Genomic DNA, 110,206 nt, shown 5'->3' on the forward strand with positions numbered 1-110,206 from the left:
CTTGTGTCACAACTCGACATGATCGCGGCGGCTCTTCGCGTCACGCCACACGACCAGCGGCAACACCGTGAAGATCACGATCTACGGCTGCCGTATCAGAGAGTCATGGATACGGCGTAACCACGGCTGCCGGAGGGGCCCCATTCGCTGCAACGCGCCGAGGAAGACTCTCCCGTCGGGAAGGAAGAGAGTACGTGGCAGCAGCGGGGGAGGATCGTCATGGCGGACGGCAACACGCCGGTCGTGGAAGGCCAGGTACGTCCACACGTTCGCGGCCAGCGGTACCACCGCTTCAGCATCGCAGGGCCAGATCTCGCCGGTCTGCGGGTGCCGTGGTATCAGGGCGATGTCCGTGGCCGTGACAGGCAGGCCGGGCCCGGTCAGGGTGAGGTGGCGTTCAGATGGCCCGGGAGGGAGCAGGCCGTCGATCGTACGGCGGAAGACCTCCGAGACCAGCCCCTCGGGGACGGACACCCGTTTGCCGCCCGAGACCGCCAGCAGGTGGGTCAGGGCGACCGCGGCGGCGGCCTCCCATTCAGGGCGCCATTCACCGCACGGATCGACGGGCGGTGTGGTCGGCAGTTCCGTCCAGTCGATGACTTGCTGCGCGGGGCCGGCGACGGCGACGGGATGCACGGCTTCCGGGGTCAGCCACACCACCTGCCAGAAGCCGCAGTCGTCGACGCGGGTCGCCACCGGGGAGCCGCATCCGGCGCACGCCAGGTTGGGGCCGTACTGGCCGTCCCAGCCGCAGCAGCAGCCGCCTAATCGGTCCGGGATGAAGACGGTTCCGCGGAGGTCGCCCGGCGCGATCCCGATCCGGTTCGGCGGCCCGGTGATGTGGTACGTCTGCAAGCGGACGCCGTGGGGTTCCGGTTCGGGCTGCCAAGGGTGGCCGTCTCCGGGGTCCACGACGTACGTGCCCGGCTCCAGGAGGGCGGGGAGCAGGTCGTGGCTGTACTTCTGGCCCGCGTGGTCGGGGAGCGCGACGCGCGACACTCTCGAGGTCAGTACGGTGTCGCACTGCGAGCAGGCGTAGACCACCACGGTGCCTACCTCGCTTGGGTGAGGTCGCCCGAGGTGAGGGCCTGTTGCAGGACGGCGCGGAGGTAGTGCGGGTCGGCGGGGCCGTTGTCGAGCAGGATGGCGGTGCACAGGCCGTCGGAGGCGGCGACGAGGGCGGCGACGGCGGTGGGGTCGTCGGTGAGGGTGGCGGCGAGTTCGGCGATGTTCTCGCGCCAGCGGCGGGCGACGGGGCGCAGGGCGGGTCTGCGGGCGGCGAGGGTGGCGAGTTCGCGTTCGGCGAGGGCGCGGTCGCGGCCGGGGCCGGCGGTTTCGGCGATGAGTTCGGCCAACTCGGTCAGCTTGTCGCCGTCGCCGTCGATGATCTGGCGGATGCGGGTGGTGTAGGTGTCGGCGACGCTGGTCAGGGCGGCGACGAGGAGGTCGTCGAGGGTGGCGAAGTAGTACGTGCTCAGGGACGTGGTGATGCCGGCCTGTTTGGCGACGGTGCGGTGGGTGACGCCGGCGGCGCCGTCGCGGGTGACCACGGCCAGGGTGGCGTCGATGATCTCGGCTCGGCGTCGGGCGCCGCGGGCGAGCCGCCCGTCAACACGATCGGTCACGTCACCCTCCTCGGTCGCCAGGATAGTGGGGGTCTGGTGCCCGAGGCGGGGGACGTGGCGCAGCGCGCGGAAGCAGAGCACGGCGGCCGCGGCGATCGCGATCCCGGCGACCGCGGAGGCGAGGTTCATGCCGGTGGTGAAGGCCAGGCGCGCCTCGGTCGGCTGGGCCCGGTAGACCGCGGTGGTGAGACTGCCCAGGAGGGCCACGCCGATGGCGATGCCGAGTTCCTGGACGGTCTCCGACAGGGAGGCGGCCGAGCCGGACTTCGACGCCGGGGCCGCGCCGACCACGATGTCGGTGCCCAGGGCGGCGATCGCGCCCAGGCCGAGGTAGACGAAGGCGAACCCGGCGGCGACCGGCAGTTCGTCGTCCAGGCCCGCGGTGGCCAGCAGGGCGTAGCCGATCAGGGAGACGCCCAGGGTGGCGCCCATGACGTGGCCGGGCCGCACGCGCCGGGCCAGGAGCGGCGCGCCGATGCCGGCGGCGAACATCGCCAGCGCCGGAGGCCCCATCCACAGGCCCGCCGCGAACGGGCTCAGCCCTTCCACCACTTGGAGGTACTGGGTGACCAGGTACATGGTGCCGCCCACGCCGACGAGCCCGATGAGCAGCACGGTCAGCGCCATGCCGAAGGCCCGGTTCGTGAACAGGGCGACGTCGAGCAGCGGGTCGTCCAGGCGGCGCTGCCTGCGCCAGAACAGGACTCCGGCGATCACTCCGACCGGCACCGCGACGGCGGCTCCGGCGTCGAGGCCGTCGGAGGCGAGGTGCTTGACGGCGTAGACGACGGGCAGGATCGCCGCCAGCGACAGCCCCACGCTGGTCAGGTCGAGCCGCCCCGCCCGCGGGTCGGTGTACTCGGGCAGCAGCACCCGGCCCAGCGCCAGCACGGCGACGGCGATCGGCACCGCCACCAGGAACGCCGCACCCCACCAGAAGGCGTCCACCAGCACTCCGCCCACGATCGGCCCGGCCGCCATCCCGAGGGCGAACATGGTGGCCCACACCCCGATCGCCACGGCCCGCCGCCGCGGGTCGGGGAACATGTTCGAGATCAGGGAGAGCGTCGAGGGCATCAGCGTCGCCCCGGCGACCCCCAGCAGCGCCCGGGCCGCGATCAGCAACTCGGCGCTCGGGGCGAAAGCGGCGGCCACCGACACCGCCGCGAACGCGGTGATCCCGATCATCAGCAGCCGGCGCCGCCCCACCCGGTCGCCCAGGGTGCCCATCGTGACCAGGAACCCCGCCAGCAGGAACCCGTAGGCGTCCATGATCCAGAGCGTCTGGGTCGCCGAGGGGCCGAGGTCGGCCGCCATCTCCGGCAGCGCCAGATAGAGCACCGTCACGTCCAGGCCCAGCAGCACCGTCGGCAGCGCTAACAGCGCCATGCCCGCCCATGCCCGTCTCACCATGACTTGTACGTTAGTACAACTAGTACGATCGTCCAAGTTCTTCGGACTCCTGGAGCCGCACCGGGCCGGGACCCCGGCCGCCGAGGGCGTCGTCGGGGTTGAGGAGCAGGCAGGCCTTCATCGACAGGCAGCCACAGCCGATGCAGCCGGTGAGCTCCTGCTCCAGCAGCTCGATGGCCCGGCGGCGCTCCTCGAGCTGCCTCTTCCACATCCGGGAGACCCGCTGCCAGTCCTTGTGGGTGGGGGACCGATCGGTGGGCAGGGTGGCGAAGACCTCGGCGACGTGGGACAGCGGGATGTCGAGACGCTTGGCCACGATGATCAGGGAGATCCGGCGCAGCATGTGCCGGGAGAAGATCCGCTGGTTGGCGCTGCCGCGTTCGCTGAAGATCAGGCCCTTGCGTTCGTAGAAGTGCAGGGCGGAGGCGGGCACACCAGTCCGCCGGACCACCTCACCGATGGTGAGATGGTCGTCCGGACTGGCGCGCACGGCATCTCTCCCCGGAGTCAGGCAGTGCCTCGGGACGTCGCGGCGCGGCCCCGGATCAGGATGACCGCGACGATCGACAGTACGAGGCACAGTAGCCCGACACCAAGCTGCGTCAGCTGCCACGACCAGGTGAACGCGTCCAGCTCCCGGGGCTCGGCCCCGCCGGTGAGGCGTCCGGCGCTCACCGCGGCGGCGCGGCCCGCGTCGCCGAGCTTCGCGGCGAGGAGCCCGACGAGGGAGGCGCTGAACGCGGCGATCACGAGAGCTTCCGCCGCGCCCCGCAGGGTGTTGAGGAACCCCGCCGCCATGCCGACGGCGTCGGACGGGACCAGCGCCATCGCCTGGCCGTCGGTGATGCCGAAGGAGGCCCCCATGCCGACGCCGATCATCACCAGCGGCGCCGCGACCGCCGTGACCGCGTGGTCGGCGTTCAGCGCCATCAGCCACAGGTTCCCGGCCACGACCAGCGCCAGCGCGACCACGATCAGCAGTCGGGCCGGCACGCCCCTGTTCACCAGCGTCACCGCCGCCATCGGCACGACCAGGACGGGCGCGGTCAGCAGCAGCATCGCCGCCCCCGCCGCCGAGGCGGACAGCCCGGCCGCCGCCTGGAGGTAGGTGGGCAGGAAGACCAGAACGCCGAGGAACCCGATCGAGGTGGTCAGGGTCGCGAGACTCCAGCCCAGGAAACCCCGGTTGGCGACCAGGGCGGGGGCCAGCACCGGCGCGGGGCTGCGCCGCTGCACCACACCGAACAGGACCAGGGCCGCCAGACCGGCGAACCCGCTGATCAGGACGCCCGGGTGGAGCCAGCCGAGCGCGGGCGCCTCCAGGAGCGCGAACATGAGCAGCGACAGCGCGGCGACGAACAAGGCGCTTCCCGCCCAGTCGACCGGGCCGCTGACCTGCGCCCGGGACTCGCGGGCCCGGGTCGCGCCCAAGGCCACCAGAAGACCGGCGACCGTGAAGGCCGCGAAGCCGCCCCGCCATCCCGTGGCGTCGATCAGCAGCCCGGAGAGGGTGGGGCCGATGGCGATCCCGACTCCGGCCATGGTGCCCATCAGGGCGAAGGCCCGGTTCCGGGCGGCGCCGTCGTAGCTGGAGGCCAGGATGGCGCCGCCGGCCGCCATGATCCCCGCGCCGCCGGCACCGGAGACGATGCGGGCGAGGTCGATGAGGATGATCGTCGGGCTCAGCGCCGTCGCGAGGAACCCGGCCGCGAAGACCAGCGCCGCGGCGACGAACACCCGCCTGCGGCCGATCCGGTCGGCGGCCGACCCCGCGATGAGCGTCATGGCGGCGAAGGCCAGGTTGTAGCCGGCGACGACCCAGTTCAGCGGGGCGCCCGAGGTGTCGAGATCGCGGCCGATGCTCGGCAGCGCGACCGCCGTCCCGGAGATGGACATCGCCACGAGCACGACGCCCACCAGGACCACGGGGAGTGTCAGCGGGGGCGGCCGGCCGGCGGTGGCTGGGTGGTGGGACGTGTCTGTGGCGGTGTCCATGCTGCTCGCTTTCTCGTGCCCTCGGACTCTGGCGAGCAGCCCATCAGCTCAACCGCGGTTGAGATCAAACGCGCTGGTCAGCGGTGATCTCCAAGTGCTGGTCGAGGGCTGAGATCAGCCGGGTGGCCGCGTCCGGGGTGGTGGTGGCCGCCCAGTGCCGGGCGAGGTCGAGGAACCCGGAGAGGTGCTGCTGGGCGGTGGTGAGCAGGCCGGAGAGCTCGTCGCGGGTGATCTCGATGTACGGGGAATCCTCGTCGTCCTGCTGGAGCCGGACGGTGTGCTCTGCCTGGGTGACGTGGAGCGCCAGGTCGTGGCCCAGCCAGAGTTCCCGCCCGTGGACCACTCCCCACCACTCCCGCCAGTCCTCCAGGCCGGAGCAGCAGCCGGGGGCGATGGTGACGCCGGCGGCGGTGTCGCGGAAGCGCAGCCCGCCGGGGGCGAGCAGGCCCTCCGTTTCGGCGAGGTGCCGGTGCAGGCGCGCGTCTGTCAGGTGGGTGACGGGGATGCCGTTGTACTCGAAGACGACGGCCATGGCCGTCCCGACGTCGGCGGGAGACATCCGGCCGGAGAGGGCGAGGAAGTGGTCTTCCGGCGGCGCTCCGATCGGCCAGGCGGTGAAGCCCGCCGCGTCGTGGGTCTCCAGGACGGGATCGACGGTGATCATGGCCAGTCCTCAGGGGCGGGGGTAGGTCGGTGTCATTGAACCTTGTGGAGTGCTCGTACGTGTGAAGATCATGCGCTCGCTCGCCTTCCTCGTCCTCGCCCTGCTGACCGCCTGCGGTGCCGAGCCGGTCACGTACGCGGCCGACGCCGTCGCCGTCCTGGAGAGCCCCGAGCACGGGCCCCAGCTGTGCGCCGCGGTGGCCACGTCGCTGCCGCCCCAGTGCGAGGGGCCGGACGTCGTCGGCTGGGACTGGTCCGCGGTGCGGCACGAGAGCGCCCGGGGGACGAAGTAGGGCTGGTACCGGTGGCCGGCACGTGGGACGGCTCCCGGCTGACGCTGACCGAGCCGCCGGGCGCCGCCGTCGAGGGGGTGGCCGACGAGGAGCTTCAGCGGCGCTTGGACGACAAATACGGCGAGGGCGTCGTGCGACTGGAGGCGGTGCTGAAGCCCGCCGGGTGAACCTGCACCGGATCTCTACATCGTCTGCGCGTCCGCCGCATATCGGCCTGTTTCGATGGGTGCTGTGGTCAAGGCGGGGAGGCGTTCGGATCGGGCCAGTGACGTCCGCTGGGCTTTCGGGTGCGGGTTTCCCGTGGTCATCGGCCTGGCGTTCGCGACTCTGGGGACGGTCGTCGAGATTCGTCTGGTGGCGCAGGCGCACGTCCACTGCGTCGGGGACTTGACTCTGTACGACCTGGCCGAGCGCTGTGGCTAGCAGCCCAGGGTGGCGGTGGTCTGGGGGCGGCCCGAGGTGTCCAGGGTCACGGGGAATGTGCGGCCGTCCGTCACGCGGATTTCGAGCGAGTCCGGGCCCGTCCAGGTGACCGAGTCGAAGGCGTCATCGGGGTCGTCGTTGTTGAAGCAGCCGAGGTGCCACTCTCTGCTGAGGGGGCCGTCGTCGCTGCGGAGGCTGAGCCATGTCAGCGTGTCCGGGCCGAGGCCCGCCGCCGAGTGCTGGAGTCTGACGCTGTACGGGTCGGGGCCGTCGATGAAGCCGGCCTCGTCCGTACTGGTGAGTTTGAGGGCGACCAGGCCCACGAGCAGCGCGCCTGCCGTGCCCAGTGCGGAGAGGAGTCCGATCAGGACGCGTAACCACCTGCGCCGCAGCCCGGCGGCGGCCCACCCATCAGGAGGCAGGCCAGCGCGCCGAAGGCGAACGGGTGGTTCAGGTGTTCCCGCAGGAGCACCAGGTCGGAGTCCTGGAAGTACGCCAGGGCCGCGAGGCCGCCCGCGCAGAGTGAGGCGGCCAGGAGCACGAGGGAGCGAGGTGGCATGGCGGATCCCGTCGGTGAGGTGTCACCGACGATCATGACATCGCGGCGCGGGTGAACCAGGTGACTTGGGCGCCGTTGTCGAAGGATTCGCGCCGGGTGGGGGTGAACAGGGTGGGGCTGAAGCGGCCGGAGAACATGGGGATGCCGGTGCCCGCCACCACCGGGTAGCTCTTGAGGACGATCTCGTCGATCTCCGGGAGCAGGGTGCCGGCGAGTTTGCCGCCGCCGCAGAGGTAGATGTCCAGGCCGGTGTCCTCGGCCTTCAGGCGGCGGACGAACTCCAGGGGGTCGCCGGTCTCGACCTGGATCGTGGGGTCGTCGATCTTCAGGGTGCTGGAGAAGACGTACTGGCGCAGGTGGGCGTACGGGCTGGTGATGCCTTCCTTCAGGGCCGGTTCGTAGGTGCCGCGGCCCATGACGAGGGTGTCGAAGACCTTGTTGGGGGCGTTTTCGAGGCCGATGGTGGCGCGGAGGTGGGTGGGGACGGTGTCGGGGTATCTGCTCGCGATCCACTCGGCCATCTGGTTCGACTGGGGGTAGAAGTCGTACTCGGCGTTGGGACCCGCGATGTAGCCGTCGAGGGTGACGCCGATGTAGTAGACGAGCTTTCGCATACTGTGCAACTCCGGATGTAGTACTCTGCTTGTAGTGGTGTGAACGTAGTACTACAGGCGGAGTGGTGTCAAGTGCGGAGAAATCCCGAACGGCGACGGGCGTTGATCGACGGGGCCATCGAGGTGCTGGCCAGGGAAGGGGCGCGAGGGCTGACCTTCCGGGCCGTCGACAAGGAAGCGGCCGTGCCCCCCGGCACCGCCTCCAACTACTTCGCCAACCGCGACGACCTGTTCACCCAGGTCGGCGGGCGCATCTACGAACGGCTGCTACCCGACGAAGCCACCATGGCGCGCAGCCGCGAAGGCACGCAGGACCAGAACCGCTACGCCGAGCTCATGCACGAACTGGTGGACCGCGTCTCCGCCTTCAACACCGGCTACCTGGCCCTGCTCGAACTCCGGCTGGAAGCCACCCGCCGCCCCGAACTGCGCGCCGTGCTGACCGAACGCATCCGCGAGGACATCGACGCCAACATCGCCCACCACGCCGCCTCCGGCCTGCCCGGCGACAAGACCTCGGTCCTGCTCCTCTACCTCGCCCTGAACTGGCTCATCGTGGAACGGCTCACGCTGCCCGACATCTTCACCGAGCAGGAGATCCACGACCTGGTGGACGAAGCGGTCCGCAGATCACTGGGCGCCTAGTCGAGGATGACTGCGGGCGTGTAGGCCTGTCCTCCTCCTGCGGATACTGCCCGGGGTATCGGCTTCCGTTCTTTTCGTGCCCCCGTGAACACTTCGGGTCCCCGTGACAGGACATGGGTGACAACTCGAAGGGGGTATCGCAGTGCTGAAGATAGATCGTCCATGCTGACGGGGACATCGCCGTCGGTCATGGACTCCGAGATCATCGCGAGCTCTCTCGATGATCCGGAGGAGTTCGCCGCCCTGATCGGCACGCCGCGACGCTGTACAGGTACGTCTCCTTCCGGCTCGGGCCGGAACTCGCCGATGACCTCGTCGGGGAGACCTTCCTGGTCGCGTTCCGCAGACGCGACGCGTACGACGTCTCCTATCGCGATGCCCAGCCCTGGCTGCTGGGGATCGCGACCAAGCTCGTCACGGGCCACCGGCGGGCCGAGGTCAGCTGCTACCGGGCGCTGGCGCGGCAGAGCGCGAGATCGGGGATGCGACGCCGCCGCCGGGCGGCTGATCGGTTAGGGCTTGGCGTGGTGGCGCTGGTAGTGGCGGGCTGCTCGGGCGCGGTTGCCGCAGGACGGTTTGCACCATTCCTGGCGTCCGTGGCTCTGGACGAAGTAGCGGACGCAGCGCGGCGCGTGGCAGGCCCGCAGCCGTTCACGTTGCGGGCCGCTCAGGAAGTCGATGGCGGCCCGCGCCAGCATGGCGATCAGTCTGGCCTCCGCTGAGGGTTCGGCTGACCGCACCCTGGTCCGGGGTGGCCCGTCCGGGGGCCACTCCAGCTGGGGGACGATCGCGTCGCGGGCGGCGGCGGCGTTGAGGTGGTCGAGCGCCTGATCGGCCGGCATCAGGCGGTGGGCGTCGGCCCGGCTCGGAGGCGCGGGGCTGACCGCCTGGGCGAACAGCGCGCGGACGGCGCGGCGCAGCTCGACGATCTCGCTGCGGAGCCGTTCGTCCACGGTGACTCCGGTGACGTCCTGTCGCCGGAGCCAGTCCGTCGTGCTCTGCGGTGTCGCCAGGTCGTCGGCGACGCCGCCGTCGCCGTCGTGGCGGATCGTGCTCGCCAACTCCAGTGCCGGCCAGCGTTCCACTTCGGCCCTCCCGGTTGCTATCGTTCCTAACGGTTAATTGTAGTTATCCGTTAGAGCGAAGGGTCCATCCGATGACGTTGTTGCTGGCCCAGATCAGTGACCTGCACCTCGACGGCGGCGACAGGGCGATCGAGCGCGCCGCCCGTGTCATGGACTACCTGCGGGCCCTGCCGCGCCCGGTCGACGCCCTGCTGGTCACCGGCGACATCGCCGATCACGGCGAGGAGAGCGAGTACGAGCAGGCCGCCGCGTTACTGGCCGCCCCGTTCCCCGTGCTGACCTGCCCCGGCAACCACGACGCCCGCCCCGCCTACCGCAAGGCGCTGCTGGGACGGCCGCCCGCGCCGGGCCCTGTCAACGAGCTGCACCTCATCGGCGGCACCGCGATCCTGATGTGCGACTCCTCCATCCCCGGCCGCGACGAGGGCCGCCTCGACGCCGAGACGCTCGCCTGGATGCACGCCACCCTCGACGGGCTCCCTCCGGACACCCCCGCGCTGATCGCCTTCCACCACCCGCCCGTCGAGCTCCACCACCCGCTGCCCGACTCCCTGCGCCTGGAGCAGCCGGGCGACCTGGCCGCGCTGCTCGACGCCCATCCGCGGGTGGCCGCCGTGCTCACCGGCCACGCCCACACCGCGGCCGCCACGACCTTCGCGGGCCGCCCCCTGCTCGTCGGGGCCGCCGTCACCTGGACCCTGCGCCTGCCGTGGGAGGGCGACCAGCCCGCCGACCGCGAGCAGCCGCCCGCGCTCGCCTTCCACGTCCTGGACGACGACCGCCGCCTGACCACGCACTACCGCGCCGTGCTCCCGTGATCCACCCGTACGCGGCGGCCGGGTTCCTGCTGGCGGTGCTGCCCCTCGTCGCCACCCCGGGCGCCAGCCTGACCTTGCTGATCCAGCACGTCACAGCCGACGGCCGCCGTCAGGCGCTCCCCGTGGTCCTCGGCACGGTCACGGGGTTGTACGCGCACGCGATCCTGGCACTCGCCGGGCTGTCGGCGCTGGTCATGCACTCCAGCCGGGCCTTCGCCGTGGTCAAGCTCGCCGGGGCGGCCTACCTCGTCGGCCTGGGCGTGTGGACGTGGTGGACCGCCGCCCGGCCGCGCTCTCCCGTACAAGAGAGAAGGAGCGGTTCCGTCTACAGCCAGGCCCTGCTCGCGAACGTGCTCAACCCGAAGGCGGCCTCCGTCTACCTGACCCTGGTCCCGCAGTTCGTCCGGCCCGGCGACCCCTTCGCCGGGCAGATCCTCGCCCTGGCCACCGTCCACGCCCTGCTGATCGCGGTGTGGCTGGCGGTCTGGACGGCCCTTCTGCATCGGGGGGCGCACCTCGTGCGGCGCGACTCTTTCCGGCGGGTGATCGGCCGGGTGGCGGGGGTGGTGCTCGTCGTTCTCGGAATCCGGGCCGCGAGGGCTTGAGTCTCAAGCGGCTTGAGGCTCCAGAGTGGGCGGCATGGACGACAAAGAGCTGTACCCCATCGGGGATGTGGCCCGCAGGACCGGGCTGAGCGTCAGCGCCATCCGCTACTACTCCGACGCCGGGGTCATCGCGCCGACGAGCGTGACCGAGGCCGGCTACCGCCTGTACGACGTCCGGGCCATCGCCCGGCTGGAGCTCATCCGTACACTGCGCGACCTGGACGCCGGGCTGGACGAGATCCGCCGCCTGCTCGACGGCGAGACGTCGCTGCACGCGCTCCTCACCACGCACCTGGAGCTCGTCGAGCGGCAGGAACGCGACCTCAGAGCCCGGCGCGCCGTGCTGCGTACCCTGGTCAAGCAGGGCGGCACGCCCGCGCAGGCCGCCCTGATGGGCAAGCTGGTGTCGATGCCCGACGAGGAGCGCGAGCGGCTGATCGACGACTTCTGGAACGAGGTCGCCTACGGCCTCGACGTGCCCGAGGGCTTCGTGGACCGGCTGCGGACCGTACGGCCGCGACTGCCGGAAGACCCGACGGCGGAGCAGCTCGAAGCCTGGATCGAGCTGGGCGACCTGGTGCGGGGCGCGCAGTTCCGCAGCGCGGTCCGCGCCTACCTCCGGGACGCCTACGGCGCGTTCCCGGGGCGGCGGCTGGCCGACGCGGAGGTGTGGGACTTCATCCACGAGGAGGGGGCGCGGATCGGTAAGGAGATCATGGAGGCCTACCAGGCCGGGCTGCCGGCGGACTCGCCCCGGGCCCGGGAGCTGGCCGCCGCCCTGGCGGACGCGACCGCCGGGACGTTCGGCACGCAGGCCACGGCCGAGTCCCGCGAGCGGCTGGCCAAGGCGTTCCTGGTGGCGGAGCAGCTGCCGCGTGAAGATCCCGAGTACGACGCGACACACGGCCGATACCTGGACCTGGTGGCGCGGATCAACGGGACCCCGCCGGAGCCGGCCGGCCCGGAGCTCCTCGCGTGGATCGCGGCGGCCCTGCGCGCCTCGTCACCGGTAGAGGGCTGACTGGGCGTCCTCGCGGACGATCCGGGCCACCCGCTCCGCCGTCCCGGCCAGTTCCTCCTCGATCAGGTCCATCGTGGTGGGGGTCACCCGGGGCTCCAGGTGCGGCAGGTCCTGGAGGTGCCGGATGCGCAGGTACGTGGGGGGATGCGTGCTGTCGACCCGGTCCTCCTCCGCGGGGGCGGGCTCCTCGGCCTCGGCCTCGGCGAGGTGGGAGCGGAGCGCCGCCCACAGGTTCCCGGTCCCGATGGCCACCGTGCTGGAGGAGAGGAAGGCGCCGGCGGCATGGGCCCGCGCCGTCAGGACGTCCAGGAGCGAGAGCGCCGCGGCGGAGCCGGCGACCTGGGCCTGCATCTCGTCGGCGCGGTACTCGGCCCGCTGCGAGGAGCGGTACAGCAGCCGCTCCAGCAGGAAGATCAGCACGCGTACGGGGACGCCCAGGACGGCGAGCAGCCCCTCCGCGATGAAGCGGGAGACCCCGTCCCCGGGCCGCCACCCGAACCTGGTCACCGTGCGGAGCTCGGACAAGGAGTAGAGCGCGCTGCCGACCACCAGGCCGTGCCGGGCGTCGCCGTTGCGGGAATGGGCCATCTCGTGGGCCAGCAGGGCGACGCGTTCCTGTGGCGAGAGGATCAGCCATAGCGGGTAGCCGATCTCCAGCAGCCGCCGGCGTCGCCGGCCGAAGGTGCCGAAGGAGGCGTTGACGGCGCCGCTGACCGCGATCAGGTCCGTCCGGGGCGCCCCCAGCTCCGCGCCGATACGGTCGACCAGGGCGAACAGATGAGATGCTTCGGCGCGGGTGAGAGGTACGGACGAGCCAGGGAAGGGCGCGGGCCGGGGCCGCAGCAGCCAGGCGAGATCCAGGACGATCAGGCCGGACAGGACGCCGCCGACCGACAGGGTGGAGACCAGGTAGACGCCGGTGACGAGGAAGGCCGGCGCCAGCAGGTGAGTGACGCCGGCGAGGACGTAGCCGCCGGCTCGCGCGGACGACGCGGCAGGCATGCGCTGTCAGTGCCCCTGGACGTGCGGGAGGACCTGGCTGAAGTCGCGGGCGGCGAGCCGGTCCCGGCGGATGCCGAAGGTCAGGATGGCGCCGTCTCCGAAGATCATCTCGTTGTCCTCGTCGAGCTGGAGCAGGTTGACCCACTGGGCGGCCTCCGCCGCGAACCCCGGGTCCTTCCAAGTCAGCCCGGCGGCCCGCGCCCCCTCGGCTTCGATCGGGCTGTGCAGGGCGTCGGAGTAGCCGCCGATCTGGTGCGCCAGGGCCCTGTCCGCCTCGGCGAAATCGTGGAGCAGGGTTTCGAACACCTCTCCATCGCCCACGATCCGGTGCCAGAAGTCGTCGCCCAGCCCGACCAGCTCGTCATGGCCGCGCGTCGGCCAGGTGGCCACGGTCTCGCCGGCGAGCGGGACCTCGGGGTACACCCACGCGTCCCCGCTGACGGGCACCTCGCGATCCGGCACCCGCTCGACCCCCGCAGGCAGCAGGATCACGTGGGCGGACGTGCACTCCCAGTGGGCGAAGAACAGCAGCGAGCCCTCGGCCGGCAGGTCGAGGCCGGACTCGTACCCGGCGAGCGCCGCGCAATCGAGCTCGGCCAGGAACTGCATGTCCGCGCCGGGACTCGGCCACGGAACCCCCTCGGGCAGCCGGGGCAGCCCGCCCAGCCGGCCGACGACCGTCTCGCCCTCCTCGGCCTGCGACAGCCGGACGGCCGGGCGCGCCAGGGCGATGAACGGTTCGGCGAGCTCCTCGGGTAACAGCTCGCGGACATATTCGGCGAAATCGAGCATGTAATCCTGCATGCCGCCCATCCTGCCCTGATCAGGTCTGCGCGAGCAGCCTCGCGAGCTCGCTGGGGTGGGCCAGGTGCGGGAAGTGGCCGCCGCCCGGGAGGACGGTCACCGCCGCCTCGGGCAGGGCCGACGTCAGCCAGTCCCGGTACCGGGGATCCAGGTCGGCTCCGCTGACGTGGCGGTAGGAGACGTCTTTCGCCCGCAGGGCCGCCAGGTCGTGCGTCCACCGGCGCGTGAGCTCGTCCGCGGGCGTGACCAGCAGCTCCTCCCAGTAGCCGAGGAGCAGGTCCTGCGGCGGGGTGCCGGCCGAGCGGACCAGCTCCCGCGCGTCGGCGGGCAGCCCTTCGACGCCCATCCCCGACAGCAGGCGGTCCCAGATCTGCCGGTAGTCCGGGCCGCGCAGCACGGGCTCCATCGAGCGCAGCATGTCCTGGAAACCGCCCGCCAGGAGCGGCTGATCCACGTTGACGACGCCCCGGGCGGGGTGCCGCGCGGCGTAGACGGTCGCCAGCGCGCCGCCGAGCGAGTGCCCGGCCACGACCGGCGCATCGGCCCCGGCGCTGGTCACGGCCTGGTGCACCACCGCGGCGACGTCTTCCAGCCGGTACGAGTCGCGCGCCGGGGATTTGCCGTGCCCGGGCAGGTCGAAGACGAGGACCCGGCGTCCCGGATCGATGATCGCCAGCTCGCGCAGGACCGGATCCCACTGCCGGCGGTCGAAGCTGAGACCGTGCAGGAGAACCAGCGGGGGCCGCCCGTCATCACTGCCATGGCTGTCGACGTGAATCATCAAATATCCCTAAATCGGGGGAACAAGCTGGACGATCACAGGCTATGCGGCGACGCCCCCGCGGCTCAGCCGTTTCGGCCGTTCAGTACGCCGGGCGGATCTCGCTGAACAGGCGGAGCGTCACCGGCCGGGTCCGGAGCCAGGGCGGGAGCAGCAGGGACGAGGGGAACACCGTCTCCAGCACGATCTTCACGTACGGTCGCTCGCCCGGAACGGCGGCGCAGACGACCGAGACCGGCGCGCGCACCTCCCGGTGGCCGGACCGCAGCCAGGCGTGCGGGTCGCGATCCAGGTCCGCCGACTCCCAGCGCAGCGCGGGCGGTCCGGGGCGGTGCGACGGCAGGGGAAGGCGGAGGGAGAAGCCGGCCAGCGCCGTGTCGGGCCGCAGGTAGAAGGAGCCGTCGACGCGGGGCGGCGCGTACAGGAGCCGCAGGCCCCGCCGCTCTCTCGTCGTCAGCCTCGCCTGGGTCGCCTCCAGGACGATCCGCCATGAGCCGGGCCCGATATGGGAGGACGCCGTCATGGATCACCTCGCCGGTCGTTCGTACGCAACCACCCCTTAAGACGCCGACGGCGCCGCGCCTGTGACATCCCCCAAAAGGCGCGGATGTCACAAACCTCCGCTGCCCGGCGTCTTGATGATGACGCGGACAACGAGGGAGTGGCCCATGCGAACCGGACCGCCCAGCACCATCGGCAGGACATCGTCGTGGCTCGACGACCGCCTGGGTGCGGCCCGATTCCTGAACCGGAACCTGCGGAAGATCTTCCCCGACCACTGGTCGTTCCTGCTGGGCGAGATCGCGCTCTACTCGTTCGTCGTCCTGCTGCTGACCGGGGCGTTCCTGACGTTCTGGTTCAAACCGAGCATGGGGCACGTGATCTACGACGGGTCCTACGCGCCGCTGAAGGGCGTCGGGATGTCGGAGGCGTACGCCTCGACGCTGGAGATCAGCTTCGACGTGCGCGGCGGGCTGCTCGTCCGGCAGATCCACCACTGGTCGGCGCTGCTGTTCATCGCCGGCATGATGGCCCACCTGCTGCGGGTCTTCTTCACCGGCGCCTACCGCAAGCCGCGCGAGCTCACCTGGATCATCGGGGTGACGATGTTCGCGCTGGCCCTGCTGGCGGGGCTGACGGGCTACTCGCTGCCGGACGACCTGCTGTCGGGCACCGGCCTGCGGGTGACCCAGGGCGTGCTGATGTCGCTGCCGCTGGTCGGCACGTTCCTGACCTTCCTGCTGTTCGGCGGGGAGTATCCGGGTGAGGACGTGGTCTCCCGGTTCTACGCGCTGCACATCCTGCTGATCCCGGCGCTGCTGCTGGTGCTCGTCACGGTGCACCTGGTGCTGATGTGGGTGCAGAAGCACACCCAGCTGCCCGGCAAGGGGCGGACGCGCATGAACGTGGTGGGAGCGCCGTTCTACCCGGCCTTCCTGGCGAAGACCACCGCCTTCTTCCTGTTCGTGCTGGCGGTGGTGGCGGGGCTGGCCACCTTCGCGCAGATCAACCCCGTCTGGCTGTACGGTCCTTACATTCCGGCGGACATCTCGGCCGGTTCCCAGCCCGACTTCTACCTGGGCTTCCTGGAGGGCGCGCTGCGGCTGATGCCCGCCTGGGAGGTCAACCTGCTCGGCGGCACGGTGCCGTTGAGCGTGGTCATCCCCGCGGTGGTGCCTTTGGGGGTGCTCATCACCGGGCTGCTGATCTACCCGTTCGCCGAACGGTGGATCACCGGCGACCACCGCGAGCACCACATCGCCGACCGCCCGCGCAACCACCCGCACCGCACCGCCATCGGCATGAGCGCGGTCGTCTTCTACGGCGTGCTGTGGCTGCTGGGCGCCAACGACGAGATCGCCGCGTTCTTCCACATCAGCCTCAACTGGACCACCTACGGCGGGCGGGTGCTGGTGATCGCCGGGCCGGTCCTCGCGTACATCGTCACCTACCGGATCTGCCTCGGCCTGCAGCGCGCGGACGCCGAAGTGATCGGGCACGGCGTGGCCAGCGGGGTGATCAAGCGCCTGCCGGACGGCGGGTACACCGAGGTGCACACGCCGCCGGACGAGGAGCTCGAAGCGCACCTGCGGGGCAAGGAGACCGTGCCGGTGCTCACCTCCGCCCCGCCCGGGGCCGTGCCCGGTCCCGTGGGCAGGCTGCGGGCCCGGATATCCGCCGCGTACGGCGGGGAGAAGGTCCCGCTGGACGAGGATCGCGAGCGGTCCCTGACGCCGCGCACCTGACGAAAGTAAGGGCGGGTTCCCTACGATCGCGCACTGTGCGGAGCGCCGCCGGTTCCTACCGTTCTCGCCATGAAGCTGATGATGTGCGTCGTCGCGCTGGCGGGTGTGCTGCTGCCGGCGGCGGCCGAGCCTCCGGAACCGGCCGCGCGGGCGATCGACGGGTACGTGCGGGACTACCTGGCCCGGACCGGGCTGCCCGGCGCGGTGGTCGCCGTCACCGAGGGCGACCGGGTGGTGCACGCCGCCGGGTACGGTCACACCGCCGACGGGGAGCCGGTCACCGCGGCGACGCCGGTGCCGCTCGCCTCGCTGTCGAAGTCGTTCACGGCGCTGGCGGTGCTGCGCCTCGCCGACCGGGGCGCGATCGACCTGGACGCTCCCGTACAGACCTATCTGCCCGAGTTCGTGATGGCCGACCCTCGCGCCGCGCGGATCACCGTGCGCCACCTGCTCCAGCAGACCTCGGGGATGAGCGACCGGGCCTTCCCCGAGCTGACCCTCCCCGCGCCGGACACCCTCAAGCAGGCCGTCGCCATGCTGCGCACCGCGCCACTCTCCGCCGAACCCGGCACGCGGATGACCTACCACAACCCCAACTACGCGGTCGCGGCACGGCTGGCCGAGGTGGTGTCCGGGATGCCGTTCGCCGACCACCTGGCCGCCTCCGTGCTCCGGCCGCTCGGCATGACCGCCACCCGGACCGTGGACACCACCGCCGACCTGCCCGGCGCGGGCGCCGGTTACGTCCGCGCGTACGGCCGGGTGATCCGGCGCGCCCACCCGACCTGGTTCGTCAACGGCTCGTTCGGCGTCGTCAGCACCGGCGACGACCTGGCGAGATGGCTGATCGCGCAGAGCGCCGGCCGCGGCCTGCCCCGGGAGACGCTGCGGGCCGCCCAGACCCCCTCCGGCGTGGACGGCAGCACCTACGGGATGGGGTGGCAGGCGGGCCGGACCGCCGGGGGAGCGGCGCGGCTCCGGCACACCGGCTGGCTCCTCACCCACAACTCCGTACAGACGATCCTGCCGGACAGCGGGCACGGCATCGCCGTCGTCACCAACACCGGGATGGTCTCCGGTGACGACGCGGCCCTCATCGCCGACGGCCTGGTCGACCTCATCGAGGGCCGCCCTTCTAGCGGTGCGGCCCCCTTCACCATGACCGCCGACCTCTGGCTGGGCGCCCTGACCCTGCTCAGCGCCGCACTCGGCGTCCTCGGCGTCCTCCGGGCGCGCGCCTGGGCCCGCCGCCGGCGGCCGTTCGTCCGGCTCATCCCGTACGCGCTGCCGGTCGCGCTCTTCCTCGGCCTCGCCGACCTCATCGGCCTCGTCATGAACCGGGCGGGCACGCTGGAACAGATCACGTACGTGTGGCCCGCCCTCTACATCTGGGCCGCCACGACGGCGCTCGCAGCTTTGGTGGTCATCATCGCCCGTCTGATCCACCTCATCGTGATCAAAAGTCGCCATTCATCGAAAAAGCGGACATCGGCCTTTGTCTGGCCCGTCCCCGATGACTGGCCCCGCTACTGCCTGGCCGTCCCCCTGGACGGGAAGAAGACCACCTGACGGGTGGTCAAATAACCGCGCCAATCTCTCCGACCGTAGGGGTGACGCCGTGCGAAGTGTCGGATTCGCAGAAGCATGGTCGCTCTGGCTCGCCGGGCAGAGCGTCGCCGACTTTGAGTTATGGGGCCGTCCCATGCTGTGGTGGGGCCGGGCGGGCAAACTCGTGCAGTTCGCCGGCGGCCTCACCGTGGTTCTGGATCTCGTCGGGGCCGACCGGCTTCGCAAGTGGGGGCAGGGAATGGCGAAGGGGCCTTTCCGGCGTCTCGCCAGCAGGTCGGCGGATTCCGTCGTCATGGAAGTTCTGTTTCTGGCCATAGGCGCCTTCATTTCGTGGCAGCTGAGCGGGTACCTCGGCGCCCCGGCCCGCTGGTTGGATGCCGTGACCGATCAGATTCCGGACATCGCGCTCTGGGCACTCCTCATCACCCTGGCCGGAGCGATCTGGCTGGCGGTCGTGGCGAAGAGGGAGACCTCGACACTGCCTTGGTGGGTCCATAGGGGTGCCGTCGCGCTGGCGGTCGCGCTCGGCGGGCTGGCGGTGACGTACTTCGTCCTCTACATCGTGACCGGGGCGATCGGTCTCCTGGGTTTCGCGATCGTGGTCGCTGTCTGGTGGGGACTGCTGATCGTGATGGAGTGGGTGGTGGCCAGGCCGGTCGCGTGGCTGCTCGATCGCCAGACACCCGGTCAGCCCGTCCGCTGGTTCGGCGTGATTCTCGTGGTGGTCGGCTTCCAGTTCGATCTTCTCGCGTCGTGAGGAATGTGGCCGGGGTGTGGAGGTATCGGGCGGGTAGCGTGCAAAGGGATCCGGGACGTGCTGCTGTACCCGCCGTCGCGGCGGGCGCCGATCCGGCTCACCAGTGATCGGGACGAGTATCGGGTGGGCGACATGGCGGCCGTGTACGAGCACGCGCGCCGGGCTGCGGAGTCGGCCGGGGCGCGGGTTCTGCTGGGCGTACGGTTCGACGGCGCGTCGGCGGGGGTGGCGCGGCTCGCGGGGTCGGAGCCGGTGAGGGCGCGGTGTCGCCGCTGACGGCCGGTGGGCTGGATCCGTGCCTGCGGATGTCGGAGCTGGCCGCGTCGGTGGCCGCCCTGCGCACGCGCGGAGGGCGTGCCGCGGCGGCGCGGATCCTGTTCGGTGACCGTTCCTTCTGACGTCGGCTAGGGCTCGGTCACGCGGGCGATCTGTTCTTCCTGGACCTGAAGGGCGGTCTGGAGGAAGTCCAGGATGACGGCGAGCTGGTCGTGGTCGTAGCGGGCCAGCGCGCGGGCGCCCGCCAGGCCGACGGGGGTGAAGAGTTCGGTCTCCGCCGTCCGGGCGGCCTCGGTCGGGGCGACCAGGACGACGCGGCGGTTGCCGGGGTCGCGGGTGCGGGAGACGAGTCCGGCGCGTTCGAGCCGGTCGATGGCGGTGGTGGTGGCCGCCGGGCTGAGCTTCAGAGCGGCGCTGAGCTGTCCGGCGGGCAGCGGGCCGTCGCCCAGCACGATGTCGAGACAGCGCAGGTCGGTGCGGTTGAGCCCGAGCCGGGTGGCGGCGGCCTCGTCGAAGGCGTCGAAGCTCTGCTGCAACTGCCGCAGGAGCGTGGCGATCTGCTGGATGACGGAATCTTTCGACATTCGAATCTTTCGGGTATCTTACGTTTCGATAGTCGAAATAAGATTACCTTCGGGGGCACCGTCATGACCACCCTCACCGCCGACGACACCCGGATCAGGGAGCTGTTCCAGGCGTTCATGCAGGCCTGGACCGACAACGACGCCCGCGCCTTCGGCGCTCTGTTCACCGACGACTCCGACTACGTCTCGTACGACGGCACGATCGCCCGCGGCCGGCAGCGCCACGAGCACAACCACGACCTGCTCTTCCGCGGCGTGCTCGCCGGCTCGGCCCTGGTCGGGGATCTGGAGTCGATCCGGTACGTCACCCCGGACGTGGCCGTCGTCCACGGCACCGCCTCGGTCCTGATGCCGTGGCGGCGCCGACTGCCCAGGCGCCGCCTGTCGCGGCAGACCGTCGTCCTGGTCCGCACCACCGCAGGCTGGAAGATCAGCGCCATCCACAACGGCCGGGTCCGGCCCGTCGGCATCCCGGCGCCGGACTCCTTCCCGTCCCGGATGTCCCGGCTGCTGACGCGCCTCTTCGGCCGCCGCTGAAGTGGGCCCCGGCGGCAGTCCGGGTGAGGCGATCACCCCCAGCCTTCCTCCGCGTTCCAGAGCTTCACCGTGCCTTCGGCCATGACGGCATCCTGTCGCGGATTACGCCCAGAGCGGGTCCGCTGAGGGTGAATCGGGCTGGGCGGCCGGGGGCGCGGCTGCTTGAGTGGCGGAATGGAGATCTTGGTGCTGGGCGGGACGGCGTGGGTGGGCCGGGAGCTGTCGCGGCTGGCGATCGCGCGCGGCCATCGGGTGACGTGCCTGGCCCGGGGCGAGAGCGGGGACGTGGCCGAGGGGGCGACGCTGGTGGCCGCCGACCGGCGGGATCCCGCCGCGTACGAGGCGCTGCCCGACCGTACGTGGGACGCGGTGGTCGAGGTGTCCTGGCAGCCGGGGTTCGTCCGCGACGCGCTCGCCGCGCTGGGCGGCCGGGCCCGGCACTGGGCCTACGTCTCCTCGGGCAACGCCTACGCCTCCCACGGCACGCCGGGTGCGGACGAGTCGGCGCCGCTCCTCGCCCCGACCGACCGGCGCGAGGTGGATCGGGAGCTGTACGGGGAAGCGAAGGTGGCCTGTGAGCAGGTGTCCGCGGCCGTGGTGGGCGACCGGCTGCTCATCGCCCGTGCCGGGCTCATCGGCGGGCCGGGGGACCACAGCGGGCGCTCCGGCTACTGGGTGGCCCGCGCCGCCCGTGACCCGCGCGGGCCGATGCTGGTGCCCGACGCGCCGGACGCGCCGACTCAGGTGATCGATGTACGGGACCTCGCGGCCTGGTTGCTCGACGCGGCGGAGAAGGGGATCGCGGGCACCTTCAACGCGGTCGGTCCCGTGGTGCCGTTCGGGGAGTGGGTGGAGCTGGCCCGGGCCGCCGGCGGTCACACCGGGCCGGTGGTCGCCGCTTCCTCCTCGTGGCTGATCGACCAGGGCGTGGCCCAGTACATGGGGGAGGAGTCGCTGCCGATGTGGCTGGTCGAGCCCGGGTGGGAAGGGTGGTCGGCGCGGGACGGGTCCGCGGCGCTCGCCGCCGGTCTGCGGCACCGGCCCCGCGAGGAGCTGCTGGCCGACACGTTGCGGTGGGAGCGCGAGCAGGGGCTCGACCGGGGCAGGCGCGCTGGATTGAGCGCCCGCCGCGAGCGCGAACTGCTCGCCGCGCTCGGCCACTAGTCAGCGGGCCTCGATCGCCACGACGACGGCGGTGAGGAGGAATCCCAGGCCGATGCCGATCGGTGCGACCACCAGGATCGTCGCGGTGGTGAACACCGCGAGGCCGCCCAGGATGAGGAAGATCCAGCCGAGAACGACCAGAAAAGGCGCTCCGCTGCCGCGTTTCCGGGGTGTGGATTCCACTGGTCATCCTCGGGTCGGGGTTCCGATCATGACCTATCGGTGAGGAGTTCGCGTCCCTTTTGCCGCGCGATTCGGGAGTGGATTGGCCGTCTGTATCGGCTGATTATGGATACTCTGCCGGGCGTGCGGCGATTGATCACGTCTCGTGGGGTCTGGCTGGCGCTTCTCGCTGCGGTCGCGGCGGCGGGAATCGTGCTGTTCGTACGCGCCCGCAAGCCCGAGCCGCGGCCGGTGGGCGCGCCTCCGCCGGCGGAGGAGAAGGAGGCGCCGTGGCCTCCCGTGCCGATCCTGGGCGTCCCGACCGCCGAGGACCTCCGGCGTTACGAGCCCAGACCGTCCGTTCTCGACCGTCCGGCGGTCGCGAGGTTCCTGGAGCCGCGCGAGCCGAGGCCGCCGCTCGACCCGGTCACCCGGCGTTGGGTGACCCGCTGGGGCGTCGCCGCGCTCGCGCTCGTCGTGCTGGCCGGGTGTACACACCTGGTGGAGTCCGCGGTCTTCTCGAACAGCGATGACGTGACGATGGCCGTGGACCTGCCGTCCGGAGACGACCCGTGCGCGGACCCCGCGGCCGCTTGCGAGTCCACTCTCACGTGGGGCGAGCCCGTCATGACGGACGAGCACCCGGTAGCCCCTCCGCCGGCCCCGCCGGACGCGGACTGCCTGCCCGGAGACACCTCCCCGCGCGCGCGGCAGCCGGACCCGAAGGTGACCAGGGTCGTGAACCGGCAGTGGCGGCGGATCGAGAGGTGGCTCAAGGCCAACGCCCCCAAGACCTATCGCGCGCTCGGCAAGCCCGCGCGGCCCGGGGCCGTGGCGACGGCGGAGGCGCGGATGGGCCTGCGATTCCCCGACGACTTCAAGGCCTCGCTGCTCCGGCACAACGGTGGTTTCGGCTTCCTCGGGAGCTCGAGCGTGGGCGTCCAGGACATCCACGAGACCTGGGGCCTGCTGTGCTCGGTCGAGGACCAGGACATCGTGGATCCGCGGGCGGAGTGGTGGGACGGGCGCATGATTCCCTTCGCCGCCGACGGCATGGGCAACCACCTCGTGATCGACTCCGTACAAGAAGACATCGGCGCCAGGGATAACCAAGGTGCCATGAGCTTCCGGCCGGGAGGAGTGCGTATCCGCTCGTACCACGCCCTGCTGAAGACCACCGCCGACGCGCTGGAGAGCGGCGGCTCCATCGGCTGGTGGAAGCCCGTGGTGGACGGCGGGACGCTCGGCTGGGAAGTCCTGTAACGGGGGTTAATCGAGAGGACGGAGAGAACGTTGGTATGGGCGCTTTGCATGACCATGCGTTGCAATGCATACTCTTCTTATGTCCAAGGTTCTCACCTCTCTGCCCATCGGTGAGCGGGTCGGCATCGCCTTCTCCGGTGGGCTCGACACCTCCGTCGCCGTCGCGTGGATGCGCGACAAGGGTGCCGTGCCCTGCGCCTACACGGCCGACCTCGGCCAGTACGACGAGCCCGACATCGCGTCGGTGCCCGGTCGTGCGCTGGCGTACGGCGCCGAGCTCGCCCGCGTGGTCGACTGCCGCGCGGTGCTGGTGGAGGAGGGGCTGGCCGCGCTCGCCTGCGGCGCGTTCCACATCCGCTCCGCCGGGCGTGCCTACTTCAACACCACGCCGCTCGGCCGCGCCGTCACCGGGACTCTCCTGGTGCGGGCGATGCTTGAGGACGACGTGCAGATCTGGGGCGACGGCTCGACGTTCAAGGGCAACGACATCGAGCGGTTCTACCGTTACGGCCTGCTCGCCAACCCGCACCTGCGGATCTACAAGCCCTGGCTCGACGCCGACTTCGTGTCCGAGCTGGGCGGGCGCAAGGAGATGTCGGAGTGGCTGGACGCCCACAACCTGCCCTACCGTGACAGCACCGAGAAGGCGTACTCGACCGACGCCAACATCTGGGGCGCCACCCACGAGGCCAAGAAGCTGGAGCACCTCGACGCCGGCATCGAGATCGTCGAGCCGATCATGGGCGTCCGGTTCTGGGACCCGTCGGTGGAGATCCCGACCGAGGACGTGACCATCTCCTTCGAGCAGGGCCGCCCGGTGGCGATCAACGGCAAGGAGTTCGCCACCCCGGTCGACCTGGTGCTGGAGGCCAACGCGATCGGCGGCCGGCACGGCCTGGGCATGTCCGACCAGATCGAGAACCGGATCATCGAGGCCAAGAGCCGTGGCATCTACGAAGCGCCCGGCATGGCGTTGCTGCACATCGCGTACGAGCGACTGGTCAACGCGATTCACAACGAGGACACGCTGGCGTACTACCACAACGAGGGCCGCCGTCTCGGCCGGCTCATGTACGAGGGCCGCTGGCTCGACCCGCAGGCGCTGATGCTCCGCGAGTCGCTGCAGCGCTGGGTCGGCACCGCTATCACCGGCGAGGTCACGCTCCGGCTGCGGCGCGGCGAGGACTACACGATCCTCGACACCTCGGGCCCGGCCTTCAGCTACCACCCCGACAAGCTCTCGATGGAGCGCACGGAGGACTCGGCGTTCGGCCCGGTGGACCGGATCGGCCAGCTCACCATGCGCAACCTCGACATCGCCGACTCCCGCACCAGGCTGGAGCAGTACGCCGGGCTCGGCATGGTCGGCACCGGCCAGTCCGCGCTCCTCCAGGCCCCGCCGGCGCCGCCGACCGAGCTCATAGGCGACATGCCGGAGGGCGGCGCCGAGGCCATCGCCTCCCGCGGCGACGTGGCGGACGACGACGAGGCGCTCGACCGGGCCGCCATGGAGTTCGGCACCGACTGACGCATTGAAGACCGGGCCGTTCCTCTCGGGGGCGGCCCGGCCGTCCTGCTCGCTCTCTCCCCGCGTACCTGTCCTTGACGCAAGGTGACGTCGGAGCTGGAGATCCACGGGAGCGGACCCGATGGGCGGGGCTGTCCGGAAGGGCGATATGCCTACACTTCCGGACATGCACTCGGTGGCGCTCGCCCTGTACGACGGAGCCATGCTGTTCGAGGCCGCCGCGGCCGTCGAGGTGTTCGGCGTCGACCGGTCCGATCTGGCCGACCCCTGGTACGACTTCCGGGTGTGCGGGCCGGACCGGGGCCGGGTGGGCGACTGGCTCCGGGTGGACACGCCGCACGGGCTGGACACGCTCGTGGGCGCCGACACGGTGGTGGTGTCCTCCTGTGACGTGGAGCTCGGGCCGCCGCCGGGCGACGTGGTGGACGCCGTACGGGCCGCGCACGATCGCGGGGCCCGGGTGGTGTCGCTCTGCACGGGCGCGTTCGTCCTCGCCGCCGCCGGGCTCCTGGACGGGAGGCGGGCCACCACCCACTGGATGCACGCCCGGCAACTCGCCACCCGCTACCCCCGCGTACGGGTCGATCCGGACGTCCTCTACATCGACGAGGGGTCCGTCCTGACCTCGGCGGGCAAGGGCGCGGGGCTCGACCTGTGCCTGCACGTCGTCAGGAAGGACCACGGCGCGGCGGTCGCCAACGCGCTGGCCCGCCGCCTCGTCGTGCCCCCGCACCGGCCCGGCGGGCAGGCGCAGTACGTGACGGCGCCGGTGCCCGAGGACAAGGGCCGGTACGGGCTCGCCGACGTGCTCCAGTGGGCCCAGGCCCGCCTGCACGAACCGCTGACCGTCACCGACCTGGCCCGCCGCGCCGGGATGAGCACCCGCAACCTGGCCCGCCACTTCGACCGCGCCCTCGGCGTCACCCCGCTGCACTGGCTCCACACCCAGCGCGTCCACCTGGCCCAGGAACTGCTGGAGACCACCGACGCCCCCGTGGAACAGATCGCGGCCCGTACCGGGATGGGCACCGCGGCGACCCTGCGCAGACACTTCACCCGCGCGGTCGGCGTGCCGCCCGACACCTACCGGCGGACTTTCCGCGCGCCCGCCTGACCCCGAAACTGTCGGTGCTCTCGGTCGCCCTTCACCCGTGCGGTCGTCTGATCCCGAAACTGTCGGTGCTCTCGGTCATGCTGGGCGGGCCGAAGGGAGAATCATGGCCGAGGTGCTGGTGTTCCATCACGCTCACGGGCTGACGTCCGGGGTGCGGGGGTTCGCGGCGGAGCTCAGGCGGGCGGGCCACACCGTCCACGTGCCCGACCTGTACGAGGGGCGCGTCTTCGACTCGCTCGACGACGGGGCGGCGTACGCGCAGGAGACCGGGTTCGACACGATCATCGGGCGCGGCCGGTCGTTCGCCGAGTGGCTGCCGGGCGAGGTGGTCTACGCCGGTTTCTCGCTCGGCGTGCTGCCCGCGCAGTTGCTGGCCCAGACGCGGCCGGGGGCGAAGGGGGCGCTGCTCTTCCACGCCTGCGTCCCGGTGGCGGAGTTCGGCGAGAGCTGGCCCGAGAGCGTCCCCGTGCAGGTCCACGGCATGGAAGCCGACCCGTTCTTCGCCGGCGAGGGCGACCTGGACGCGGCCCGCGCCCTCACGGACTCGGCCCCGGCCGCCGAGCTGTTCCTCTACCCGGGCAAGGAACACCTGTTCGCCGACGCCAGCCTGCCCTCTTACGACGAGCCTGCGGCCAAGCTGCTGATGGAGCGGACGCTCGGCTTCCTGGAGCCGGCGGATTCGGCAAACCTGTGAGGCGGCTGGCGAAATATCTGTAAGGCGCCTTGCATGATTGACGCCGTGCCCTCCGAATACCGGGAGCTGGTCCGTGCTCGGCCACGCTTCCGGACCCGAGGGCTCCGTCTACTCGGCCGTCGCCCGGGACGGCGACGGCAACGAGGTCGCCGTGGGAAGCGGCGGCAGCGTCCGCGAAGCGCTGCTGCTCAAACGCGCATAAGACCCCACGTTCGGCCACGATCGGCCGGAAAACGTCTGGCTATACGGGGTGGGCGGGCGTAGGTTGCTGAGCTGTGGCCTCTTGAGATCGCCTGCGACGAGTCCGGTTCGGAGGGGGAGAAGCTGGTCGGCGGCAACACCGCCGTCTTCGCCCACGCCGCGGTGCTGATCGACGCCGAGGCCGCCGCGGCGTGCGTCGCCGAGACCCGTGAGCGCATCCGTTCCCCGGCCACCGAGTACAAGGCGAACCACCTGCTCAGGGGCAAGCACCGGGCGGTCCTGGTCTGGTTGCTCGGGCCTTCGGGGCCCATCCACGGGCGGGCGCGGGTGTTCCTCGCCGACAAGGCCTTCTTCGCCGTACGGAAGATCGCGGATGTGATCGCGGGCGATGTGGCGTGCTCGGGCGGGGACCAGGACCTCGCCGTGGGTCTTTACCGGGAGGGGCCGGTCACCCTGGGGCCGGAGCGGTTCACGGGGTTCCTGGAGTCGTTCAACGAGGTGATGCGCCGCCGGGCGCCCGCCGGGCCGTTCTTCCGCGACGTCGAGGACCTATCCGGGGCGGGAGGCCGGGTGGGGGAGATCATGCGGCTGCTCGCCGGGGCGCGGGAGCCGCTGGCGGCGTTCCTGGAGCGGCCGGGCGCGATGCCCGCGCTGGACCCGCTCATCCCGGCCATCATCCGGGCGGCCGTGCACTGGGGGAGCCCTGGGCGGCCGGTGTCGATCCTGCACGACCAGCACAACGGGCTCACCGAGGAGCGCGTCGCGCATCTCAAGCAGGTGGTCGACCTGGCCGGGCTGCGGCTGGCCGACTCCTTCCACGAGCCCCGGGTCCAGGTCGCCGACTTCCTGGCGGGCACGGCCAGGCGGATCGCGGAGGACGAGCTGGGCGGACGCGGCGATCCCGAGCTGGTCGCGCTGCTCCGCCCGTACGTGGACCCGGCCTCGGCCTGGGGCGACGAGCGGAGCTGGGAGCTGCTCCGCCCGGCTGGCTGAGCGGGTCAGACCGCGGCGGCGGCGCGCAGGCTGCTCAGCACATAGGCAGGACACGCGGGATCGGCCTCGGCCTCCGCCAGGGTGAGCCAGACGAACCCGGCCACCTCGGCGGGTGAGGCAGCGACCGGTTGGGCGTCCGGCGGGATCGGGGCCGCGAACACCACGTTGATCACCGGGTCGCCGTCGTCGGTGACGAAGAACTCGCTCGCGGCGTAGGCGAGGGGGACGCCGGTCAGGTCGACGCCGATCTCCTCGGCGACCTCGCGGCGGGCTGTCTCCTCCAGCACCCGCTGCCCTGCGCCGTCCGGCTCGGCCTTGCCGCCCACGCCGGCGAGCGTGCCGGGGGCGTGCGACTCGCCGTCGCCGCGCTTGATGAGCAGCCAGCGGTCGTCGCGGCGCAGGAAGACCTCGACGTTGACGACGAAGGCGGGGCGGCCGTTGGCGGTCGTGATCACGGAGAGAAGCTTGACGGCCTCTATTGGATAGTGTCACTATCTAGAAATTGGATAGTGCCGCTATCTTCAAGGAGGGGATATGTCACTCGTTCTGGTGATCGCCACGCTCGCGTTCCGGGGGCTGGGCGCGTTAGGGGTGCGGCGGTTCGCGACGTGGCGGGTCAGCGCCGCCCACGGGCTCGCGCTGTTCCTGGTCGTCACTGCCAGCGCGCACTTCGCCCCGGAAGGCAGCGGTTTCACCACCACCCACGCCGACCTGGTCGCGATGGTGCCGCCCATCGTGCCGTTCCCGGCGTTCATGGTGTACGCGACCGGCGTGCTGGAGGTGCTGGGCGCGGCCGGGCTGATCCTGGGCCGGACCCGGCGGATGGCCGGGCTGTGGCTGGCGGTGATGTTCGTGCTGCTCCTGCCCGCCAACGTGTACGCGGCGCTGGCCGGGCAGGACGTCACCCCGCTCTGGCAGCGGGTGCCCGAACAGGCCCTGTACATCGCGGTCGCGCTCTGGGCCGCGCTCGGGACCCGTACGGAGCGGCACCAGGAGATGATCGCGGGCTAGTAGGTTCTGGTGGATGTCGAGAAGATCGCGATTATGGTGGTCCGCCGCGCTCGCGGTGTCGGCCGCCGGAGCCGGTTACCTGTTCACGTTGCCGGAGAGTCTCTTCTTCGCGTCCTTCGGCTTCGGCTCGTGTACGGGGTGGGAGGCGTACCAGGCGTTCTCCGTCTCCCTGGGGCCGGTGATGCGGTGGGTGCCGCTGTTCTGGCATGACCCGCGCCTGGACACGAACGCCGTCAGCGTGGCCAGCTCGTGCCGCGTCACGTCGCCGAACAGGTCGCCCAGGGCTCTCTCCAGGGTGGCGAGCACGTCGTCCGGCAGGCGCAGGTTCCGGGCGAGCGGTGACGGGGTGGCGCCGCCGTGCCAGGCGATCACGACCCGGCCGCCCGGTCTGGTGACGCGGTGCAGCTCGCGCAGGCCCGGCTCCAGCTCCGGCCAGATGGCCACGTTGTTGACCGACACCACGCAGTCGAACGCGGCGTCCGGCTGCCCGGTGCGTTCGGCGGTGCCCAGCCCGGGATGGGTCCCGGGGGCCTTGCGGGTGGCGAGGGCGCGCATCTCCGGTGACGGGTCGACGCCCGCCACGCGGGCGGCTTCCGTACGGCTGAGCAGGCGCAGCAGCTTGCCCGGGCCGTACCCGATCTCCAGGACGTGCTCGCCCGGGCGGATGCCGAGCAGGGGCAGCAGATCCCGCTGGCGGTTGGTCCAGAACATGACGCGGCCGGCCAGGCGTCCCATGAGCCCGGTGGGCACGGCGAAGTTCGAGGTGTGCTCGCGGCCGGTGACCCAGGATGTCGTGGTTCCCATGCCTGACAGGAAAGCGGTTCAAGCCGACTTGAAGTCAAATGGGAACATGGACGAACTCATCCCGATCGGCCAGGCGGCCCGGATGCTCGGCATGAACGCCTCCGCGCTGCGCTACTACGAGGAGCGCGGCCTGGTGCGGCCCGCCGGGCGGCGGCAGGGGCGGCGCGTCTACGGCAGGGAGGAACTGCGGCGGCTGGTGTTCCTGCACAGCGCGCAGCGGCTGGGCATCCCGCTGGACACCGCGGGCGCCGTGCTGGAGGCGCCGGGGGAGCAGTGGCGGGCCACCGTCCGCGAGCGGATCGAGGACCTGGAGGAGCTGATCGAGCGGGCCAGGACGGCCCAGGAGTTCCTGCGCCACGCGAACGAGTGCCCGGCCGAGCATCCGGTGCGCGAATGCCCGTTCCTCCAGGGTCTCCTGGACCGGATGCTCGACGGCCTCACCCTGGAGCAGGTCGCCGCCGAACACGACCTCGCGGACGCCCGGGGCACTTCATAGACAGGCGCCGCAGTGTCACCAGGTGGATTTCACGTACTCGGAGAAGTCGCGGGGCTCGCGGCGCAGGACCTGGCGGACGCCGTCGGAGAGGTGGGCGTTGGTGCCCGCGCTGATCTCCGCGAACAGCCGGTTGACCAGCGCGACGTGGTCGGCGTGGTAGCCGCGCGCGGTGAGACGGGCGGCGTGCTCCTCCGGGGAGACCGGCACGTATCTGATCTCCCGCCCGGTCGCGGCGGCGATCTCGCCGACCGCGTCGCCGAACGACATCAGGCGCGGCCCCGACAGCTCGTAGGTCCGACCGGCGTGGCCGTCGTGTAACAGCACCTCGGCCGCGACGTCGGCGATGTCGTCGGCGTGCACGAACGGCTCCAGCCCGTCGCCCGTCGACAGCTCGACCAGCCCGGCGTCGACCGGCTCGCTCAGCATCGGATCCTCGCTGAAGTTCTGCGCGAACCAGGTCGGCCGCAGGATGGTCCACGCGCCGCCGGACTCCGTGACCGCCCGCTCGACCGCGTCGCCGATCACGGGCCAGTCACGGGACGACAGCAGCACCAGCCGCCGCACCCCGCGCTCGACCGCCGCCCGGCTGAACGCGGCCATCAGCCCCGCCGCCTCCGGCCCCTGCGAGTCCACCAGGTAGACGGCCGTGGCGCCTGCCAGGGCAGGCTCCCACGTGTCGTAGTCGTACCAGTCGAACCGGGTCTCACCGCGCCGGGAGGCGGCGCGGACCTCGGCGCCGCGCGTGCGGAGGCGGGCGGCGACCCGCCGGCCGGTCTTGCCGGTGCCGCCCAGCACCAGGATCTTCTGCATTCCCCCAGTCAACCCGGTCAACTCGATCAGCGCGCAGGCGCGGATCAGGCGGCGTTGACGTACTTCCGGGGACGGAGTGCGTGGGCGCGCAGCGCGGCCAGCGCGGCGAAGCCGCCCGCCCGCGTCAGCCGGACCGCCAGCTGGTCGGCGAAGGCCAGATCGAGCGCCGCGAGCTGCTCGACCAGGTGTTCCAGCGCCGCCGCCACGTCCTCGGGGCCCGAGGCGGCCTGCCAGCCCTCGCCGCCGACCACCTCCGACACCTGGTCGCGGAGCTGGGCGGGGGAGATGAGCTCGCCGTCGGCCAGCAGCATGAGCGCCGCCTCCCGCGCCGACAGCTCGAACTCGTCGCTCCCGGTCAGCAGCAAGGCGGTCACCGCGTCCCACATCGCCAAGGGGGATTCGAGCAGCTCCTGGCCGAAGGGGGTCACGGTGAGCCGGGTGCCGTCGCGGCTCAGCGCGCCCAGCTCGTGCTCGGCCAGCTCGCGCAGCCGGGCCGCCTCCGGCGAGGGGGCCAGCCGGAGCGGCAGCGTGCCCTCGGACGCGGCCAGCGACAGCAGCCGGTGCAGCGCCGGGAGCGGCTGAGGGGTGACGGGGGCGTGCAGCCGCACCTCGAACGGCTGGGCCAGCTTCCGCCGGGCCGGGCCGCGGCCCAGCACCCAGCGGTTCAGCCGCTCGCCCTGGACGCGGTGGAGCCAGCTGTCGCCGCCCAGGTCGGCGCGGGGCTCGGTGAGCCAGCGGCGGGTGAGCGCCACCCGGTCGACGTCCTCACCGGCCAGGATGGCCAGCTCCAGCGCCGCCGAGCAGGCCACGTGGGCGCCCAGCTCCTCCGGCCCCATGATCATGCTCCACTGCAGCTCCGGCACGTCCGGCGGGAGCACGCCGGTCTCCTGCAGCGCCGCGTGGTAGGCGCGGGTGCCGGCGTCCTCGCCGTCCCGGGCGTACGTGCGCAGGATCCGGGTCGTGGTCTGGGAGGTGCACAGGGCCGCGTAGCGTTCGAGGCCGCCGAGCTTGAGCAGCCTGCCGAGCGAACGGGCCAGCCGCTCGGGGTCACCTCCCACCTTGAGCGGCAGCGTGTACCAGAGGAACTCGCAGACATCCAGCTGCGTCACCGTCTCCAGCGGCTCTCCGCCGGTCAGCCACTCGACCGCGGTCCTCGCCTCGTCGGCGAAGTCCGGGTGGGACCGCTCCAACTCCGCCAGCAGCGCGGCGACGTCCGGTGCACTCATGCCTCGAAGTTTGCCGTATGGACCCCAGCCCTGACGATGACCGAATCCCGTGCGTATTGGGTCTAGCACAGCGACTACCCTAAGAAATCACCATGTAATGGACGGTTACTGAACTAGATCCAGCGGTCGTTGAAGAGCATCCTGACTTTCCACTCCGTGTAGGGGATCAGTTCGGCCGACAGTACCGGATGCAGCCACCAGAAGTTGATCAATGCGAACAACGCGAACGTCCCGACGGCGGCGGCCCCGTACGTCCGCCGGGCCGGAAGACTCCCGTCCTCCAGCCTCGTGGCCGGTCCTATCAGCCATCCGGCGCAGAGCGTGATCGCCAGGATCATGAACGGCACCATCGGGATCGCGTAGAACAGGAACATCGTCCGGTTGCTCGCGAACGCGAAGTAGAACCACGGCAGCCAGCCCATCCCGTAGGCCAGCAGCACCGCCCCGGCCCGCCAGTCGCGGCTGGAGACGTACCACGCGATCAGCGCCACCAGCGCGGCCAGCCCGCCGAACCAGATGACCGGCGTGCCGACCCCCAGCACCGCCTCCGAGCAGGAGGCGGCCCCGCAGCCGGTCTTGTCGCCCTCGTAGTGGAAGGCCACCGGGCGCAGCAGCAGCGGCCACGACCACGGCTCCGACATGTAGGGGTGGGACGTCTCCAGGCCCTCGTGGAAGGTGAAGACCTGCCACTGGTACTTCACCCAGGAGCGGACGGAGTCGATGACGAAGAAGAACGGCCCGGACGAGGTGGCCTGGTCCCAGTTGCGGCCGTAGCCGGTCGCCGTCGCGAACCAGCCCGTCCAGGTCGCCATGTAGGCCACGAACGGCGTCGCGGCCAGCCCGACCGCCGCGTTGGGCACGTCCATCGCCAGCGCGGTGCCGTACGGGGAACGCAGCCCCACGGCGCGGCGCGCGCCGAAGTCCCACATGATCGACATGGCGGCGAAGGCGACCAGGAAGAAGACGCCGGACCACTTGACCGACATCGCGAAGCCCAGGCACACCCCGGCGCCGATCCGCCACCATCGGGGCCCGAGGTAGGGGCCATGCGGCGACAGCGGCGAGGTCTCGTACCAGTCGACCAGCCGCTCGCGGGTGCGGTCGCGGTCGACCACCAGGCACGCGAAGGCGGCCAGGACCCAGAACATGAGGAAGATGTCGAGCAGCGCCGTCCGCGACAGCACGAAGTGCAGCCCGTCGAGCGCCAGCAGGAAACCGGCGAAGCAGCCCAGCAGCGTCGAGCGGGTCATCCGCCGCGCCACCCGGGCCAGGACCAGGATCGAGACCGTGCCGACCAGGGCGGCGGCGAAGCGCCAGCCGAACGGGTTCATCCCGAACAGCCACTCGCCCGCGCCGATCATCCACTTGCCGAGCGGCGGGTGGACGACGTAGGAGGCGCACGGGTCGAGGTTGGCGGCCGTGCACTGCTGGAAGATGTTCGTGTCGCCGGCCAGGATCGCCTTGTCGGCGTCCTTGATCGTGGTGCGCTCGACGCCCCAGTTGATCAGCGAGAAGCCGTCCTTGGCGTAATACGTCTCGTCGAAGACCACCTCGTGCGGGTGGCCCAGGCCGAGAAAGCGGAGCACGCCACCGAAGACCGCCACGAGCAGGGGGCCGATCCAGCCCCACCACACGCTGCCGCGCATCGGCGGGATCACCCGGTCACGCGGGGAGAACGTGCGGGAACTGCTCTCGTCAGCCTCCGGCTCGCCGGAGGTCTGGTACGGGAAATCGGTCACCGCCATTCGGCCATCGTACGGTGCTCAAGCCGCTGCTTACCCAGAAACACGGCCCAATCCGCGCCTGCCGGACGGCCCCGCACCTGCGCCGCCGGCGGCCGCGTCCCGGCTGCCACAATGGCCGGATGACTGGTGAGGGCAGGCTGGTGCTGGCGGGAGCGCCGATCGGGCAGGCGGGTGACGTGTCGCCGCGGCTGCGCGAGGCGCTGGCGGGCGCCGACGTGGTGGCCGCCGAGGACACCAGGAGGCTGCGCCGGCTGGCCGGGGAGCTGGGCGTGGAGATCTCCGGGCGAGTCGTGTCCTACTACGACGCCAACGAGGCCGCCCGCGCCGAGGAGCTGCTGGAGACCCTCCTTGAGGGCCGCACCGTGGTGGTCATCACCGACGCGGGCATGCCGGGCGTGTCCGACCCGGGCTACCGGCTGACCCGGCTGGCCGTCGAGGCGGGCGTCACGGTGACCGCGCTGCCCGGCCCGAGCGCCGTGACGACCGCGCTGGCCGTCTCCGGGCTGCCCAGCGACCGGTTCTGCTTCGAGGGCTTCCCGCCGCGCAAGCCCGGCGACCGGGCGCGCCGCCTGGAGGCGCTGGCGCGCGAGGAGCGCACGATGGTGTTCTTCGAGGCGCCGCACCGGCTGGCCGCCTCGCTGGCGGCGATGGCCGGGGCGTTCGGCGCCGACCGCCAGGCGGCGGTCTGCCGCGAGCTGACCAAGACGTACGAGGAGGTACGGCGCGGCGGGCTGGCCGAGCTGGCCGCCTGGGCGGAGGCCGGGGTGAAGGGCGAGATCACGATCGTGGTCGCCGGGCACACCGCCGAGCCGGAGGAGGCCGACCTGCCGGCGCTGGTGGCCGAGGTGGACCGCCGGGTGGCCGCCGGGGAGCAGCGCAAGACGGCCGTCGCCGAGGTGGCCAGGGCGGCCGGGGTGCCCAAGCGCGAGCTGTACGACGCGGTTCACAGGCGTTCCGGCACCACATAGTGTGCCCATCGTGAGGAACTGGGGGGTTTCGCGGCACCGCCTGGTCCCGCCGATGCGGGAGAGCGCGCTGTGGGGGTGGCTCGGGCCGATCGCCGTCGCGATCTTCGGCGGGGTGCTGCGCTTCACCGACCTCGGCCGGCCGCACGCGGTGGTGTTCGACGAGACCTATTACGTCAAGGACGCGTACGCGCTGCTCCACTACGGGGCGGAGCGGGCCACGCTGGGCGACTCCGACAATCCAGTGGCCGACAAGCGGCTCCTCGCGGGCGACCTGGACATCTTCCGCCAGTGCGCCGACTACGACCAGTGCGCCTCGTACGTGGCGCATCCGCCGCTCGGCAAGTGGATGATCGCCGCGGGCGAGTGGCTGTTCGGGATGAACCCGTTCGGCTGGCGCTTCGCCGCCGCCCTGGTCGGCACCCTGTCCATCCTCATGCTCGCCCGGGTGGCGCGGCGGATGACGCGCTCGACGCTGCTGGGCTGCTTCGCGGGGTTACTGCTGGCGCTGGACGGGCTGCACTTCGTGCTGTCGCGGACGGCGCTGCTCGACATCTTCCTCATGTTCTGGGTCCTGGCCGCCTTCGCGTGCCTGGTGGTCGACCGCGACCGCACCCGCGAGCGGCTGGTCGACTGGTACGAGACCTCGCCGCTGTCGCCGCACGGGCCTTACCTCGGGCCCCGATGGTGGCGGATCGGCGCCGGGGTGTGCCTGGGCGCGGCCTGCGCGGTCAAGTGGTCCGGGGTGTTCTTCCTGGTCGCGTTCGCGGTGCTGAGCCTTCTGTGGGACATGGGGGCCCGGCGGGCGATCGGCCTGCGGGAGCCGTACCGGGGGGCGTTCTCGCTCGACCTGCCGCCGGCGGCGGCCGCGTTCGGCGCGGTGCCCGCGCTCGCGTACGTGCTGTCGTGGACCGGCTGGTTCGTCACCGACGCCGGGTGGGGGCGGGGCTGGGAGCAGGCCACCTCGTCCGGGCCGTTCTTCTTCGTCGTCGACTCGGTCCGGTCGTGGCTGAAGTACCACTTCCAGGTGCTCGGCTATCACAGCGGGCTCGACAGCTACCACCCGTACATGTCGGAGCCGTGGACCTGGCCGGTGCTCTTCAGGCCGGTGTCGTTCCACTACCCGACCGGGCTGCCGTCCTCCGCGTGCGGGGCGGACGCCTGCTCGCAGGCCGTGCTCGGGGTCGGCACGCCCGCGCTCTGGTACGGGTCGATCCTCGCCCTGTTCGGCTGCGTGGCGTGGTGGGTCGCGGGCCGCGACTGGCGGGCGGGGGCGGTGCCGCTGGCCTACGCGGCGGGCTGGCTGCCCTGGTTCTACTACGCGATCGCGCAGGACCGGACCATGTACCTGTTCTACATGATCCCGGTGGTGCCGTTCATGGTGCTGGCCGTCACGCTCATGGCCGGGCTCCTGCTCGGCAAGGAGGACGCGGCGCCGGTGCGGCGGGCCTCGGGCGCCGCCGCGGTGGGCGCGTTCGCGCTCATCGTCCTGATCAACTTCTGGTGGCTTCACCCGGTGCTGTCCGCTGAGACGGTGACTCAGGCGGAGTGGTGGGCCCGGATGCTGTCGGGCTCGTGGGTGTCCTCCGCCCCCAAGTGACGCCGCGGCGCAGCGTGATGGCGGCGGCCAGGCAGGCCAGCGGCACGGCGGGCAGCACGTAGCGGTAGTCGAACTCGGCGGTCGCCGCCGGGGCCAGCAGCAGCCCGAACGCCCCCAGCCAGGGCAGCACCACCGGGCCGCCCAGGGTGCGCCAGCGCACCGCGACCCCGTACAGGCCGATCAGCATGATGCCGCCCAGCATGATGCCCCGCAGGTAGAACACCTTCTGGTAGCCGCTCATGATCTCCGCCCAGGGGGAGACGATCCGCGTCTCGGGCGGCCCCTGCTCGTAGGCGAACGCGTCGGTGTCGGTGCGGCCCTGGTAGGACGGCCAGTTGGGCAGCCGCTTCGGGTTACCGGTGCTGTCGAGCTCGTGGTACGGCTTGAACTCGTACATGTTGTACGTCGCCGCGTCGGGGAAGCGCGGCCGGGCCCAGTGGAAGCTGCGCATGAAGTCGCGGAGCACCACGCGCAGGTAGTCGCCCGGCTGCGAGGTGATCGCGCGCATCGCGAAGGCGCTGGCCGCCTCGTTGGTGATGTCGGTGAACTTGACGCTGCCCCAGCGGTGGAGCACCTCGCCGGTGCCCTCGCCGTCGCCGCTGCCCTGGCCCCACAGGTACCACTGCGCGTAGTCCTTGCGCTGGTCGACCGGGTCGTTGATGCAGAGCAGGACCAGCTCGACCTCCCGGTAGGGGTCGATGTTCATCTTCTCGCAGTCGGCGAAGATCGCCGTGCGCATGTAGAGGATGAGCCCGTCGCTGTTGGTCATCGCGAACTTGCCGAACGCGCTGGCGAACCAGCCCATGTACGCGGCGACGGGGATGGCGCAGGCGGTCAGGACCGCCACGATCGTCTTCCACCCGGTGCGCTTGATGAGCAGGTAGACCAGCACCAGCGCGAGGACGGGCAGGCCGATCGAGCGGGTCAGCCAGGTGAGCGCCAGCAGCAGGCCGACCAGGACGCCCATCCGCCACGACATCCGCCGGTGCCAGAGCACCAGCGTGATCACGGCCACCACCAGCAGGGTGAACTGGGTGTCGGACATGATCAGCTGTTCGAGCTGGATCTGGTACGCGTCGAACAGCACCGGCGCGGCGGCCAGCGTCGCGCCCCACTTGGGCAGCCGGAACTTCCGCAGCAGCAGCGCGTAGATGAGCACCGCCGTGGCCAGCCCCATCAGGTGCTGGGTAAAGGTCACCAGGGTGAAGCTGTGAAAAGGCTTGAGCAGCAGCAGCCAGAAGCCGTAGCCGTCGGGCCGGATCGGGTGCGGGCGCGGGTGCAGAGCGACCGAAACGTACTCGTACGAATCGTTGAACCACATCGCCGGCCCGTAGCCGAGCATGGTGATGATCCGCAGCACCGCACCCCCGGCGAAGGCCGCGGCGAACACCCGATGACGGCGCAGAAACGACAGCACGCGGGCTGTCCGGCCGATGGCGGAGTTGTCCACAGACGTGTCCTCCGCGACGCTCACCATGCTGTAAAGAATGCCAGTCGTTCGGGAGACATGCCGCGACCATTGCTGGGCACACGGCATGATGGTGTGCTGGATGTGCCGTAACTGAAGGGTTGAGACGTGGAACTGACGGTGGTCATGCCCTGCCTCAACGAGGCCGAGACCGTGGAAGTCTGTGTGCGCAAGGCCCTGGCGTGCATGGAGGAGCACGGCATCGAGGGCGAGGTGCTGATCGCCGACAACGGCAGTACGGACGGCTCACAGCAGCTCGCCCGCGACGCCGGCGCACGTGTCGTCCACGTTGATGAGAAAGGCTATGGAAACGCCCTGCTTGGGGGGATCCGGGCCGCTCGGGGCAAATATGTGATCATGGGCGACGCCGACGACTCCTACGACTTCGGCGCGCTGATGCCGTTCGTGGAGCAGCTGCGCGACGGCGCCGACCTGGTGATGGGCAACCGGTTCAAGGGCGGCATCGCGCCGGGCGCCATGCCCCCGCTCCACCGCTACCTCGGCAACCCGGTCCTCTCGTTCATCGGGCGGCTGTTCTTCCCGTCCAATATCGGTGACTTCCACTGCGGGCTGCGCGGCTTCCGGCGCGACTCGATCATGCGGCTGGGGCTCCAGACCGGCGGCATGGAGTTCGCCAGCGAGATGGTCGTCCGCTCCACCCTGGCGGGTTACGACGTGCGCGAGGTGCCCACCACTCTCTCGCCCGACGGCCGTTCCCGCCCGCCCCATCTGCGTTCCTGGCGCGACGGCTGGCGTCACCTGCGCTTCCTGCTCCTCTACAGCCCCAAGTGGCTGTTCTTCTATCCCGGCATCGCGCTGATGATGATCGGCCTGGTGGCCGGGACCGCGCTGACGTTCGGGCCGGTCAAGATCGGTCAGCTGGCGTTCGACGTCGACACGCTGGTCGGCGCGTCGGCCGCGGTGGTGATCGGCTTCCAGTCGGCGCTGTTCGCGCTGTTCACCAAGGTGTACGCGGCGGAGGAAGGGTTCCTGCCCGAGTCGCGGCGGGTGCGCAAGCTGATCAGCATGGTCACGCTGGAACGCGGCCTGATCGTGGGCGGCCTGCTGGCCGTGGCCGGTCTCGTCGGCCTCGTCATGTCGCTGGCCCACTGGCAGGTGCGGAGCTGGGGCGCGCTCGACCCGCGCGAGTCGCTGCGCATCGTCGTCCCGGCGGCCACCGCGCTCATCATGAGCTTCCAGACGATCTTCGCGTCGCTGTTCGTCAGCATCCTCGGCATCCGCCGCACCCGCGAGACCTCCGTCGACGTGGCGGCCCGCGCCGCCGAGGAGGCGGCCGAGGCCCTCACCCGCGAGGAGCGCACGGCGGGCACAGCCGGGACACTGTAGCGGTTCGGTTCGAGGCGCGCGACGGTGAGCCGTAGGCTTGGACACATGTCCCAGCACATATTGACCGCCGTCGCGTGGCCCTACGCCAACGGCCCCCGCCACATCGGGCACGTCTCCGGGTTCGGCGTGCCGTCCGACATCTTCAGTCGCTACCAGCGAATGGCGGGCAACAAGGTGCTGATGGTCTCCGGCACCGACGAGCACGGCACACCCATCCAGGTGCAGGCCGACAAGGAAGGCGTCACGGCCAAGGAGCTGGCCGACCGCTACAACCGGGTCATCGCCGAGGACCTCACGGGGCTGGGGCTCTCCTACGACCTGTTCACGCGTACGACCACGCGCAACCACTACGACGTCACGCAGGAGATCTTCAAAGGCCTGTACGACAACGGCTACATCTTCCCCAAGACCACGATGGGGGCCATCTCGCCCTCCACCGGGCGCACCCTCCCCGACCGCTACATCGAGGGCACCTGCCCCCTCTGCGGCTACGACGGGGCGCGGGGCGACCAGTGCGACAACTGCGGCAACCAGCTCGACCCGATCCAGCTGGTCAACCCGGTGAGCCGCATCAACGGCGAGAAGCCGGTCTTCGTCGAGACCGAGCACTTCATGCTCGACCTGCCCGCCTTCACCGAGGTGCTCGGCAACTACCTGCGCAGCAAGCAGGGCGAGTGGCGGCCCAACGTGCTCAAGTTCGCCCTCAACCTGCTCGGCGACCTGCAGCCGCGGGCGATCAGCCGCGACCTCGACTGGGGCGTGCCGATCCCGCTCGACGGCTGGCGCGACCAGCCCAACAAGCGGCTGTACGTGTGGTTCGACGCGGTGGTCGGCTACCTGTCGGCGTCCATAGAGTGGGCCCGGCGCACCGGCGACCCCGACGCCTGGCGCCAGTGGTGGCAGGACCCCGACGCCCGGGGCTACTACTTCATGGGCAAGGACAACATCGTCTTCCACGCCGAGATCTGGCCGGCGATGCTGTTCGGCTACAGCGGGCAGGGCGACAAGGGCGGCAAGCCGGGCTCGCTCGGCGCGCTCAACGTGCCCTCCGAGGTGGTCTCCAGCGAGTTCCTGACGATGGAGGGCAAGAAGTTCTCCTCCTCCCGGCAGGTCGTCATCTACGTGCGCGACTTCCTGGAGCGCTACGACGCCGACGCGCTGCGCTACTACATCGCCGTCGCCGGCCCGGAGAGCCAGGACACCGACTTCACCTGGCAGGAGTTCGTCAACCGCAACAACGGCGAGCTGGTCGCCGCCTGGGGCAACCTGGTCAACCGGTCGATCTCCATGGCGGCCAAGAACTTCGGCGCGATCCCGGAGGCCGGCGACCTCACCGACGCCGACCGGGCGCTGCTGGAGCGCTCGCGCAACGCGTTCGGCCCGGTGGGCGCCGAGCTGAGCCGGTCCCGGTTCAAGAACGCCATCACCGAGGCGATCGACGTGGTCCGCGACGCCAACCGCTATCTCGCCGAGCAGGAGCCGTGGAAGCTCAAGGGCGACCCGGAGCGGCAGAAGTCCATCCTGCACGTCGCGCTCCAGGTGGTCGACGACGCCAAGACGCTGCTGACGCCGTTCCTGCCCAGCTCGTCCAACAAGGTCTACAAGATGCTGGGCGGCGAGGGCGACTGGTCCGGCATGCCGGAGATCCGCGAGGTCGACGAGGACGGCGGCTCCACCTACCCGGTGATCATGGGCTACTACGAGGGCGCGGCCCGCTGGGAGCACCGGCCGATCAAGCCCGGCACCCCGCTCGGGCCGCCCGTGCCGCTGTTCAAGAAGCTCGACCCGAAGGTCGTCGACGAGGAGCTGGCCCGGCTGGAAGGGTGATCCCGTGACCAAGCTTCCCGCCCCGCCGGAGCCTCTGTCGGCGCCGGTCTTCGACAGCCACTGCCATCTCGACATCATGGTGGGCGACCGGCAGGCACACTCCGGCGACCCGGTGGCCCAGGCCGCTCAGGCGGCCTCGGCCAGCGTGCGGAGCATCCTCGACGACGCCCGCGCGGTCGGCGTCACCCGGCTGGTGACGATCGGCTACGACGTGCCGTCCTCGCGGTGGAACGCCGAGGTGGCGGCCGCCCACGCCGACGTCTACGCCGGCGTGGCCGTCCACCCCAACGAGTCCCACTCGGCCACGCCCGAGGTGCTGGCCGAGATCGAGGAGCTGGCCGGGCGGCCGGAGGTGCGCGCGGTCGGCGAGACCGGGCTCGACTACTACCGCGACTGGGCGTCCCGCGACGACCAGCACGCGAGCTTCCGCGCGCACATCGAGATCGCCAAACGTACGGGCAAGGCCCTGGTCATCCACGACCGGGAGGCGCACGACGACGTGCTGAAGGTGCTGGCGTCGGAGGGGGCGCCGCCGGTGGTGGTGTTCCACAGCTTCTCCGGCGACGCCGACATGGCCAAGAAATGCACCGAGGCCGGATATTTCATGTCATTCTCCGGGCCTGTCACGTACAAGAAGAACGACGCGCTGCGCGAGGCCGCCCGCGTCGCGCCCGCCGAGCTGATGCTCGTCGAGACCGACGCACCCTACCTGCCGCCCGTGCCGCACCGCGGCAAGCCCAACGCCCCCTACCTCATGCCGCTCACCCTGCGGTGCCTCGCGGAGGTCAAGGGGGTCCATCCGGACGAGCTGTGCGAGGCCATCAGCGCCAACGGAGTCACGGTTTTCGGCGAGTGGTGACCATGTTTCGGTGAAGCGGGGCGGGTGGCGAGTCGGCCCGCCGCTACTGTCGGGCGCCTCAGGAGACGTACCGGAGGTCGCCCGTGCGAGGAAAGAGGCGTGCCCCCCGCCCCCCGATCCCGTGGCGCTCACCCTGGACGCCGGTGGTGTGCGCGACGGGGCTGCTGGCCACCGCCGCCATCGTGGTGCTCGGCGGCCTGGCCAAGGACGTCGTGCTGACCGTCGACGGCGAGCGGCGGCAGTTGCGCAGCTTCGCCGCCTCGGTCGGCGAACTCCTCGCCGACCAGGACGTGACCTACGGCGACGGCGACCTCGTCCGGCCCGCCGCGCGGGAGCCGCTGGGCGACGGCGTGCACGTCGAGGTCCGCCACGCCCGCCCCATCACGCTCACCGTCGACGGCCGCACCAGCCAGCGCCTGGTCACCGCCACCACCGTCCGCGACGCGCTCGCCGAACTGGACCTGTCCGCGCTCGACGGCAGGCTGTCCGCGCGCCGCTACGAGCCGGTGCCGCTGTCGGGCATGGCCCTCACCATCTACACCCGGCGCACCGTCCAGATCATCGCCGGCGGCACCCGCCGCGAGGTGACCACCACCGGCCGCACCGTCCGGCAGGTGCTCAGGCGCGCCGGCGTCGACTACGAGCCCGGCTCGCTGATCAGCCCGCCGCTGAGCGCCTTCCCCGCCGACGGCGAGGTCATCACCGTGCTGCCGCCCCGCACCCTGCCCGTCGGCACCGAGGTCAAGGCGCTCGACTGGGACGCGCTGGCCCGCTGCCTGTCCGGCGGCGACCCCACCGCCTACAACCCCAGCGGGCCCTACTACGGGCTCTACCAGTTCAGCCTGCCGATGTGGCAGCTCGTCGGCGGCACCGGCATGCCGCACGCCTGGCCGCCGGACGAGCAGACCTACCGGGCGCAGCTCCTCTACCAGCGGATCTCCGGCGCGTGGGAGAGCCAGTGGCCGAGCTGCGGGGCGCACCTGTTCGGCTAGCCGAGCGAGACGCCGAAGTCCGCCCCCTCCTGCGGGCGCACCGGCCGCAGCGCGTCGGAGTTGCGCGCCACCACCGTCACGCTCCCGTGCGGCTCCGCGTCCGGCTGCCCCACGAACAGCTTGTTGCCGCTGAACGCCACCGACCAGCCGAACAGGCCCTCCGCGGGCGGCAGCCGCCGGTCGTCCTTGCCGTCCGCGGCCGTCACCACCCGCACCCCGCCGCCGAACGGGGCGCCGATCGCCAGCCTGCCGTCCGCCGAGGCGGCCAGCGAGAACCCGAACGCCTCCCCGCCCTCCTGCCGCACCCGCACCGTCGGGGCCAGCTTCTCGTCGTAGAGCTGCACGTACCCCGCCCCCGGCACCCCCACCGCCGGCCCGACGCCGTCCACCCAGGCCACCGCGTACCCGTACTTGTCGCCCGCCTTGCCCGTCGGCGAGTCCAGCTTCGTGCTGACGATCTCCTCGGCCAGCACGTCCTCGATCACCACCACCGAACCCGAGTCGACCTCCCCCTCGTCCACCTGCTGCCCGTGACCGTCGTCGTTCTCGTACGGCACGCCGACCACCACGCCGTTGCCCGGACCCATCGCCAGCGCGTAGCCGAACTGGTCGCCCACCTCGCTGTTGCCCCGCACCTCCACCGTCGACTGCGTCACCCGGCGCAGCTCCCCGCCGCCCTTGCGCACGTGGATCGCCCCGGCGTCCGCCAGCCCGTCCACGTCCTCGTACGGTGCCCCGACCACCACCAGATCGCCGCGCGCCGCCACCGACCAGCCCAGCCGCGCACCGCGCTCCGGCTCCGCCGCCACCAGCCGCTGCGGCGCCGCCGCGCCACCCCCGTAGATCACGTACGCGGCGCCCGCGTCGGCGTTGCCGTCCACCTCCGTGTACGGGGCGCCCACGATCAGATCGGCGCACTCGTCGGAGTCCACCTTCGCCAGCCGCACCGACCAGCCGAACCCGTCACCCTCCGCCACCTCCGGCACGGTCACCGGGACCGCCTTGTCGCCGGAGATCACATGCACCGCGCCCTTCCCGCCCTTGGCGAACGGGTCGCCCACGGCGATGTCGTCCACCCCGTCGCCGTCGAAGTCGCTCACCCCGGCACACGCCGCCGCAGCCTGCGGGACGGTCAGCCCGGTCGCGCCGAGCATCAACGCCAGCAGTATCGAACGGATCATCACAGCCTGACCTCGATCTGCTCGCCGTCCTTCAGCACCCTCGCCGAGAGCGTCACCGGTTTCCGGTACGGCGGGAGGTCGAACACGAGCACCCCGTCGATCCGGTCACCCGGCGCTATGGCCGTGACCTGTGGTTCACCGCCGATCGGGCCGTGCTCGGCGTTTCGGTCGTCGCGCAGGCTCACCACCGGGTCGCCGATCTCCCACGTCTTGCCGCCCGGGTTCACCATCACCCAGCGCAGCACGCAGAGCTGGCCCTGGGTCTGCGTGCTTCCCCCGTACTCCTTCAACCCGCACGTCGGCGCCTCCGGCACGATCACCACCGGGTCGTCGAACGTCTTCCCAAGCTGGAACCTGCGGCCGACGTCGTTGGGACGGGTCTCGGTGGCGGCGGGGCGGGACGTCTGCGTGTCGCGGCCCGACGTCACGATGAGGACGGCGCCGGTGACGGTGATCGCCACCAGCGCGGCAGCGGCGGCGATCAGCCACCTGGTGCCGCGCGGGCGCTGATAGACGGGATCGGTCTGCGGGTCATCAAGCGGCGGGATCGTCGCGGCAGGCTGATCGTTGACGGCGGGCCGGGCTTGATCGGCGGGATAGGCAGTGACCTGACCGGCAGGCGTCCAACGAGCCAGCTCCTCCCGCGCGGCCAGTTCTCCGTGCGCGGACAGCTCCTCTTGCGGCCCCGGCTCGGTCAACTGGTCGTCGTCCGAGGCTTCGTTTCCTTGCCCGTCCTCCGGTATGTCGCGGGAGGGGGCGGGGGCGGCGGGAAGCCTCGGGAGGGCCGAGCCCGTCTGGGGGAGGTCGTACGAGGGGGGACCCTCCCGGCGGCGAGGCGGGGTCGGCCCCGCGCGCCCCTTCCCCGAAGGGTCCCGGTCCACCATGGTGTCACTGGGCGGCGGCGTGGTGAAGGTCGCCGTGATGTCAGGTTCGTCGGCCACGTTCCGGGGCGGCTCCCACTCCGCCATCAGGTCGGTCGCCACCAGCGTGGGCGGGTCCGCAGCAGGGGCGGGCGCGCTCCCGCCGACCAGCGCGATCAGTAACTCCTGCGCCGAGGGCCGCTGCCGGGGCTCCATCGCCGTCGCCCGCCGTACCAGCTCGTGCAGCGGCGACGGCAGCGCGCCCAGGTCGGGCTGGGTGTGCAGGACGCGGGTGGCGAGCGTGATGGGGTCGCCCCGGCCGAACGGGTGCCGCCCGTTGCCCGCGTAGGCGATCAGGCATCCCCACGCGAAGATGTCGGCCGCCGGGGTGACGGTCTCGCCTTTGACCTGCTCGGGAGCCCACCATCCAGGGCTTCCCAGCAGTTCCCCGGACATGGTGAACCCGGTCTCCCGGTCGAGCGCCCGGGCGATGCCGAAGTCGATCACCCGCGGCCCGGACAGCGACAGGATCACGTTGGCCGGCTTGAGGTCGCGGTGGACCAGCCCGGCCACGTGGATCGCCGCCAGCGCCGCCGCCACCCCCAGCGCCACCCCGTGCAACGGCCCCGGATCCAGCGCCCCGTACGCGGAGATCTGCTCCGAAAGAGGCGTCCCCGCGATGTACTCGGTCACCATGTACGGCCGCCCGTCGCCGGTGTTGCCGTTGTCGAGCACCTGCGCCGTACAGAACGACGCCACCCGCCGCGCGTTGTCCACCTCGGCGTGGAACCGGGCCGCGAACCCCTCCTGGTTGGCGAACTCGGCCTTCACCACCTTGACCGCGACGAACCGCCCCGTCGGGGCGCGGGCGAGGAAGACGGTCCCCATGCCGCCTTCGCCGAGCCGTCCCAGCAGCCGGTACGGCCCGATCTCCCGTAAGTCCCTCGGGCGAAGCGGGGCGGCGCCTGTTGGCTCCATCAGGGATGTCCCTTCCTGTTCCACCCAATCCTCCCCTCACCCGACCCCCGTGCGCCATCACAGGTTCTTCGATGCGCGACACTTATTGGATGATGAGGCTCCTGGGCCCAGCAGAAATACGTATTTTGGCGAACAAGCTAGATCTGCGCCCCACCAAAAAGCTAGGCCAGAACTTCGTGATCGACGGCGGCACCGTCCGGCGAATCGTCCGCGTCGCCGGGGTGACACCGGACGACGTGGTCATCGAGGTGGGTCCCGGCCTCGGCTCCCTCACGCTGGCGCTGCTGCCGGAGGCCCGCCACGTGGTGGCCGTCGAGATCGACCCGGTGCTGGCCGCGCAGCTCCCGGAGACGGTCGCCGAACGCGGCCTCGCCGACAAGCTCACCGTGATCCAGGCCGACGCCATGAAGATCACCCCTGGCGACCTGGGCCACACCCCCACGGCGCTGGTCGCCAACCTGCCCTACAACGTCGCCGTCCCGGTGGTGCTCCACCTGCTGGAGGTCCTGCCGTCGCTGCGCAAGGGCCTCGTCATGGTGCAGGCGGAGGTCGCCGACCGGCTCGCCGCCGCCCCGGGCTCCAAGGCGTACGGGATCCCGTCGGTCAAGGCCGCCTGGTACGCCGACGTACGCAGAGCCGGCCCGGTCGGTCGCACGGTCTTCTGGCCGGTCCCGAACGTCGACTCGGGCCTCGTCTCCCTGGAACGCCGCGACCCGCCGCCGACCACCGCCCCTCGTGAGGAGGTCTTCGCGGTGATCGACGCCGCCTTCGCCCAGCGCCGCAAAACTCTCCGCGCGGCCCTCGCGTCCTGGGCGGGCAGCGCGTCAGCGGCGGAGCAGGCGCTGCGCGCCGCAGGAGTGGACCCATCGGTACGAGGCGAGCAACTGGACATCCACGCCTTCGCCCGTATCGCGGAACAGAAGCCCTGATTCAGGGAAGGTCGAACTCCCCCTTGACCACCCCGTCCAGAAAAGCCCCCCACTCGTCCCGCGTGAACGCCAGGACCGGCCCCTTCCCCCGGTCCTTGGTGTCCCTGACGAGAACGCTGTCATCGGGCCGCCGCATCACCTCGACACAGCTCCCGCCGTTGTCGCCGGACGCCTTTGCTTTGGTCCACACACCCAGGGGCAAACTGTTCGTGTTAGCCATAGCTCTTCATCACCTCGTGAATCAGGTCCCGGCTCTTGTCCACGGGATACGCCATGCTGGATAGGGCCTCCCATCGCACAATAAGCGCCTGTACGGTTTGCGCGCGATTAGTCACCCTGCCCTCTTCCGCGCTTTCCAGGTAGGCGTGATCGGGGCCGCAGTCTCGGAGGGTCGCCACTTCGAACGCGCCGAGACAGCCGGTGGTGAGTCCCGCCGAGAGAGGCACGATTCTCACTGTCAGATAGGGAGGATTGAGGACTTCCAAGAGCTTGGCCAAATGCTCTCGCATCAGTTCCCTTCCGCCTACCGGTCTGCGGAGGACGCTCTCGTCGATCAGAGCCGAGTACATGGGCGGACGGGGCCGGGAGAGAACAGCCTGCCGGTGCATGCGGAACCGTACGGCGTTCTCGACCTCCTCCGCGGTGACCCCCGGCCTGCCTCGGAACACCTGTCTGGCGTAGCTTTCCGTCTGTAGTAGGCCCGGTATCAGCATGGGTTCCCATGTTCGGATGGTGTGGGCCAATGCTTCGACTCTCCTGACTTGGCTCATGTTCCGAGATCACCGTTGAGTGCAAGGCTCTGACCTCGTGGTTTCCCGTCGGGATCAGCGAAAAGTGCGCACTAAGTCGATCATGTCTCTACCCTGGTGGCGTGTCTCCGTACGTGCGGACGGTGAAGACAGCCTCAGGTGCCCGGGCGGTGCAGATCGTCTACTCCTCCCGCCGCAGATCCCGGGAAATCGAGCACATCGGCTCAGCTCACGACGACGCCGAACTGGAAACGCTCAAAGCGGTGGCGCGTCAGCGACTGGCCGCCGGCCAGCAAGAACTGGACCTGGGGCTGGAAGACGAGCCGGCACAGGGCGGGCCGCTGGAGGTCGTCAGCTCCCGGATGGAGCACCTGTGGCAGGCGCTGTCGCGCGCCTACGAGGCACTGGGGCTGGCCGCCGCGGCCGGAGGCGATGATGTGTTCCGGCAGCTGGTGCTGGCGCGGGTGATCGAAGCGACCAGCAAGCACGACAGCCTGCGCGTGCTCGCCGAGGCCGGGATCGATGCGGTGTCGTATGCCACCGTGAAACGCCGCCTGCCCGACTACGCCACACCGCAGTGGCGCCATGCCCTGGCCGCCGCATGCGCGGCCCACGCCCGCCTCGGGCCGGCCAGCCTGGTCCTGTACGACGTGTCGACCCTGTACTTCGAGACCGACGCCGGCGACGGGTTCCGCGAGCCGGGCTTTTCCAAGGAACGCCGCCTGGATCCGCAGATCACGATCGGGCTGCTCACCGACGTCTCCGGGTTCCCGCTCATGGTGGCAGGGTTCGAGGGCAACAAGGCTGAGACCCACACCATGCTCCCGGTGATCAGCGAGTTCATGGCGGCCCACGACCTGAAGGACGTCACGATCGTGGCCGACGCGGGGATGATCTCCGAGGCGAACAAGCGGGCCATCGAAGATGCGGGACTGTCGTTCATCCTCGGCATGAAGATCCCCGAGGTGCCGTATGTGGTCAAGCAGTGGCGGCGCGAGCATCCCGGCACCCCGATCCCCGACGGGCACATCTTCGTCCAGCCCTGGCCCTCGGGATCGAGCCGGCCCCGCCGCGACCAGATGATCTACTACCAGTACCGGGCTGAGCGGGCCCGGCGCACACTGCGCGGCATCGACGAGCAGGTCGCCAAGGCCCAGCGCGCCGTCGACGGGCAGGCGCCGGTCAAGCGCAACCGCTTCATCAAGCTGTCCGGCGCCGCCAAGAGCGTCAACACCGAACTGGTGGACAAGGCTAAGGCCCTGGCCGGGTTCAAGGGCTACATCACCAATCTTGCCGCCTGCCCGGACGGGACGCCGATCACCGCCGAGTTCGTGATCGGCTCCTACCACCGGCTATTCGAGATCGAGAAGTCCTTCCGGATGAGCAAGCACGACCTCAAGGCACGGCCGATCTACCACCACAAACGCGAGTCCATCGACGCACACCTGACGATCGTGTTCGCTGCCTTGGCGGTCGGCCGGTGGATCGAAGCACGGACCGGATGGTCGATCAGGAAGTTCGTCCGCACCGCCCGGCGCTGCCGCACCATTCGTATCCGAGCCGGCAACCACATCCTGACCGCCGCCGACCCCCTTCCTGCCGAGCTACGCGATGCCCTCAAGCAGATCCACACCTCTGAAGGTGCGCACTAAATTGAGCCAACTCAGGTAGTAGGCCCGGTATCAGCATGGGTTCCCATGTTCGGATGGTGTGGGCCAATGCTTCGACTCTGGGCCATTCGCGGAACCATTTCGGTCCCATCGTCCCGTGGATCAGGGGTACGAGCTCCATGAGTTGCCCGTTCAGCCCCAGGGCCTTCTCTATCTCGCGGGTGTAGTGCTCGGTCGGCTTGCGCATGAGACGTTCGACGTGCCCCACCGCGCTCTCGCTGTAGGCCACCTTGTCCGCGAGGCGCTCCTGGCTCAGCCCTTGTTCGGTCCGGTATTGGCGCTGCAATCGGGCGAACTCCTGCCACGCCTCTCGGTCTTGTGCCATATCGCGTCCTTTCGCGAGGAATTGTCACTTATTGCAGTGGCCTACTCACTGTAAGGAACAGTACGGCCGATTAGGGCAGCGGCGCCACCCGTATGGAATCCATGCTGTGAGGGATTCCAGCCGTCCTCAGGACGTGGACCCGCAGCCGGGTGCGTACAGCTTCGACCGAGAGATGTACGCCCGTGATTCCGAGGTGACCATGCGATTGACCGTAAAAGAGCTGCCGTACTCAGGCGTCAAGGTCTGGACGCGGAGCGAGTTCCCCACGCCGCACCGGCTCCCCGCGCTGGCCCGCAAGGAACTCCAGGAGTGGATGGGACCGGGTCATCCTGTCCTGGACGATCTGACCCTGATCGCCTCCGAGCTGGTGACGAACGCCATCGTCCACGTCCCCGCCGTCCCGTGGGTCCGGATGAGCCTGGAACTCACTCTCAAGGGCGTACGGCGCTACTGGCGTCTGGCGGTCACGGATCCGGGCGGCGCTCCCACCATCCCCATGCCGCGCACGCCGGAGTTCTCCGAGCAGTCCGGCAGGGGTCTGTGGGTGGTGGACACGATCACTCACGGATGCTGGGGCACAGAGCTGACCGACGCGGGGGAGCGGACGGTCTGGGCTGTCATCCCCCCGGCCTGTGGATAACCTTCGTTTTCCCCAGAACCCCGTTCGGCCCGTTGGCGGGTTGCCCGCTCGAACGATTCTGGCCTCCCCGATCACGAGGAGGCCGACCATGAAGTCACGTACCTGCCTGATGGTGCTCGCCCTCGCCGGTGGGCTCATCTCCGTGCCCGTCCCCGCCCACGGCACCGTGTCCTGTCCCGAGCCGGACAGCGGGCTCTTCGACCAGTCCCTGTGCCACCTCTTCGCCGAGGTGAGTGTTCCGGGCGAGGCGGGTCGGGTGGTTCAGCCGGACACCGCCGCCAAACCAGACACCGCCACCAGTTCCAGACGCCGCAGCAAGGGCGAGGTCGCGGCGGCCGCTGCTCTGGCCCGGCTCGGCACACCGTTCTCCTGGGGTGGCGGGTCCCGGTCCGGGCCGACCAGGGGCGTCGGCAGGGGAGCCACCACCGTCGGCTTCGACTGCAGCGGCCTGACCCTGTACGCGTGGGGCAAGGCCGGAGTCCGGCTCGGCCACTACACAGGCACCCAGTTCCGGCAGGGCCGCCGCGTCCCCAGGTCCCGGCTCCGTGCGGGTGACCTCGTCTTCTTCGGCGGTGGTACGGGCGACCCCACTCATGTCGGCCTCTATCTGCGGGCGGGCCTGATGGTCCACGCGCCCAAGACCGGTGATGTGGTCAAGGTCGTTCCATTCCTCCGCTCGCCCTACTTCCGGTCGGTCTACCGGGGCGCGGTGCGGCCGGGTTGACTCGCGCACGCCTCGGTGAGCGCCTTGACCACGGGCGCGACCACCTCCCGATCCTCCGGCCGGCCGGGCTCGTACTCGGTGATCCCGAGCCCGGCCACCTCGAACCGCTCGCACAGAGCCGTCACCATGCGCACGAGCTGCTCGGGCAGGAACCCGCCGGGCGCCGGCGTCCCGACGCTCCCGAACACCTCGGGCTCCAGCACATCGAGGTCGACATGCACGTACACCACCACGTCACCCCCGTCCCGATCGGTCGCCTCCTGCCTCCTTCGAGTCCCAGGGGAGCCGGAGGCGGATTCTCCGGAGGAGTCGGGTGTCCGCCGGCCGGCGGCGGTCACCGCGCGGATGAGCGCTTCAGGGCCGGCGGTCCTCACGTGCCCGACCCCGGCCTCGGCGATGAACGCGGCCTCGGCGGGGTCGAGGTCCCGCACCCCCGCCAGCACCACCCGCCGCGGGTCGACCACCGGATCGGCGGTCAGCCCGCGCGGCCCCCGGTCCACCAGCGCCCGCAGCACCATCCCGTGGTACGCCCCCGAAGGCGAGGACTCAGGAGTGTTCAGATCCCCATGCGCGTCGAACCAGACCACGACCAGCCGGTCCCCGTGCTTCCGCCGGGCCGCCGCCACCGGCTCCAGCTCGACCCCGCAGTCCCCGCCCACGGTCACCACGAAGCCGTCCACGGTCGCCAGCGCCTCCCGCACCCGCGACGCCGTCACCACGAGGTCGTCGTCCACCTCCACGCGCACCCGCCTGCCCGCGGGCACCATGCCGGCGAGCAGCCGGGCCCCTTCCACCAGCCGCTCCGCCGTCGCCGCCCCGGACCCGCGCCACTGCGGCACCTCGACAACCGTCACTTCAGTCATGAGGCCAGGATCCACGGCGGCGGGTGCCACGGCCAGTCCACCCCCGCCTCCACCTGCCACGCCACCAAGCTCCAGCCGCGCCTGCCCCTCCGTTCTCTCCAAGCTCCAACACCCGCCGGATCTGCTCGCCACCCGGTAGCGGTTGCGGCGCGCTCGTGTCGGCCGGGTGCGAGGTCACGTGGTCATCGGGGAAGGGGTGCCCCACGGTGACGGCTCAGTGTCGTGGCCACCCGGTTGCACGCCTAATTCTGGATACGTAATATCCAGGATTATGAAGATGGGCGAGGGTGTGGAGTGGGCGCTGCACACCTGTCTGAACCTGACGTGGGTCGAGGACGGCCGCCCCGTGCCCGCCGCGGTCCTGGCCGGCTACTTCAAGCTGCCTCCCGCGTACCTCAACAAGCAGTTGCAGGCGCTGGCGAGGGCGGGAATCGTGTCGTCGGTGCCCGGCCCGCGCGGTGGGTTTCAGCTCGCCCGCGACCCCCGGAAGATCACCGTGCTGGACGTGGTGGTGGCGATCGAGGGGGCGGAGGACGCCTTCCAGTGCGCCCAGATCCTCCGGGACGCCCCCGACGGGGAGCCGGGGATCGACTACCGGGAGACCTGTGTGATCTCCCAGGTCATGCGGAAGGCGGAGTTGGCCTGGCGGGCGGAGTTGGCCGCGCAGACGCTCGCCGATGTGAAGGCCACGGTCGAGTCGCGGTTTCCGGCGGTGCCGGGGCAGACCCGGCAGGGGTTGCACAGCTTGCGGGCGTGAGTTCCTCAGGGGGTTGAGGGTCGCTCGTCCGTAAGAGCTCCCGCCAGGGGTGCGCAGCCTGCGGGTATGAGTCGCCCTCGTCGGCTGAGCTCGTCCGTACGGACTTCTTGTGGAGTAAATCTAGATGTTTCCTATCCAGGTAAAGGAGAAAGTGGCGGACTGGCCGGCGGTTCTCGCGGTGACGCTGGGGATCTTCGCGTTGATGACGTCGGAGCTGCTGCCCGTGGGCCTGCTCACCCCGGTCGGTGAGGCGCTGAAGGTCTCACCGGGCACGGCCGGGCTGATGGTCACCGCCCCGGGGCTGGTCGCCGGGCTGGCCGCCCCGCTGCTCACGGCGCGTGCCGGAGGGGTGGACAGGAAGGTCATGCTGGCCGGGCTGATCGGGCTCATGGCGGCGGCGAACCTGGCCTGCGCACTCGCCCCGCACTTCACTGTCGTGCTGGTGGCGCGGCTCGCCGTCGGGGTGAGCGTCGGCGGCTTCTGGGCCATCGCGGGCGGGCTGGCCGTCCGTCTGGTGCCGCCCGAGCGGGTCGCCGCCGCCACCGCCGTGATCTTCGGTGGCGTCTCCACCGCGTCTGTGCTCGGCGTCCCGGCCGGGACGTTGATCGGCGAGCTGACCGGCTGGCGCGGCGGCTTCGCCGGGGTCGCGATCCTGGGGCTGGTGGCGCTCGCCGCGCTGCTGCTTCTGGTGCCGCGCCTGCCCGCGCAGCGCACGATCGGCCTCGCCGACCTGCCCGCTCTGCTGCGCGCGAACCGGGGTGTGCGGATCGGCGTGGCCGTCACCGGCCTGCTGATCACCGGGCACTTCGCCGCGTACACCTTTGCCCGTCCCCTGCTGCACGACCTCGCTGGGATCGACGACGGCTGGATCGGCGCGTTGCTGATGGCGTACGGGCTGGCGGGCATCGCGGGCAACTTCCTCGCCGGCCACCGCGTACGCGCGCACCTGCGTGGCACCCTCGTGCTGATCGCCGCCGTCCTGTCCGCCGCCACGGCGCTGTTCGCGCTGACCGGGGGACCGGTTGCGGGCACTCTCCTGCTCGTCTTCTGGGGGCTGGCCTATGGCGGGGTGTCGGTGACGCTGCAGACCTGGATGCTCAGGGCCGCGCCTGAGCTGACCGAGCCCGCCTCGTCGCTGTTCGTGGCGGCCTTCAACCTGTCCATCGCCTTCGGCGCCCTGCTCGGCGGGCTCACCGCCGACGGGGTGGCCGTCGCCGGCGTCCTGTGGGTGGCCTCCGGGCTGGCCCTGGCCGCCGCGCTCATCACCGGCGTCCGTGGCAAGCGGGCGCCGCTCATCGAGAACGGAGCATGAACATGGCGCAGACCATCATCAACCCTGACACCCTGCACAACCCTGTCGGATTCGGGTACAGCCACATCGCCCGGGCCTCCGGGGAACTGGTGTTCATCGCCGGGCAGTACGCCTCTGGGCCCGACGGCAACGTTACGTCCGGCGACTTCGCCGAGCAGGTCAGGCAGTCGTTCGCGAACCTCGGCACCGCGCTCGCCGCCGCCGGTTCGGCCTACCGTCACGTCGTCCAGATCCGGACGTACATCGTCGGCCACGACGCCGCCAAGCTCGACATCCTCGTCGATGTCGTACGGGAGATCTGGGGTGAGCGGCCGCCCACGCAGACGCTGATCGGCGTGGCCGCGCTTGCCCTGCCGGGCATGCTGTTCGAGGTGGATGCGGTCGCGGTGAGCGGCTGAGGACGCCCGGGGGCGAGGATACGATCGAGTGTCCTCGACCCCCATGACCACGGAAGTGCAGAAGATGAGCTCGGTGACCGTACGGGTGCCCGCGAAGGTGAACGTGCAGCTCTCCGTCGGCCCGCTGCGGGAGGACGGGTACCACGACCTCGTCAACGTCTTCCACGCCGTGTCGATCCACGACGAGGTGACGGCCAGGCAGGCGCGGTCGATCACGGTCTCGGTGACCGGAGGCTGGGCGGCCGAGGTGCCGCTGCACGACGGCAACCTGGCGGTCCGGGCTGCCCGTGCGCTGGCCGAGCGCGCGGGTTTCGGCGGCGGGGCCGAGCTCGTCATCCACAAGGCGATCCCGGTGGCGGGCGGCATGGCGGGCGGCAGCGCCGACGCGGCCGGGGCGCTGGTCGCCTGCGACGAGCTGTGGGGGCTCGGCCTGCCGCGCGAGGAGCTGATGGAGATCGCCGCCGAGCTGGGCAGCGACGTGCCGTTCTCGCTGCTGGGCGGCACCGCGATCGGCACCGGGCGCGGCGAACGGCTCACCCCGCTGCCCGTCGGCGGTCCCTTCCACTGGGTGTTCGCGATCGCCGACACCGGGCTCAGCACGCCCGAGGTCTACAAGGAGTGCGACCGCCTCAGGGGCACCGCGCCCGTGCCCGAGCCGAAGGCCGACGAGGAACTGCTGGCCGCGCTCCGAAACGGTGACGCCGCCGCGCTGGGCCGCCGCCTCGCCAACGACTTGCAGGAGGCGGCGCTCGCCCTGCACCCGCCCCTGGCCGGCACCCTCCGCTCGGGCCTCGACGCGGGGGCTCTCGGCGCGATCGTCTCCGGCTCCGGCCCCACCTGCGCCTTCCTGGCCAGGGACGCCGCACACGCCGCCGAGCTGGCCGGAGTGCTCGCCGCGACCCCCGGCACCCGCACCGCCCTGCCCGCCGAAGGCCCCGCCCCAGGCGCCACACTCATCTGAGCCGCGTCGGTTCTGGTTCGCCTGAGGGGTCGTTCGTACGCGCCGCGCTGGTTCTGGTTCGCTGCGAGCGTCATTCGTACGAGTCGGGACCGTCGCGGGCCGGGCGGCTTGCTCTTTTGAGCCGATACCCTGGGGAAGCGATGAACCTCGTCAACCTCGAGTCGGTCTCCCACGCCTACGGGCCCAAGCCCCTCCTCACCGAAGTCTCCCTCGGCATCGACGAAGGCGAGCGCATCGGCGTGGTGGGCCGCAACGGCGGCGGCAAGACGACCCTGCTCCGCGTGATCGCGGGCGACGTGAGCCCCGACAGCGGCCGCGTCACCCGGACCCGCGGCCTGCGCGTCGGCTTTCTCTCCCAGCAGGATCTGCTCGACCCCGGCAGCACCGTGCGCGACCTCGTACTCGGCGACATGGCCGAGCACGAATGGGCCGGTGACCAGGGCGTCCGCGAGATTCTGGGCAATTTGATCGGCGACATCGACCTCGACGCCAAGGCGGGCGACCTGTCCGGCGGCGAGCGCCGGCGCACCGCGCTGGCGCGGCTGCTCATCGGCGAGCACGACCTGATCATGCTCGACGAGCCCACCAACCACCTCGACATCGAGGCCATCGCCTGGCTGGCCGCCCACCTGTCGGCCCGGAAGAGCGCCCTGGTGGTGGTCACGCACGACCGCTGGTTCCTGGACGCGGTCTCCACCCGCACGTGGGAGGTGGTCGACGGCCGCGTCGAGCGCTACGAGGGCGGCTACGCGGCCTACGTGCTGGCGAAGGCCGAGCGGGCGCGCATCGCCCAGGCCGCCGAGGAGCGCCGCCAGAACCTGATGCGCAAGGAGATCGCCTGGCTGCGCCGCGGTCCGCCTGCTCGTACGTCCAAGCCGAAGTTCCGGGTGGAGGCGGCGCAGGCGCTGATCGCGAACGAGCCGCCGCCGCGCGAGACTGTAGAGCTCCTGAAGTTCGCCAGCGCCCGGCTCGGCAAGACCGTCTACGACCTGGAGGACGTCACGCTCCACGCGGGCGGCCCCGGCGCGGGCCCGAAGGTGCTCGACGACTGCACCTGGCAGTTCGGCCCCGGCGACCGCGTGGGGCTGATCGGCGTCAACGGCTCCGGCAAGTCGTCGGTGCTGCGCCTGCTCGCGGGCACCGTCACGCCCGACTCCGGCCGGGTCGTGAAGGGCCGGACGGTCCGGCTCGCCCACCTGTCGCAGGAGCTGGCCGAGCTCGACCCCACCCGGCGGGTGCTGGAGACGGTCGAGGAGATCCGCAAGTACGTCCAGGTCGGCAAGCGGGAGTGGAGCGCCTCCCAGCTGCTGGAGCGGCTCGGGTTCAAGGGCGAGGCGCAGTGGAAGGTCGTCGGCGACCTGTCCGGCGGCGAACGGCGCCGCCTGCAGCTGCTCAGGCTCCTCATGGACGACCCGAACGTGCTGCTGCTCGACGAGCCCACCAACGACCTCGACATCGAGACGCTGAACGAGCTCGAAGACCTGCTCGACGGCTGGCCCGGCACGCTGGTCCTGGTCTCCCACGACCGCTACTTCCTGGAGCGGGTGACCGACCGGTGCGTGGCCCTGCTCGGCGACGGCAAGCTGTCGCTGCTGCCGGGCGGGGTGGACGAGTACCTGGAGCGCCGCGCCGCCGGCACCGCGGTGACCGCCCGTCTCGCGGCCCGGCCCGAGCCGTCCGCGCCCGAGACCGCGCCGGAGGAGACGCCGGGGCTGTCGGCCAAGGAGGAGCGGGAGCTGCGCAAGGAGCTCAACCGGCTGGAACGGCAGCTCGACAAGCTGGCGGGCCAGGAGGCCAAGCTGCACGCCGAGATGGCCGACGCGGCGGGCGACTACGAGAAGCTGGGCGATCTCGACGCCCGGCTCCGCGACGTCCTGGCGCAGAAGGAGGACGTCGAGACGGAGTGGCTGGAGGTCGCCGACCGTCTCGGCGATTAGCGGCGGCGGGCCCGCGCGCCGGGACCGCCCGCTGGTTAGGCTGGGCCGGTAGATCGAGTACGACGTACCCGGTTCACCGAGGAGCGCCCGATGGCCGATCCCGAGTTCCGCGCTCCGTCTCCACAGGAGCTGTTCGACCTCCCGGTGCTCTGGGAAGGGGCGCCGTACTGGCTGACCAAGCCGGTGGTGCTCGCCGTCCTCGGCGCGCTGGTGGTGTGCGGGCTGGCGTGGGCGGCCTTCGCGCGGCCGAAGCTGGTGCCGCGCGGGCTGCAGAACGCGGGGGAGTACGTCTACGTCTTCGTACGCGACCAGATCGCCCGGCCGTTCCTCGGCAAGGACACCGACCACTGGATGCCGCTGCTGTTCAGCCTCTTCGTGGTGAGCCTGGTGTGGAACCTGCTGGCGGTCGTGCCCGGGATCCAGTTCCCGGTCAACGCGCACCTGATGTTCCCGGTGGCGCTGGCCGGGGTGGTGTACGTGGTCAAGCTGTACGTGGCGTACACCCGGCACGGGATCTTCCGGTATCTCAAGACGATCAGCCTGCCGCCCGGGATGTCGAAGGCGCTGGCGATCGCCCTGTACGCGCCGATGGAGCTGCTCTACTTCTTCGTGACCGCGCCGTTCACGCACGCCGTGCGGCTGTTCGCGAACATGTTCGCCGGGCACATGCTGCTGGCGTTCTTCAGCGCGGCCGGTTTCTGGTTCCTGTTCGAGCGGCTGACGGTGCCGGGCTTCGCCGTGGGCGTGGTCGGGGTGGCCGTGACGGCGGTGCTGACCGCTTTCGAGGTCTTCATCCAGTTCTTGCAGGCGTACCTGTTCACCATGCTGGCGGCGATGTATCTCGGCTCGTCGCTGGACCCGGAGCACTGACCGCCCGCGGTTCAGGCGTCGCTCGGTCCCGGCCGCCACCCGATTTCCTGGGCCCACGCGTCGGCCCGCCGCAGGAGCTCCCAGACGAGGGGTTCCTTGGCGGCCAGGTACGCCCGCCGGTCCTCGGCGAACTCGTGCGCCCACCGCCGCTTCGCCTCCCCGAACTCGGCCGCCTCCGCGGGGTGGGCGCGCAGATGGTCGCGGAGCAGCAGCGGCACCTGCTGGGAGAAGCTGCCGAGCTCGCGTACGTGGATGTGGACGCGGCGGGCTCCCGGCCTCTCCCGGAAGTAGCGCTTGGTCAGCTCGGCACGCAGCGCCTTGCCGAGCTTGGCGAACTCCTCAGGCCATTCCGGGTCGTAGTCCACGACCTCGACGCGATCGCTCATGGTGCGATGGTGACGCGGAACGCGGCCGAACGGAATCCCCAGGGTGTGGACGGTGGCCTGCAGGAGCGCAGAGCGCGGCGGCGATCAGGAGGGCGGATGCATGGGGAAACCTGAGGGCAGGTCAGGTGTCGAAGGGGGCCAGCATCGTGCGGAGCAGCCCGGCCAGGGCGTGGCGCTCGTCGAGGTCCAGGCTGCTGAGGAGGGTGTGCTCGCGCTCAAGGAGGTCGGTGAAGGCGGCGTCGACGCGGGCCCGCCCGGCGTCGGTCAGGGAGACCAGCACGCCGCGGCGGTCTTCCGGGGCGGGGCGGCGCTGCACCAGACCGGCCTGGGCGAGCCGGTCTATCCGGTTGGTCATGGTGCCGGAGGTGACCAGGGTGGCGCGCAGCAGCGCGCCGGGGCTCAGCTCGTACGGGGGCCCGGCCCGGCGCAGGGCGGTGAGCACGTCGAACTCCCAGGGCTCCAGGTCGTGCTCGGCGAAGACGGCACGCCTGGCCCGGTCGAGGTGCTTGGCCAGGCGGGAGATTCGCGAGAGCACCTGGAGCGGCTCGACGTCGAGGTCGGGACGTTCGGCCCGCCACGCCGCGACGAGCCGGTCGACCTCGTCCTGCGCTTGCGTCATGGTCGGATTCTACTGTCTTGACATCGAGATAAATAGCTCGATATCAATTATCTCTATGTCAAGAGACATGTGGGATCCGGACACGTACGCCCGCTACGGCGGCGAGCGGTCGCGGCCCTTCTTCGAGCTCCTGGCCAGAGTACGGTCCGAGAGCCCCGCGTACGTGGTGGACGCCGGATGCGGCAGCGGCGAGCTCACGATCGAGCTGGCCAGACGCTGGCCCGGGGCGGAGGTGCTGGGCTTCGACTCCTCGCCCAACATGATCGGCAAGGCCCGCCAGCTGGACGGCGACGTCACGTTCGTGGTGGCCGACGTGACCACGTGGCATCCTGACAGGCCGGTTGACGTGCTCGTCTCCAACGCCGTCCTGCAGTGGGTGCCCGATCACCGCGCCGTCGTCGAGCGGTGGGTGGAGGCGCTGAGCCCCGGGGGCTGGCTCGCCTTCCAGGTGCCCGGCAACTACGACGCCCCGAGCCACACCGTGATCCGCGAGCTGTGCGCGTCGCCCGCCTGGGCGGACCGGTTCGGCGACTACGACCGGGGCAGGCCGGTGGATGATCCGATCGGCTACCTGGAGCTGCTGGGCGGGCTCGGCTGCCGGGTGGACGCCTGGGAGACCACGTACGTGCACGTGCTCCAGGGGGAGGACCCGGTGCTCGGCTGGGTCTCCGGCACCGCGCTCCGGCCGTTGCTGAGCAGGCTGGACGAGCGCGAGCGCGAGCGGTTCACCGGCGAGCTGGCCGAACGGCTGGCGCGGGCCTACCCGGCCCGGCCGTACGGGACGCCGTTCCCGTTCCGGCGGATCTTCGTGGTGGTGCAGAAATGATCATCGGTCTGCATCACGTCCAGCTCGCCGCGCCGCCGGAGAGCGAGCCCGAGCTGCGGGCGTTCTACGCGGGCGTGCTCGGCCTGCGGGAGGTGCCCAAGCCGCCGGAGCTGGCCAAGCGGGGCGGCGTCTGGTTCCGCGGCCCCGGGGTGGAGATCCATCTCGGCGTCGAGGAGGGCTTCACCCCGCCGCGCAAGGCGCACGCCGCCTTCCTGGTGGACGACCTGGACGCGCTCGTGGCCCGGCTGCCGGGCGCGGTCCCCGACGACCTGCTGCCGGGGTTCCCGCGGGTGTACGTCAAGGACCCGGTCGGCAACCGGATCGAACTGCTCCAGGCGAGCTAGTCAGACGGGTCGACCTGGCTCAGCCGGGCGGCGCGCTCGACCAGCCGGGCCTCCCGCTGGCGCAGCCGCTCCTCGCGCTCGCGGGCCTTCTCGGCCTCTTTCAGGGCTTTCTCGCGCTCCTTCTCGGCCTCCTTGAGCTGGCGCTCGCGCTCCTTGAGCTCGCGGAGCCTGGCCTTCTCGGCCTCCTTCAGCTCGCGCTGGCGGGCCTTTTCGGCCTCCTTCAGGGCTTTCTCGCGCTCCTTCTCCAGCTCGCGCAGCTCCTTCTCTCTGATGCGCGACTTGGCCGTTGCCACCTGCTGGCGGGTGGTGAGCGAGAGCGCCGGCTGCGGGTTCAGCCCCGTCAGGCCGTTCCAGGCGAGGTTGACCAGGTGGGCGGCCACCTCCTCGCGGGCCGGCTTGCGGGCGTCCAGCCACCACTGGCCGGTCAGCGCCACCATGCCGACCAGCATCTGCGCGTACATCGGCGCCAGCTTCGGGTCGTAGCCGCGCTCGGCGAACTCGTCGGCCAGCACGTCCTCGACCTGGCTGGCTATCTCGCTGATGAGGCTCGCGAACGTGCCGGTGCCGGAGGCCGCGTGCGAGTCGCGTACCAGGATGCGGAAGCCCTCGCTGCTCTCCTCGATGTAGCGGAGCAGGGCCAGGGCTGCGCGTTCCAGCTTGACCAGGGCGTGGCTGGCGGCGAGCGCCTCGGTGATCATGCCCAGGAGCTTCTGCATCTCCCGGTCCACGACCACGGCGTAGACGCCTTCCTTGCCGCCGAAGTGTTCGTAGACCACCGGCTTGGACACCTGAGCCGTGGCGGCGATCTCCTCGATAGAGGTCCCGTCGAACCCCTTCTCGGCGAACAGCGTGCGGCTGATCAGGATCAGTTGCTCTCTGCGCTCTCTACCGGTCATACGCCTGCGCGATCGGGATTCGGTCACGGTTCCCATAATGGCGGTGGCGGGCAGGCTCCCGGCCACCGCCGCCTCACTATCAGGCAATCCGCTTCGCCGCCAGCCTCTCGGGCGACGGCCAGCGGACGTCATAGACCCAGCCCAGCTTCTCGAAGAGCCGGATGATGGCGGCGCTGATGTCGATCTGCCCCTTGAGCACGCCGTGCCGGGCGCAGGTCGGGTCGGAGTGGTGGAGGTTGTGCCAGGACTCGCCGAAGGACGGGATGGCCAGCCACCAGACGTTCCGCGACTTGTCGCGGACCTGGAACTCCTCCTCGCCGAAGACGTGGCAGATCGAGTTGATCGACCAGGTGACGTGGTGGAGCAGGCCGATGCGTACGAGCGAGCCCCAGAAGAACGCGGTCAGCGCGCCCTGCCAGGACCAGGTGACCAGGCCGCCGATGACGGCGGGCAGCGCGATGGAGGCGAGGGCCAGCGCGCCGAACCAGCGGTGCAGCTTCATCACGTCGGGGTCGCGGCACAGGTCGGGGGCGTACTTCTCGCGGTTGGTGCGCTGGGCGTCGAACAGCCAGCCCATATGGGCGTAGAGCAGGCCCTTGGCCATCGACTTGAAGCCGGGGCCGAAGCGCCACGGGGAGTGCGGGTCGCCCTCCTTGTCGGAGTACTTGTGGTGCTTGCGGTGGGTGGCCACCCAGTCGAGCACCGACATCTCCAGGGAGAGGCTGCCGGCGACGCCGAGAATGATCTTGAGCGGCCGCTTGGCCTTGAAGGAGCCGTGGGTGAAGTAGCGGTGCAGGCCGACGGTGACGCCGAGCCCGGAGACCACGTAGAAGACGGCGGCGATGATGATGTCGGTCCAGCCGAGACCCCATCCCCAGGCGAAGGGGACCGCGGCCGCGATCGCGACCAGGGGGAGTCCGACGACGAGTCCGAAGGTGACGAGCTCGGCTCTGGTGCGTGGTTCTGGCTCGAATTCCGGCTTCGGTCCTGGTGTCGTGCGCTCGGCGAGAACGGTCATGGGCTACCTCTCAGGAGTTTTCTGGGACTAATGCCCTCGGCTACGCCACCGTAACCTACGGCATCGTAAGTAAGTAACCCCTAAGAGGGTGAGGAGTAGGGGGCGGTAATCCGGGGGCGCACCCGGTCGCGGGGTCGGTATCGTAGGGAGGTGTCGGCGCCCCTGCGCCGGTCCCGGATCGTCTAATTGGCAGGACAAGTGGTTTTGGTCCACTTTGTAGGGGTTCGAGTCCTCTTCCGGGAGCTACACCGCCTCTCCCCCGATGGGGGCCGCGCACGGCGGGCAGGTATTCTCGCGGTGTCGGGAGGGTGGCGGTGCGGTAGCCGCGCCTTCTGATCAACCAATTCACAGGGAGCCTCGGTCCGTGAGTGTGCCGCGCCCGGCAGCTGTCATCGTCCTCGCCGCGGGCGAGGGCACCCGGATGAAGAGCAAGACCCCGAAAGTCCTGCACGAGCTGTGCGGCCGCGCGCTGGTCGACCACATGCTCGGCGCCGCCCGCGAGCTCGGCCCCGAGCGGCTGGTCGTGGTCATCGGCCACGACCGCGAACGCGTCGGCGCCCACCTGGCGGAGACCAGCCCCGACGCCGTCGCCGTCGTCCAGCACGAGCAGCGCGGCACCGGCCACGCCGTCCGCACCGTCCTGGAGGAGGTCGGCACGATCTCCGGCACGGTCCTGGTCACGTACGGGGACGTCCCGCTGCTGCGTACCGAGACCCTGGCCGCGCTGCTGGAGCGGCACGAGTCCGACGGCAACGCGGTCACCGTGCTCACCGCCGAGGTCCCCGACCCGACCGGCTACGGCCGGATCGTGCGCGACGAGAGCGGCGCCGTCCTCGAGATCGTCGAGGAGAAGGACGCGAACCCGGAGCAGCGCGCGATCAGGGAGATGAACTCCGGCATCTACGCCTTCGACGGCGAGCTGCTGGCCGACGCCGTCAAGCGGGTCTCCACCGACAACGCCCAGGGCGAGGAGTACCTCACCGACGTGCTGTCGATCCTGCGCCACGACGGCCACCGCGTCGGCGCCTGCACCGCCGCCGACTACACCGAGGTCGAGGGCGTCAACGACCGCGTCCAGCTCGCCTTCGCCCGCAAGGTGCTCAACCGGCGGCTGCTGGAGCGCCACATGCGCGCCGGCGTCACGATCGTCGACCCCGACACCACCTGGCTCGACGTGGAGGTCACGATCGAGCCCGACGCCGTCATCCACCCCGGCACCCAGCTCCACGGCCGCACCGTCGTCGAGAGCGGCGCCGAGGTCGGGCCCGCCACCACGCTCACCGACACCCGCGTCGGCGCCGGCGCCGTCGTGCGCAACGCGGTCGCCGACCACGCCGACATCGGCCCGCAGGCCAGCGTCGGCCCCTACTGCTACCTGCGCCCCGGCACGGTCCTGGGCCGCGGATCCAAGGCCGGCACCTTCGTCGAGATGAAGAACTCCAAGGTCGGCGAGGGCTCCAAGGTGCCTCACCTGACCTACGCCGGCGACGCCGACATCGGCGACGGCGCCAACATCGGCGCGGCCGTCGTCTTCGTCAACTACGACGGCGTCTCGAAGAACCGCACCACGGTCGGCGACGGCGCCTTCGTGGGATGCGACACCATGCTCATCGCCCCGGTGACGATCGGGGACGGCGCCTACACGGCGGCCGGTTCCGTCATCGACGGCGATGTGCCGCCCGGCGCGATCGGGGTGGCGAGAGCGCGACAGCGCAACATCGACAAGTGGGTCTTGCGCAAGCGCGCGGGCACGAGATCGGCCGCGGCCGCCGAGCGGGCCCTGGCCGAGCAGCAACAGCGGGAGAATGGCTCATGACCAGCATCAAAAAGCCGGGCGAGAAGAACCTCATGCTCTTCTCCGGGCGGGCGCACCCGGCGCTGGCCGAGGAGATCGCCGAACACGTCGGCGTCTCCCTCACCCCCACCAAATTGAGGGATTTCGCCAACGGTGAGATCTACGCCCGCTACCTCGAATCCGTACGGGGCTGCGACGCCTTCGTGATCCAGGCTCACACCGAGCCGATCAACCAGTGGATCATGGAGCAGCTCATCATGGTCGACGCGCTCAAGCGGGCCTCCGCCAAGCGCATCACCGTGGTCATGCCGTTCTTCGGCTACGCCAGGCAGGACAAGAAGGGCCGCGGCCGCGAGCCCATCACCGCCCGGCTGATGGCCGACCTGTTCAAGACCGCGGGCGCCGACCGGCTCATGTCGATCGACCTGCACACCTCCCAGATACAAGGCTTCTTCGACGGCCCGGTCGACCACCTGTTCGCCATGCCGGTGCTGGAGAGCCACCTGAAGAACCGGCTCGACCTGGCCAACACCACCGTCGTCTCGCCCGACACCGGCCGGGTGCGGCTGTCGGAGCGCTGGGCCGACACGCTCGGCACCCCGCTGGCCTTCATCCACAAGCGCCGCGACCTGGACGTGGCCAACTCGGTGAAGGTGAGCGAGGTCGTCGGAAAGGTCCGCGGGCGCACCTGCGTGCTGATCGACGACATGATCGACACCGCCGGCACGATCTGCAAGGCCGCCGACGCGCTCTACGAGCAGGGCGCCACCAACGTGATCGTCGCCGCGACCCACGCGGTCTTCTCCGAGCCCGCGGTCGACCGGCTGAAGAACTCGCGCATCTCCGAGGTCATCGTCACCAACACGCTGCCGCTGCCGCAGGAGAAGCAGTTCGACAAGCTGACCGTCCTGTCGATCGCGCCGCTCATCGCCCGCGCCATCACCGAGATCTTCACGGACGGCTCGGTGACGAGCCTGTTCGAGGGCGACACGTGAAGCTATAGACTGTCCAAGTTGCGCTCGTAACGCCTTCCGCTAGGGCGGGTGAGGGGGAGCGCAGTATCCGATCTCTACATCCCTAGGAGATGCCGTGTCCGAAGTACGTATCGTCGCCGAGCCGCGCACCGCGTTCGGCAAGGGTGCCGCTCGCAAGATCCGCCGCGACAAGAAGGTGCCCGCCGTCCTCTACGGGCACGGCATCGACCCCAAGCACCTCACCCTCCCCGGCCACGAGGTCCTCCTCGCGCTGCGCACCGCCAACGTGCTGATCCGCCTGGAGGGCGACGGCATCAACGAGCTGGCGCTGCCCAAGGGCGTCCAGCGCGACCCGATCAAGGGCTTCATCGAGCACGTCGACCTCCTCCTCGTCAAGCGCGGCGAGAAGGTCACGGTCGAGATCCCGGTCATCACGGTCGGCAACGTCAACCCCGAGGGCATGCTCGACCTCCAGCTGACCACGCTGGCCGTCGAGGCCGAGGCCACCCGCATCCCGACCTCGGTCGAGGTCGACGTCGAGGGCCTGCAGGTCGGCGCGTCCATCACCGCCGCCGACATCGCGCTCCCCGAGGGCACCTCCCTCAAGGAGGCCGACCCCGAGACGGTGATCGTCCAGGTGATCGCCAAGCCGACCGAGGCTCCGGCCGAGGAGGAGGAGGCCGAGGGCGAGGGCGCCGAGGCCGCCGCCGAGTGACATGAGGTGACGGGGCAGCCGGCAGCGCGCCGGCTGCCCCGTACCGCTTGAAAGGGAACATATGGACCGCTGGCTGATCGTCGGGCTCGGCAACCCCGGTCCCGGCTACGCGGGCAACCGGCACAACGCGGGCTTCATGGTGCTCGACGAGCTGGCCGCCCGGGCGGGCGGACGGTTCAAGGCCCACAAGAGCCGCGCCGACGTGCTGGAGACGCGGCCCGCCATCCTGGCCAAGCCGCTGACCTACATGAACCTGTCGGGCGGGCCGGTCAAGGCGCTCGCCGACTTCTACAAGATCGGGCCCGACCGGCTCATCGTCGTCCACGACGAGCTCGACGTGCCCTACGGGGCGCTCCGCGCCAAGCTGGGCGGCGGCGACAACGGCCACAACGGGCTCAAGTCCATCACCAAGAGCCTCGGCACCCGCGACTACCTGCGGGTCCGGTTCGGCATCGGGCGCCCGCCCGGCCGCATGGACCCGGCCGCCTACGTCCTCAAGGACTTCGCCACCGCCGAGCGCAAGGACTTGCCCTTCCTCGTCGACCGGGCGGCCGACGTGGTCGAGTCGCTGATGGAACGCGGTCTCGAAGCCACCCAGAACGACTTCCACCGGGCGGACCTGAAGATTTCCGGCCCTCCACGCTGATCCGCGCATAAAGACGTTCGCGGGCGTCTGTCGGTACCCACCGCTACGATCTGGTGACTGTCTGTCGTCAACCGGTCGTGTGGAGGGGTTGCGTGCTTGAGGGATCCCGCGGCGAAGGGCAGCTGACCGTCGTCGGAGCCGGCCCTCCGGCCTGGAGAGCCGGCCCCAGAGTGCCCACCTGGGTGCGGGCCTACCAGCTCCGCGCCCTGGTCTGCGACCTGCTCGCCGCCTGCCTGGCCGCGACCGCGGCGTTCTGCTTCCGGTTCGGTGACGTCACCGCCTACGCGCTGCCCTACCTGCTGGTCAGCGCCGTCCTGCCGGCCGTGTGGCTCTGCGCGGTCGCGCTGAACCGCGCGTACGAGCCGCGCATGATCGGCATCGGCTCCGAGGAGTTCCGCCGGATCGTGCAGTGCGGCGTCGGGCTCACCGCCGCCCTCGCCGTCGGCTCGTACCTGTCCAAGACCGACGTCGCCCGCGGCTACGTGGTGCTCGCGCTGCCGCTGGTCACCCTGCTGACGCTGGTCTTCAGGTACGCGCTCCGCCGCAGCCTGCACCGGCGCCGGGCCGAGGGCGCGTGCATGCGCCGGGTCGTCGCCGTTGGTCACGGGCCGTCGATCGACGAGCTGGTACGGCTCTTCCGCTGTGAGCGATATCACGGGCTGGACGTGGTGGCCGCCTGCCTGCCCGACGGCGCGTCCGACGGCGACGTGACCGAGGTGCCCGTGGCCGGCCACTTCAGCGACGTCCCGCTCGTCGTCGACCAGGTGGGCGCCGACACCGTCGCCGTGCTCGCCTGCCCCGAGATGGACGGCGTGGCGCTGCGCCGGCTGGCCTGGCGGCTGGAGGCGACCCACACCGAGCTGGTGGTCGCCCCCGCGCTGATGGAGGTGGCCGGGCCGCGCACCACCATCAGGGCCGCCGCCGGGCTGCCGCTGCTGCACGTCGAGCACCCCGAGCTGGCCGGCGCCCGGCAGCTCGTCAAGAACGTCTTCGACCGCCTGGTGGCCGCCGTGCTGCTGGTGCTGCTCTCCCCGCTGCTGATCGGGCTGGCGGTCGCGGTCCGCGCGACCAGCCCCGGCGGCGCGCTGTTCCGTCAGACGCGGGTGGGGCGCGACGGCCGGCTCTTCACCATCCTCAAGTTCCGCACCATGCGGCGCGGCTCCGAACGGCAGAAGCTCACGCTGGTCAGCGACGGCGACGGCCCGCTGTTCAAGGTCCGCCACGACCCGCGGGTGACACCGTTCGGCTCCTACCTGCGCCGCTACTCGCTCGACGAGCTGCCCCAGCTCATCAACGTGCTGCTCGGCCACATGTCGCTGGTCGGGCCACGCCCGCCCCTGCCCGAGGAGGTGGCGCGCTACGGTGATGACGTGCGCAGGCGGCTGCTCGTCCGGCCGGGGATGACCGGGCTCTGGCAAGTCAACGGCCGTTCCGACCTGAGCTGGGAGGAATCGGTCCGGCTTGATCTTCGTTACGTGGAGAACTGGTCCCTCATGCTGGACCTCCAGATCCTGTGGAAGACTTGGGCGGCCGTCGCACGCGGGCAAGGAGCATATTGATGACGAAGAGCGACGATCACACCGTCGCAGCGGACCTGGCGACCGAGGCGGGATCCCTCCTGCTGAAGATCCGCGAGAGCGAGGGGTTCGGAGACCCCGGCGCGCTCCGGTCGAAGGGCGACCGCGCCTCCCACGAATTCCTGATGGAGGCGCTGGCCCGGCTCAGGCCGGACGACAGCGTGCTCTCCGAGGAGGCCACCCGCGAGGAACGGCTCGACCCGCGCAGGCTCCGCGCCGACCGGGTGTGGATCGTCGACCCGCTCGACGGCACCCGCGAGTTCTCCGAGGAGGGCCGCTCCGACTGGGCCGTGCACGTCGCGCTCTGGGAACGGGGCGCGCTGGCCGCCGGCGCGGTGGCCCTGCCCGCCCAGGGGCGGACGCTGACCACCGCCGACCCGCCCAAGCTGCCCGCCACCCCCGACGGCCGCTTCCGCATCGCGGTGAGCCGCACCAGGCCACCCGAGTTCGTCCGGCAGCTCGCCGAGCGCCTCGGCGCCGACCTGGTGCCGATCGGCTCCGCGGGCGCGAAGATCTCCGCCGTGCTCACCGGAGAGGTCGAGGCCTACGTGCACGCGGGCGGCCAGTACGAGTGGGACTCGGCGGCGCCGGTGGCCGTGGCGCTCGCCGCGGGGGCGCACGCCAGCCGCATCGACGGCTCACCCCCGACCTACAACCAGGCCGACCCCTCACTACCCGATATTCTTGTCTCCCTACCGGGCTTGGCGAGTTCTCTGCTCGCCGGGATCCGCGACCTGCACCGCTGAATCGCCGGAGGACACCCTCATGCTCCAGCGCGACTACACGACGTCGCAGCTCGACGTACTCGAAGCCGAGGCCATGCACATCATGCGCGAGGTGGCGGCCGAATTCGAGCGACCCTGTCTGCTCTTCTCCGGCGGTAAGGACTCGATCGTCATGCTTCGCATCGCGGAGAAGGCGTTCTGGCCCGCCCCCATCCCCTTCCCTCTGATGCACGTCGACACCGGCCACAACTTCGAGGAAGTGATCGAGTTCCGCGACCGGAGAGTCGCCGAGCTCGGTGTCCGCCTCGTCGTGGCCAGCGTGCAGGAGGCCATCGACGCGGGCAAGGTCACCGAGGACACCGGCAGGCGGGCCTCCCGCAACCGGCTCCAGACCGTGCCGCTGCTCGACGCGATCGAGGAGCACGAGTTCGACGCCGTCTTCGGCGGCGCCCGGCGCGACGAGGAGAAGGCCAGGGCCAAGGAGCGGGTCTTCTCCTTCCGCGACGACTTCGGCCAGTGGGACCCGAAGAACCAGCGCCCCGAGCTGTGGAACCTCTACAACGCGCGGATCCGCAAGGGCGAGCACATCCGGGTCTTCCCGCTGTCCAACTGGACCGAGCTCGACGTGTGGGACTACATCCGGCGTGAGGGCATCGAGATCCCGTCGATCTACTTCGCCCACACGCGCAAGGTCTTCGAACGCGACGGCATGCTCCTGCCCGACACCGACGTGGTCCAGCGCGGCGAGGACGAGCCGCTGTTCGAGGCGGTGGTGCGCTACCGCACCGTGGGCGACATGACCTGCACCGGCGCCGTCCAGTCCACGGCCAGCACGGTCGAGGAGATCATCGAGGAGATCGCGGCCACCAGGATCACCGAGCGCGGCGCCACCAGAGCCGACGACCGCGCCTCGGAGGCCGCGATGGAGGACCGCAAGCGGGAGGGCTACTTCTGATGGACATTCTTCGCTTCGCCACCGCGGGGAGCGTCGACGACGGGAAGTCCACCCTGATCGGGCGGCTCCTGTACGACTCCAAAGCGATCTTCGAGGATCAGCTGGAGGCCGTCGAACGCACCTCACGCGACCGCGGCACCGAATACACCGACCTGTCGCTGCTGACCGACGGCCTGCGCGCCGAGCGCGAGCAGGGCATCACGATCGACGTGGCCTACCGCTACTTCGCGACGCCGCGCCGCAAGTTCATCATCGCCGACACCCCCGGCCACATCCAGTACACCCGCAACATGGTGACCGGCGCCTCCACCGCCGACCTGGCGATCATCCTCATCGACGCCCGGAAGGGCGTGCTGGAGCAGTCGCGCCGCCACGCCTTCCTCTCCTCGCTGCTGCGGGTGCCGCACCTCGTCCTCGCGGTCAACAAGATGGACCTGGTCGACTTCTCCGAGGAGCGCTTCGAGGAGATCCGCGACGAGTTCACCGCCTTCGCGTCGAAGCTGAACGTGGGCGACCTGACGTTCATCCCCATCTCGGCGCTCCACGGCGACAACGTGGTCTCTCGCTCCGAGAACATGCCGTGGTACCAGGGCACCTCCCTGCTCCACCACCTGGAGAACGTCCACATCGCCTCCGACCGCAACCTGGTCGACGTGCGCTTCCCCGTGCAGTACGTGATACGCCCGCAGAAGGCCACCGACCACGCCTTCCACGACTACCGCGGCTACGCCGGCCAGGTGGCGGGCGGCGTGCTCAAGCCCGGCGACGAGGTCGTCCACCTGCCGTCCGGGCTCACCACCCGGATCGCCTCCATCGACACCTTCGACGGGCCGGTCGAGGAGGCGTTCCCGCCCATGTCGGTGACGCTCCGCTTCGAGGACGACCTCGACATATCCCGCGGCGACATGATCGCCCGGCCCAACAACCAGCCGGCCGTCGCCCAGGACATCGAGGCGATGATCTGCTGGATGGCCGACGGGGCGAAGCTGGGGCCGCGCTCCAAGTTCGCCATCAAGCACACCACCCGCACGGCCCGCGCGCTCGTCCGCGACCTGCAGTACCGGCTGGACATCAACACGCTCCACCGCGACGAGGAGGCCACCTCGCTCGGTCTCAACGAGATCGGCCGCGTCTCGCTGCGGGTCACCCAGCCGCTCTTCGTCGACGACTACGCCCGTAACCGGCTCACCGGCGGGTTCATCCTGATCGACGAGTCCACCAACAACACGGTCGCCGCAGGCATGGTGATCGACGCCCGCTGACGTCCGTCCGAGGGCCGGTGGGACGGCTCGGTCGGCGGCGGGGTCGCCGCGGGGCTGGTGATCGACGCCCGCTGACGTCCGTCCGAGGGCCGGTGGGACGGCTCGGTCGGCGGCGGGGTCGCCGCGGGGCTGGTGATCGGCGCTCGTTGACGTACTCATAGAAAGCCCGGGTCCTTCATCCGAAGGGGCCGGGCTTTTTAGGTAGATCCTTTCCGCGTTCGGGGTCGTACGATTACTCTCCGCGCTAGAGTCTCCACGTTCCGTGTCCGCGAGGTGGAGCCCGTCCGTGACCCCACGTGTGATCTTCCTGGGCGGCCTCGGCCGCAGCGGTTCGACACTGCTCGAACGCCTGATCGGTGAGCTGCCCGGGGTGGCGCCGCTCGGCGAGGTGGTGCACCTGTGGGAGCGGGGTGTGCTCGCCGGTGAGCCGTGCGGGTGCGGGCGCGCCTTCCCGTCCTGTCCCTTCTGGCAGGAGGTGGGGGAGCGGGCCTTCGGCGGCTGGACCCCGGTGCTGGCCGGGCGCGTGATGGCGCTGCGCCGCCGGGTCGACCGCACCCGCCGCCTGGGCCGCGGCCACGCTGACCTTCCCGAGTACGTCCACGCCTACCGCCTGCTGTACGAGGCCGCCGCCGGCGTCTCCGGGGCCGAGGTGGTGGTCGATTCGAGCAAGCACGCCTCGCTCGCGTACTGCCTCTTCCGAGGCGGGCTCGACCCGCACATCGTCCAGGTCGTGCGCGAGCCGCGCGCCGTAGCCCACTCCTGGGGCAAGACGGTCGAACGCCCCGAAGACGGCAGGCCGATGACCCGCTGGGGGCCCGTACGCACCGCCGTCCACTGGTCGGCCCAGAACCTCGCCCTGGAACTGCTCGCCCGCCGGGGCGCCCGCGTCACCCGCGTCCGCTACGAGGATCTGGTGGCGGCGCCCTGCGACACGCTCGCGCGGCTTGTGGGCGAGCTGGGGCTGCCCGCGTCCCGGCTGCCGTTCCTGCACGGCACCACCGCCCACCTGACCACCGCCCACACCGTCTCGGGCAACCCGATGCGGTTCAGCGCGGGGCCGGTGGAGCTGTCTCAGGACGACGCCTGGCGGTGCGGGCTGCCCCGCCGTCAGCAGAGCCTGGTCGCCGCCCTCACCTGGCCGCTCAGGGCCCGGTACGGATACGGGAGCGTCACATGAGCACGCCTTCGGTCGGGGTGGTGATCCCCACCCGGGGGGACCGGGGTGACTGGCTGAGAGAGGCCGTGCGGGGGGCGCTCGCGCAGGAGTACGCGGGGGAGCTCGACGTCGTCGTGGTCGCCGACGGGGCCGATGTGCGCGTGGTGGCCCGTCAGGTGGCGGCGCTGCCGGTGCGCGTCCTGCCCAACCGGTTCAGCCCGGGGCTGCCGGGGGCGCGCAACACCGGCATCGCCGCCTGCGACACCGACCTCATCGCCTTCTGCGACGACGACGACGTGTGGCTGCCGGGCAAGCTCGCCGCCCAGGTCGCGGCCATGGAGGGCGGGGCGTGGTTCGCGAGCTGCGGGATCGAGGTCGAGTACGGCGGACAGGTCGTCCCCCGCCTGGCCGGGAGCGCCACGGTCACGGCGGCCGACCTGATGCGGTCGCGGATGGTGATGGTCCACTCCTCGACGTTCCTCTTCCGGCGCGGCACCATCCAGGTCGACGAGGGCGCGCCCCGCGGCCAGAACGAAGACTGGGACCTCGCCCTGCGCGCCGCCAAACGCCGGCCCCTCGCCTGCGCCGACCGGCCCCTCGTCCGCGTCCGCTGGGGCGGCTCCCACTACGTCTCCCGCTGGTCCGACCGGATCGCCGGGCTGGAATGGATGCTGAGCCGCCACCCCGAGCTCGCCTGCGACCCCAAGGGCGCCGCCCGCGTGTACGGCCAGCTCGCCTTCGCCCACGCCGCCCTGCGCCGCCGCCGCACCGCCGTCCGCTGGGCGGCCCGCACCTTCTCCACCCGCCTCGCCGAACCTCGCGCCGCCCTGGCCCTCGCGGTCGCACTCGGCCTCCCCGCCCCTACCGTGCTCTCCCTCCTCCACCACCGAGGACGTGGCATTTGAACCCCGGCACCCCCGCATCCGCCCGTGACGAGGCACCACTTCACCCCTTTCACGACACAGAAGGGGAGTCGGTGCCGCCTGCCCGATCGTCCACCCAGACCGACCCGGCTCCTGGGGTGTTCCCGCAGATCCGCCCGTCGGCGACCACCCAGACCGACCTGGCTCCTGAGGTGTCCACGCAGACCTGTCCGTCGGCATGCGCGCAGATCCGCCCGGCGCCTGCGGTGCCAGGGCAAGCTCGGTCATCCGCGCCACCCGTAGCAGGCCACACGGCCGCGCTGCCCGGGCGGGGTCGGCTCGCTGTACCGCCCGCGGATCGGGCGGCTGAGGTGCATGAGCAGGCCCGTTTGGTTCCTGAGGTGTCCGCACAAACCCGCTCGGCTTCTGCGGCGCCCAGGCAGGTTCCTCCGGCTTCTGTGGTGCCTCGGCAGGCCCCTCCGGCTTCTGCGGTGTCTGGGCAGGCGCGGCCTTCCGTGATGTCCGCGGCGGGGCGCTCGGCTGTGTTGCCTGCGTCGGGGTTGGCCGAGGGGAGCGGCGTTCGTTGGGCTGGAGCGGAGGTGGCAGGTCGCTCGGTGCCGACGGCGGGGTGGGTGTCGTCTGAGGCGGAGCAGGGGCGTCGGGCGGGGAGGCCGAGCGCGACCGCGAGGGCCAGAGCGGCCCGGGTGGTTGTGGGTGGGGTGGGGGTGGATCCGCTCAGTGAGGAGGAGGTGGTTGGTTGGGTGGCGCGGGAGTTGGCTGCTGGGCGGGGTGGGCGGATTGTGACGCCCAATGTGGATATCTGCCGGGCTGTGCGGCGGGATCCGGGGTTGGCGGAGTTGGTGGCCGGCGCCGAGTTGGTGGTTGCTGATGGGATGCCGTTGGTGTGGGGGGCTCGGCTGAAGGGGACGCCGTTGCCGGGGCGGGTGACGGGGGCCGATCTGATCTGGTCGCTCAGTGGGATGGCGGCGCGGGTGGGGTGGCCTGTTTATCTGCTGGGTGGGGCGCCTGGGGTGGCGGAGGCTGCTGCCCGGGAGCTGGGGTCGCGGTGGGCTGGGCTGGACGTGTGCGGGGTGGACGCGCCGCCGTATGGGTTCGATCGGACGGCGGCGGGGCGGGAGCGGGTGCGGCGGAAGGTCGTGGCTGCGGGGCCTGCGCTGGTGTTCGTGGGGCTGGGGTTTCCCAAGCAGGATCTGCTCATCGCGGAGTTGCGGCGGGAGTTGCCGGAAGCGTGGTTTCTGGGGTGTGGGGCGGCGATCGGGTTCGCGGCGGGGGCGGTGCGGCGGGCGCCGGAGTGGATGCGGCGTGGTGGGCTGGAGTGGGCGCATCGGCTCATGACCGAGCCGAGGAGGCTGGCCAGGCGGTACCTGGTCGATGATCTGCCGTTCGCGGCGCGGCTGCTGGCCGAGAGTGTGGTGCGCCGGTAGCGGTCAGGGGGCTGCTGTCAGTTCTTTGACGCGGGTGATCTCTTCGTCGGTGAGGCCGCGGGTGCCGGAGCGGAGGGCGAGCCGGGAGTCCATGGGGCGGAAGGCCGTGCGGGACAGGCCCGACCAGGCGAAGCCGCCGGTGGTGGCGGGGGTGCCGGTGCAGGCTTCGACGATGCGGCGTTCGGCGGCCGGGTTCCAGCGCAGGCCCGCGTACTCGTACAGGTCGCGGAAGCCGGGCACCGGGTCGGCGGCCAGGTCGTCGTAGGACACCAGCCGGATGCCGGGCAGGCGCGACAGGATGGTGCGCGTGACCTGCCAGAGGGCGGCGGCCTTGGCGACCCGGTCCTGGGAGCCGACGAGGGCGCGCAGGCGCAGCACCTCGGGGTGGTCGCGGACGAGCAGCGGCTGTTCGAGCAGCTCGTGGAAGTAGATGGTCCAGCCGAGCCGCTGCCAGCTCGCCACGAACGCCACCGGGTCGCGCACCAGCGCGATCACTCGGCATCCCAGCCGTTCGGCGAACCAGCCTGCCGACAGCACCGCGAACGGGTCGTCCAGCAGCGCCCGCCGTCCCGTCAGCCGCCCCAGGGTGAACGCGCCGCCGTATCGGATCATGCGCGCCAGGTCGCGGGGGGCGCGGTTGACGCGGAGTTCGGCGGCCCAGCCGTAGCGCAGCGCGACGGTGTCGCGGAAGGCGGGCAGCCAGGCGGCGGCGTTGTCGTCGCAGATGTACTGGAAGCGGTGGCAGACCCGGGCGCGCAGCACGCCGGGGCAGCGGCCGGGCGGGTGCTGGGGGTTGAGGGGTTCGTTGACGTAGACGAGTTCGCCGCCGGCGGCCAGCATCTTGCCGGTCCAGCTCGTACCGCTTCTCGGCAGGCCCGTGACCAGCACGGGCGGGCGGCCGCTCACGCCGCCGCCCAGGTGCGCGGCCGGAGCGCGGCCAGGCTGTGCCGCCCGAACGGGTGCAGGCCGTAGCGGTGGTGAAGCTGCCAGAGCGGCAGCGCGTTCTTCACCAGCACGCCGCCCGCCCAGCCGATCGCCGCGCCGAGCGCGCCGTGCGCGGGGATGAGCGCCAGATCGAGTACGAGGGTGCAGGCGACGGCGGCGACCAGGTTGAGCAGGCTGGAGGTGGTGTGCCCGGCGGCGGTCAGCACCACGTCGACCAGCCCGCACGCCGTCGCCGCGGTCATGGTGGCCGCGAGGACCAGCGCCACGGGCACGGCGGAGGTGTAGCCGGGGCCGAAGAGGCGCAGCAGCCAGGGCGCGAGCGCGGCGTACCCGAGCCAGATCGGCCAGGTCGCCAGCACCAGCCACATGGTCGTCGCCTGGTAGAGCTCCCTGGCCCTGGCCAGGTCGCCGTCGGCGAGCGCCTTCACCAGGCGTGGCTGGGCGGCCTGGGCGAGCCCCTGGCCGGCGAGCTGGCCGACGACCTTGAACCGGGTGGCGGCGGTGTAGACGGCGGCCTGGACGGGGCCGCCGAGCGCGGCCACGACGACGATGTCCAGCCGCTGGAACACGGCCTGGATGGCGCCCGCCGCCGACCGGGGCGCGGTGTGCCGCCACAGGTCGCGTCCCGTTCCCGCCAGGTAGGGGGTGCGCGGCGCCCGGCCGCGCAGGGCCAGCGCCGCCAGCACCACCGTCGGCAGGTACGGGAGCGCCCAGGCGAGGGGGAGGGCGGTGCCGGAGAGCCCGGTCAGCGCCACCGCGGCGACGAGCGCGAGCTGGGAGAGCGGCAGCAGCATGCCGTCCAGCAGCACGGTGGGGCGCATGGTGCCGAAGCCCCGGCAGGCGGCGAGCAGCACGTCGGCCACCGCGATGGCGGGCAGCACGAGCGAGAGCGGGCCGAGCAGCGGCCAGAGCAGGACGCCGGCGAGGGTGGCGACGACGGTCACCGGCACCACCGCCGCCCTGACATATCCCGAAATACCGCGATAACCGTAGGTCTCGGCCCGGGCGATGAAGAACACCAGTCCGTTCCCCGCGTCCAGCTTCGCCACCCCGGCCACCATCAGCGCCAGCGCGACCGAGGTGAAGAACGTTCCCGCCACCTCCGCCGGATACGCCCGCGTCACCACCACGACCAGGAGGAACTGGGCCAGCGCCCCGGCCGTGGCCCCGGTGACCCCGGCCAGGCCGCCCCGCGCGACCCGGTTCAGCGCCGCCACGACGGTTCACCGCCCAGCCAGCGCACCAGCCGGCGATCGTGCTCCTCGAACCCGTCCATGAGCTGCCGCCGGAGCGAGTCGGGCAGCTGCTTGGGCCGGGGCCGCCAGTTGTGCCGGGAGAAGCCCGGATACCCGAACCGCCGCACCCCCAGAAACCGCAGCACCCGGTCGTAGACCGGATAGGGGTCGGCGAAGAACCGGTGACTGTCGATCACCAGGATCCGGTCCCGCCCGAACAGCGGCTCCAGCCGTTCGAGCTGGTCGGCGTAGCGGCCGCGGGCCAGATAGGCGAGGTGGCGGTGCGCGTGGTGCACCGCGTGCGGGTCGGCCCGCAGCAGCTCCTCGGCCCCGGCCACCCGCTCCTCCTCCAGCTCCAGCGCCCGCTCGAAGCTCTCCTCGGTCTCGAAGCCGCGCGCCAGCTCGTGCGCGTGCGCCGAGCAGGCCCGCTCCACCGGGTCGCGGACCAGCACGAGCAGCTTCACCCCCGGCAGGTCGGCGGCGATGCGCTCCCCGGCCAGCGGATGGAACAGGTAGTACGGAGACGACTCGAACGCCAGCGGCCTCCCGCCGAACCGGCGGTTCAGCAGCGCCACCCCGACCTTCATGGGGAAGTGCGCCCGGTACCACTGCAGGCCCCGCCAGTAGCCGGTGTCGAAGTAGTGGACGCCCTTGCGCAGCACCGGCTTGTGCAGCAGCGGATGCTGCGCCAGCGCCCGGTACATCGAGGTGGTGCCGCACCGCTGGGCGCCCATGATGAGGAACGACGGCAGGGTGCGCGCGGCGGAGGTCATCCGCCCGGTGGTCATGGACACGGACAGCGCCGTCTGCTTCGCGCTCTTCACAGCAGGGCCTCCTGGTAGTCGACGAGGGGATTGAGCCAGCGGGCCGGCGGGCCCAGCGGCTCGTGGCCGTCGGCGGCGTGCCGGTCGGCCAGCGCGATCAGGTATCGCAGCGCGGTCTGCCGGGCCTGCGCGGCCGAGAGCCCGAGCGGGGCCAGCGTCCGCACGGACCGGGCCAGGCAGGAGCGTGCCGCCGTGGCCGGCTTCATCCGCCGCAGCGCCCGCTGGAAGAGGTGGTGGAGGGCGTCGAACCCGTACGGGACCCCGACCTCGTACCGCTCCCAGTCCCAGACGAGCAGCCGCCCGTCGCCGGCGGGCGCGACGTTCCACGGGGACAGGTCGCCGTGCCAGGCGTGCCCGGCGGCGCCGCCGGTGGCCGCGATCTCCTCGACCGCGCGCGCCAGCAGCGGGGCGGGCACCCGGCCCCGGCGGGCGGGCAGCGGCGACAGCGCCAGCACGCCGAGGCCGCGCCAGCTCCCGTGGTGCAGCACGGAGGGCGGGACGACGGTCTTGAGCGGCTGTCCCGCGAGCCGGTCCAGCGCGGCGGCCTCGTTGGCGACCAGCGCGCGGGTCCGCGCGGTGTCGCCGATCTTCACGTACGCGAGCAGGTCGCCTCCGCTGTACGCCTCCAGCACCGGTTTGCGGTTGGCCCGGCGCGCGGGCCGCACGTGCAGCACGGTCTCCACGGGAGTGCCGAAGACCTCGGTCAGGTGCTCGGCGATCGACCCGCGGGTGGGCAGCGTCAGCGGCCGGCCCGGATGCCACCAGCGGCGCGGCGCGAGCCGGCGCGGCAGCCGGGCGTGCGGCAGCAGCGTGTAGGCGCGCGGCCCGGCCGAGCCGGGGTAGAGCAGGTCGAGAGTGCCGGCCAGGTAGATCAGCCGGGCCCGGGCGTCGTTCATGAGGCGTTCCTCCACAGCAGCGCGAACGAGATCGCGTAGAGGCTCAGCGGCGTGACCAGGCCGTCGTAGATGAGCATGTAGAACAGGACCAGGCACATCACGAGCACCCCGGCCAGCGCGATCGGCGAGCGGTCGGCCCAGTGGCGGCGGACCGCCCCGGCGAAGAACGCCGTGTAGAGCACCGCCCCGGGCAGCCCTTGGGAGATCAGCAGCAGCCAGAGCTGCCCGTCGCTGCCCAGCGGCGGATGGCCGCAGCCCGGGCACCAGGTGGTCTTCCCGGTGGTGATCGAGCGGTGGCTGCCCAGGGCGCGGCGGGTGTTGCCGTAGCCGATGAGGGGGGAGTGGCTCGCGGCCTCGACGGTGGCCGAGACGGTGAAGGCCCGGATGTCGTTGGAGTGCGGGCTGTCGAGCCGCTTGGCCACCAGGGGCGCGAGCGGGCTGAGCGCGAACGCCACCGCCGCGACGACCGCCGCCGTGCAGAGCGCCATCCGGGTGCGCCCGCCCACCCGGACGACGAGGTAGAGCACGCCCAGCCCGAGCGCGATCCAGAGCCCCCGGTTGAGCGAGTACACGATCGGCACGGCCGCCACCGCCACCACCGCCACGGCCGCCACCCTGCGGCGGCGCGTACCGTACACCCACCAGCCGACCACGAACCAGATGAGCAGCACCGACAGGTTGCCGCCCCAGGCGTTCGCCCATTCGAACGGCGCCTCCGGCCGGGGCAGGGCGTGGCCGAGCACCTTCTGCGTCTGGCCCGCGGTCGGATGGATGAGGTTCTGTACAAACGGGTGTCCGGAGGCCCATTCGGGCAGTACCAGCTCCAGCGGGGCGGTGAAGGAGAACCCGGGCGCGACCACCCCGAGCAGCCCGCCCGCCACGGTCGTGAGGAACAGCACGCCCAGCATCCGCACCAGCCGCAGCTGCGGCAGCTCCCGCTCGGTGAGGTTGCCCAGGTAGAGCATCAGGATCAGGGCCGACACGTACAGGGCCAGCCGCATCACGTAGCCGATCAGCCGCCCGGCGCCGAACTCGCCGTACGTCCCGGGCGGCATCTCGCCCAGCATCAGCCCGCTCAGCAGGTAGCAGGCGATCAGCAGCACCCACAGCCCGAACCCGCGCGGCACCTTGATCGGCCTGCGCCGCCAGAGGATGACCGTCATGGGCACGGCCAGCACGATCACCGACAGCCCGCCGAACCCCAGCGCCCACCAGAGCGGGTAGCCGATCAGCAGCGCCGCGACGGGCCATGCCGGTCCTCTCACGTCATCGGCCGCTCGGCCGCCGCACCGGCGAGGTGGGCGCGGTCCGGGCGGTCATGCTGGTCTCGATCTCGCCGCTGGCGACGAGCTTGCCGAGCGAGCTGTGCTGCCCGCGCGGCGCCAGCACGGGGGCGGGGGTGAGGTCCGTCGTGGTGACCGCCCCGATGATCGGCACGCTCTGCCTGCTCAGCATCCGTACGGTGGACGCCACGTCATCGGCGCCGGCCCCGTCCAGGCCGATCAGCAGCAGGGCCGCGTCCGCCTTGGCCAGGTCGTTCACGTCGGTGCCGTCGAGCACGGCCAGCGGCACGTTCGCGGCCAGCGGCACGGCCACCTGCGTGCCGCCGAGCGCGGGCGGGACGGACTTGACCAGCAGCCGCTTGCCCGGGCACGAGGCGAGCACGGCGGAGGACAGCTCGTGCAGCGCGCCGAGGCCGAGCGGGCGCGACACGTCGGCCAGCACGGGCAGCCCGGTCAGCCGCTCCACGTCGGCGGCGGTGCGCAGCCGGGTGTCGAGCCGGTCGCGGACCTGGGCGGCCGCGGCCCCGAGCAGCAGCCCGGCCATGAGCCCGGACCCGAGATGCAGCGGCAGGCTGGGCGCGCTGGGGTCCGGGGGAGGCGTGGCGGCGCTGATGATCTCGCCGGGCGTCACCGCGAGCGTCCTGAGCTGGTCGTGCCGCTGGGTCAGCCCGGCGACCTGGCGGGCGAGCACGTTCTGCTGGTGGGTCACGCGGGTGTGCTCGGCGGTGCCCCGGGGCAGCGTCTGGAGCTGGTCGATCACCTGCGACAGCGCCATGCCCGTCTGCCGGAGCTTGCCCGCCACGAGCCGCTGCTGCGCGGTGATCGTCTCGCGCGCGCTCTCGGCGCGGTGGTCGAGGTAGGCCTGCGCGTACGCCCGGGACTGCAGCGCCGCGTCACCGGGTTCGGCGGCGGTGACGGTGATGGCGAGCACCGCCGAGTTGGGCGGCACGGTCACCTCGACGGGCTCCAGCTCGGTGCTGCCCGACTGCTCGGCCGCCCGGGTGGCGACGACCGCCGACTGGGCGACCTGCGCCTCGGTGTCGAGGTTGAGGTGTTCGCGCTGCCGGTTGGTCACCTGGTTGCCAGACTCCCCGATGCCGACCGGGGTGACCAGCACGTGGGTGGTCGCCGTGTAGGCGGCCGGGGTGACACTCATGATCGCCAGCCCGGCGGTGCCGCCCGACAGGAAACAGCCGAGGAGCAGCAGCCAGCGCCGCCGGAGCAGGGCCAGGTGGTCTGCCAGGTCGGTGCCGGAGCGGCGGGCCGGGTGATCCGGCGGCAGGCTCATGAGGCGAGTCTCCCTGAGGTGTGTGCGGATAGTCGCGTATTGACGACTCTGCGTCACGTGCCGTGTGTCCGCCCACTATAGGGGCGCCGGTTATCGGTCAGCAGGGATCCTCAAGATTTTCCGTCGTACGGGCGAGGAATCGTACTTATAAATGGCGATTTAAAGCGGTTTGTCGAGGCGGCCGTCTGATGGCCTGAGCTGCGAGGAGCGCCGCTCTGGCTGAAGTTCCGGGAACGGCATGGCAAGGTTCAGGTTTGATATGGCGGGGGTTCTGGAAAACGAGGGGGTCGACATTGGCTCGACGAGTAATTCCGTATAAAGCAGCTTTTTCCGGATTGGCGCTGGCCGTCGCGCTCTCCGCCTGCTCGGCGGCGGGGTCGCGGATCGCCGTCACAGCGCCGGAGCCCACCCCCACCGCCCACACGCCGCTCGTCGGCGCCGCGCCGGCCTGCACTGTCACCGGGCGGCTCATCCCGTCGTGCGGCGCCTGGTGGGGCATCGCCCCGGAGATCTTCACCGGGCTGGACGTGGAGCAGGCGGTGGCGAGCGCCGAGAAGCGGATGGGGGCGCGCGCCGACATCGTGCACGTCTACCACCGGGGCGGCCAGCTCTTCCCGACCAAGAAGGAGATCCGGCTCGCCCGCGACCCGGCGCACCCGCGGCTGCTGCTGATCAACTGGAAGCCGTCGCTCAACCGCACCTGGGCCGAGATCGCCCGGGGCGCCGTCGACCACCGGATCGACCGGCTGGCCGACCACCTCCGGCGGGAGTTCCCCGAGCGGTTCTTCCTCACCATCCACCACGAGCCGGAGAACGACGTGAACGCCGCGGCCGGCTCCGGGATGCGGGCCAAGGACTACGCGGCGATGTTCCGGCACGTGGTGCTCAGGCTGCGCCAGAAGGGCGTCAAGAACGCCGTCACCGTCATGACCTACATGGGCGCCCCGAACTGGGCGGTCAAGCCCTGGTTCGAGGAGCTCTACCCGGGCGACGACGTGGTCGACTGGGTGGCGATGGACCCGTACGCCGACCACCGGGTGCACGACTTCGGCTCGCTGGTCAACAAGACCCGCGAGGAGTACGAGGAGTGGCCCGGCTTCTACCGGTGGATGCAGTGGCGCTTCCCCGGCAAACCGGTCATGGTCGCCGAGTGGGGGGTGTTCGAGCGGCCCGACGACCCGGCGTTCAAGCGGGCGTTCTTCGAGTCGGTGCGCCACCAGATCCGCCGCTACCCGCAGATCAAGGCGCTGGTCTACTTCGACTCCCCGAGCGCGCCGCGCGGCGACACCAGGTTCGACACCCTGGACACGGCCGCCAAGGCGTTCACCGAGCTCGCGCGAGACTCGCACTTTCGCTCGACGCGCGTGCCGCGGCCCTGATCCGCAGCCGCCAGCCGACCACGATCACCGCGGTGGCGACGGCCAGGGCGGCCACGGTGGCCAGGTTGGGCACGTTCAGCAGCTTGAGCGCGGAGGCCAGCAGCACGATCGCCAGCATCGCCCTGATCAGGCCGCCCGGCGCCCGGGAGGAGATCCGCGCGCCCAGGTAGACGCCGGGGATCGAGCCGATCAGCAGCGACAGGGTCAGGTCCATCTTGAAGTCGCCGAAGAGCAGGTGGCCGAGCGCGGCCGACACCACCAGCGGCACGGCCTGGACCAGGTCGGTGCCGACGAGCTGGTTGGCCTTGAGCGCCGGATAGAGCGCCATGAGCGCCACGATGATCAGCGAACCGGAGCCGACGGAGGAGACGCCCACGATCAGGCCGCCTACCATACCGACCAGTAGGGTGGGAATAGGCCGCAGGCGGATCTCGCCGGCGCCCGCCACGCCGCCCCGGCCGCCCATCAGCGTCTTGGCGGCCAGCCCCGCGACGGCCAGCAGCAGCGCCACCCCGAGCGCGTACTTCACCCCGTCGCCCACCGCCCACGCCCGCGCCAGGAACACCCCGCAGAACGCCGTCGGCACCGACCCCGCGCAGAGCCACCCCACCAGCCGCAGGTTGACCGTGCCGTGGCGGAGGTGGACGAAGCTGCCCACCGGCTTCATCACCGCCGAGGCCACCAGGTCGCTGGAGACCGCGGCCAGCGGCGGCACGTTGAAGAACAGCATCATCATCGGCGTCATGAGCGCGCCGCCGCCCATGCCGGTGAGCCCCACGACGATCGCGACGAGGAAGGACCCGAGGATCAGCGGGAAGTCGATCATCTCACCCATCCTCCGCCGCGCAGCGTGCCCAGCACTCGGTCCACCGCCGCCTCGACGGAGATGTGGGTCGTGTCGATCACCAGATCGGCGTCGTCCGGTTCCTCGTAGGGATCGGAGATGCCGGTGAACTCGGGGATCAGGCCCGCCCGCGCCTTCGCGTACAGGCCCTTGCGGTCGCGCCGCTCGCACTCCTCCAGCGGCGTCGCCACGTGCACCAGCAGGAAGTCGGCGCCGACCGACTCCACCATGTGGCGCACCTCGGCCCGGGTCGCCGCGTACGGGGCGATCGGGGCGCAGATCGCCAGCCCGCCGTGCCGGGCGGCCTCGGCGGCCACGAACCCGATGCGGCGGATGTTGAGGTCGCGGTCCTCCTTGGAGAACGACAGCCCCTTCGACAGCAGCTTGCGCACCACGTCGCCGTCGAGGTACGTGACGGTCCGGCTGCCCAGCTCCAGCAGCGCGTCACGGAGCCCGCGGGCGATCGTCGACTTGCCCGACCCCGACAGGCCCGTGAAGAAGACCACCAGCCCGCGCCGGTGCGGCGGGCCGGGGATGCGCACCGGCTCCGGCCCGGCCAGGTGCTCGGTCGCGCCGTAGGCGGACGCGACGTGCTCGCGCAGCTCCAGATCGATCTCGGGCTCCTCGCGCGGCGCCAGCGGCACCGGGACGACGAGCGTGCCCTCCGGGAGCCGGTCCCTGGCTTTCAGCGCCGCCCGGACCACGCCGGGCCCGTCCTCCCCGTACGACAGAGGCATCAGCACGATCACCGCGTCGAGCTCCTTCGCGGTGGCCGTCACCTCGTCCAGGTCGTCCAGAGGGCCGCGCATCGTGACGACCAGCGCGGGACGCCCGGCCAGCGCCTCGCGCACCTGGGCCGGAGTGCGGTGCAGGCGGGCGAACGGGCCGTGCTCCGGCGCCCCCAGCCCCTTGACCGGGCCGGCGGCCAGGCCGTCGGGGCCGTGCTCGGTCACGGTGAGCACGGCGAGCGGGACGCCCTCGGGGTCGAGCAGCGTCACCTCGTCGCCGGCGCCCTCAGGCAGGCGCAGCGTCACCGGAGCGGGCCACGGGGTGCCGTCGGCGAGCGTGCCGCGTTCCAGCACCGCGTGCACGTCCTCGTGGCCGAGGAACCCCGTCAGTGGCTGGAATGCCCCCGACAGCAACAGTTCGAGGTCTGCCAGTTCGCGTGGGTCCGGAGTCCACTCCACGGTGATTTGATCCCAACTATCCCGACTGTAATGGTAGGCAACCCTACCTGGAGATGCCGGGGAGATACTAGATGAGTCGGGCGAAGTGATACTGCGGCTTCCTGATGACCATGGTGATCTCGTCGTGGCTCGCGGGGTAGCGCCCGTTCGTCAGCCGCGACACCGCCGCCACCGCCGCCGACCCCACCCGGCCCATCGCCGGACCGCTCGTCGTCCGCACCTCATCGGTGATCATCAGGCCGCGGGTGAGACAGAACGCGTGCATCCCGTCGGCCGACGCCAGCGGGCCGTACCGCTTCGGCAGCGGCCCCGGCGTGCCCTCCGCCACCAGGTGACGCCAGAGCATCCGGCGCACCCAGCTCGGAGTGAGCCGGTCCAGCAGCCCGTAGGCCGACTCGCGGTCGCGGATCCGCAGCAGCACCAGGCCGCCCGGCCGCAGCGCCTGCAGCAGCCGGTCGAACACCAGCTCCGGATGCTGGATCCGCTCCAGCAGGAACGACAGCTGGATCACGTCGTACGAGCGAGGCGGCAACGGCGCCGCCCGCAGATCGCCCAGCGACCACGTCACCAGGTCGGCCCGCTCCTCCACCACCCGCCGGATCGCCGGCAGGTCCTCGTCCACCCCGCACCTGCGGGTCTCGATCCGCTCCAGCGTCAGCGGCTCGTCGTGCGCGCACCCGGCGACCAGCACGTCGAGCCGCCTGCCGAGCTGCCCCGCCCACTGCTCGCGGATCCGCCGGCTGAACAGGTCACCACCTCTGGCTACCGCTTTTACGTCAGACATGTGACCCACAGTAACCGCAGAGTCGCCCTCAGTTGCTCAACTGTCAGGGTGTCCAGGCAGGATCCCGGCCCGTGACACCGAGCAGGCGGTCCATCGGAGCCGCGTCGACCGGCACCTCCACCGCCGGCCCGAACACGCCGTGCTCCCTGGCCCGCTCCGCCATCTGCTCGGCGAAGGCCAGCCCCCTCGCGACCGCGTCGGCGTCCGGCTCGTACTCCAGGCCCGCGGCCCTGGCCAGATCCCAGCCGTGCACCACCATGTCCACCAGGAACAGGTGGGCCACCGCCGTCATCGGCATGCCCATCGCCGGGCTCGTGCCCTCCCACGCCTCCGGCCGCGACCAGGCGGCCAGCGTGCGCTCCGCCCGCTCCGGGAAGTCCCCCGCGTACGGGCCCTGCAAGGCCGGCGCCTCCTGACGGGCCAGCGACTCGAACATCGCGGCCACGTACTCCAGATGGCTGACCAGCCCCCTGACATCGAACTTCTCGCACGGGGTCGGCAGCCCCAGCCGGTCCTCCGGCACCGCGCGGACCAAGGCCGCGGTCCGTTCCGTGGCACGCCTCATCAGCGGCATCATGTCGTCCATGGAGGCGATCGTGCCAGGCCCCGACGGTGAAGGGCTTGTAGAAACGCGACTGCGCGGCTGGGTCGACCCGGCCTCGGCGCTCGCCGCCTTCCGCTTCGCCCGCCACGCGCCGTCCGCCGAGCTCGCGCCGTACCTGGATCACCACTGGGTCGTCACCTACGCCGACCTGGCCGAACCGTACGAACAGCGCATCGTGTCCCATCCCACGGTGAACATCACCATCACGGACGACTTCCGGCGGGTCGCCGGGGTGATCAAGGGCGGGTTCTCGTACACGATGCGGGGGAGCGGGCGGGTGCTGGGGACCCGGTTCCGGCCCGGCGGCTTCCACGCGTTCTTCCGGGCGCCTGTGCATCGGCTGACCGGGCGTTTCGTGGAGATCGAGGAGATGTACGGGGGTGCGGGGGCGGCGCTGGTGGCCGGGGTGCTGGATGAGGGGGACATGGGGGCGGCCATCGGGGTCGTCGAGGCGTTCCTGCTGTCACTGGAGCCCGAGCCGGACCCGCTCGCCGAAGAGACCGCGGCGCTGGTTTCCCTGGCCGAGGAGGACGTCACCGTGACCCGGGTGGACCAACTCGCCGAACGGGCGGGGCGGTCGGTGCGGTCGCTGCAACGGCTCTTCCGGGACTACGTGGGGGTCGGGCCCAAATGGGTGATCCGCCGCTTCCGGCTGCACGAGGCGGCGGAGCGCATCTACCAAGGGCGGGATCTTGCCGGGTTGGCTGCCGAGCTGGGGTACACCGACCAGGCTCACCTGACGAACGACTTCACGGCGGTGATGGGGATGCCTCCGTCGGCGTACGCCAGACTCGGCCTGGGGAACTGACCACGCGCCTGGTGTCCGGTCCGAAGGCACTTTCCGAATGCTCTTACGGTCGCATGCTCTCTCACGGCCGCATGCTCTCTTGGGTCGCGCGGGTCGCTCACTTAAAGCATGGCCCTCGCGGCCCAGGCGCTCCGCGCCGATCGGCTCGGACTGTGTTCAGCGGGGAGCCGAGCTCCCCGCACCCCTTGCCGGGGGCCTCCCGGCCCCCTGGACCCCCGTGTGTGAGGCGGGCCCGAGACGTGAGCACGCTGGCCAGGTAAGGGGATCGAGACGTGAGCACGCTGGCCAGGTAAGGGGATCGAGACGTGAGCACGCCGGCCAGGTAAGGCGGATCGAGATGTGAGCACGTCGGCCAGGTAAGGCGGCGAATGTTCCATGAGCAGGGGTGTCCTCGCAACATGACAGCCCTCGCTGGCTCCAACGTGAGCACCTTGTGATCGCTCTTGTGATCGCTAGGGACGGCGGAGGACGCGTTGCAGCATGATCGTGTGAAGTCAGGGAGAGCCCTGCGCAAGGATCTGTGTATCAATTCCTACCCATACAGGCTTGTGAGGGGATGGATTTGATACATCCGCCCACGCTGCCGACCAGCTGTTGATCGTGAGGGATGCATGCGGCGCTCGATCCTGGTCCCGGAGTCGTTTCGCGCGTTGGGCCGGTGGCAGCTTGAGGGAGAGGCCGGGCGGCGATGGCTGTCGGCGCTTCCCAGCATCGTCGCCGAACGCTGCTCCCGCTGGGGGCTGGTGGTCGATGGTCATCCGATGCACGGTTACAACGGCTTGGCGGTGCCCGTCAGGCGCGGTGAGGAGCCGCTGGTGCTCAAGGTCGGCTGGCCCGACCGCTCGGCCGTGGAACAGGTTGAGTGCCTGCGGCTCTGGGACGGACGGGGGACTGTACGACTGGTCGACGCCGACCCTGACGACGGCGCTCTGTTGCTGGAGCGGCTCGATTCCGCGCGATCTCTGCAGGATGTGCCGCTGGAGGAGGCCGTGCTGGTCATCGGACGGTTGCTGCGCCGCCTCGCCGTGCCTGCCCCGGGCGGTTTCCGTTCCACCTGGGACGCCGCCGCCGAACTCCGTGACGGGCTGCGGGGCCGGTGGGAGGAGGCCGGGCGGCCCTTCTCCGTGAGAGTGCTCGGCGTCGCGATCGGGCTGGCGGGGGAGATGGCGGCGGAGCAGCCTTCGCAGCTGGTGAACCGGGACCTGTGCTATCAGCATGTGCTGCGAGGACATCGGGAGCCCTGGCTGGCCGTGGACCCACTGCCTCTGGTAGGCGCGATCGAGTATCAGACAGGTCAATTGCTCTGGACTCGCTTCGACGAGATGGCCGATGGCAGGCGGCTTCGCCGGTGCTTGGACGCGCTGGTCGAAGCGGCCGGGATGGACCGACGGGCAGCCCGTGCCTGGGCTCTGCTGCGCTCGGTGGACTACTGGCTGTGGGGGCTGGGCGCCGGTCTCACCGAGGACCCGGTCCGCTGCGCGCACATCGTCGAGGAACTGGTGTGACCGCTGGTCTCTTTGACGTGCGCGTGCGATGCGTGCAGGTGCTGGCGTCCCCGTGCGTGGTGGAAAAGGACGAGCCCTCAGATGGGGTCGGCGAAATCCCGTCCCGGCATGGGACCGACGGTCCTGGCACCCGTGGCCGCGTGAAGTTGCAAGACGACCTGGCCTTTGAGAGACGCCAGGATGAGCGGCGCCGTCTTCTGGATGAGTTGACGGCGGACTCAGTGGACGCCGGTACATACGACAGGCCCGCGAGCGATTTCTGACGCGCTGTCCGCAGTCTGGAGGTCTCCGGAGGCTGCATGTATCGAATCCTGCCCTTCATGGCGTTGCAGGGGGTGGATTCAGTGCAGGCCTCCGCGGTGTCGACCGATATCCCCTCGCGGCCGCGTTCGGTGTTCATCACCGCGCTCACCCGTGTCGGCACACTGGGTCGAGATGCGCGCTGGTCTCGCTGCGTTCGCATGGCCGAGACACCGATAATCGGCCCGGGGTCACGGTGAGTGCTGCGTCCTCAGGCGCGGAGGAGAGGGATGGTTCCGCAGTGGAGGATGACCGGGTGTATGTCGGCAACGCCGGTGTGGACGGGCCGTTGGACAGCGGCTGGCTGCTCGGTCACTTCAAAGCCCCGGGTGACGTGCGTCATAGCGAGGCCGTCGAGATCAAGTGGGGCCACCACAAGGCGGGTGACGAGCGCGCCCGCTGGGTCACCGGGGAGCGCCGCACCGCCCTGCTCATCCTGATCAGCGGCCGGTTCCGTGTCGAGCTGCCGACCCGGAGCGTGCTGCTGAAGGAGCAGGGCGACTATGTGGTGTGGGGCGAGGGCGTGGACCACTCGTGGCGGGCGGAAGAAGAGTCCGTCGTCATGACCGTCAGATGGCCGAGCGTCCCGGGATACAAGGTGCCGTGAGTTCGCGGAGGAGACGCTGGAAGCGCGGTCCGGTCGTGGTCAACGATCAGCGGCTGTCGGAGTGCCTGATCCAACACGAGGGGAACTTTGGCCAGCACACGGGGGTCCGGGGGCCGGGAGGCCCCCGGCAAGGGGTGCGGGGAGCTCGGCTCCCCGCTGAGCACAGCCCGAGCACGATCGGCGCGAAGCGCCTGAAGGCGAGGCCCACGCCTTTAGGAAGCGACTGAAAGCAAGGCCCGGGGTGGAGGGGGCGGCGGCGCAAGCAAGGGGTGTCGGGGAAGTAGGCTGGGGGCCATCACCCCCGCGCTCCGCTTGGCCGGGGGTAATCGTGTTGCCATCGTGGGGCTAACTGATGAGTCTTTCCGGACTGCTTGACCTTGTCGTCGCCGACCCCGAGCTGGCCGCCGCACTGGAAAGGGGCGGTGACGCCGCGCTGGTGGCGCCGGCCGCGCTGCGCCCGTTCGGGGTGGCCGCGCTGGCCGGGCACGACCAGCGCACGGTGCTGGCCGTCACCGCGACGGCGCGGGAGGCGGAGGATCTGGCGGCGGCGCTGAGCAGCCTCATCGAGCCTGATTCGGTGGCGGTGTTCCCGGCGTGGGAGACGCTGCCGCATGAGCGGTTGTCGCCGCGGTCGGACACGGTGGGGCAGCGGCTGGCGGTGCTGCGGCGGCTGGCGCATCCGGTGAAGGGCGACAGCGCGGCGGGCCCGCTCAGTGTGGTGGTGGCGCCGATCAGGGCGTTGCTGCAGCCGATCGTCAAGGGGCTGGGCGATCTGGAGCCGATCCGGCTGAGGGCGGGCGACGACGCCGACCTGGACGACGTGGTGGCGAACCTGGTGGACAACGGCTATCACCGGGTCGACATGGTGGAGCGGCGCGGCGAGGTCGCGGTGCGCGGCGGGCTGCTGGACGTGTTCCCGCCGACGGAGGAGCATCCGCTGCGGCTGGAGTTCTGGGGCGACACGGTCGAGGAGATCCGCTGGTTCAAGGTGGCGGATCAGCGCTCGCTGGAGGCGGCGGAGGAGGGGCTGTTCGCGCCGCCGTGCCGGGAGCTGCTGCTGACTCCGGAGGTGCGGGAGCGGGCGCGGGCGCTGGCTGAGGAGTATCCGGCGCTGGCGGAGGTGCTCGACCAGCTGGCCGAGGGGACTCCGGTGGAGGGCATGGAGGCGTTCGCGCCCGCGCTCGCCGGTGAGATGGACCTGCTGGTGGATCATCTGCCGGCCAGGTCGGCGGTGTTCGTGTGTGATCCGGAGCGGATCAGGACCAGGGCCGAGGAGCTCGTCCGTACCTCCCAGGAGTTCCTGGAGGCGTCCTGGATCAACGCGGCGGCGGGCGGGGAGGCGCCGATCGACCTGGGGGCGGCGGCGTTCCGGACGCTCGACGAGGTGCGGGAGCACGCCGGGACGCTGGGGCAGCCGTGGTGGACGATGGCGCCGTTCGGCGGTGGCGTGGAGCTGGCCGCGCACGACTCGGAGGCGTACCGGGGCGACACCCGCAGGGCGCTGGACGACATCAAGGGCTGGCTGGCCGAGGACAAGGCGGTCGTGCTCATCAGCGAGGGGCCCGGCCCGGCCGAGCGCATGGTGGAGCTGCTGAAGGGCGTCGACGTGCCGGCCCGGCTGCGGCCCGCGATCGACAAGGCGCCGGACCCGAAGGTGGTGCACGTCACCACGGGGCTGCTGGAGCAGGGGTTCGTCACGCCGGGGCTGGCCGTGCTCACCCACCTCGACCTGGTGGGCCAGAAGGCGTCCACGAAGGACATGCGCCGCCTGCCGTCGCGCCGCCGCAACATGGTCGACCCGCTGCAGCTCAAGGTGGGCGACCACGTGGTGCACGAGCAGCACGGCGTGGGCCGCTACGTCGAGATGGTGCGCCGCACGGTCCATGGCGCGACGCGCGAGTACCTGGTGATCGAGTACGCCAAGGGCGACCGGCTGTATGTGCCGACCGACCAGCTCGACGAGGTCACCCGCTATGTCGGCGGCGAGTCGCCCACGCTGAACCGGATGGGCGGCGCCGACTGGGCGAAGGCGAAGTCGCGGGCGAAGAAGGCGGTCAAGGAGATCGCCGGTGAGCTGATCCGGCTCTACTCGGCGCGGATGGCCTCGCCGGGTCATCCGTTCTCGCCGGACTCGCCGTGGCAGCGCGAGATGGAGGACGCGTTCCCGTACGCGGAGACGGCCGACCAGCTGGAGGCCATCGACGAGGTCAAGCGCGACATGGAGCGCGGCGTCCCGATGGACCGGCTGATCTGCGGCGACGTCGGCTACGGCAAGACCGAGATCGCGGTACGCGCGGTGTTCAAGGCCGTGCAGGACGGCAAGCAGGTGGCGGTGCTGGTGCCGACGACACTGCTGGTGCAGCAGCACATGTCGACGTTCACCGAGCGGTTCTCCAGCTTCCCGGTCACGGTCAAGCCGGTCTCCCGTTTCCAGAGCGACGCCGAGGTCAAGGAGACGCTGGAGGGGCTGCGCGCCGGCACGGTCGACGTGGTGATCGGCACGCACCGGCTGCTCAGCCCGGAGGTCAGGTTCAAGGACCTCGGGCTGATCATCATCGACGAGGAGCAGCGGTTCGGCGTCGAGCACAAGGAGGCCATGAAGCACCTGCGCACGCAGGTCGACGTGCTGGCCATGTCGGCGACGCCGATCCCGCGGACGCTGGAGATGGGCCTGACCGGCATCCGGGAGATGTCGACGATCCTGACGCCGCCGGAGGAGCGGCACCCGATTCTCACGTTCGTCGGCCCGTACGAGGAGAAGCAGATCGGGGCGGCCATAAGGCGCGAGCTGATGCGCGACGGCCAGGTGTTCTTCGTGCACAACCGGGTGGCCTCGATCAACCGGGTGGCCGCGCGGCTGCGGGAGCTGGTGCCGGAGGCGCGGATCGCGGTGGCGCACGGGCAGATGAACGAGGCGCAGCTCGAGAAGATCATGATCGGGTTCTGGGAGCGCGAGTACGACGTGCTGGTGTCCACCACGATCGTGGAGTCCGGGCTGGACGTGCCGAACGCGAACACGCTGATCGTGGACCGGGCCGACAACTACGGCCTGTCGCAGCTCCACCAGCTGCGCGGCCGGGTGGGGCGGGGCCGGGAGCGCGGTTACGCGTACTTCCTGTACCCGCCGGAGAAGCCGCTGACCGAGACCGCGCACGAGCGGCTGGCCACGATCTCGCAGCACACCGAGATGGGCGCGGGCATGTACGTGGCGATGAAGGACCTGGAGATCCGGGGCGCGGGCAACGTGCTGGGGGCCGAGCAGTCGGGCCACATCGCGGGCGTCGGCTTCGACCTGTATGTCCGGCTGATGGCCGAGGCGGTGCAGGAGCAGAAGGCCAAGCTCGAAGGCGCGGAGGTGCAGCCGGAGCAGCCGGACGTCAAGGTCGAGCTGCCGATCAACGCGCACATCCCGCACGACTACGTGACCTCGGAGCGGCTGCGGCTGGAGGCCTACAAGCGGATCGCGGCCATCGCCGAGCCGAAGCACATCGACGAGGTGCGCGAGGAGCTGACCGACCGCTACGGCGCGCCGCCGGTCGAGGTGGAGAACCTGCTGGAGGTGGCCGCCTTCCGCATCAAGGCGCGCCGGGCGGGGCTGACGGACGTCACGCTGCAGGGGCAGTTCATCAAGTTCGGCCCGGTGCGGCTGCGCGAGTCGCAGCAGATCCGGCTGGACCGGCTCTACAAGAGGTCGGTCTACAAGCAGGCGGCCGAGACGCTGCTGGTGCCGGTGCCCAAGACGAAGCCGCTGGGCGGGCAGCCGCTGCGTGACATGGATCTGCTCAAATGGTGCGGCGATCTGGTCGAGGCGATGTTCCTCGAACTGGCGCCGGTAAGCTGACTGGGGCTTTTGTCGGAAAGGGATGCACGTGAAGTCGATACGAGTGGCTGTGGCCGCCGCGGCAGCCGGGGTGAGCTTCCTCGGACTGACCGCCTGCTCAACCCCTGTCGAGGCCGGTGCCGCGGCCATCGTCGGTAACCAGCGCATCTCCGCGAGCGAGCTCAACGCGAACGTCGAGACCTTCGAGGACGCGCTGGACAGGGCGAACATCGACCCGGGTCAGCTCGGGGTGCCGGTCACCCAGTTCGTGCTCTTCCGCATGACCAACCAGCTCCGCTACCAGCAGCTGGCCGACAAGTACGGCGTCAAGGTGACCGAGTCGGAGGTCGACCTCGCGCTCAAGGACCCGGGCCAGTTCCAGGACCCGGAGATGAACCTGCTGTCGAAGGGGGTCGCCCCGTCCGACGCCCGCGACTTCATCCGGGCCGAGGTGGGCGCCACCAAGGTTCTCGACCGGCTGGGCGGCCGGGAGAGCCAGGAGGCCGCCGCCAAGTGGCAGGAGGAGTACAACTCGGTCAAGGCGGTCTTCAACCCCCGCTACGGCAACTTCCAGCCGCAGCAGGGCTTCGTCGACCCGGGCCGCTTCGGCACCCCGGCGCAGGCCGGGCAGCAGCAGGGCTGACATGCCGCTCGTCGTCGTCACCACCTCGCCGCGCGTCGCGCCGGGGCTGCTCAGCCACCAGGCGTGGCAGGCCTTCCGGTCGGGCTCGGTGCTGACGGGCTCGCCGGAGCATCCGCAGCTCCCGTACCTCGTGGACGCCGGCGTGGAGGTCACGGTCGTGACCCCCGACGCGCGCGAGCTGGTCGCGCGGGCGGCGGGGGAGACCGTGGTGTGGCTCGCCGGCGACGGCGAGGAGGAGGACTTCATGCGCGAGCTCGGCCACGCCGCGCTCGCGCTGGAGGACCCGCCGGTCATCGAGGTGATGCCGGGCTCGTACGACCTGCCGGGCGCGCGCGTCCTCGATCTCGTACGGGTGATGGACCGGCTGCGGGTGGAGTGCCCGTGGGATCGCAAGCAGACCCACGAGTCGCTGGTGCCCTACCTGCTCGAAGAGGCCTACGAGGTGCTGGAGACGATCGAGGAGGGCGACTCCGACGCGCTCCGCGAGGAGCTGGGCGACCTGCTGCTCCAGGTGGTCTTCCACGCCCGGGTGGCCGAGGGGTTCGACCTCGACGACGTGGCCGCCGGCATCGTCGACAAGCTGGTGCGGCGCCACCCGCACGTGTTCGGCTCGGTCAAGGCGGAGAGCGCCGACGAGGTGAACGACAACTGGGAGGCGATCAAGGCCGCCGAGCGCGCGTCCCGGGGCGACGAGTCGCTGCTCGACGGGGTGCCGATGGGCCAGCCGTCGCTTTCGCTGGTAGCGCAGCTGCTGCGCCGCGCCGAGCGGTCGGGTGCGCCGGAGAGCCTGGCCATAGCGGTCGGCCAGGGGGTGGCGCGTGAGCTGTTCGACCTGGTGAGGCGGGCGCGCGCGGCGGACGTGGACCCGGAGGCCGAGTTGCGGGCGGCGGCGCGGCTCTACCGCGACCGGGTGCGGGCCTGGGAGTCGCGCCGGTCGTGATGCCCTCACCCGATAGGCTCTTACCCCATATTGCCTATCGATTCAGGAGCGCATCCCGTGGCTACCATCGAGGTCGTTTACGCTCGCGAGATCCTCGACTCCAGGGGCAACCCGACGGTCGAGGTCGACGTGGTCCTCGACGACGGCAGCACCGGCCGTGCCGCGGTGCCCAGCGGCGCGTCCACCGGTCAGTTCGAGGCCGTCGAGCTGCGTGACGGCGATGAGCGCTACGGCGGCAAGGGCGTGCGCAAGGCCGTGCTGGCCGTCACCGACGAGATCTTCGACGAGATCCACGGCGTCGAGGCCGAGGACCAGCGCATTATCGACCAGATCATGATCGATCTGGACCGCACGCCGAACAAGTCCAAGCTGGGCGCCAACGCGACGCTGGGTGTCTCGCTGGCCGTGGCCAAGGCCGCCGCCGACAGCGCCGACCTGCCGCTCTTCCGCTACCTCGGCGGCCCCCACGCCCACCTGCTGCCGGTGCCGATGATGAACATCCTCAACGGCGGCGCGCACGCCGACACGAACGTGGACATCCAGGAGTTCATGATCGCGCCGATCGGGGCGGAGACGTTCAGCGAGGCGGTGCGCATGGGCACCGAGGTCTACCACGCGCTGAAGAAGGTGCTGCAGGAGAAGGGCTACGCCACCGGCCTGGGCGACGAGGGCGGGTTCGCGCCCAACCTGCCGTCCAACCGCGACGCGCTCGACCTGATCCTGGTGGCGATCGAGCGGGCCGGCTACACCCCGGGCGACGACGTGGCGCTGGCGCTCGACGTGGCCGCCACCGAGTTCCACAAGGACGGCGTCTACACCATCGACGGCAAGGGCCTGTCGGCCCAGGAGCTGATCGCCTTCTACACCGACCTGGTCGACAACTACCCGCTGGTCTCCATCGAGGACCCGCTCGACGAGGAGGACTGGGAGGGCTGGAAGGCCATCACCGAGGCGCTCGGCGACCGGGTGCAGCTCGTCGGCGACGACCTGTTCGTGACCAACCCGGAGCGGCTGGCTCGCGGCATCGAGGCCGGCACCGCCAACGCCCTGCTGGTCAAGGTCAACCAGATCGGCACGCTGACGGAGACGTTCGACGCCGTCGACCTGGCCCACCGCAGCGGCTACCGGTGCATGATGAGCCACCGTTCCGGCGAGACCGAGGACCACACGATCGCCGACCTGGCCGTGGCGACGAACTGCGGCCAGATCAAGACGGGCGCCCCGGCCCGTTCCGACCGGGTGGCCAAGTACAACCAGCTGCTCCGGATCGAGGAGCTCCTCGACGACGCCGCCCGTTACGCGGGTCGTGCGGCGTTCCCGCGTTTCCGGCGGTAATTTCGGGTAGCTGCCCGCGGCGGACGCCGCCGCCGCGGGTGGTTCGTACGGGAGGTTGGGGTGCCGGGCATGGCGAAGAGACCGCAGCTCACGGGTCGTGCGGCGATCCTCGCGGTGGTGGTCTGCGCGATCGCGATGAGCCTGGCCTACCCCGTGCGCACCTACATCGCCCAGCGGCGCGACATCGCCGAGCTGCGCGAGGAGAAGGCCCGGGTGGAGGCCGAGCGCGAGCGGCTGCTGGCCGAGAGCCGCCAGGTCGGCGACCCCAACTGGGTCAAGCGCACGGCCAAGGAGCGGCTCCACTACTGCGGCGTGGGCGAGCGGTGCTTCGTGGTGATGGACCCCGGCCCCGGCAAGGAGCAGGCGGCCGCCGAACGGCCGGCGCAGCAGCCGCCCTGGTACGTGACGCTGTGGGAGTCGGTGCAGGCGGCCGACGACGGCAAGGGGCGGCGGGCCACCGAGCGACAGGCAGGGCAGGAGAGCGTTGGACAGTAAGGACGTCGAGACCGTCGAGAAGCAGCTGGGGCGGCCGCCCCGGGCGCTGCGCCGGGTGGCGCACCGCTGCCCGTGCGGCAACCCCGACGTGGTGGAGACAGCCCCGCGGCTGGCCGACGGCACCCCGTTCCCCACGGTCTACTACCTGACCTGCCCGCGCGCGGCCTCGGCCGTCGGCACGCTGGAGAGCTCCGGCCTGATGCGCGAGATGCAGGCCCGGCTGCCGGAGGACCCGGAGCTGGCGGCCGCCTATCTGGCCGCGCACGAGTCGTACCTCGCCAGGCGCGACGAGATCGCCCGCGAGGAGGGGATCGAGCCGCTGCCGCCCGGCATGCAGAGCGCCGGCGGCATGCCGGAGCGTGTCAAGTGCCTGCACGCGCTCGTCGCGCACGAGCTGGCGGAGCCGGGGACCAACCCGTTCGGCAGGGAGGCGCTGGAGGCGCTCCCCGAGTGGTGGGGTGACGGACCATGCGTGTAGCCGCGATCGACTGCGGCACCAACTCGGTGCGCCTGCTCATCGCCGACGTCGGCGACGACACGCTGACCGACGTCGAGCGGCGGATGGAGATCGTCCGACTGGGTCAGGGGGTCGACCGGACCGGGCGGCTCGCGCCGGAGGCGCTGGAGCGCACGTTCGGCGCGATGCGCGCCTACCGCAAGCTGATCGACCAGCACGGCGTGACCGCCACCCGGGTGGTGGCCACCAGCGCCACCCGCGACGCCGCGAACCGGGAGGAGTTCGCCGGCGGGGTGCGGGAGATCTTCGGCGTGGAGCCGGAGGTGATCACGGGCGACGAGGAGGCCCAGCTGTCGTTCACCGGCTCCACCAGGGGGCTGGTGCGGCTGTCTCCGGAGACCGAGGTGCCGCAGGGGCCGCTGCCGCCCTACCTGGTGGTCGACATCGGCGGCGGCTCGACGGAGTTCGTGGTGGGCTCGGAGCGGGCCGAGGCGGCGATCTCGGTCGACATCGGCTGCGTGCGGCTGACCGAGCGCCACCTGCGCGACGCCGGCGACCCGCCGTCCGCGGCGGCGCTGGAGGCGGTGGTGGCCGACGTGGAGGCCGCGCTCGCCCGGGTCGAGGCCGCGGTTCCGGTACGGGACGCGCACACGCTCGTGGGGCTGGCCGGGTCGGTGACGACGGTGGCGGGGGTCGCCCTGGAGCTGCCGGCCTACCTGCCGGAGCGGATCCACCACTCCCGCCTGTCGGCCGCTGAGGTGCACGAGGTGACCCGGCGGCTGCTGGCGTCGACCCGTGAGGAGCGGGCGGCGCTGCCGGTGATGCATCCGGGCCGGGTGGACGTGATCGGGGCGGGGGCGCTCATCCTGGATCGGATCGTCCGGAGGTTCGGATTCGGACAGGTCGTTGTGAGCGAACACGACATCCTCGACGGAATTGCGTGGTCAATTGCCCGATAAGTCGGGAAATCAGTGCAGATATCACCCCCGTTCGTGTTGAACGCACATTACTCTTGTGCTTAAGTGATCTTTGCAGTAACGGGGGCTTTGCCATATGGCCGGGCAGAGATGAATGTCGGCGTGGCAACCGTTCCCGTGCGCATTTTCTCTCTCACGGAATGGAGTCACTCCACCATGAAGTCCACTGCGTTAGTACGGAAGGTGGCCGCCGTCGCGGGCACTACCGTGCTGGCCGGCCTGGTCGCCGGACTGGCGTCCACCCCTGCTCAGGCCACCGCCAAGCCGCGGGCCAAGGTTTCGGTCTCGACCCCGCAGGCATCGGTCGGCGACTACCGGGGTGCGTGCCCCGTCGACGTCACGTTCTCGGCCACGGTCAAGCTCAAGATCAAGGGCACGACCCAGGTCCGCTACCGCTGGCTCCACGGCGACGGCTCCAAGAGCAAGATCAAGACCGTGAAGGTGTCGGCCAACGGCACCAAGCGGATCCGGCTCGCGGAGACGGCCACCTTCAACGGCGACACCAAGGGCTGGCAGGCCCTCCAGGTGCTCAGCCCGCGCAAGGTGACCTCCAAGAAGGGCCACTTCTCGGTGGACTGCAAGCCCACCAAGAAGCACCGCCACCACCACCAGCGGGTCTCGGCCAAGGCGTGGGTGAGCCCGGCCAAGTACGTGGGCTCCTGCACCAGGGTCGCCCTCGAAGGCAGGATCAGCGTCAATCGTCCCGCCTGGGTCCGCTACCGCTGGGTGGTCAACGGCAAGGCCATCGACCACGGCAGGGTCAGGGTCCACGACTCCCGCAAGGTCGGCGTCACCTTCGAGCCGCGCCACAGCCACCGCGGGTCTGCGGTGCTCGAGGTTCTGAGCCCGCGCCGCGCCGTGTCCAACACCGCCTACTACAAGGTCGGCTGCAAGGACCACAGCCACGCCCCGTCGCACCGGTCCAAGGTCGAGGTCTTCGGCCTGTCCGCCAGGACCGACCGCGACAGCTGCACGGTGAACGCCCGCGCCAGGGTGAGCACCAGCGGCGCGGACCGCGTCCGCTGGGTGTGGTCGGTGAACGGCCGGACCGTCGACTCGGGCTCCACCACCTTCAACCGTGGTGGCGGTTCGCAGTTCGTGTCGCTGAACACCGCCCTGTCGGGTGCGGCGAAGAACGGCGGCACCATCCGCCTGACGGCCTACGGCACCAAGGACAGCGCCTCCGAGTCGCGTTCCTTCGCCGCCTGCAAGCCGTCGAACCACCTTCCGAAGTTCCCGAAGGACACCCCGACGGAGTCCCCGAAGTTCCCGAAGGAGAAGAGGGACACTCCGAGGGACACCCCGACGGAGTCGCCGACGCCGGCGCCTTCCCCGGAGGTGGAGACCCCGAAGACTGAGCAGCCTGCCTGATCGGTCGATCTGAGGACCGGGCGGCGTCTCTCCGTGACGCTGCCCGGTTTTCCGGTTTCGCGGGGCTTCTGTGTCTCCGCGGGGTTTCTGTGTCGGGGCGCGGCAGCGGCGCGCCACAGATCCGGCAGGCTTCCGTGTCTCCGGGGTTTCTGTGTCCCCGGGTTTCCGGGTCTCCGGTACGAAGCGGTCCCGCCCATCCGGCACCATCGAAGACATGAGCTTCGTTCCTCCCGGCACCGGATGGCCCGACGACCCGGCCTCCGCCGCCACCCCGGTCGCCCGCGACCCCTCGGACGTGCGCGAGCTCGCGGCGGCCAGCCGAACGCTGGCCGAGCTCACGGCCAGGCAGTCGGTCTGCCGGGCCTGCCCGCGCCTGGTCGCCTGGCGCGAGGAGGTGGCCGAGGTCAAGCGCCGCGCCTTCGCCGACGAGACGTACTGGGGGCGTCCCGTCGCCGGGTGGGGCGACGAGCACCCGCGCGTCCTCATCGTCGGCCTGGCCCCCGCCGCGCACGGCGGCAACCGCACCGGCCGGATCTTCACCGGCGACCGCAGCGGCGACTGGCTGTTCGCCTCGCTCCACCGCACCGGCCTGGCCACCCAGGCGACCAGCACGCACGCCGGCGACGGCCAGAAGCTGATCGGCGCCCGCATGGTGGCGTCGGTGCGCTGCGCGCCCCCGGCGAACAAGCCGCTGGCGGAGGAGAAGGCCGCCTGCTTCCCGTGGCTGGCCCGTGAGATCGCGCTGGTGGCGCCGGACGTCCGGGTCGTGGTCGCGCTCGGCGGCTTCGCCTGGCAGGCGATGTGGCCCGCGCTCAAGGAGGCCGGCTACGCCCTGCCGCGCAGCCGTCCGCGCTTCGGTCACGGCGTCGAGGTCGAGGTCTCGTACGAGGGAGCGCCCGTCACGCTGCTGGGCTGCTACCACCCGAGCCAGCAGAACACGTTCACCGGCAGGGTCACCGCCGAGATGCTGGACGCGGTCTTCACCCGGGCCGGCGAACTGGCGGTGTGACGCATCCCATTACCCGGAGATTGGCATCCCCAGGGGTAGCCGACATAGGCTTGTGAATGCTTTCACAAGCTCCCACGAGGATGGGGCCTCAGGATGAACAAGCACATTTTGATCGTCGGCGGCGGCTACGTCGGCCTCTACACGGCACTGCGCCTGCAGCGCAAGCTGCGCCGGGAGCTGCGCGACGGCTCCGTCAGCGTCACCATCATCGACCCCCAGTCCTACATGACCTACCAGCCGTTCCTGCCGGAGGCCGCGGCGGGCAACCTCTCGCCCCGGCACATGGTGGCCCCGCTCCGGCGGGTGCTGCCCAAGGTGCGGATCCTCAACGGCCGGGCGACCAAGGTCAACCACGCGGCCCAGACCGTCACGTTCCAGCCCTTCGAGGGCGAGGCGCGCGAGATCGGCTACGACGTCGTCGTCATGGCCGCGGGCTCGATCTCCCGCACGCTCCCGATCCCCGGGCTCACCGACATCGGCATCGGCTTCAAGACCGTGGGCGAGGCCATCGCGCTGCGCAACCGGGTGCTCCACCTGCTCGACGTGGCCGAGTCGACCGACGACCCCGAGGTGCGCCGCCGGGCGCTGACCTTCGTGGTGGTGGGCGCCGGCTTCGCGGGCGTGGAGGCGCTGGCCGAGCTGGAGGACATGGCCAAGGACTCCACCCGCTACTACCGCAACATCAAGCCCTCCGACGTCCGCTGGGTGCTCGTGGAGGCGTCCGACCGGGTGCTGCCCGAGGTCGGCCCCGAGATGGGCCGGTGGACGCTGGAGCAGCTGCGCGAGCGCGGCATCGACGTCCGGCTGGAGACCCGGCTCGAATCCTGCGTGGGCGGGCACGTGGTGCTGTCGGACGGCACCGAGTTCGACGCCGAGACGCTCGTGTGGACGGCCGGGGTCAAGCCGAGCCCGGTCGTGAACTCCAGCGACCTGCCGCTCGACGAGCGCGGCCGGATCAAGACCCTGGCCACCCTCGCCGTCGAGGACAGCCCCGGCGCCTTCGCGGCCGGCGACGCGGCGGCGGTGCCCGACCTGACGAACCCGGGTCAGCTCTGCGCGCCCAACGCCCAGCACGCGGTCCGCCAGGCCAAGGTGCTCGCCGACAACGTGGTCCGCTACCTCCGCGGGCAGGAACTCGCTGAATACCGGCACAAGTATGTCGGATCGGTCGCCGGTCTCGGCCTGCATCAGGGCGTCGCCAACGTCTACGGCATCAAGCTTCGCGGATTTCCTGCGTGGTTCATGCACCGCACTTACCATCTGTCGCGGGTGCCGACGCTGAACCGCAAGGTCCGCGTCGTCGTCGACTGGACTCTGGCTCTGTTCTTCAAGCGGGAGACGATCTCCCTGGGTGAGATGGAGCACCCGCGCGAGGGCTTCAGGGCCGCGGTGGCGACGATGCGCCAGTGAGCCTCCAAGAGCCGCTGACCCCGGATCGGCAGGCGCCCCGGCGAGCGCCGGGGCGTTTCGGGCTCCCACGATCCAAGGGAGGGGATAGCGGGTGGGGTTGTCAGCGGTGACCGTGCTGGGCGTGGACCGGCCGGGAGTGATCGCCGCGGTCACCGGGTCGCTGGCCGGCTGCGGGGCCAACATCCAAGATTCCACGATGACGTTGCTGGGCGGCCACATCGCCATGATGCTGCTGGTCAAGGGCGAGCTGAGCGCCGAGGAGCTGACCAAGCACCTGACCGCGCCGGATCTGGTGGTCACCGCCGCCGCCGTCGCGGCCCGGCGCGACTTCCGGCGCCATCAGAAGGGGCTGGAGTACGTGCTCACGGTGCACGGGCCGGACCGCCCGGGGATCATCTCGGGCATCAGCGCCGTGCTCGCCGCCGAAGGCGGCAACATCACCGGGATGAGCACCCGGCTCAGCGGCCGTCTGTACGTGCTCATCGCCGACGTCGAGCTGCCGGAGAAGGCGGACGTGGCCGACCTGATGCGGCGGCTGGCCGCGGCCGGCGCCGGGCTCGACTCCGAAATCACCTTCCGTCCTGTCGAGCCGGAACTGCTGTGACGGTACGTACCGGGACGGGGAGCGGCAGGACGAGGCCGGCGGGGACCGCCCGGCCGGTGCTGGCCGCGCCCCACCCGGTCCTGTCGTCGCCGGCCGAGCCGGTCGACCCGACCGCTCCCGAGGTCGTGGCGGCCGCGGCCGACCTCCTCGCGACCCTCCGCCGCCTGCCCGGCCTCACCGGGCTGGCGGCGCCTCAGATCGGCCTGAGTTGGCGCCTGATCGCCTTTGACGCCCGTCGCCACCCTCGGGCCCGGTCATGGGCCGGAGAGCTCGTCGTGGTCAATCCTCGCCTCTCCGAGGCGGCCCGCTGGGACTGCGGTCGTGAGGGCTGCGCGTCCGTCGCGCACCTTACCGCCGATGTCCGGCGTGCCACGCATATCACTTTACGTGGGCGTTTGCCAGGAAGCGGAGAGCCCGTCACCATCGAAGCCGACGCATTCGAAGCTCGGTGTATTCAGCATCAGCTGGACCATCTGGACGGGATCCTCTTCGTGGACAGAGTGTCAGGAGCTCTATCACTTCACCACAAACTTCACACTTGTGGCGGGTGATGCGAAGTTGTGCCCACCGGAAGCATGGTCCGTTTCGTATGATTGCGGCGCCCCCGTAGCCCAATGGCAGAGGCAAACCCCTTAAAAGGGTTGCGGTGCGGGTTCGAATCCCGCCGGGGGCACCGGCTCTCTACCACGGGAAATGCACGAATTTCAGCTTTACAACGGCGGGAACTTCCGGGGGCGCGTGTACGTTGACCGTGCTGCTGAAGTCTCGAAGCTACATAGATCAGAGCCCTAGTTGACCTAGGCGCCGCCCGGTCCCATAGGCTCGGCGCAGGAGGCAGCGATGCAGAGCAAGAACCCCGTATTCAGTCGGTCACAGTCGGCAGGCTGGGGAAGCCAGGCGACCCCGACCCCGCAGCAGTTGCAGAACATGTACGACTCTCCGTCGTACGTCCCGCCGGCGCAGCCCGCCTACCGCACGATGACCATTGACGACGTGGTGGTGCGCGGCTTCATGACGCTGGGCACCCTCGTCGTGGCGGCGGCCGCGTCGTGGTACCTACAGGTGCCGATGGGCGTGGCGATCGGATCCGCCATCGTGGCGCTGGTCCTCGGCCTGATCGCGTCGTTCTCGATGAGCACCAACCCGCTGCTCATCCTGAGCTACGCGGCCTTCCAGGGTGTCTTCCTCGGCGCCGTGAGCAGCGTCTTCGACGCCAACATCAACGGCATCGTGGTCCAGGCGGTGCTCGGCACGGCCATGGCCTTCGCCGGCACACTCGCCGTCTACACGCTGCGCATCATCCGCGTCACCCCCAAACTGGTGAAGTACGTGGTCGCGGCGGCCATCGCGGCCCTCGGCCTGATCGTGGTCAACCTGATCGCCGGGTTCTTCGTCGACGGCGGCCTGGGCCTGCGCGACGGCGGCCCGCTGGCCATCGTCTTCAGCGTCGCGATGATCCTGCTCGGCTGCTTCTTCCTGCTCCTCGACTTCGACTCGATCGAGCAGGGCGTCAAGCAGGGCGCCCCGGAGAAGTTCGCCTGGCAGTGCGCCTTCGGCCTCACGCTGAGCCTGGTCTGGATCTACATCGAACTGCTCCGCCTCATCAGCTACTTCGCAAGTAGCGACTGACACAGCGGCATCGAAGGGCCCCGCCACTCGGCGGGGCCCTTCTTTGTGTGACGGGAAATCCACCTGCCGTGACGGAAAGGATCGCCTGGCCGGGTCTTGTCATTCATCAACCGGTGTTGCAGTGTCAAGCAAAGGACCCAATCCGTGGAGGTGCCCATGTCCTTGAACCACTCACCGGAGACGCAGACCAAGCTCATCGCCAGAGTCCCGGCCATCACGGGGCGCGAACTCCCGGAGTGGTTTCAAGCCATCGACAACGGCCCGGCATTCCTGAGGTGCGCCGAGCGGGCCAACTGGCTCGCCGACGAGCACGGGCTGACCCACGGCTACGCCGCCGCGATCGTTCACGAGCACGAGCGGCGCCGCCGTAACCGCATGGGCTTCATCTAGAGCCCTCACCATCTATCCCGCGCCCGTGCCACGGCACGGGCGCGAGCATGGCGGCACGGCGCACCCTCCACGACATCCCCGCCGTGACCGTACACACGGTTCACGCCTCCACGGCGCTTCCGCCGTGACCGCGCAGGCTCCCGTGCCACGGCACGGTCCACGCCTCCACGGGGCTTCCGCCGTACGATCATGTCTTATGGATCTGGACAGAGCGCGGGACTTCCTCCGCGAGAACCACAGAGCGGTCCTGCTGACCTGGCACGCCGACGGACGGCCGCAGATGTCGCCGGTCCTCGTCGGCGTCGACGCGGAGGGCCGCCTCGTCATCAGCTCGCGGGAGATGGCGGTCAAGGTGCGCAACGCGCGCCGCGACCCGAGGGCGGCCGTCTGCGCGTTCACCGACGGCTTCTTCGGCCAGTGGATCCAGGTGGAGGGCACCACCGAGATCGTCTCGCTGCCCGAGGCCATGGAACCCCTGGTGACCTACTACCGCGACATCTCCGGCGAGCACCCCGACTGGGACGACTACCGCGAGACCATGGTCCGCGAGAAGCGGGTGATCATGCGCATCACTCCGGAGCGTGCCGGGCCCGACTTCCACGGCTGAGCCGGGCCCGGCACGCCGCGGTGATCAGCTCAGGCGCTCCAGGACCATCGCCATGCCCTGGCCGCCGCCCACGCACATCGTCTCCAGCCCGATCGTCTTGTCGTGGTGCTGGAGGCTGTTGATCAGTGTCGAGGTGATGCGGGCGCCCGTCATGCCGAACGGGTGCCCGACCGCGATGGCGCCGCCGTTCACGTTCAGCCGGTCGATGTCGATGCCGAGCTCCCGGTAGGACGGGATGACCTGGGCGGCGAACGCCTCGTTGATCTCCACCAGGTCGACGTCCTCGATGGCCATGCCGGCCCGGGCGAGGGCCTGGTTGCTCGCCTCCACCGGGCCGAGGCCCATGATCTCCGGCGACAGGCCGGAGACGCCGGTCGAGACGATCCTGGCCAGCGGGGTGATGCCGAGCTCCGCCGCCTTGGTGTCGCTCATGACGATCACCGCGGCGGCGCCGTCGTTCAGCGGGCAGCAGTTGCCCGCCGTGACCGTGCCGTCGGGGCGGAAGACGGGCTGGAGCGTCGACACCTTCTCGTAGGTGGTGCCGGGCCGCGGGCCGTCGTCCTTGCTGACCACGGTGCCGTCGGGCAGCGTCAGCGGCGTGATGTCCTTCTGCCAGAAGCCGTCGGCCAGTGCCTTCTCGGCGAGGTTCTGCGAGCGGACGCCGAACTCGTCCTGCTCCTGGCGGCTGACGCCCTTGAGCTGGGCCACGTTCTCGGCCGTCTGGCCCATCGCGATGTAGACGTCGGGCACCTGGCCGTCCTCGCGCGGGTCCTGCCAGGTCTTGCCGCCCGCCGCGTACTGCTTGGTCCGCTCGGTGGCCTCGGCGAAGATCGGGTTCATGGTGTCGGGCAGGGAGTCGGAGTTGCCCTTGGCGAACCGGGAGACCGCCTCGACGCCGGCGGAGACGAACACGTCGCCCTCCCCGGCCTTGATGGCGTGGAAGGCCATCCGGGTGGTCTGGAGCGACGAGGAACAGTAGCGGGTGACGGTGGTGCCGGGCACGTCGTCCAGGCCCAGCAGCACGGCGACCACGCGGCCCATGTTGTATCCCTGCTCGCCGCCGGGCAGGCCGCAGCCGAGCATGATGTCGTCGATGGAGCGCGGATCGAGCTGCGGCACCTTGGCCAGTGCCGCCTTGATCATCTGGACGGTCATGTCGTCGGGGCGCAGATCCTTGAGCGAGCCCTTGAAGGCCCGCCCGATGGGCGAGCGGGCGGTAGCGACGATGACGGCCTCGGGCATGGCCCCTCCTTTGTCGGCAGTACTAGAACTATATTCCAATACTTTTCTCCCCGACATCGGGACCCCCACACAGAGGGAAGGGCCCGGCGCTGACCGCTCGGCGCCGGGCCCACCGGCCGCCCGCCGGACGCCCGAAGGCGCCGCGGCGTGCGACCGTACCGGGCCGATCCCCTGGAGCCCGGCCTTTCTGGGGGAAAGTCAGCCGTACATCCCCGGAGTGGGCGCGGTGCCGTCGTGGACGGCGTGCATCGCGCCCTTCTCGTCACGCCAGAGCCGCCAGCCCTGCTGGCTGCCCGTGTACCAGACCGGCGGCGCGCCCGCGTCGGCCACCCGCTTGCCCGACGCCAGGTCGTACTCGCACAGCGCGGCGGTGGAGTAGAAGCCCGGCGCCTGCCCGCTGAGCGGCAGCGGCTTGGGGTCGGTCACGCAGAAGGACCAGCCGCGCTGCTCCTCGACCGCCACCGGCTTCCCGCTCACCAGGTCGAACGCGGTGCCCGGGTGGCCGTGCTTGAGGAAGCCGAGCTTGTCCATGCCGCCCGGGAACGCCAGCCACCAGCCCGAACCCGGCACGTCGGCGGCGGTGATCTGGCCGACGACCCGCCCGTTGCCGGCGTCGAGCCGGGCGAACCCGCCGTAGGCGCCGCGCTGGTCGACCGGCCGCACCACGGGCGCGTGGCCGGGGCTGCCGCTGGGGTAGACGCGCACCACCGAGGGCCGCATCCAGTTGATCGCGCCGTCGTCGATGTTGACCGAGAACATCCCGAACGCCGAGGTCTTCTTCGACTTCGGGTGGGTGTACGGGGCGACGTAGCCGATCAGGTCGTCGCCGGAGGCCCCGAACGCCCAGCCGCCCGACAGATCGACGCCCGGCCCCAGCGCCTGCTCGATCGGCTGCTGCCAGCGCAGCTTGCCGGTCTTGAGATCGTACGACTCGAGCGTCGGATCGGTGGCGAGCCGGAGCATCACGACCTGCTCGGCGTCGGACCACTCGACCTCGGCGATGCCGGGCAGCTTCCAGAGCTGCTTGCCGGTGGCCGGGTCGAGCACGACCACGCGGGCGGAGGACAGCGCGGTGTGCTCCGACATGCACAGGTAGGGGCCGCAGCGCTGCGGGCCGAAGGTGGAGTGGACGGGACGCGTCCACTTCTGCTCGCCGGTGCGGGCGTCGCGGACGACGAGCGTGGCCTTCCAGCGGCCTTTCTTGGCCGGGTCGAGGGCCGCGACGACGGCCTGGCCGCCGGCCGTCTCGACGATGGCGGGCGCCGAGACGCCCATGCCGGGCAGGCGGCCCGCCATCGTGGCCGGGTGGGCCCAGAGCTTCTTGCCGTCGGAGAGGCCGACGGCGACGGTCTCCAAGGTGCCGTCGGGCTTCATGGAGGTGGTGGTGACCACCCCGCCGGCCGCGGCCATCCGGCTGACGGCGTTGACGGAGGAGTTGTGCCAGGCCGGGAAGCCTGCGGTGGCGGCGTCGCTGCCGGAACAGCCGGCCAGGGCCAGGATCCCGGTGGCGGCGAGAGCGAAGGGCCGGAGCACGGGCAAATCCCTCCAAAGGGACGGCGAGTGACGACTCCGGCCCGGAGAGTGACCGGCTCTAGGCGTCGTTGAGCTGCCCCCCGAGCCGACGGCGGCGGAACAACGTCGCCCACCTGCCGTGGGTGCCGGTCGTCCGCCCGTCGACCCGGGTGGCCGAAACCTCGGTGCCGGGCTCCTCCGCGGCCGTGGCCGCCGCAAGGTAGATCGGTTGCAGTCCTTCGCCGGGCTCGGGTCGCGGCTCTGGCCACAGCCCCAGCACGGCGCACACAGACGGTAGCACCGCGTACGCAGCCTGTGCGTAGCCTTGGTCAGATGGATGGAAACGATCCGGTCCGAACATTTCGCCCGGATTTGCGTGGAATTCCTGGCCCAGCAACCCCGCGAACGCCACCGTACGACCGCCCGCCTCGACCACGCCGACCGTCTGCGCGGCGGCGATCTGGCGGCTCCAGCGGCGGGCCACCCAGCGCAGCGGCTGCGCTATCGGACGGACCGTGCCCAGGTCGGGGCAGGTGCCGACGACCACCTCCGCGCCCGCCCCGCGCAGCCGCCGCACCGCCTTCACCAGATGGCGCACCGCCGTGGCCGGGGGCGTCCGGGTGATCACGTCGTTCGCGCCCACGAAGATCACGGCCACGTCCGGCGGCCACGGCAGCACCGCGTCCACCTGCTCGTCCAGCTCCGCGGACGGCGCCCCCGACTTGCCCACCACGCGCAGCTCCACCGGCCGCTCGGCGACGGCGGCCAGCCCGCAGGCGATCAGCACGCCCGGCGTCTTGCCCGCCTCGGTCATGCCCAGCCCGACCGACGTGGAGTCACCCAGCATGGCCATCCTGATCGGCGGGCCGGGGAAGTCGCCGTAGACGCCGTCGGACGGCGGGCCCTCCAGGCCGTGCGGCGTCCCGATCGTGCGGCGCGCCAGCAGGCTCTCGGCGATCAGCAGCGCGTAGGCGGTGGCGCCGAGCGCCGTGAGACCGCCTCCGCCGAGCGCCGCCGCCGCCGCGATCCTGCGCGCGGCCCGCGCCGCGCCAGCTGGCCACACCACGTCAGTTGTCCCTTCGCCCGAGCTCAGCGGTAGCTTTGGTTGAAAGTAGCCCAGTGCCCGCCACCCTTACGGGTTCCCGGCCACGGATCGGCTGACCAAGCTTCGGCAAAGAAGGTGAACACCTCGGTGCGCGTACATGATTCCCTGGTCGAGCTCATCGGCAACACCCCGCTCGTCCGCCTGCACAAGGTCTCGCAAGGACTGCCTGCCCAGGTGCTAGCCAAGGTCGAGTACTTCAACCCGGGCGGTTCGGTGAAGGACCGCATCGCCGTCCGCATGGTCGAGGCCGCCGAAGCCTCGGGCGCGCTCAAGCCCGGCGGCGTCATCGTCGAGCCGACGTCCGGCAACACCGGGGTCGGCCTGGCCATCGTGGCCCAGCAGAAGGGCTACCGCTGCCTGTTCGTGGTGCCCGACAAGGTGGCCCACGACAAGATCGCGGTGCTGCGCGCGTACGGGGCGGAGGTCGTGGTCTGCCCGACCGCGGTCGCGCCCGACCACCCCGAGTCCTACTACTCGGTGTCCGACCGGCTGGCCGCCGAGATCCCGAACGCCTGGAAGCCCGACCAGTACTCCAACGTCGACAACCCCGAGTCCCACTACCGCTCCACCGGCCCGGAGATCTGGGAGCAGACCGAGGGCCGCATCACCCACTTCGTGGCCGGCATCGGCACCGGCGGCACCATCAGCGGCACCGGCCGCTACCTCAAGGAGGTCTCCGGCGGCCGGGTCAAGGTCATCGGCGCCGACCCCGAGGGGTCGGTCTACTCCGGCGGCTCCGGCCGGCCCTACCTGGTGGAGGGCGTCGGCGAGGACATCTGGCCCGAGACCTACGACACCGAGATCTGCGACGAGATCATCGCCGTGTCCGACAAGGACTCGTTCAACATGACCCGCAAGCTCGCCCGCGAGGAGGGGCTGCTGGTCGGCGGGTCCTGCGGGATGGCCGTGGTGGCGGCGCTCCAGGTCGCGGCCAAGGCCGGGCCGGACGACGTGGTCGTGGTGCTGCTGCCCGACGGCGGCCGCGGCTACCTGTCGAAGATCTTCAACGACGACTGGATGGCCGACTACGGCTTCCTCACCACCTCCTCCGAGGAGGAGCTGGTGGGCCACGTGCTGGCCCGCAAGAGCCCCGGGCTGCCCGAGTTCGTCCACGCCCACCCGCACGAGACGGTCGGCACCGCGATCTCCATCATGCGGGAGTACTCGGTCTCCCAGCTCCCCGTCATGAAGGAGGAGCCGCCGGTCATGGCGGCCGAGGTGGTCGGCTCGATACTGGAGCGCGACCTGCTGGAGGCGCTCTACCACGGCAAGATCTCCGCCGAGGACCCGATCTCCGACCACATGTCGGCACCGCTGCCCATGATCGGCAGCGGCGAGCCGGTGTCGCGGGCGGTCGAGGCGCTGGAGAAGGCCGATGCCGCGGTCGTGCTGGAGGACGGCAAGCCCGCCGGGCTCCTCACCCGGCAGGACCTGCTCGCCTTCCTCGCCAACCACTAGCCACAGGGGGAACCCGCTCACGGAGCTGGGCGGGTTCCCTGCCTGATCGACTCGACCACGGCGGTGAGGCCCTCGTCGCCGTGGCCCTCGGCGTCGGCCCTGGCGAACAGCCGGTGCAGAGCCTCCGGCACCGTCGTGTCCAGCCCCGCCGCGCGCAGCGTCTCCACCACGTGGCCCATGCCGACCGCCTGCATGTGCAGGCTGTTGTCCTCGCCCGGGTAGACGCCCGCCTCCAGCTCCTCGCCCAGGATCCCGAGGCCCAGCGGGCCGTCGGAGGCCAGCTCGCCGTGGAGCTCCCGGGCGAACGGCGCGAACGCGGTCGGCCGCACCCCCGCCGTCTCCAGCAGCGCCGCCGCGTGCATGAAGCTCGTCAGCGCCGACCAGAACATCAGCAGCTGGGCCTGGTAGTACATCATCGCCAGCCCGGGGTCCTGGCCCACGTACGTCACCGCCGACAGCGCCTCCAGCGTCGCCGCGTGCCGGTCCAGCGCCTCCTTCGGCCCGCTGTAGAACGTGTACGCACCGGGCTGGCCGATGCCCGGCGGCGGCACCATGATCCCGCCCGTGACGAGCGTGCCGCCGCGCTCCGCCACCCAGCGCGCCGCCTCCCGCAGCTCGGCGGGAGTGCCCGAACTCAGGTTGACCAGCGTCTTCCCATCTAGCCGCGCCTCGCCGAGGCTGTCGTACAACGCCTGATAGCTGATCTGGCTGATCACCAGCAGCTCGCCCGTCGCGGGCCGCTCCGCCTGTCTCGCGCCCTTCGCCACCAGCGG

The 110,206-nt window shown here is 71.0% G+C and carries 116 protein-coding genes, 2 tRNA genes and 1 pseudogene (1 of these 119 cut by a window edge); 74 read left to right on the forward strand and 45 right to left on the reverse strand.

Features of this window, described 5'->3' with window-relative positions:
- Positions 1-81: 81 nt before the first annotated feature.
- The 5 genes from AB0J42_RS17620 to AB0J42_RS17640 all read right to left on the reverse strand — a co-directional run bounded on the left by AB0J42_RS17620 (position 82) and on the right by AB0J42_RS17640 (position 5,697).
- Positions 82-1,047: a hypothetical protein gene (locus AB0J42_RS17620; protein WP_364295255.1), complete on the reverse strand. Its 966-nt coding sequence runs from the start codon at positions 1,045-1,047 to the stop codon at positions 82-84.
- 5 nt (positions 1,048-1,052) lie between these two features.
- Positions 1,053-3,038: an MFS transporter gene (locus AB0J42_RS17625; RefSeq protein WP_364295258.1), complete on the reverse strand. Its 1,986-nt coding sequence runs from the start codon at positions 3,036-3,038 to the stop codon at positions 1,053-1,055.
- A gap of 19 nt (positions 3,039-3,057) precedes the next feature.
- A complete protein-coding gene (gene soxR / locus AB0J42_RS17630; protein WP_364295261.1) occupies positions 3,058-3,528 on the reverse strand; it encodes a redox-sensitive transcriptional activator SoxR in 471 nt (156 codons plus the stop codon).
- Positions 3,529-3,545: 17 nt separating this feature from the next.
- A complete protein-coding gene (locus AB0J42_RS17635; RefSeq protein WP_364295264.1) occupies positions 3,546-5,033 on the reverse strand; it encodes an MFS transporter in 1,488 nt (495 codons plus the stop codon).
- Between the two features lie 64 nt (positions 5,034-5,097).
- Entirely contained in the window at positions 5,098-5,697 is a 600-nt protein-coding gene (locus tag AB0J42_RS17640; RefSeq protein WP_364295267.1) for a hypothetical protein, read from the reverse strand.
- Between the two features lie 49 nt (positions 5,698-5,746).
- Between AB0J42_RS17640 and AB0J42_RS17645 the strand changes: the two genes are divergently transcribed.
- The 3 genes from AB0J42_RS17645 to AB0J42_RS17655 are packed head-to-tail and all read left to right on the forward strand — an operon-like array spanning position 5,747 to position 6,412.
- Complete coding sequence (locus AB0J42_RS17645) at positions 5,747-5,989, forward strand: hypothetical protein (RefSeq protein WP_364295270.1); 243 nt, start codon at positions 5,747-5,749, stop codon at positions 5,987-5,989.
- An 11-nt stretch (positions 5,990-6,000) separates the two neighbouring features.
- Entirely contained in the window at positions 6,001-6,156 is a 156-nt protein-coding gene (locus AB0J42_RS17650) for a hypothetical protein (protein WP_364295272.1), read from the forward strand.
- A 55-nt stretch (positions 6,157-6,211) separates the two neighbouring features.
- Positions 6,212-6,412: a hypothetical protein gene (locus AB0J42_RS17655; RefSeq protein WP_364295275.1), complete on the forward strand. Its 201-nt coding sequence runs from the start codon at positions 6,212-6,214 to the stop codon at positions 6,410-6,412.
- Here the strand turns inward: AB0J42_RS17655 and AB0J42_RS17660 are convergent.
- Genes AB0J42_RS17660 through AB0J42_RS17670 form a run of 3 tightly spaced genes read right to left on the reverse strand, consistent with a single transcriptional unit; the run spans position 6,409 to position 7,585 of the window.
- Positions 6,409-6,735 carry a hypothetical protein gene (locus AB0J42_RS17660; protein WP_364295278.1) on the reverse strand — a complete coding sequence of 109 codons (327 nt, stop codon included), beginning with the start codon at positions 6,733-6,735 and terminating at the stop codon, positions 6,409-6,411. The two genes, AB0J42_RS17655 and AB0J42_RS17660, sit on opposite strands and share 4 nt — an antisense overlap.
- A 41-nt stretch (positions 6,736-6,776) precedes the next feature.
- Positions 6,777-6,971, reverse strand: coding sequence for a hypothetical protein (locus AB0J42_RS17665; RefSeq protein WP_364295281.1), 195 nt, complete (start codon positions 6,969-6,971; stop codon positions 6,777-6,779).
- 32 nt (positions 6,972-7,003) lie between these two features.
- A complete protein-coding gene (locus tag AB0J42_RS17670) occupies positions 7,004-7,585 on the reverse strand; it encodes a dihydrofolate reductase family protein (protein ID WP_364295284.1) in 582 nt (193 codons plus the stop codon).
- A gap of 72 nt (positions 7,586-7,657) precedes the next feature.
- Between AB0J42_RS17670 and AB0J42_RS17675 the strand changes: the two genes are divergently transcribed.
- Both AB0J42_RS17675 and AB0J42_RS17680 read left to right on the forward strand, forming a co-directional pair.
- Positions 7,658-8,230: a TetR family transcriptional regulator gene (locus AB0J42_RS17675; RefSeq protein ID WP_364295287.1), complete on the forward strand. Its 573-nt coding sequence runs from the start codon at positions 7,658-7,660 to the stop codon at positions 8,228-8,230.
- A gap of 263 nt (positions 8,231-8,493) precedes the next feature.
- Positions 8,494-8,604, forward strand: a pseudogene (locus AB0J42_RS17680) (RNA polymerase subunit sigma-70); the annotation flags it as partial.
- 138 nt (positions 8,605-8,742) lie between these two features.
- Here the strand turns inward: AB0J42_RS17680 and AB0J42_RS17685 are convergent.
- Positions 8,743-9,315 (reverse strand): CGNR zinc finger domain-containing protein, encoded by a 573-nt coding sequence (locus AB0J42_RS17685; RefSeq protein WP_364295290.1) that lies wholly within the window; start codon positions 9,313-9,315, stop codon positions 8,743-8,745.
- Positions 9,316-9,386: 71 nt separating this feature from the next.
- On the opposite strand from AB0J42_RS17685, the gene AB0J42_RS17690 reads away from it, so the two are divergent.
- From AB0J42_RS17690 to AB0J42_RS17700, 3 genes are read left to right on the forward strand one after another with little or no spacing between them, the layout of a single operon-like run.
- Positions 9,387-10,133, forward strand: coding sequence for a metallophosphoesterase (locus tag AB0J42_RS17690; protein WP_364295293.1), 747 nt, complete (start codon positions 9,387-9,389; stop codon positions 10,131-10,133).
- Positions 10,130-10,738, forward strand: coding sequence for a LysE family translocator (locus AB0J42_RS17695; RefSeq protein WP_364295295.1), 609 nt, complete (start codon positions 10,130-10,132; stop codon positions 10,736-10,738). Before AB0J42_RS17690 ends, AB0J42_RS17695 begins: the two co-directional genes overlap by 4 nt.
- Before the next feature lie 34 nt (positions 10,739-10,772).
- Complete coding sequence (locus tag AB0J42_RS17700; protein WP_364295298.1) at positions 10,773-11,759, forward strand: MerR family transcriptional regulator; 987 nt, start codon at positions 10,773-10,775, stop codon at positions 11,757-11,759.
- Here AB0J42_RS17700 and AB0J42_RS17705 read toward each other — a convergent pair.
- The 4 genes from AB0J42_RS17705 to AB0J42_RS17720 all read right to left on the reverse strand — a co-directional run bounded on the left by AB0J42_RS17705 (position 11,742) and on the right by AB0J42_RS17720 (position 14,869).
- The gene (locus AB0J42_RS17705; protein WP_364295301.1) at positions 11,742-12,761 is read right to left on the reverse strand and encodes a M48 family metalloprotease; all 1,020 of its coding nucleotides are present in this window, start codon (positions 12,759-12,761) and stop codon (positions 11,742-11,744) included. The genes AB0J42_RS17700 and AB0J42_RS17705 overlap by 18 nt on opposite strands.
- Positions 12,762-12,767: 6 nt before the next feature.
- Entirely contained in the window at positions 12,768-13,565 is a 798-nt protein-coding gene (locus AB0J42_RS17710; RefSeq protein WP_364295304.1) for a YwqG family protein, read from the reverse strand.
- 19 nt (positions 13,566-13,584) lie between these two features.
- Positions 13,585-14,346 (reverse strand): alpha/beta hydrolase, encoded by a 762-nt coding sequence (locus tag AB0J42_RS17715; protein WP_364295307.1) that lies wholly within the window; start codon positions 14,344-14,346, stop codon positions 13,585-13,587.
- Positions 14,347-14,428: 82 nt separating this feature from the next.
- Positions 14,429-14,869, reverse strand: coding sequence for a hypothetical protein (locus AB0J42_RS17720; RefSeq protein WP_364295310.1), 441 nt, complete (start codon positions 14,867-14,869; stop codon positions 14,429-14,431).
- Between the two features lie 145 nt (positions 14,870-15,014).
- On the opposite strand from AB0J42_RS17720, the gene AB0J42_RS17725 reads away from it, so the two are divergent.
- The 5 genes from AB0J42_RS17725 (at position 15,015) to AB0J42_RS17745 (ending at position 19,316) form a co-directional block, all read left to right on the forward strand.
- Complete coding sequence (locus AB0J42_RS17725) at positions 15,015-16,592, forward strand: ubiquinol-cytochrome c reductase cytochrome b subunit (RefSeq protein WP_364295312.1); 1,578 nt, start codon at positions 15,015-15,017, stop codon at positions 16,590-16,592.
- Positions 16,593-16,661: 69 nt separating this feature from the next.
- The gene (locus tag AB0J42_RS17730) at positions 16,662-18,161 is read left to right on the forward strand and encodes a serine hydrolase domain-containing protein (protein ID WP_364295315.1); all 1,500 of its coding nucleotides are present in this window, start codon (positions 16,662-16,664) and stop codon (positions 18,159-18,161) included.
- 133 nt (positions 18,162-18,294) lie between these two features.
- A complete protein-coding gene (locus tag AB0J42_RS17735; protein ID WP_364295318.1) occupies positions 18,295-18,918 on the forward strand; it encodes a hypothetical protein in 624 nt (207 codons plus the stop codon).
- 57 nt (positions 18,919-18,975) lie between these two features.
- Positions 18,976-19,194, forward strand: coding sequence for a hypothetical protein (locus tag AB0J42_RS17740; protein WP_364295320.1), 219 nt, complete (start codon positions 18,976-18,978; stop codon positions 19,192-19,194).
- On the forward strand, positions 19,182-19,316 hold the full coding sequence (locus tag AB0J42_RS17745; RefSeq protein WP_364295323.1) for a hypothetical protein: 135 nt from the start codon (positions 19,182-19,184) through the stop codon (positions 19,314-19,316). Before AB0J42_RS17740 ends, AB0J42_RS17745 begins: the two co-directional genes overlap by 13 nt.
- Positions 19,317-19,322: 6 nt before the next feature.
- On the opposite strand, the gene AB0J42_RS17750 is transcribed toward AB0J42_RS17745, so the two are convergent.
- Positions 19,323-19,778, reverse strand: a complete 456-nt coding sequence (locus AB0J42_RS17750) for a MarR family transcriptional regulator (RefSeq protein ID WP_364295326.1) — start codon at positions 19,776-19,778, stop codon at positions 19,323-19,325.
- Positions 19,779-19,841: 63 nt separating this feature from the next.
- Between AB0J42_RS17750 and AB0J42_RS17755 the strand changes: the two genes are divergently transcribed.
- Together AB0J42_RS17755 and AB0J42_RS17760 are read left to right on the forward strand one after the other, a co-directional pair.
- Positions 19,842-20,315: an SgcJ/EcaC family oxidoreductase gene (locus AB0J42_RS17755; RefSeq protein ID WP_364295329.1), complete on the forward strand. Its 474-nt coding sequence runs from the start codon at positions 19,842-19,844 to the stop codon at positions 20,313-20,315.
- Between the two features lie 174 nt (positions 20,316-20,489).
- Complete coding sequence (locus AB0J42_RS17760; protein ID WP_364295332.1) at positions 20,490-21,479, forward strand: NAD-dependent epimerase/dehydratase family protein; 990 nt, start codon at positions 20,490-20,492, stop codon at positions 21,477-21,479.
- Here the strand turns inward: AB0J42_RS17760 and AB0J42_RS17765 are convergent, their stop codons facing one another.
- The gene (locus tag AB0J42_RS17765; RefSeq protein ID WP_364295334.1) at positions 21,480-21,662 is read right to left on the reverse strand and encodes a hypothetical protein; all 183 of its coding nucleotides are present in this window, start codon (positions 21,660-21,662) and stop codon (positions 21,480-21,482) included.
- A 123-nt stretch (positions 21,663-21,785) separates the two neighbouring features.
- Between AB0J42_RS17765 and AB0J42_RS17770 the strand changes: the two genes are divergently transcribed.
- The 6 genes from AB0J42_RS17770 (at position 21,786) to AB0J42_RS17795 (ending at position 27,434) form a co-directional block, all read left to right on the forward strand.
- A complete protein-coding gene (locus AB0J42_RS17770) occupies positions 21,786-22,904 on the forward strand; it encodes an SMI1/KNR4 family protein (RefSeq protein ID WP_364295337.1) in 1,119 nt (372 codons plus the stop codon).
- Positions 22,905-22,983: 79 nt separating this feature from the next.
- Complete coding sequence (argG, locus tag AB0J42_RS17775; protein ID WP_364295340.1) at positions 22,984-24,432, forward strand: argininosuccinate synthase; 1,449 nt, start codon at positions 22,984-22,986, stop codon at positions 24,430-24,432.
- 166 nt (positions 24,433-24,598) lie between these two features.
- On the forward strand, positions 24,599-25,546 hold the full coding sequence (locus AB0J42_RS17780; protein WP_364295343.1) for a helix-turn-helix domain-containing protein: 948 nt from the start codon (positions 24,599-24,601) through the stop codon (positions 25,544-25,546).
- Positions 25,547-25,649: 103 nt separating this feature from the next.
- Complete coding sequence (locus tag AB0J42_RS17785; RefSeq protein WP_364295346.1) at positions 25,650-26,240, forward strand: dienelactone hydrolase family protein; 591 nt, start codon at positions 25,650-25,652, stop codon at positions 26,238-26,240.
- A 73-nt stretch (positions 26,241-26,313) separates the two neighbouring features.
- Entirely contained in the window at positions 26,314-26,442 is a 129-nt protein-coding gene (locus AB0J42_RS17790; protein WP_364295349.1) for a hypothetical protein, read from the forward strand.
- Between the two features lie 161 nt (positions 26,443-26,603).
- Complete coding sequence (locus AB0J42_RS17795) at positions 26,604-27,434, forward strand: hypothetical protein (protein WP_364295352.1); 831 nt, start codon at positions 26,604-26,606, stop codon at positions 27,432-27,434.
- 5 nt (positions 27,435-27,439) lie between these two features.
- Here AB0J42_RS17795 and AB0J42_RS17800 read toward each other — a convergent pair whose 3' ends face one another.
- Positions 27,440-27,889: an NUDIX domain-containing protein gene (locus AB0J42_RS17800; RefSeq protein ID WP_364295355.1), complete on the reverse strand. Its 450-nt coding sequence runs from the start codon at positions 27,887-27,889 to the stop codon at positions 27,440-27,442.
- Between the two features lie 79 nt (positions 27,890-27,968).
- On the opposite strand from AB0J42_RS17800, the gene AB0J42_RS17805 reads away from it, so the two are divergent.
- Positions 27,969-28,445, forward strand: a complete 477-nt coding sequence (locus AB0J42_RS17805; protein ID WP_364295358.1) for a hypothetical protein — start codon at positions 27,969-27,971, stop codon at positions 28,443-28,445.
- A gap of 75 nt (positions 28,446-28,520) precedes the next feature.
- On the opposite strand, the gene AB0J42_RS17810 is transcribed toward AB0J42_RS17805, so the two are convergent.
- The gene (locus AB0J42_RS17810) at positions 28,521-29,249 is read right to left on the reverse strand and encodes a methyltransferase domain-containing protein (protein WP_364295361.1); all 729 of its coding nucleotides are present in this window, start codon (positions 29,247-29,249) and stop codon (positions 28,521-28,523) included.
- A gap of 46 nt (positions 29,250-29,295) precedes the next feature.
- Here AB0J42_RS17810 and AB0J42_RS17815 point away from each other — a divergent pair, with 46 nt between their 5' ends.
- Positions 29,296-29,745, forward strand: coding sequence for a MerR family transcriptional regulator (locus tag AB0J42_RS17815; RefSeq protein ID WP_364295364.1), 450 nt, complete (start codon positions 29,296-29,298; stop codon positions 29,743-29,745).
- A 15-nt stretch (positions 29,746-29,760) separates the two neighbouring features.
- On the opposite strand, the gene AB0J42_RS17820 is transcribed toward AB0J42_RS17815, so the two are convergent.
- The 3 genes from AB0J42_RS17820 to AB0J42_RS17830 all read right to left on the reverse strand — a co-directional run bounded on the left by AB0J42_RS17820 (position 29,761) and on the right by AB0J42_RS17830 (position 33,526).
- Entirely contained in the window at positions 29,761-30,555 is a 795-nt protein-coding gene (locus tag AB0J42_RS17820; protein ID WP_364295367.1) for an NAD(P)H-binding protein, read from the reverse strand.
- Between the two features lie 44 nt (positions 30,556-30,599).
- Complete coding sequence (locus AB0J42_RS17825) at positions 30,600-31,781, reverse strand: hypothetical protein (RefSeq protein ID WP_364295370.1); 1,182 nt, start codon at positions 31,779-31,781, stop codon at positions 30,600-30,602.
- Positions 31,782-31,894: 113 nt separating this feature from the next.
- Positions 31,895-33,526, reverse strand: a complete 1,632-nt coding sequence (locus tag AB0J42_RS17830) for a phospholipid carrier-dependent glycosyltransferase (RefSeq protein ID WP_364295372.1) — start codon at positions 33,524-33,526, stop codon at positions 31,895-31,897.
- Between the two features lie 119 nt (positions 33,527-33,645).
- On the opposite strand from AB0J42_RS17830, the gene rsmI reads away from it, so the two are divergent.
- Both rsmI and AB0J42_RS17840 read left to right on the forward strand, forming a co-directional pair.
- Complete coding sequence (rsmI, locus tag AB0J42_RS17835; RefSeq protein WP_364295375.1) at positions 33,646-34,494, forward strand: 16S rRNA (cytidine(1402)-2'-O)-methyltransferase; 849 nt, start codon at positions 33,646-33,648, stop codon at positions 34,492-34,494.
- A gap of 10 nt (positions 34,495-34,504) precedes the next feature.
- The gene (locus AB0J42_RS17840) at positions 34,505-36,091 is read left to right on the forward strand and encodes a phospholipid carrier-dependent glycosyltransferase (protein WP_364295378.1); all 1,587 of its coding nucleotides are present in this window, start codon (positions 34,505-34,507) and stop codon (positions 36,089-36,091) included.
- On the opposite strand, the gene AB0J42_RS17845 is transcribed toward AB0J42_RS17840, so the two are convergent.
- The gene (locus AB0J42_RS17845; RefSeq protein WP_364295381.1) at positions 35,985-37,568 is read right to left on the reverse strand and encodes a hypothetical protein; all 1,584 of its coding nucleotides are present in this window, start codon (positions 37,566-37,568) and stop codon (positions 35,985-35,987) included. The genes AB0J42_RS17840 and AB0J42_RS17845 overlap by 107 nt on opposite strands.
- 99 nt (positions 37,569-37,667) lie before the next feature.
- Between AB0J42_RS17845 and AB0J42_RS17850 the strand changes: the two genes are divergently transcribed.
- The 4 genes from AB0J42_RS17850 (at position 37,668) to AB0J42_RS17865 (ending at position 42,584) form a co-directional block, all read left to right on the forward strand.
- Positions 37,668-38,906 carry a glycosyltransferase family 2 protein gene (locus tag AB0J42_RS17850; RefSeq protein ID WP_364295384.1) on the forward strand — a complete coding sequence of 413 codons (1,239 nt, stop codon included), beginning with the start codon at positions 37,668-37,670 and terminating at the stop codon, positions 38,904-38,906.
- Positions 38,907-38,951: 45 nt separating this feature from the next.
- Positions 38,952-40,733, forward strand: coding sequence for a methionine--tRNA ligase (gene metG / locus AB0J42_RS17855; RefSeq protein ID WP_364295387.1), 1,782 nt, complete (start codon positions 38,952-38,954; stop codon positions 40,731-40,733).
- 4 nt (positions 40,734-40,737) lie between these two features.
- Positions 40,738-41,592, forward strand: coding sequence for a TatD family hydrolase (locus AB0J42_RS17860; protein WP_364295390.1), 855 nt, complete (start codon positions 40,738-40,740; stop codon positions 41,590-41,592).
- A 143-nt stretch (positions 41,593-41,735) separates the two neighbouring features.
- Positions 41,736-42,584, forward strand: a complete 849-nt coding sequence (locus AB0J42_RS17865) for a ubiquitin-like domain-containing protein (protein WP_364295393.1) — start codon at positions 41,736-41,738, stop codon at positions 42,582-42,584.
- Here AB0J42_RS17865 and AB0J42_RS17870 read toward each other — a convergent pair.
- Together AB0J42_RS17870 and AB0J42_RS17875 are read right to left on the reverse strand one after the other, a co-directional pair.
- A complete protein-coding gene (locus tag AB0J42_RS17870) occupies positions 42,581-43,765 on the reverse strand; it encodes a hypothetical protein (RefSeq protein WP_364295396.1) in 1,185 nt (394 codons plus the stop codon). The two genes, AB0J42_RS17865 and AB0J42_RS17870, sit on opposite strands and share 4 nt — an antisense overlap.
- Entirely contained in the window at positions 43,765-45,603 is a 1,839-nt protein-coding gene (locus tag AB0J42_RS17875) for a protein kinase (protein ID WP_364295399.1), read from the reverse strand. Before AB0J42_RS17875 ends, AB0J42_RS17870 begins: the two co-directional genes overlap by 1 nt.
- A gap of 71 nt (positions 45,604-45,674) precedes the next feature.
- On the opposite strand from AB0J42_RS17875, the gene rsmA reads away from it, so the two are divergent.
- A complete protein-coding gene (gene rsmA, locus AB0J42_RS17880) occupies positions 45,675-46,532 on the forward strand; it encodes a 16S rRNA (adenine(1518)-N(6)/adenine(1519)-N(6))-dimethyltransferase RsmA (protein WP_364295402.1) in 858 nt (285 codons plus the stop codon).
- Position 46,533: 1 nt separating this feature from the next.
- Here the strand turns inward: rsmA and AB0J42_RS17885 are convergent, their stop codons facing one another.
- Complete coding sequence (locus AB0J42_RS17885; protein ID WP_364295405.1) at positions 46,534-46,722, reverse strand: DUF397 domain-containing protein; 189 nt, start codon at positions 46,720-46,722, stop codon at positions 46,534-46,536.
- Between the two features lie 22 nt (positions 46,723-46,744).
- Positions 46,745-47,302, reverse strand: a complete 558-nt coding sequence (locus tag AB0J42_RS17890) for a DUF5753 domain-containing protein (protein ID WP_364295408.1) — start codon at positions 47,300-47,302, stop codon at positions 46,745-46,747.
- A 149-nt stretch (positions 47,303-47,451) separates the two neighbouring features.
- Between AB0J42_RS17890 and AB0J42_RS17895 the strand changes: the two genes are divergently transcribed.
- Positions 47,452-48,933, forward strand: coding sequence for an IS1634 family transposase (locus AB0J42_RS17895; RefSeq protein WP_364295795.1), 1,482 nt, complete (start codon positions 47,452-47,454; stop codon positions 48,931-48,933).
- Here AB0J42_RS17895 and AB0J42_RS17900 read toward each other — a convergent pair.
- Positions 48,899-49,276 carry a helix-turn-helix domain-containing protein gene (locus AB0J42_RS17900; RefSeq protein ID WP_364295411.1) on the reverse strand — a complete coding sequence of 126 codons (378 nt, stop codon included), beginning with the start codon at positions 49,274-49,276 and terminating at the stop codon, positions 48,899-48,901. The genes AB0J42_RS17895 and AB0J42_RS17900 overlap by 35 nt on opposite strands.
- Positions 49,277-49,475: 199 nt before the next feature.
- On the opposite strand from AB0J42_RS17900, the gene AB0J42_RS17905 reads away from it, so the two are divergent.
- Together AB0J42_RS17905 and AB0J42_RS17910 are read left to right on the forward strand one after the other, a co-directional pair.
- Positions 49,476-49,916 (forward strand): ATP-binding protein, encoded by a 441-nt coding sequence (locus AB0J42_RS17905; RefSeq protein WP_364295414.1) that lies wholly within the window; start codon positions 49,476-49,478, stop codon positions 49,914-49,916.
- Positions 49,917-50,004: 88 nt separating this feature from the next.
- Entirely contained in the window at positions 50,005-50,640 is a 636-nt protein-coding gene (locus AB0J42_RS17910) for an NlpC/P60 family protein (RefSeq protein ID WP_364295417.1), read from the forward strand.
- Here the strand turns inward: AB0J42_RS17910 and AB0J42_RS17915 are convergent.
- A complete protein-coding gene (locus AB0J42_RS17915; protein ID WP_364295420.1) occupies positions 50,613-51,503 on the reverse strand; it encodes an arginase family protein in 891 nt (296 codons plus the stop codon). The genes AB0J42_RS17910 and AB0J42_RS17915 overlap by 28 nt on opposite strands.
- A 277-nt stretch (positions 51,504-51,780) precedes the next feature.
- Between AB0J42_RS17915 and AB0J42_RS17920 the strand changes: the two genes are divergently transcribed.
- The 6 genes from AB0J42_RS17920 to atpB all read left to right on the forward strand — a co-directional run bounded on the left by AB0J42_RS17920 (position 51,781) and on the right by atpB (position 57,738).
- Entirely contained in the window at positions 51,781-52,260 is a 480-nt protein-coding gene (locus AB0J42_RS17920) for an Rrf2 family transcriptional regulator (RefSeq protein WP_364295423.1), read from the forward strand.
- Positions 52,261-52,411: 151 nt separating this feature from the next.
- Positions 52,412-53,572, forward strand: a complete 1,161-nt coding sequence (locus AB0J42_RS17925; RefSeq protein ID WP_364295426.1) for an MFS transporter — start codon at positions 52,412-52,414, stop codon at positions 53,570-53,572.
- A gap of 2 nt (positions 53,573-53,574) precedes the next feature.
- Positions 53,575-53,970 carry a Rid family hydrolase gene (locus tag AB0J42_RS17930; RefSeq protein WP_364295429.1) on the forward strand — a complete coding sequence of 132 codons (396 nt, stop codon included), beginning with the start codon at positions 53,575-53,577 and terminating at the stop codon, positions 53,968-53,970.
- Between the two features lie 43 nt (positions 53,971-54,013).
- Positions 54,014-54,931, forward strand: coding sequence for a 4-(cytidine 5'-diphospho)-2-C-methyl-D-erythritol kinase (locus AB0J42_RS17935; RefSeq protein ID WP_364295432.1), 918 nt, complete (start codon positions 54,014-54,016; stop codon positions 54,929-54,931).
- A 140-nt stretch (positions 54,932-55,071) separates the two neighbouring features.
- Positions 55,072-56,868, forward strand: coding sequence for an ABC-F family ATP-binding cassette domain-containing protein (locus AB0J42_RS17940; protein WP_364295435.1), 1,797 nt, complete (start codon positions 55,072-55,074; stop codon positions 56,866-56,868).
- A gap of 90 nt (positions 56,869-56,958) precedes the next feature.
- Positions 56,959-57,738, forward strand: coding sequence for a F0F1 ATP synthase subunit A (gene atpB, locus AB0J42_RS17945; protein ID WP_364295438.1), 780 nt, complete (start codon positions 56,959-56,961; stop codon positions 57,736-57,738).
- A gap of 11 nt (positions 57,739-57,749) precedes the next feature.
- Here atpB and AB0J42_RS17950 read toward each other — a convergent pair whose 3' ends face one another.
- The gene (locus AB0J42_RS17950) at positions 57,750-58,124 is read right to left on the reverse strand and encodes a GrpB family protein (RefSeq protein WP_364295441.1); all 375 of its coding nucleotides are present in this window, start codon (positions 58,122-58,124) and stop codon (positions 57,750-57,752) included.
- 121 nt (positions 58,125-58,245) lie between these two features.
- Positions 58,246-58,743 (reverse strand): MarR family transcriptional regulator, encoded by a 498-nt coding sequence (locus AB0J42_RS17955; protein WP_364295444.1) that lies wholly within the window; start codon positions 58,741-58,743, stop codon positions 58,246-58,248.
- A 67-nt stretch (positions 58,744-58,810) separates the two neighbouring features.
- Between AB0J42_RS17955 and AB0J42_RS17960 the strand changes: the two genes are divergently transcribed.
- Together AB0J42_RS17960 and AB0J42_RS17965 are read left to right on the forward strand one after the other, a co-directional pair.
- Entirely contained in the window at positions 58,811-59,569 is a 759-nt protein-coding gene (locus AB0J42_RS17960; RefSeq protein ID WP_364295447.1) for a trans-aconitate 2-methyltransferase, read from the forward strand.
- Positions 59,566-59,913, forward strand: coding sequence for a glyoxalase (locus AB0J42_RS17965; RefSeq protein WP_364295450.1), 348 nt, complete (start codon positions 59,566-59,568; stop codon positions 59,911-59,913). Before AB0J42_RS17960 ends, AB0J42_RS17965 begins: the two co-directional genes overlap by 4 nt.
- On the opposite strand, the gene AB0J42_RS17970 is transcribed toward AB0J42_RS17965, so the two are convergent.
- Together AB0J42_RS17970 and AB0J42_RS17975 are read right to left on the reverse strand one after the other, a co-directional pair.
- Entirely contained in the window at positions 59,910-60,845 is a 936-nt protein-coding gene (locus AB0J42_RS17970) for a TetR/AcrR family transcriptional regulator (RefSeq protein ID WP_364295798.1), read from the reverse strand. The two genes, AB0J42_RS17965 and AB0J42_RS17970, sit on opposite strands and share 4 nt — an antisense overlap.
- A 43-nt stretch (positions 60,846-60,888) precedes the next feature.
- On the reverse strand, positions 60,889-61,827 hold the full coding sequence (locus tag AB0J42_RS17975) for an acyl-CoA desaturase (RefSeq protein WP_364295452.1): 939 nt from the start codon (positions 61,825-61,827) through the stop codon (positions 60,889-60,891).
- A gap of 171 nt (positions 61,828-61,998) precedes the next feature.
- On the opposite strand from AB0J42_RS17975, the gene AB0J42_RS17980 reads away from it, so the two are divergent.
- From AB0J42_RS17980 to AB0J42_RS18035, 12 genes are all read left to right on the forward strand, one after another.
- A tRNA-Gln gene (locus tag AB0J42_RS17980) sits at positions 61,999-62,070 on the forward strand.
- 121 nt (positions 62,071-62,191) lie between these two features.
- A complete protein-coding gene (gene glmU, locus AB0J42_RS17985) occupies positions 62,192-63,643 on the forward strand; it encodes a bifunctional UDP-N-acetylglucosamine diphosphorylase/glucosamine-1-phosphate N-acetyltransferase GlmU (protein WP_364295455.1) in 1,452 nt (483 codons plus the stop codon).
- Positions 63,640-64,617 (forward strand): ribose-phosphate diphosphokinase, encoded by a 978-nt coding sequence (locus AB0J42_RS17990; protein WP_364295458.1) that lies wholly within the window; start codon positions 63,640-63,642, stop codon positions 64,615-64,617. The genes glmU and AB0J42_RS17990 overlap by 4 nt, the downstream gene beginning before the upstream one ends.
- Positions 64,618-64,711: 94 nt before the next feature.
- Entirely contained in the window at positions 64,712-65,311 is a 600-nt protein-coding gene (locus tag AB0J42_RS17995; protein ID WP_364295461.1) for a 50S ribosomal protein L25/general stress protein Ctc, read from the forward strand.
- 61 nt (positions 65,312-65,372) lie between these two features.
- On the forward strand, positions 65,373-65,957 hold the full coding sequence (gene pth / locus AB0J42_RS18000; RefSeq protein WP_364295464.1) for an aminoacyl-tRNA hydrolase: 585 nt from the start codon (positions 65,373-65,375) through the stop codon (positions 65,955-65,957).
- Between the two features lie 92 nt (positions 65,958-66,049).
- Positions 66,050-67,516 (forward strand): sugar transferase, encoded by a 1,467-nt coding sequence (locus AB0J42_RS18005; RefSeq protein WP_364295467.1) that lies wholly within the window; start codon positions 66,050-66,052, stop codon positions 67,514-67,516.
- Complete coding sequence (locus tag AB0J42_RS18010; protein WP_364295470.1) at positions 67,516-68,280, forward strand: 3'(2'),5'-bisphosphate nucleotidase CysQ; 765 nt, start codon at positions 67,516-67,518, stop codon at positions 68,278-68,280. The genes AB0J42_RS18005 and AB0J42_RS18010 overlap by 1 nt, the downstream gene beginning before the upstream one ends.
- 19 nt (positions 68,281-68,299) lie before the next feature.
- Positions 68,300-69,214, forward strand: coding sequence for a sulfate adenylyltransferase subunit CysD (gene cysD, locus AB0J42_RS18015; RefSeq protein ID WP_364295473.1), 915 nt, complete (start codon positions 68,300-68,302; stop codon positions 69,212-69,214).
- On the forward strand, positions 69,214-70,476 hold the full coding sequence (gene cysN, locus AB0J42_RS18020) for a sulfate adenylyltransferase subunit CysN (RefSeq protein WP_364295476.1): 1,263 nt from the start codon (positions 69,214-69,216) through the stop codon (positions 70,474-70,476). The genes cysD and cysN overlap by 1 nt, the downstream gene beginning before the upstream one ends.
- Positions 70,477-70,762: 286 nt before the next feature.
- A complete protein-coding gene (locus AB0J42_RS18025) occupies positions 70,763-71,653 on the forward strand; it encodes a sulfotransferase (protein ID WP_364295479.1) in 891 nt (296 codons plus the stop codon).
- Positions 71,650-72,537 carry a glycosyltransferase gene (locus AB0J42_RS18030; protein ID WP_364295482.1) on the forward strand — a complete coding sequence of 296 codons (888 nt, stop codon included), beginning with the start codon at positions 71,650-71,652 and terminating at the stop codon, positions 72,535-72,537. Before AB0J42_RS18025 ends, AB0J42_RS18030 begins: the two co-directional genes overlap by 4 nt.
- Positions 72,538-73,013: 476 nt before the next feature.
- Positions 73,014-73,940, forward strand: coding sequence for a WecB/TagA/CpsF family glycosyltransferase (locus tag AB0J42_RS18035; RefSeq protein ID WP_364295485.1), 927 nt, complete (start codon positions 73,014-73,016; stop codon positions 73,938-73,940).
- Positions 73,941-73,943: 3 nt separating this feature from the next.
- Here the strand turns inward: AB0J42_RS18035 and AB0J42_RS18040 are convergent, their stop codons facing one another.
- From AB0J42_RS18040 to AB0J42_RS18065, 6 genes are read right to left on the reverse strand one after another with little or no spacing between them, the layout of a single operon-like run.
- Positions 73,944-74,846, reverse strand: a complete 903-nt coding sequence (locus tag AB0J42_RS18040; protein ID WP_364295488.1) for a sulfotransferase — start codon at positions 74,844-74,846, stop codon at positions 73,944-73,946.
- A complete protein-coding gene (locus AB0J42_RS18045; RefSeq protein WP_364295491.1) occupies positions 74,843-76,102 on the reverse strand; it encodes a polysaccharide biosynthesis C-terminal domain-containing protein in 1,260 nt (419 codons plus the stop codon). Before AB0J42_RS18045 ends, AB0J42_RS18040 begins: the two co-directional genes overlap by 4 nt.
- The gene (locus AB0J42_RS18050; RefSeq protein WP_364295494.1) at positions 76,090-76,944 is read right to left on the reverse strand and encodes a sulfotransferase domain-containing protein; all 855 of its coding nucleotides are present in this window, start codon (positions 76,942-76,944) and stop codon (positions 76,090-76,092) included. The genes AB0J42_RS18045 and AB0J42_RS18050 overlap by 13 nt, the downstream gene beginning before the upstream one ends.
- A complete protein-coding gene (locus AB0J42_RS18055) occupies positions 76,941-77,840 on the reverse strand; it encodes a hypothetical protein (protein WP_364295497.1) in 900 nt (299 codons plus the stop codon). Before AB0J42_RS18055 ends, AB0J42_RS18050 begins: the two co-directional genes overlap by 4 nt.
- Positions 77,837-79,105: a hypothetical protein gene (locus tag AB0J42_RS18060; protein ID WP_364295500.1), complete on the reverse strand. Its 1,269-nt coding sequence runs from the start codon at positions 79,103-79,105 to the stop codon at positions 77,837-77,839. Before AB0J42_RS18060 ends, AB0J42_RS18055 begins: the two co-directional genes overlap by 4 nt.
- 1 nt (position 79,106) lies before the next feature.
- Entirely contained in the window at positions 79,107-80,411 is a 1,305-nt protein-coding gene (locus AB0J42_RS18065; protein ID WP_364295503.1) for a hypothetical protein, read from the reverse strand.
- A gap of 335 nt (positions 80,412-80,746) precedes the next feature.
- On the opposite strand from AB0J42_RS18065, the gene AB0J42_RS18070 reads away from it, so the two are divergent.
- Positions 80,747-81,790, forward strand: a complete 1,044-nt coding sequence (locus tag AB0J42_RS18070) for a hypothetical protein (protein ID WP_364295506.1) — start codon at positions 80,747-80,749, stop codon at positions 81,788-81,790.
- On the opposite strand, the gene AB0J42_RS18075 is transcribed toward AB0J42_RS18070, so the two are convergent.
- From AB0J42_RS18075 to AB0J42_RS18090, 4 genes are all read right to left on the reverse strand, one after another.
- On the reverse strand, positions 81,735-82,616 hold the full coding sequence (locus tag AB0J42_RS18075) for a sulfite exporter TauE/SafE family protein (RefSeq protein WP_364295509.1): 882 nt from the start codon (positions 82,614-82,616) through the stop codon (positions 81,735-81,737). The genes AB0J42_RS18070 and AB0J42_RS18075 overlap by 56 nt on opposite strands.
- The gene (gene cysC / locus AB0J42_RS18080; RefSeq protein ID WP_364295512.1) at positions 82,613-83,821 is read right to left on the reverse strand and encodes an adenylyl-sulfate kinase; all 1,209 of its coding nucleotides are present in this window, start codon (positions 83,819-83,821) and stop codon (positions 82,613-82,615) included. Before cysC ends, AB0J42_RS18075 begins: the two co-directional genes overlap by 4 nt.
- 67 nt (positions 83,822-83,888) lie before the next feature.
- Positions 83,889-84,605 (reverse strand): methyltransferase domain-containing protein, encoded by a 717-nt coding sequence (locus AB0J42_RS18085; protein ID WP_364295515.1) that lies wholly within the window; start codon positions 84,603-84,605, stop codon positions 83,889-83,891.
- A gap of 43 nt (positions 84,606-84,648) precedes the next feature.
- Complete coding sequence (locus tag AB0J42_RS18090; RefSeq protein WP_364295518.1) at positions 84,649-85,170, reverse strand: TIGR03086 family metal-binding protein; 522 nt, start codon at positions 85,168-85,170, stop codon at positions 84,649-84,651.
- A gap of 19 nt (positions 85,171-85,189) precedes the next feature.
- Here AB0J42_RS18090 and AB0J42_RS18095 point away from each other — a divergent pair, with 19 nt between their 5' ends.
- The 19 genes from AB0J42_RS18095 to AB0J42_RS18185 all read left to right on the forward strand — a co-directional run bounded on the left by AB0J42_RS18095 (position 85,190) and on the right by AB0J42_RS18185 (position 104,116).
- Entirely contained in the window at positions 85,190-86,017 is an 828-nt protein-coding gene (locus AB0J42_RS18095; RefSeq protein WP_364295520.1) for a helix-turn-helix domain-containing protein, read from the forward strand.
- Positions 86,018-86,628: 611 nt separating this feature from the next.
- Entirely contained in the window at positions 86,629-87,522 is an 894-nt protein-coding gene (locus AB0J42_RS18100) for an aminoglycoside phosphotransferase family protein (RefSeq protein WP_364295523.1), read from the forward strand.
- Positions 87,523-88,078: 556 nt separating this feature from the next.
- Entirely contained in the window at positions 88,079-88,429 is a 351-nt protein-coding gene (locus tag AB0J42_RS18105; protein ID WP_364295526.1) for a signal peptidase I, read from the forward strand.
- A 352-nt stretch (positions 88,430-88,781) separates the two neighbouring features.
- Positions 88,782-92,270, forward strand: a complete 3,489-nt coding sequence (gene mfd, locus AB0J42_RS18110) for a transcription-repair coupling factor (RefSeq protein ID WP_364295529.1) — start codon at positions 88,782-88,784, stop codon at positions 92,268-92,270.
- Between the two features lie 28 nt (positions 92,271-92,298).
- Positions 92,299-92,892 carry a SurA N-terminal domain-containing protein gene (locus AB0J42_RS18115; protein WP_364295532.1) on the forward strand — a complete coding sequence of 198 codons (594 nt, stop codon included), beginning with the start codon at positions 92,299-92,301 and terminating at the stop codon, positions 92,890-92,892.
- Between the two features lies 1 nt (position 92,893).
- A complete protein-coding gene (locus tag AB0J42_RS18120; protein ID WP_364295535.1) occupies positions 92,894-93,832 on the forward strand; it encodes a MazG family protein in 939 nt (312 codons plus the stop codon).
- A 57-nt stretch (positions 93,833-93,889) separates the two neighbouring features.
- A complete protein-coding gene (gene eno / locus AB0J42_RS18125) occupies positions 93,890-95,167 on the forward strand; it encodes a phosphopyruvate hydratase (RefSeq protein WP_364295538.1) in 1,278 nt (425 codons plus the stop codon).
- 69 nt (positions 95,168-95,236) lie between these two features.
- A complete protein-coding gene (locus tag AB0J42_RS18130) occupies positions 95,237-95,662 on the forward strand; it encodes a septum formation initiator family protein (RefSeq protein ID WP_364295541.1) in 426 nt (141 codons plus the stop codon).
- Positions 95,652-96,140: a DUF501 domain-containing protein gene (locus AB0J42_RS18135; RefSeq protein ID WP_364295544.1), complete on the forward strand. Its 489-nt coding sequence runs from the start codon at positions 95,652-95,654 to the stop codon at positions 96,138-96,140. Before AB0J42_RS18130 ends, AB0J42_RS18135 begins: the two co-directional genes overlap by 11 nt.
- Complete coding sequence (locus tag AB0J42_RS18140) at positions 96,131-97,078, forward strand: Ppx/GppA phosphatase family protein (protein WP_364295547.1); 948 nt, start codon at positions 96,131-96,133, stop codon at positions 97,076-97,078. The genes AB0J42_RS18135 and AB0J42_RS18140 overlap by 10 nt, the downstream gene beginning before the upstream one ends.
- A 174-nt stretch (positions 97,079-97,252) precedes the next feature.
- On the forward strand, positions 97,253-98,467 hold the full coding sequence (locus AB0J42_RS18145; protein ID WP_364295550.1) for a hypothetical protein: 1,215 nt from the start codon (positions 97,253-97,255) through the stop codon (positions 98,465-98,467).
- A 214-nt stretch (positions 98,468-98,681) separates the two neighbouring features.
- On the forward strand, positions 98,682-99,476 hold the full coding sequence (locus AB0J42_RS18150; RefSeq protein WP_364295553.1) for a uracil-DNA glycosylase: 795 nt from the start codon (positions 98,682-98,684) through the stop codon (positions 99,474-99,476).
- 93 nt (positions 99,477-99,569) lie between these two features.
- Positions 99,570-100,886: an NAD(P)/FAD-dependent oxidoreductase gene (locus AB0J42_RS18155; RefSeq protein WP_364295556.1), complete on the forward strand. Its 1,317-nt coding sequence runs from the start codon at positions 99,570-99,572 to the stop codon at positions 100,884-100,886.
- 91 nt (positions 100,887-100,977) lie between these two features.
- Entirely contained in the window at positions 100,978-101,490 is a 513-nt protein-coding gene (locus tag AB0J42_RS18160) for an ACT domain-containing protein (protein WP_364295559.1), read from the forward strand.
- 56 nt (positions 101,491-101,546) lie between these two features.
- Complete coding sequence (locus AB0J42_RS18165) at positions 101,547-102,041, forward strand: peptide deformylase (RefSeq protein WP_364295562.1); 495 nt, start codon at positions 101,547-101,549, stop codon at positions 102,039-102,041.
- A 49-nt stretch (positions 102,042-102,090) separates the two neighbouring features.
- Positions 102,091-102,163: transfer RNA gene (locus AB0J42_RS18170), tRNA-Leu, on the forward strand.
- Positions 102,164-102,330: 167 nt separating this feature from the next.
- Entirely contained in the window at positions 102,331-103,119 is a 789-nt protein-coding gene (locus AB0J42_RS18175) for a Bax inhibitor-1/YccA family protein (protein ID WP_364295565.1), read from the forward strand.
- A 156-nt stretch (positions 103,120-103,275) separates the two neighbouring features.
- A complete protein-coding gene (locus AB0J42_RS18180) occupies positions 103,276-103,509 on the forward strand; it encodes a DUF4287 domain-containing protein (protein WP_364295568.1) in 234 nt (77 codons plus the stop codon).
- A gap of 196 nt (positions 103,510-103,705) precedes the next feature.
- A complete protein-coding gene (locus tag AB0J42_RS18185; protein WP_364295571.1) occupies positions 103,706-104,116 on the forward strand; it encodes a PPOX class F420-dependent oxidoreductase in 411 nt (136 codons plus the stop codon).
- A 24-nt stretch (positions 104,117-104,140) separates the two neighbouring features.
- Here AB0J42_RS18185 and AB0J42_RS18190 read toward each other — a convergent pair whose 3' ends face one another.
- The 3 genes from AB0J42_RS18190 to AB0J42_RS18200 form a co-directional block, all read right to left on the reverse strand.
- Entirely contained in the window at positions 104,141-105,358 is a 1,218-nt protein-coding gene (locus AB0J42_RS18190; protein ID WP_364295574.1) for an acetyl-CoA C-acetyltransferase, read from the reverse strand.
- A 198-nt stretch (positions 105,359-105,556) separates the two neighbouring features.
- Entirely contained in the window at positions 105,557-106,891 is a 1,335-nt protein-coding gene (locus AB0J42_RS18195; protein WP_364295577.1) for a hypothetical protein, read from the reverse strand.
- A gap of 58 nt (positions 106,892-106,949) precedes the next feature.
- The gene (locus tag AB0J42_RS18200; RefSeq protein WP_364295580.1) at positions 106,950-107,936 is read right to left on the reverse strand and encodes an SGNH/GDSL hydrolase family protein; all 987 of its coding nucleotides are present in this window, start codon (positions 107,934-107,936) and stop codon (positions 106,950-106,952) included.
- 126 nt (positions 107,937-108,062) lie between these two features.
- On the opposite strand from AB0J42_RS18200, the gene AB0J42_RS18205 reads away from it, so the two are divergent.
- Positions 108,063-109,433 (forward strand): cystathionine beta-synthase, encoded by a 1,371-nt coding sequence (locus AB0J42_RS18205; RefSeq protein WP_364295583.1) that lies wholly within the window; start codon positions 108,063-108,065, stop codon positions 109,431-109,433.
- 17 nt (positions 109,434-109,450) lie between these two features.
- Here the strand turns inward: AB0J42_RS18205 and AB0J42_RS18210 are convergent, their stop codons facing one another.
- Positions 109,451-110,206: the 3' portion of an NAD(P)-binding domain-containing protein gene (locus AB0J42_RS18210; protein ID WP_364295586.1), read on the reverse strand. The gene runs 114 nt beyond the window's last position; only the last 756 of its 870 coding nucleotides appear in the window; its start codon lies off the right edge, out of view — the gene reads right to left on this strand; it ends in the stop codon at positions 109,451-109,453.

It is taken from the genome of Nonomuraea sp. NPDC049649 (genome assembly GCF_040675175.1).
GTDB lineage: Bacteria > Actinomycetota > Actinomycetes > Streptosporangiales > Streptosporangiaceae > Nonomuraea.

Excerpts from the sequence above, each read along its gene's own strand:
- AB0J42_RS18030 (WP_364295482.1), top strand. The coding sequence starts at position 71,650 with ATGAGCACGCCTTCGGTCGGGGTGGTGATCCCCACCCGGGGGGACCGG.
- AB0J42_RS18120 (WP_364295535.1), top strand. The coding sequence starts at position 92,894 with ATGCCGCTCGTCGTCGTCACCACCTCGCCGCGCGTCGCGCCGGGGCTG.
- AB0J42_RS17830 (WP_364295372.1), bottom strand. The coding sequence starts at position 33,526 with ATGGCGGTGACCGATTTCCCGTACCAGACCTCCGGCGAGCCGGAGGCT.
- AB0J42_RS18145 (WP_364295550.1), top strand. The coding sequence starts at position 97,253 with ATGAAGTCCACTGCGTTAGTACGGAAGGTGGCCGCCGTCGCGGGCACT.
- AB0J42_RS17870 (WP_364295396.1), bottom strand. The coding sequence starts at position 43,765 with ATGATCCGTTCGATACTGCTGGCGTTGATGCTCGGCGCGACCGGGCTG.
- AB0J42_RS18100 (WP_364295523.1), top strand. The coding sequence starts at position 86,629 with ATGCGGCGCTCGATCCTGGTCCCGGAGTCGTTTCGCGCGTTGGGCCGG.
- AB0J42_RS17710 (WP_364295304.1), bottom strand. The coding sequence starts at position 13,565 with ATGCAGGATTACATGCTCGATTTCGCCGAATATGTCCGCGAGCTGTTA.
- AB0J42_RS18130 (WP_364295541.1), top strand. The coding sequence starts at position 95,237 with ATGGCGAAGAGACCGCAGCTCACGGGTCGTGCGGCGATCCTCGCGGTG.
- metG (WP_364295387.1), top strand. The coding sequence starts at position 38,952 with ATGTCCCAGCACATATTGACCGCCGTCGCGTGGCCCTACGCCAACGGC.
- AB0J42_RS17920 (WP_364295423.1), top strand. The coding sequence starts at position 51,781 with ATGGGCGAGGGTGTGGAGTGGGCGCTGCACACCTGTCTGAACCTGACG.
- AB0J42_RS17625 (WP_364295258.1), bottom strand. The coding sequence starts at position 3,038 with ATGGTGAGACGGGCATGGGCGGGCATGGCGCTGTTAGCGCTGCCGACG.
- AB0J42_RS17825 (WP_364295370.1), bottom strand. The coding sequence starts at position 31,781 with ATGAGTGCACCGGACGTCGCCGCGCTGCTGGCGGAGTTGGAGCGGTCC.
- AB0J42_RS17720 (WP_364295310.1), bottom strand. The coding sequence starts at position 14,869 with ATGACGGCGTCCTCCCATATCGGGCCCGGCTCATGGCGGATCGTCCTG.
- AB0J42_RS18175 (WP_364295565.1), top strand. The coding sequence starts at position 102,331 with ATGCAGAGCAAGAACCCCGTATTCAGTCGGTCACAGTCGGCAGGCTGG.
- AB0J42_RS17990 (WP_364295458.1), top strand. The coding sequence starts at position 63,640 with ATGACCAGCATCAAAAAGCCGGGCGAGAAGAACCTCATGCTCTTCTCC.
- AB0J42_RS17750 (WP_364295326.1), bottom strand. The coding sequence starts at position 19,778 with ATGTCGAAAGATTCCGTCATCCAGCAGATCGCCACGCTCCTGCGGCAG.
- AB0J42_RS17715 (WP_364295307.1), bottom strand. The coding sequence starts at position 14,346 with ATGATTCACGTCGACAGCCATGGCAGTGATGACGGGCGGCCCCCGCTG.
- AB0J42_RS18095 (WP_364295520.1), top strand. The coding sequence starts at position 85,190 with ATGGAGGCGATCGTGCCAGGCCCCGACGGTGAAGGGCTTGTAGAAACG.
- AB0J42_RS18140 (WP_364295547.1), top strand. The coding sequence starts at position 96,131 with ATGCGTGTAGCCGCGATCGACTGCGGCACCAACTCGGTGCGCCTGCTC.
- AB0J42_RS17785 (WP_364295346.1), top strand. The coding sequence starts at position 25,650 with ATGGCCGAGGTGCTGGTGTTCCATCACGCTCACGGGCTGACGTCCGGG.
- AB0J42_RS17820 (WP_364295367.1), bottom strand. The coding sequence starts at position 30,555 with ATGCAGAAGATCCTGGTGCTGGGCGGCACCGGCAAGACCGGCCGGCGG.
- AB0J42_RS17845 (WP_364295381.1), bottom strand. The coding sequence starts at position 37,568 with ATGGTGAGCGTCGCGGAGGACACGTCTGTGGACAACTCCGCCATCGGC.
- AB0J42_RS17705 (WP_364295301.1), bottom strand. The coding sequence starts at position 12,761 with ATGCCTGCCGCGTCGTCCGCGCGAGCCGGCGGCTACGTCCTCGCCGGC.
- AB0J42_RS17915 (WP_364295420.1), bottom strand. The coding sequence starts at position 51,503 with ATGACTGAAGTGACGGTTGTCGAGGTGCCGCAGTGGCGCGGGTCCGGG.
- AB0J42_RS18085 (WP_364295515.1), bottom strand. The coding sequence starts at position 84,605 with ATGTCTGACGTAAAAGCGGTAGCCAGAGGTGGTGACCTGTTCAGCCGG.
- AB0J42_RS17970 (WP_364295798.1), bottom strand. The coding sequence starts at position 60,845 with ATGGGAACCGTGACCGAATCCCGATCGCGCAGGCGTATGACCGGTAGA.
- AB0J42_RS18010 (WP_364295470.1), top strand. The coding sequence starts at position 67,516 with ATGACGAAGAGCGACGATCACACCGTCGCAGCGGACCTGGCGACCGAG.
- AB0J42_RS17890 (WP_364295408.1), bottom strand. The coding sequence starts at position 47,302 with ATGAGCCAAGTCAGGAGAGTCGAAGCATTGGCCCACACCATCCGAACA.
- AB0J42_RS17905 (WP_364295414.1), top strand. The coding sequence starts at position 49,476 with ATGCGATTGACCGTAAAAGAGCTGCCGTACTCAGGCGTCAAGGTCTGG.
- pth (WP_364295464.1), top strand. The coding sequence starts at position 65,373 with ATGGACCGCTGGCTGATCGTCGGGCTCGGCAACCCCGGTCCCGGCTAC.
- cysN (WP_364295476.1), top strand. The coding sequence starts at position 69,214 with ATGGACATTCTTCGCTTCGCCACCGCGGGGAGCGTCGACGACGGGAAG.
- AB0J42_RS17760 (WP_364295332.1), top strand. The coding sequence starts at position 20,490 with ATGGAGATCTTGGTGCTGGGCGGGACGGCGTGGGTGGGCCGGGAGCTG.
- AB0J42_RS17950 (WP_364295441.1), bottom strand. The coding sequence starts at position 58,124 with ATGAGCGATCGCGTCGAGGTCGTGGACTACGACCCGGAATGGCCTGAG.
- mfd (WP_364295529.1), top strand. The coding sequence starts at position 88,782 with ATGAGTCTTTCCGGACTGCTTGACCTTGTCGTCGCCGACCCCGAGCTG.
- cysD (WP_364295473.1), top strand. The coding sequence starts at position 68,300 with ATGCTCCAGCGCGACTACACGACGTCGCAGCTCGACGTACTCGAAGCC.
- AB0J42_RS17940 (WP_364295435.1), top strand. The coding sequence starts at position 55,072 with ATGAACCTCGTCAACCTCGAGTCGGTCTCCCACGCCTACGGGCCCAAG.
- AB0J42_RS17755 (WP_364295329.1), top strand. The coding sequence starts at position 19,842 with ATGACCACCCTCACCGCCGACGACACCCGGATCAGGGAGCTGTTCCAG.
- AB0J42_RS18065 (WP_364295503.1), bottom strand. The coding sequence starts at position 80,411 with ATGAGCCTGCCGCCGGATCACCCGGCCCGCCGCTCCGGCACCGACCTG.
- AB0J42_RS17875 (WP_364295399.1), bottom strand. The coding sequence starts at position 45,603 with ATGGAGCCAACAGGCGCCGCCCCGCTTCGCCCGAGGGACTTACGGGAG.
- AB0J42_RS17810 (WP_364295361.1), bottom strand. The coding sequence starts at position 29,249 with ATGGGAACCACGACATCCTGGGTCACCGGCCGCGAGCACACCTCGAAC.
- AB0J42_RS17635 (WP_364295264.1), bottom strand. The coding sequence starts at position 5,033 with ATGGACACCGCCACAGACACGTCCCACCACCCAGCCACCGCCGGCCGG.
- AB0J42_RS17930 (WP_364295429.1), top strand. The coding sequence starts at position 53,575 with ATGGCGCAGACCATCATCAACCCTGACACCCTGCACAACCCTGTCGGA.
- AB0J42_RS17815 (WP_364295364.1), top strand. The coding sequence starts at position 29,296 with ATGGACGAACTCATCCCGATCGGCCAGGCGGCCCGGATGCTCGGCATG.
- AB0J42_RS17975 (WP_364295452.1), bottom strand. The coding sequence starts at position 61,827 with ATGACCGTTCTCGCCGAGCGCACGACACCAGGACCGAAGCCGGAATTC.
- AB0J42_RS18150 (WP_364295553.1), top strand. The coding sequence starts at position 98,682 with ATGAGCTTCGTTCCTCCCGGCACCGGATGGCCCGACGACCCGGCCTCC.
- AB0J42_RS17805 (WP_364295358.1), top strand. The coding sequence starts at position 27,969 with ATGTCACTCGTTCTGGTGATCGCCACGCTCGCGTTCCGGGGGCTGGGC.
- AB0J42_RS18055 (WP_364295497.1), bottom strand. The coding sequence starts at position 77,840 with ATGAACGACGCCCGGGCCCGGCTGATCTACCTGGCCGGCACTCTCGAC.
- AB0J42_RS17965 (WP_364295450.1), top strand. The coding sequence starts at position 59,566 with ATGATCATCGGTCTGCATCACGTCCAGCTCGCCGCGCCGCCGGAGAGC.
- AB0J42_RS17900 (WP_364295411.1), bottom strand. The coding sequence starts at position 49,276 with ATGGCACAAGACCGAGAGGCGTGGCAGGAGTTCGCCCGATTGCAGCGC.
- AB0J42_RS18155 (WP_364295556.1), top strand. The coding sequence starts at position 99,570 with ATGAACAAGCACATTTTGATCGTCGGCGGCGGCTACGTCGGCCTCTAC.
- AB0J42_RS18075 (WP_364295509.1), bottom strand. The coding sequence starts at position 82,616 with ATGATCGACTTCCCGCTGATCCTCGGGTCCTTCCTCGTCGCGATCGTC.
- argG (WP_364295340.1), top strand. The coding sequence starts at position 22,984 with ATGTCCAAGGTTCTCACCTCTCTGCCCATCGGTGAGCGGGTCGGCATC.
- AB0J42_RS17725 (WP_364295312.1), top strand. The coding sequence starts at position 15,015 with ATGCGAACCGGACCGCCCAGCACCATCGGCAGGACATCGTCGTGGCTC.
- AB0J42_RS17730 (WP_364295315.1), top strand. The coding sequence starts at position 16,662 with ATGAAGCTGATGATGTGCGTCGTCGCGCTGGCGGGTGTGCTGCTGCCG.
- AB0J42_RS17780 (WP_364295343.1), top strand. The coding sequence starts at position 24,599 with ATGCACTCGGTGGCGCTCGCCCTGTACGACGGAGCCATGCTGTTCGAG.
- AB0J42_RS18035 (WP_364295485.1), top strand. The coding sequence starts at position 73,014 with ATGTCCGCGGCGGGGCGCTCGGCTGTGTTGCCTGCGTCGGGGTTGGCC.
- AB0J42_RS18180 (WP_364295568.1), top strand. The coding sequence starts at position 103,276 with ATGTCCTTGAACCACTCACCGGAGACGCAGACCAAGCTCATCGCCAGA.
- AB0J42_RS17960 (WP_364295447.1), top strand. The coding sequence starts at position 58,811 with ATGTGGGATCCGGACACGTACGCCCGCTACGGCGGCGAGCGGTCGCGG.
- AB0J42_RS17935 (WP_364295432.1), top strand. The coding sequence starts at position 54,014 with ATGACCACGGAAGTGCAGAAGATGAGCTCGGTGACCGTACGGGTGCCC.
- AB0J42_RS17665 (WP_364295281.1), bottom strand. The coding sequence starts at position 6,971 with ATGCCACCTCGCTCCCTCGTGCTCCTGGCCGCCTCACTCTGCGCGGGC.
- AB0J42_RS17910 (WP_364295417.1), top strand. The coding sequence starts at position 50,005 with ATGAAGTCACGTACCTGCCTGATGGTGCTCGCCCTCGCCGGTGGGCTC.
- AB0J42_RS17735 (WP_364295318.1), top strand. The coding sequence starts at position 18,295 with ATGCTGTGGTGGGGCCGGGCGGGCAAACTCGTGCAGTTCGCCGGCGGC.
- AB0J42_RS18185 (WP_364295571.1), top strand. The coding sequence starts at position 103,706 with ATGGATCTGGACAGAGCGCGGGACTTCCTCCGCGAGAACCACAGAGCG.
- AB0J42_RS17955 (WP_364295444.1), bottom strand. The coding sequence starts at position 58,743 with ATGACGCAAGCGCAGGACGAGGTCGACCGGCTCGTCGCGGCGTGGCGG.
- AB0J42_RS17640 (WP_364295267.1), bottom strand. The coding sequence starts at position 5,697 with ATGATCACCGTCGATCCCGTCCTGGAGACCCACGACGCGGCGGGCTTC.
- atpB (WP_364295438.1), top strand. The coding sequence starts at position 56,959 with ATGGCCGATCCCGAGTTCCGCGCTCCGTCTCCACAGGAGCTGTTCGAC.
- AB0J42_RS17670 (WP_364295284.1), bottom strand. The coding sequence starts at position 7,585 with ATGCGAAAGCTCGTCTACTACATCGGCGTCACCCTCGACGGCTACATC.
- AB0J42_RS17690 (WP_364295293.1), top strand. The coding sequence starts at position 9,387 with ATGACGTTGTTGCTGGCCCAGATCAGTGACCTGCACCTCGACGGCGGC.
- AB0J42_RS17700 (WP_364295298.1), top strand. The coding sequence starts at position 10,773 with ATGGACGACAAAGAGCTGTACCCCATCGGGGATGTGGCCCGCAGGACC.
- AB0J42_RS17655 (WP_364295275.1), top strand. The coding sequence starts at position 6,212 with ATGGGTGCTGTGGTCAAGGCGGGGAGGCGTTCGGATCGGGCCAGTGAC.
- rsmI (WP_364295375.1), top strand. The coding sequence starts at position 33,646 with ATGACTGGTGAGGGCAGGCTGGTGCTGGCGGGAGCGCCGATCGGGCAG.
- AB0J42_RS18190 (WP_364295574.1), bottom strand. The coding sequence starts at position 105,358 with ATGCCCGAGGCCGTCATCGTCGCTACCGCCCGCTCGCCCATCGGGCGG.
- rsmA (WP_364295402.1), top strand. The coding sequence starts at position 45,675 with ATGCGCGACACTTATTGGATGATGAGGCTCCTGGGCCCAGCAGAAATA.
- AB0J42_RS18090 (WP_364295518.1), bottom strand. The coding sequence starts at position 85,170 with ATGAGGCGTGCCACGGAACGGACCGCGGCCTTGGTCCGCGCGGTGCCG.